Source organism: Desulfoferrobacter suflitae (assembly GCF_022603395.1).
In the GTDB taxonomy this organism is placed as follows: Bacteria; Desulfobacterota; Syntrophobacteria; order Syntrophobacterales; family Syntrophobacteraceae; genus Desulfoferrobacter; species Desulfoferrobacter suflitae.
In genome coordinates this window covers 230,686-342,982 of sequence record NZ_JAIBKA010000005.1, presented here as the reverse complement: position 1 = coordinate 342,982, position 112,297 = coordinate 230,686, and the positions used below count along the sequence as shown (strand labels likewise).

Genomic DNA, 112,297 nt, shown 5'->3' with positions numbered 1-112,297 from the left:
GTCTGTCGCAGGCCGAATGCTGCCGCAGGCATGGACTGAGCATCAAGTTCTTTGGTTACCACAACGCACGATCGAAGCGAGTGCCTCAAGAATGTTCGTTAACGCAGCCTTTACCTTGGCTTTCAGTTCGGGATGGAGATGCCGGACTAATTCGACAACCTCATCGGGTACGCGGAGTTTTGTTTGCCCGCTCGGCATCACTCCTTCCCGCAAAGTTCTTCAAGGGTATACAGGTGTACCTTTTTTTTCTTCAATGCGGCTATGTCCTTATTGATCTCAGCCATCAACTCCGTATCGGATTTCACAGCCACGGTTTCCCGCCAACTCTCAAACTCGTCAGGACTTACCAGCACCGCTACAGGGCGGCCATTTTTGGTGATCACAACTTCTTGCTCCGTGGCGCAAACCGAATCCACAAGGGCGCTAAGTTTCATTTTGACTTCTGAAAGCGGTAGCGTTTTCATCATTAACCTCTATTATGGTGGACCATAGTTTAGGTCGATCATAATAAATACTAAGCGACGAATCAAGCTCACGTCTTCGTTCAGGCTAGGGGGAACCTTACTTTACTCTGTTATCCCGAGGCTGTGAAACAGTGATACGATGAAGCGGTCCAATCGAAAGGGTCAAGTTCATTTTGAAGTAATGGCACAGTTTACCATTTGACGGGCTGTGGCTTCCATGTGAGCTGTTGGTTTGGAACCGCTTGGCGTTGTTTTTTATCTTCGTGGTTGAGATTTTTTTTGGAACCGCTAAGGCGCAAAGGGCGCGAAGGAATGAGTTTTTTCTTTGCGCTCTTTGTGTCTTTGTGGTTCACTCATGTGTTCTGCACAGATTGCCGCTCCTTTTCCAGCTCCTGATGGAGCTCGTCAATCTGCTGCCTGATGAGCTCGTATTCTTCCGCCTTGCGCCTGAGAAAATGAACGGTCAGTCGAGCTTTTTCCTCCAATCCGCGCGGTGTCAAAAAATAAGCGTAGCCCATCTTGTTTTGGCTGTTCTTGAACCGATCGACCTTGATCCAGCCTTTCCTGGCAAGCTCATTCAGGCAGAAGTTGACCTTGCCCAGGCTGATGCCCATTTTTTCGGCCAAGAGGCGCTGGGAGATGTTGGGAGTCTCGTTTAAGGTCTTTAGGATGAGATAGTGAGCATCCATGTTTTTGCGTTGCGTGCGGATGGGATGGATGTTGTCGAAGGATACAGCTTCGCCAACTCGGTTACGGTCATTCGTTTAGATCGTTTGGAGCGTTGAAAAACGAAGAACAAAAAACCATAACCGAGGTTGCGTTCAGGGCGTGAACGTATAGAAACGGTGGGGCGGTGTCAAGGGAAAAATGCAATGGAGCCTGCTCGCAAATCCTTCCTGGCGTACTTTGTGTCTTCGTGGTACTGATTTTTGTGGAACCGCTAAGGCGCGAAGGATGCTGAGTACAAGCTGATAAGTTGATAAGTTGCTAAGAATCCTGTTGAATCTTGCCCGATCAGATAACGTGTGCGGCTCCTCGGTTAGAATTTTTAGGACCCGGTAGTCGCTGAATTTGGAGTTGTTGGCGTTTTGCGTCATATTCATAAAAAAATTAAAGCGAACCACAGAGGCACGGAAGGCACGGAGTTTGAGACTTCTCGGCTCGTCCTTTCTTACTGGGTGGTGCATATTCAGTCTGTAACTTCGTTTGCTTGCGCTCGCGGATTGCTGCTTCACTTTTATCCACGATGCCTGCCGGTACGCGGATAATCCCGCTGACGCACTACCTCCCTGCACTATTTCCCTATGGACCGCTTCGGGAATCAGCACCTCTCGGAAAAGCAACTTGAGAAGATCCAGTCTGTCAATCATTGCCAAAGCGATGAGCGGACCAGTGTTACATACCAGGCCGAGCATCATCCGGCTAGAACTCCTCAAATTCAGAATTCAGTTCGAATTCGTCCCACTCGACTGCTGGGGCCCCAAATCGGTGGCAGTTCAACAGAAAAGTCACGCGCGGCACTCCAGCCAGAGACGCTGCCTGGCCGGATGACAGGCGACCCATCTCGAACAATTGCACTGCGAGTGCCATCTTTGCTTCCTCCTCAAATGATTTAGGACTGAGATTGAGGACAGCAGGAAGTGACTGCGGATAATCAACACATAGTCTTCCCATATCAGTCTCCCGGCGTTCTGTAAAAAGGGTTCAATGCAACTATGCTCTTATTGATCTCAGCCATCAGCTCCGTATCGGATTTTACAGCCACGGTTTCCCGCCGGCTCTCAAACTCGTCAGGACTTACCAGCACCGCCACAGGGCGGCCATTTTGGGTGATCACAACTTCTTGCTCCGTGGCGCAAACCGAATCCACAAGGGCGCTAAGTTTCATTTTGACTTCTGAAGGCGGTAGTGTCTTCGTCATTAACCTCATATTATGACCGACCATAGTTTAGGTCGACCATAATAAATACCAAGCGTTGCTCATGTTTCTTCAATAGTTGCAGCATCAGCCTGCACCGGATTCGGCTGCATTCAAAGGAGCACCAGTCTTGTCAGTACCTCTCCGTGACAGGATGGTGTCATCGATGAACAGGTTTTCCGTTGTCAAGTCGAAGATGTCAGAAAGTGAATATCTATCGATCGCATCAAGAATTTCGAGGCCGATAAGTCTTCCTTGCTCGTCAATGTCGATGTTTATTCCTTCCGAGAGCTCCAGAGTCCTGAAGACCTCCTTTTCCTGCAAGGAGATGTAAAGTGCATCTGCTTCTCTATCGTATTCGATTCTCATGATTCATTCTCCCTTCCATACCACTGTGACTACTGAAATTAAATCATCCTTGCGGGAATAAGTCACCTTCAATAACCTGCCTCCAATGGCCTTGTAGGCATTCAGTCGATTCTTAAGCGAAGGTTCAAGATTATCGGGAAACTGTATGGTATTTTCGACTTCCTCCCTGGAGATTTTCCTCCATCTCATTCGTCTCAGTGCGTGACGGGTATAAGAGAACATCATGGTTTGATTTCATCGCATCTTAAATTCTGCGATAGATTTGGTATTTGAACCGCTAAGGCACGAAGGGCGCTAAGGGGCGCTAAGGATTTTATTTTTTCCCTGATCGGGGAAGACCGATCAGGAAAAGATCCGGCCCTTCGGGCGGCGGCTTATCTTTGCGTACTTTGCGGTTCACTCAAGTGAACGCCCCACACAGCTCCGCCAACTCGGTTCCACCGACTTGTTCCTGGGTTGTACGAAGGTAGGTTGTTGCCCACTGTTCACGGCGTGAATTTACCAGCAGGCGGCCGGTGGCGGTGTCGAAGCCAAAAAGCATGGGGCATGAATCTTGTCCTCTCTCCAGGGACTCCTGATGTGCGAGGAATCAGGATGAATTGCGTCGGCCGCTCAAAAATTCCGGCGGCGAATCACGATTCTTTTTTCGATTAAAAAGTTAAGCAGCCGGTCCACGCATGCGTCCAAAGAATGGCGGTCGGTTTCCACCAGGATGTCCGGATTTTCCGGTGCTTCATAGGGGGCCGACAGCCCCGTCATGTTTGTGATCTCTCCGGCCCTCGAGCGCTTGTACAGCCCTTTTGGATCGCGCTCTTCGCACACCTCCAGGGCGCATTTCACATAGCATTCAAAATAGGGGATTTCGTTCATCAGCCCCCGCACAAACGCGCGGCTTTCGCGATAGGGGGCGATGAACGCGGCGAAAACAAGTATCCCGGCATCCACCATGAGCTTGGCCACCTCGGCAATGCGCCGGATGTTTTCCTTGCGGTCTTCGGGCGACAGCCCCAGGTCTTTGTTGAGCCCGGTGCGGATGTTGTCGCCGTCCAGCACATAGCTTCGCACTCCCAACTGGTACAGGCGCTCTTCGACGGCATGGGCCAGTGTCGATTTGCCGCTGCCCGACAGCCCGGTGAACCAGATGAGGGCGCTGCGGTGGCCGTTCAGGAGGTGCCGGTCGGAGCACAGGATGGAGGATTGAAAAGGGAAGAAGGTTTGGGCCGTGGCTTCCCCGGTTTCATGCGTATCGGTTTTCATGGGTCGATTGTCCTTGTTTTGTTTGAAAGATGTTCAGCCAATGAACATTATAAAGACTGAAAATGTCTGTCAACAAAAAACACCAGCGCACAAACCATTTGACACCCACCGCCCAATAAGTAATAGTCCCTTGAAAAATCGGTTCATCATCAGAGGAAGACAACACCAGAGATCATGCTGCGTCAATTGAGGAACCCCAAGCTTTACCTGATGCTGCTGGGCGATGCGCTGCTTATTGCCGCGGCCCTGGCGCTCGCCTATCTGCTGCGCTTCGAATTTTCCATCCCGGCCGCATCCTTCAAGCAGCTCTATCGTTCCATCGGCTACATTGTGCTCTTCAAGATTGCCGTGTTCTACGTCTTTGGCCTGTACCGGGGGATGTGGCGCTACACCAGTCTGAAAGATTTCTGGCAGGTGGCCAAGGCCTGCGTTTTTTCCTCCCTCATCATGGTCGCCGTGGTGACGTACCTCTATCGTTTCCAGGGGTTTTCCCGTTCCGTCTATATCCTCGACAGCGTATTGACCTTCGTGTTCGTGGGTTCGCTGCGGGTGATGATCCGTTCGGCCATGGGGATCAAGAGCATCCGGGGCAGCGTGGTGGATGCGTGCCTGCCCTGGCGGGCCAAAAGTCGCAGGGATTGCCGGCGGGTGGTTCTGGTTGGGGCGGGCAGCGCGGGGGAAAAGATATTGCGGGAAATCGAGGAAAACCCGCAGCTGCAGTATTTTCCGGTGGCGTTTTTGGATGACGATCCCGGCAAAATCGGGCGCACCCTGCACGGGGTCCCCATCCTGGGATCGGTGGAGACTTTGCCGCGTGCCGTGCTGGACCTGAACGCCGACCAGATCCTCATCACCACGCCGTCGGCGACGGGTGAGCAGGTGAGGCGCATCGTCGGCTACTGCGAGGAATCCGATGTGCCCTACAAGATCATGCCGGGCTACGGAGAAATTCTGGACGGCAAAGTGAGCATCAGGGCCCTGCGCGACGTCAATTTCAACGACCTGCTCGGGCGCCCCCCGGTGCAGCTGGATGTGCAGGATATCCGCAACTACATCGCCGGCCGGGTTGTGCTGGTGACCGGCTGCGGCGGTTCCATCGGCTCCGAGTTGTGCCGCCAGCTGATTCGCTTTGACCCTGCCTCGCTCATTCTGCTGGACGCGGGCGAGGCCAATCTCTATGCGATCCAGATGCAGCTGCTGCATGAGCTGGGCTTCTCGAACATCGTGCCGGTGCTCGGCAGAGTCCAGGATCGGCCGCTCATGGCCAAAATCTTTGCCAAATACCGGCCCCTGGTGGTGTACCATGCGGCCGCCTACAAGCACGTGCCCATGATCGAAAAAAATCCGTGGGAAGCCGTTTTCAACAATGTTCTGGGGAGCCGCATCACCATGGAGATGGCGCTGGAGCATGGGGTGCGGCGCTTTGTTTTGGTATCGACCGATAAGGCGGTGCGGCCCACCAATGTGATGGGCGCCAGCAAGAGAATCACCGAATTGATCCTGCAGTCCATCAACGGCGGCGATACCCGCTTCATGGCGGTGCGATTCGGCAATGTGGTGGGATCGTCCGGATCGGTCATTCCTCTTTTCCGCAGTCAGATTGAAAAGGGCGGCCCGGTGACGGTGACTCACCCGGAAGTGACGCGCTATTTCATGACCATTCCGGAGGCGTCGCAGCTCATCATCCAGGCGGGCGGCATGGGAGAAGGCGGGGAAATTTTTGTGCTCGAGATGGGCACCCCCGTCAAAATTCTGGACATGGCGCGGGATTTGATCAAACTGTCGGGCAAGGAGCCCGACCGCGACATCCAGGTGGTGTTCACCGGCTTGCGCGCGGGCGAAAAGCTCTACGAGGAGCTCATCACCGCCGGTGAAGACGTGGTGGCCACCCATCACAAGAAAATCATGGTGCTGCGATGCAACGGGCTGCGCCCCGGGCTGGAAACGCAGGATGAGCTCCAGAACTGGCTCGATGGGCGGCTGGAAATTCTCTACGCAGCGGCCAAACGGCATGACGCCGCCGCCATAAAGCAGTGCCTGAAGGAGATTGTCCCGGAGTACAAGGCGGACGATGCTCTGTCGAACCTCGACTAGCCGGGATTAGGGATTAATCCTTAATTCTCTCAAGCGACCTGGAGGATTTCGAAATTGCGCACGCCCTTGGGGGTCTGAACCTTCACCTCCTCGCCCTCCTCCTTGCCGATCAGCGCCTTGCCCAGCGGTGACGTGACGGATATGGTGCCGGTCTGGACGTCCGCTTCATACGGTCCGACCAGGCGGTAGGCGGCAATTTCTCCCGTTTCCAGGTCCTCCATCTTGACCGTACTGCCGAACACGATGCGGCCGTTGTCGTTTTCCGATCGTTCAATCACTTCGCTGCTGCCGAGTTTTTGCAGCAGGTCGTTGATTTTCCCCTCGATCATGGCCTGCTTGTCCTTGGCGGCTTCATATTCGGCATTCTCGGATATATCGCCGTGCGCCCGCGCTTCCTCGATGGCCCTGATGACCATGGGGCGCTCTTCCCTCTTTAAACGCTGCAGTTCATCTTTCAGGCGTTCGTAGCCTTCCTTTGTGATTGGTACTCTAACCATTTGTCTTGCCTCCCTGAGATATTGCGCTGCTATTTAATAATATTGCCTTTTCTTGTCAAGCGAATCCGGAAGTCGGGATGCTGCAGCCCAAAAGGGGCTGTGTTGGGTTTCGCTTCGCTCTACCCAACCTACGTGGCTACGTGGCAGCCGATCCAGGTGCTGGAAGATTTCGGGCTTGACACGTCTAGCTTCTTGCAGAAAAAAAATGACTGCATTAGGCTATGCTGGATCGACTCGAGTCGGTATTGTGCAAGGCCGGTATGCCCGGAGGCACACCCGGAACATTGCGCGGCGGTTTGCAGTCCGGGGCTTTGCCGATTCAGGGTGGATAAAAGAGTTTAACAAGGAATCCGTTTAGTTGCCGCCTGCCCCCGGGTTGCTCCCCCGCTGTCGGGGGGAAGTCAGGCGAAGGGAAGGAATACAATCTATGCCTTTCAATCGGAAGGATCTGCTGGGCATACGGGATCTCGAGGCGCACGAAATCGAACACATCCTGGACCTGGCCAAGTCGTTCAAGGAGATCAATACGCGCTCCATCAAGAAGGTCCCCACGCTGCGCGGAAAAACCGTCGTCCATCTGTTCTATGAACCCAGCACGCGCACCCGCACCTCCTTCGATATCGCCGCCAAGAGGCTCAGTGCCGATACCTACAGCATCACGGCTTCCGCCAGTTCACTGGTCAAGGGGGAGACGTTTCTGGATACCTTGAAAAACCTCGAGGCCATGAAGCCCGATGTGTTCATCATCCGGCATTCGGCATCGGGAGCCCCTGCGCGCATGGCGCAGCGAACCAGCGCCGCGGTCATCAACGCCGGCGACGGGATGCACGAGCACCCGTCCCAGGCCCTGCTCGATATGCTCACCATGCGCGAGCACAAAGGAAGGCTGGAGGGGCTCACCGTCCTGATTGTGGGGGATATCGCCCACAGCCGGGTGGCACGGTCCAACTTGTGGGGGCTCAAGAAGATGGGCGCGAGCGTTGTCCTGTGCGGTCCCACCACGCTGATTCCGCCGCAAATCGAGCGGATGGGGGCGCGAGTCTGCCGCCGTCCCGAAGAGGCCATACCCGACGCCGACGTCATTATGGTTTTGCGGCTCCAGAAGGAGCGGCAGCAGCAGATGCTGTTGCCTTCGTTGCGGGAATATTCCATGGTGTTCGGAATCAATGCCAGGCGGCTGGAAAAGGCCCGGGAAGACGTTGTCATCATGCATCCGGGGCCCATCAACCGGGGGGTCGAGATCAGCCCCGAGGTGGCGGACGGGCCGCATTCGCTCATCCTGGACCAGGTGACCAACGGGGTTGCGGTGCGCATGGCGCTGCTCTACCTGCTGGCGCAGAGGGCGGAAGACAGAGGACAAAGGCCGGAATAGGCCGGGTGGAATCACGGGAGGTTCCTTTGAATATTCTTTTCAGGCAGGGAAGGGTTCTTGATCCGGCGCGCGGGGTGGACCAGGTCGCCGATGTGCTCATTGTCGACGGCTGTCTGCAGGCCATTCAGCCCGCGCTGGAGCTGGGTTGCGAACGGCCGGGGGAGTTGCGCCAGGTGGATGCGCGCGGCAAGTGGATCGTGCCCGGCCTGGTGGACATGCACGTTCATCTGCGCGAGCCCGGCGAGGAATACAAGGAGACCATTGCTTCCGGCACCAGGGCGGCGGTGGCCGGCGGGTACACGGCGGTGGCCTGCATGCCCAACACCAAACCGGTCAATGACAACGCTGCAGTCACCCGGTTCATCCTGGAACGGGCCAGGGAGCAAGGATCCTGCCGGGTGTACCCGGTGGGTGCCATCAGCACGGGCTCGGCCGGAGAAAGCCTGGCGGAATTCGGCGAACTGCGCGAAGCCGGCGTGGTTGCCGTGTCGGACGACGGCAGACCGGTCATGAACAGCCTGCTCATGCGCAGGGCCCTGGAATACGCGAAAATTTTCGATCTCCTGGTGATAAGCCATGCCGAAGACCTCCATCTCTCCCGGGGCGGACTGATGAACGAAGGGCCCATATCCACGGCGCAGGGACTCCAGGGCATTCCCAATACAGCCGAAGAAGTGATGGTTGCCCGGGACCTGCTGCTGGCGGAATGGACCGGGAGTCGCCTGCACATTGCACATGTGAGCACCGCCGGGTCGGTGCGCCTGATCCGCGATGCTAAGGGGAGGGGAGTGGCGGTGACGGCGGAAACGGCTCCCCACTACTTTTGCCTGAACGACGAGGCCCTGGCGACCTTTGACCCGCTGTACAAGGTGAATCCGCCGCTGCGCCGGCCGGCCGATGTGGAGGCTATCCGGCAGGGCCTGCAGGACGGGACAATCGACGCCGTGGCCACCGACCATGCGCCGCACAGTTCGGTGGAAAAGGACATTGAATTCGAATATGCGGCCAACGGCATCATTGGGCTCGAATCCGCCCTGCCGCTCATCCTGGACCTGGTTCGCGAGGGGCTGCTGAGCGCTTCCGAAGCCATTGCCAAGGTCAGCTGCAACCCGGCGCGCATCCTGGGGATTCCCGCCGGGGTACTGGTCACAGGCCGGCCCGCCGACCTGACCGTCATCGATCCCGAGGCGGCCTACACCCTCGACAGCCAGGCGTTTCAGTCCAAGAGCCGCAACTGCCCGTTTCATGGCCGGCGGGTGCAGGGCCGGGTGGAAATGACCCTGGTGCAGGGCCGGGTGGTGTTTGGGCATAGGGCATAGCTTCCCAAAGCATGATGTTGGAAGCCGTAGAATACCGGCGGTGGCTGGGTGAATCAAGGCAGAGATGAGCTCTGAGCGCAAGACAATCCTGGTGGTGGACGATGAACGAAGCATGCGCGAGTTTCTCGAAATCATGCTCGCAAAAGACCGGTACGAGGTGTGCTGTGCGGCAAGCGGGGTCGAGGCCGTGGACATTTTGCACCGGCAAACCTTCGACCTCGTCATCACAGACATCAGGATGAAGCCGGTTGACGGACTGCAGGTTCTGAAGGAATGCAAGAGGATATCCCCCCGAACCGTTGTCATCATCATTTCGGCCTACGCCAGCACCGAAACGGCGGTTGCCGCCATGAAGGAAGGCGCCTATGACTACCTGCCCAAACCTTTCAAGGTGGCCGAAATGCGGGCGGTGATCGCCGATGCGCTGCAGATCAGGGAGGAGCAGCCTGCGCATGAGAAAACCAGGGTCGGTCCCCTGTACTTCGGTTGCCTGGTGGGAGAAAGCCCCGCCATGTTCAGGGTCTATGACTTGATCGAACGGGTGGCGGCCGCCGCCAGCAACGTTTTGATTGCGGGCGAGAGCGGCACCGGCAAAGAGCTGGTGGCGAAGGCCATTCACCGGCAAAGCCCGCGGTGCGGCAAGCCCTTCATCGCGGTCAATTGTGGCGGGGTGCCGGAAAGTCTCATCGAAAGTGAAATGTTCGGCTACAAGAAAGGGGCCTTCACGGGTGCGGTCTCGACCCGCAAAGGGCTCGTCGAGGCCGCCCAGGGCGGCACGCTGTTTCTCGATGAAATCAGTGAACTGTCCCACAGCCTGCAGGTCAAGCTGCTGCGCCTGGTGCAGGAAAAAACCGTCAGGATGGTGGGCGGTACCGAAGACATCCCGGTGGATGTCCGAATCATTGCAGCGACCAACCGGGACCTGGAAATAATGGTGATCGAAGGGCAATTCCGCGAGGACCTCTACCACCGCCTGAATGTTTTGCCCCTGAATATTCCGCCGCTGCGGGAGCGGCGCCAGGATATCCCCCTGCTGGCGGATTATTTCCTGGCGAAATTCAGAAAAACCTTGAATAAGGACGTGCGCAAGATTTCTTCCTATGCCATGGACATCCTCACCAGCTACGATTTTCCGGGCAATGTGCGCGAGCTGGAAAACATTGTGGAACGTAGCGTGGTGCTCGAATCGTCCAGCATCATCCTGCCCGACAGCTTGACTCTGGCCAACTACAAGCGCCGCCGGTGTGACCCGGAGCCTTCACCCAAGCCGCCCCTGCCCCCCGCGGGCATCAACCTGGATGAGCACCTGGCGGCAATCGAACGGGGATTTCTCTCCCAGGCCCTGGAACAGGCCAAGGGAGTCAAGCTCAAGGCCGCCGAGCTGCTGGGAATCAGCTTCCGTTCGCTGCGCTACCGGCTGATCAAATACGGACTGGCGGGCGATGACGAGCAGGACGGCGATCCGTCCGCTCCGTGACAGACGATTGTGCCGGTTCCAGCCGGGCATTAATAGGATACCGGCTTAGAGCGTAGGTCGGGTAGAGTCACGCGGTAGGCGTGACGAACCCCGACATTTCATGTGAGGTGTTGGGTTTCATTGCATTCAACCCAACCTGCGTTGGTCGCGGGAGAGGGAATTCGCGGACAGGCTTTCAGGAGAACAGGAGCAGCAAAACACTGTAGCTCAGGGCAGAAGCCAGGGTGAGCACGGAAATTCCGGAGGCGGCCAGTTCGGGATCGCCCTTGAGCTCGACCGCCATGACATAGGTGACCGTCGCCGGCGGCGCTGCCAATAGAATCATGCCGGGCAGGATGAAAAATTCCGGCACCTGGCCCAGTTTCATGATGATCAGGCCCAACAGCGGAAAGCACACCAGCTTCAGCGCACCCATGCAGAGGAGTTCCTTGAGGCGCAGGCGCAGGGCCCTGAAGGACAGGCCGGCGCCGATGAGCAGCAGGGCGGTGGGCAGAGCCATGCCCGAGAGGATCTGAAAGCCGCGTTGAATGGGAACGGGCAGCGGCAGGGCCAACGCCGAGTAAACCATGCTCACGGTCACGGACAAAATGATGGGGTTGCGCAGGATGCTCCTGACAAAGACTTCACCACCTTTGGCTTCCCGCACCTGGCGATCCGGGTTGAACGCCACCAAAACCCACACGGCCATGAGGTTCTGGGCGATCATCAGGAAGCTGCTCAAAATGGCGGTCCGGGCGAATTCCGTCTGCCCCAGGCTGTAGTAGGCCACGGCATAGGCCATGTAGCCAAGATTGCCGTGAAAGCTGCTCTGCAGAAAGGTCCCCCGATATTTCAGGGGCACCGCCGTCAAACGTGCCGCAAGCAGGCTCAGCATGAGCTGCACGGAAATGGCCAGCAGCAGGCAGAACACAGCCGTGAGGTGAAAATTTTCCTTGAACGGAGCGCGCGATATGGAATTGAACAGCATGGCCGGAATCGCTACATAAAAGACCAGCTGGTTGGCGGTCCCGGCGAAAGCCGGATCGATGATGCGCCTCTGCTTGAGGAAGAACCCCAGGAGGATGATGCTGAAAACGGGGATGATGGTCTCTGCAATGTGCAGCATGGTTGTCCCGCCGGCGAATGATGGTTATAAGGTTGGGCACAAATTGCTTGACGTTTATTCCGGGTTTTAATACAGGGAGCTCGACCTGTGGAGTGGGATCAAATCATACGGTTATCCTGTTCAAGAGGTTGTGCGAGAATCCTTAACCCTTAATCGCTAATCCTCCGCGTTCGGGGCGAGGGGGTTCGTGATGCGGACCGCGGCAGCAGGCCAGGCAACATCTGCTGACCGATGAAACTCCCTGGTAAAGGAATCGCCCGGCTTTGGCAAGAATAAAGGAGAAGGTGAAGGAAGCTACCATGCCCAAAAAAACCAGAACCGAAGACGATGCAGCCATGGAAGAATACGATGACGATCAAAGCATGGACCTCGATGACCAGGGAGAAGAGCTGGATTTCGGCGGTGATGAAGAATTGCTGATCGATGAATCGGAGGACGATGACGAGCTCGCTCCTTCGGTGCTCTACAAAGGCGTTTCGAGGCCGAAGACCGAAGACGACTGGCGCCAGTTGCTGCTGGAAGCAAACAAGGACTCCATTCCCGCCTACCAAATTTCCGACAGCTATCGCGAGGGCGATTTGGTCGCCCATTCCCAGTTCGGATTTGGTGTGGTGAGCAAAGTGATTTCTCCGCGCAAAATGGAAGTGGTTTTCGAGAGCAGCCGGAAGCTCATGGCCATGAATGTGGCGCCTGCCGAATAGACCGGTTTGCCGGCTTCGGGTTGAGCGACTCGGACGGCGTGGCTCAGCTCCGGCCGGCAGGTCAAAAATGCCCCGCAGTGGATCTGCTCACTGCGGGTGCCAGGAACTGCTGCACTTGGTCCATGAGAAAAGGGTGAACCGGGTCGATGCCGGCCACGATATGCCCGTTTTGCAGATAGCCGCGGTTGCCCCAGAAGTCGTCCACCCGGCCGCCCGCTTCGGTCACCAGCAGGCTCCCCGCAGCGACATCCCAGGGTTTGAGCCCGGCTTCCCAAAAACCGTCCACTCTCCCCGCCGCCACATAGGCCAAATCCAGCGCTGCCGAGCCGGCCCGCCTGATTCCGCTGACCCTGGAAAAAACCGCGCGAAAGGTGTTCAGGTAGGGTTCCAGCAGGTGTTTGGCGCGAAAGGGGAAGCCGGTCGCAACCAGCGCCTGGTCGAGCTCGGTGAGCTGCTTCAGCTGCAGCCGCTGCCCGTTGAGGCGCGCTCCCCGGCCTCTCCGAGCCGTGAACAGCTCGTCTCGAACGGGGTCCAGCACCATGCCCACAACCACCTGTTTGCGCATGGCGACCGCGATGGACACGGCCACGAAGGGGAATCCGTGGATGAAATTGGTGGTGCCGTCCAATGGGTCGATAATCCAGGTGACGTCTTCCTCCAACTTGATATTGGAGGTTTCCTCCGCCATGATCTGATGATGCGGAAAGTCCCGGCGGATTGCCTGAATGATCAACTCTTCGCTCTCTCTGTCGATTTCCGTGACATAGTCGGAAGGGCCCTTATTGTGGACGGCATATTCTGAACCCATTGCCATGTGCCGGCGGATCACGTCGCCGCTTTGCAGGATGGCGGTGCGGGCGGTTTTTTCCAGTTTTTCGAGCATGCTTTAAGCCTTTTGCTGTCATGTTTCGGGTTGAGCACACTGGTCTTATGCCAGTTCTGCAGCCATAAATCAAACAGAGCGTTGGAGTTTACTTTGCGGCCGCAGATGAACACGGATGAACACGGATGGACGGGGATCAAAAGAGAAGGGATGAGGTATCGGTGTTCATCGGCGTTTATCAGTGGCCATACTCAAGGATGAGCCAATGAAAGTCGATGTGCACACGCATATATTTCCTCCCGAAATCGTCAAGGATCGCAGCAGATTTTTCGACGGTGAACCGATGTTCCAGGCGCTCTATGCAAATCCCAAAGCCCGGCTGGCCACCGCCGAGACCCTCATGGCGGCGATGGATGAGGCCGCCCTCGATTGCTCGGTGACATTCGGCTTCCCCTGGAAGAATACCGAGCTTGCCGCACGCCACAACGACTATGTTCTGGAATCGGCAGCGAACTATGCCTCGCGCCTGGTTCCCCTAGGCTGCGTCAATCCTTTGGCGGCGGGCGCCCTGGAGGAATCCGAGCGCGTGCTGCGGGCGGGAGCTCGAGGCCTCGGTGAACTGGCCGTCTACGAGCAGTGTGACGAGAGCACGGCGCTCGCGTGCTATGAGCGGCTGATCGAGTGCTGCCGGGCGCACCATGCCCTGCTGCTGGTCCATGCCAACGAGCCGATCGGGCACGCCTACCCGGGGAAGGCTCCTTTCGGCCTGCGCTTCTATTATGCTCTTGCCCGCCTCGCCCGGGGTCTGCCGCTGATCCTGGCGCATTGGGGAGGCGGCCTGGGCTGCTACGAGCTGCTTCGCAGGGAAGTCCCTGAGGCCCTGGCCCATGTCTACTACGATACGGCGGCTTCGCCGTTCCTGTACAGGCCGGAGGTTTACCGTCATATGGTCGAGATTGCGGGCGGCGAGCGAATTCTGCTGGGTACCGACTACCCGCTGCTGACTGCCGGGCGTTATTTTGCCGAGATGGCCCACGCCGGGCTTGCGGCGGAAACCGTGGAAGCCATTGCCGGCGGCAATGCGGCCCGGCTGTTCGGGATCACACGATGATCAGCTCCTCGTCGGCCGTATTGAGGGATTCCAGGCCGGCGGCGGTGACCAGGTAGGTGTTCTCGAGGCCCGCAATGCCGACTCGAGGAATGATGATCTTGGGCTCCAGGGCAAATGTCATTCCTTCCTGCAACGCGAGCTGCTGGCGCTGGGCGATGAAAGGAAATTCATCCACTTCCAGGCCCAGGCCGTGGCCGACGAAGCTCACCCGGCTGGCGTTGAAGCCCATGAAATAGTCAGCCCAGCCGGCCTCTTCAGCCCACCGCTGGAGCTGCTCGTAGAGTTCCCCGGTGACGGCGCCGGGCATGGCGCGCCGGCAGAAGCGGCTGTGCAGCTCCTGAACGAAGCGGTACGCTTCGGCGAGTTTTGCCGGCGGTTCACCGATGCAGAAGTTGCGCGTCTGATCATTGAGGTAGCCGTTCCAGTTCATCATGGTATCGACACTGACGACTTCCCCGGGTTGTATGCGCCGTGTGCCCGGTCCCTGGCCGAAGGCGGGGCTCAGCCCGAGGCCTCCGGTGGGGGCGTCGGCATAAGAGGGGGTGGCGGCTTCCGGGCCGGAGAGAACGTGCCCGAAGTACATGTCCATGTTGAATGAGCGCAGTCGGATCAGCCCGAGATGCCCCGCCCTGCGCGCCACATGCTCCAGATCGGCGCTCAGTTCCAGTTCGCTCATGCCCGGGCGCAGCAGTCGCGGCACCGCATCGGCAACCGCCCGTGAAATCTCGCCTGCGCGCCGCATGGCGGCAATTTCCCAGCGTGACTTGATCATCCGCACCTGGCGGACCAGCCCGCTGATGTCGACGATCTGCTGCCGTGGGAAGAGTTTTTCGTCATAGTAGAAGAAGGTGTTGGCGGGCAGCACGTCGAGCTCCATGCCGAGACGTCTGGGCGCTGAGCCGCCGCAGCAGTCATTCACGACCGCCGGCAGCTCCTTCATGCTCTGCAGCTGCACCATGGGGCGAACCGGGGACTGCTCGTGGGCGCGGTTGAAATCCCGGCGTACCAGCAGAACCGGCCGACCTGCCGCAGGGATGATGAAATGAGCGTCCTGCACGGTCCCGGTAAAATAATAGAGATCGGCGTTCTGCCTTATGATGGCTGCGTCTACCTGCTGTTTTGCCAGCAGCGATTGGAAGGTGGTGACGCGGGTTGCAATCTCGCTCATGGGAACAGTGTGCATGCTTGAATACCCCTCCTGAGGCTTCATCGGGTCACCGCCAGGCGTTCGCCGATGGCTCTTTCGAGGTCGGCCAGGGCCAGCTGGTAGCCGTACAGCGCCTGGTAGTAATTGACGCTTGATTCCAGCGTGTACACGCGGGCGTTCAGCACCTCGAGGAAGATCACCAGCTGCTCCTGGTATTGCAGGGTCGTCATGCGCTCATTTTCCTGCGCCTGGGAGAGGGCCGCCTGGGCCGTGGCAATGTCGGCCCTGGCGACGCCCACCTGCTTGTAGGCATCTTCCACCTGCACCTTGATTTGCTGTTCCAGGTCGCGCCGTTGCTCCTGCAGCGCTCTCCTGCGGTACTTGTATTCGCTCGCCGCCGCCTCGGTTTTTCCTCCTTCGAACAAGTTCACTTTGACCTGCACGCCGATGGAGGCATTTTCGTTATTGGTGAAGGGGTTTCGATCCCCTGCAAAGTCTTCCCCCTCCCGGTAATACTGTCCGAAAGCGGAGACGGTGGGATAGTAACCGCTCTGGGCCGCCCTGATCCCTTCCTCGGCCTTGAGAATGGAGGTGTCCAAGGCGTTCAATTCCGGTCTGTGCACTTCGGCCGTGTGGTACAGATGGTCCAAGGGGGGGAGGGGAATCATCCGGATTTGCCTGTCCTCCAGTTCCACTCTGGTGCGTATGTCCAGGTCGAGCAGCTGATTGAGCTGCGACCTGAGCACATCGAGCTGCTTGGCGGCGGCCCGTTCCTGCTGAATCGCGTTGGCCAGGGCCACATCGGCCTTGAGGGCATCGTTTCTGGCGGTGAGCCCCTGGTCGTAATAGGCCTCGGCGTTCTGTTTCTGTACTTCCAGGGCCTTCACGTTGTCCCGGGCGACCTGCAGCAGCTTTTTTCCGAGCAGGGTTTGCAGGAAAGCGTACTTGATGTTGCGGATGAGATCCAGCCGGGCTGAATCCAGCTGGTATCTCGAGATCCTCACATTCATCTTGGAGATATTGAGCTGAGCGGTGAGGTTGAAGCCCGTGAAGATCGGCTGCGTGATATCCAGCTGCCAGTGATTCACCGATGTGATGTTGGTCGGTACGCTGTCGGCGGGTAGATTGGGCAACATCGGTGCAGTAAAGTTGATGAAGGGCTGATCTTTGATTTGCGTGTAGCTGTAGGAGGCATCGAGCTTCGGGTAAAAGCCGGCCCGGGCCTGCTTCACCTGCTGATTGACAGCCGTCACTTCTTCTTGAAAGGATTTCAGCTTGCGATTGTGCTGCAGTCCGAATTCGATGGCTTTTTCCAGGGACAATGGTTGTGCGGGGGTATCCTGATATTTGAGCTGTTTCGGAGTTGGAGTCGCCGCGGAGGTCGTGGGGTCGAAGGTGATCTTTTGGCGCCCGGCGGTTTGTGCGAAACACCATGAAGCCCCCATGACAGCCAAGATGAAGAGGGCCAAGCTTATTGTCCTGCTGGGGAAGATCCTTTGGGCCATCAAAACCATCCGGTTCAAAAAGCTGGAGGATTGTCCGAGGAATGGATCGATTGCATCAGTTCAACCAGTCTAGTCAGATTCATGTGTTCGAGGGTGTCGAGTACGACATCGGCTTCTCTCAAAAGATCCGCGGCAAAGGAATGGGAAACTCCGACGGTAAAGAGTCCTGCCGCCCTGGCGGACTGAATGCCGGCCGGGGTGTCTTCTATGGCCACCACTGTTGCGGCCTCCAATGGCTCGCCAAGCAGCCTTTCCTGCAGCTTGCGCAGGGCCGCCAGGTAGCTTTCGGGGTCCGGCTTGCTGTGCATCACGTCGTCTGCCGACACAATCACGGAAAAGCAGTCCTGCAGCCCGAGAGCCTTGAGGAAATATTCAATTTCGATGCGCAGGGAGCCTGAAGACACGGCCAGGGGCACGCCGCGTGCACTGAGGTGGCGCACCAGTTGGACCACCCCCGGGAAACTGGAGATCCCCTGGGAAACAATGGCAAGCAAAGCTTTATTCTTTGCCGCCATGAGCTCTTCCAGCTGCCGGGGCTCGATGGACCGACCGGCGTCTCTGAATACTTCGGTGAAGGCGTCGCGGTCGTCAAAGCCGATGTAGCGGTCCACATAGCGGTGGTAATCATGGCCGAGCCCCAGCGGTGCCAGGACCTGCTGGAAGGCCTGATAATGCAGGGGCTCGGAATCAACCAGGATGCCGTCGCAGTCAAACACCACCGCTTTCAAGGGATTCGAGGGAAGCAAAATCCGACTCCGGAAGAGCTGTTGACAATATTGGTACCCCCGACAGGATTCGAACCTGTGACACCGAGATTAGGAATCTCGTGCTCTATCCTCCTGAGCTACGGGGGCACAAATTTAGCGCTAAAAGCTAGCATAGGGAGCCGCTGGTGTCAACGCTAACACCGGCGTGGTATGCATTGCAGCAGCCATTCGGCGCAAAGAGCTCCGCGGGCACAGCGATGCAAAAAAATGGTAATGGTTCACCGCCAAGACGCGAAGGACACATAAACACGCAAAGAGCCCTCCCCAGTGATCGCAACCTCTGCAACCCCGGCGTTCCTTGCGCCTTTGTGGTTCATAATGGGCGGTACGGTGAACGGTTACAAAAAATCGAAACGGCGAACCGGTGTGCATCACATACGGAAATTGGCGCGGCGCTTCCTTTGGTAGCGGCCCATAATGACCCCGATGACCCAGCCGCAAAGGAGCACCAGGGCCCCGGCGATGAACCAGCGGATTCTCTGTGACAGCTTTAAATCGTCTATCTCCTCGGTCAGTGCCCGGACATTTTCTTGTGCCTGAGACAAGGCCGTCCTGGCAGCCGTGTATTCTTCCTTCAGCTTCAAATAATCGGATGATCCGGCTTTCAGGGATTCGTATTCCTGCTGCAGCTCCTGCAGCTTTGCGCCGGTTTCTTTCAGTTCCTGGGCCAGGCGGGTTTCCCTCTCGGTGAGCTGATTCTTTTCTTCAATGATGCATGCCAGCTGCTCCTGCAACGAGGCGTTCAGCGTTTTCGCCTGAGCTGCCCAGGGCGGCTGGTCCACCAGGTACTTATCCAGGATCCATCCCTCGATGGATTCACCGCCTTCCTTCACCAGTCGCACGTTGCTCCACCCTCCTTTGTTGGCCAGTACCTCGACAACGAACCCGGATGAAAGGGTGGAAACCACGCGATAGTCTGTTCCGGGGCCCGAGCGCAGGTTGACCTGGCCCAGATCCGTCACGTAGGCCGTGGTGACTGCCATGCCCGGCGGACTGAAAAACATTACGCCGAGAATAAAACATAAAATGAAAAAGGCTGTCGTCCTCATTGATTAAACCGTCCGTTTTGCTTAGTACATCTCCACACAATAGGGTGTACGAAATTTCCATTCTCCTGATCGGGGTTTTGTCCGACAATGTCGATCCTGCGTCCTTCCGATGCAATATGCAATACCACCGTGGCGGCACAAATCCGGTGAAGAAACGCAAGCCGCCCAAAAACCACGGCGCATTATAGGGGGAGAAGGGGAGACATACAAGGCGAAATCCCGAGAAAATTTGACGTGCGCGGGCAGTTGCTTTAGTGTTATGCGGCCGTTAACCAAAACAGGAAGAATTTGAACATGTTGATAGACACTCACGCCCATTTGGATTTTCCCGAACTGGCAGGCGATCTCGAGACGGTTCTGCAGAGGGCCGCACGCAACCACGTGGTGCAGATTGTGACCATCGGCATCAGCCTGGCCGCAAGCCAAGCCGCCGTGAGGTTGGCGCAAAGCCACCGGGGCGTTTCTGCCACGGTCGGCATCCATCCGCATGACGCGCGCCGGTTGAACGGGGATGAATTGGAGACTCTGCGTGCCCTCGGCCGACAGCCGAAGGTGGTTGCCGTGGGCGAAATCGGGCTGGACTATTATCGCGACCGGCAGCCGCGCGACATTCAAAGGGAATGCCTGCGGCAACAAGTGGAGTTGGCCTGTGAGCTGGGCCTGCCCGCGGTATTCCACGTGCGCGACGCCTACGCGGATTTTCTCGAAATCATTTCGGGCTACCGCGATTCCCTGAAAGACGGCGTCATGCACTGCTTCTCAGGCGATTGGCAGGTTGCCGAAAAGTGCCTGGACATGGACTTCTATCTGTCGATTCCGGGCACCGTCACATTTCCCAAGGCCCAGTGGCAGCAGGATGTGGCCCGGCGCGCTCCGCTGGATCGTCTGCTGGTTGAAACCGATGCGCCGTTTCTGGCGCCGGTCCCTTATCGCGGCAAAGTGAACGAACCTTCTTATGTGGTGCACACCGCTCAAAAAATCGCCCGTCTGCGCGGCTGTGAGCTGCAGGAGTTTGCCCGGCAAAGCTCTCACAACGCGCGCAAGGTTTTTGCTTTACCGCAAGAGGAAATAGCGGACAGTCCTGAGTGAAAGTGAGAAAAACTGCAAGTGGCTTGCATTGCTCAAAGTGTGTTTGTCACCCTGGAGCCCATCATCCTGGCGTCCGCCTCGCCGCGTAGAAGCGAGCTGCTCGCGTCTGCGGGACTGGTATTCGAGGTGGTGCCGAGCGCAGTTCAAGAAACGTTGCGGGAAGGGGAATCCCCGCAGGCGGCGGCGCTGCGCTGGGCCGCCGATAAGGCGGAGACGGTCGGCCGGCGCCATCCGAACGAATGGGTGCTGGCCGCCGATACCATAGTGGTTTTGGGAGAAAAAATCCTGGGCAAGCCGCAAGACGGCGAGCAGGCAGCGCGGATGCTGGGACTGCTGAGCGGCTGTGCGCACCGCGTCATTTCCGGAATCTGCCTGCTGCATGCCGAGAGGAATTTTCAACGGCTCGAGGCGGTGCGAACCGAGGTGCGCTTCAAGGAATTGACCGGCGCCGAAATTGCAGCCTATGTTCAAACCGGCGAGCCGCTGGACAAGGCCGGGGCGTACGGCATTCAGGGGATGGGCGCCTTCATGGTGGAATCCGTGTGCGGCTCCTATACCAACGTGGTTGGGCTGCCCCTGTGCAAGACGCTGAGCTGGCTGCTTGAGCTGCAGGTGATCGCTCCTCGGACAAGCTCCTCGAACTGTGGCGTTTAACAAAATCATTTATAAATTCAGAGAAGGTCGATGATATGTCTTCCATTGCAGAGAATATTGCGGCAGTCAAACGGCGCATGGCGGACGCCTGCGCCCGTGCCGGGCGCAATCCGGCCGAGGTGAAGCTGGTGGCCGTCAGCAAAATGGTGCCCCTGGATCGCATAGCCGAGGGGGCCAGGGCAGGGCTGAAAATATTGGGGGAAAACTATGTTCAGGAAGCCCTGGAAAAGATCAGGGCACTCGATGAGCCGGGAATCTCCTGGCACTTTATCGGGCATCTGCAGTCCAATAAGGCGAAGATGGTGGTCGAGGGCTTTGATTTGGTGCATACCGTGGACCGCAGGAGCCTTGCCAAAGAACTCGATCGCAGGGCCCGGCAGCACGGCAGGATCCTGCCCGTGCTGCTGCAGGTCAACGTCGGGCAGGAGGAAACCAAGAGCGGTACGTCCTCCGAGGAGTTGGGCTCCCTGTTCCAGTACGTGTCGTCCCTGGATGCTCTGAGGGTGCGCGGGTTGATGACGCTGCCCCCTTTTTTGGATGACCCGCAGGAGGTGCGGCCTTACTTCAGGCACTTGCGGCATTTGCTCGAACAATTGCGGGAGAAGGCTTCCAGCCCCGAGGATTTGACGGAGCTTTCCATGGGCATGAGCCATGACTTTGAGGTGGCCATTGAAGAGGGAGCCACATTGATTCGGGTGGGGACCGCTCTGTTCGGGTCAAGACCGACTTGATCGAGGAGCGCGAGGCTGTTGAAAAATTGCTTCCCCGCCTCCGTTGGTCATGCCGGAGAAGGACCAGCGTGCCGCCTGTGATGCTCGACCGGTAAAAAAAGAAGAGAGAGCCAGGAAGGAGGGGGGAAACCTGACTCTCTCTTTGAGGAGGAAAGAGTTTCTTTCCACTGCCATAATAACATATCAGTCAACTGGGGCAACAAATAAAAGTTGTAAGGTTATCATCGCATTAGAAATCGTCGGAAGTCCCGGAAAATCTGCCTGTAACAGGCCGTTTCGAGTTTCATCAGGGGGTGGCGGAAGAGACCGCCCGCACATAAAATCGGCAGGTGAAGTCCTGCTTTGCCACGTACCCCAAATTCACACTGACATACCACGCCGCGTTGAACGATGCCCGGTCACAGCTCCACAGCCACTTCCCGCTTTGGTCGAAAACGGCGGGAATGCAATAGTCATCTTTGCCGGTCGGAAGGGTGAGGATCGAGAGGAGCTCCTCCACCGTGGGCAGTCGCCAGGTCGTGATGCCGGCGAAGCCGATGCGGTTCAGACTGTCAACGTAGTCGCGGGCCTGCTGCCAGGTCATGCCATCCTGCGAACCCGACTTCTGCCACACCAGGCTGGTGACGGGATCCACCACGGTGCCGTCCCCCGGGTCGCCAAAGGCTGTTGTAACGGGTTCGACGGGGCGCCAAAGCCGATCCAGGGAAAATGCCTGAAAGGCTTCTTGGGGGCGGATTTTGCGCGGCGCATTGCGCGGTTTCCCGCGGGCCTGCGCTCTTCTTTGCCGAGTGGCTGGAGCAGCCCTTTCAAAGCCCCGGCAGTAGCGGGATATGACTTTCTCCCATTCCCTTTCCAGCAGTTCAAGGTCGCGCCGCATGTCGGCGGCACTGTTGTGGCGTTCTGCCGGCTCTGCAGAGAGGCTCCGGGAGAAAAACCGGTCCCACCGGGTACCCAGCTCCGGGTTCCGTGTGCTTGCCGCGGTCTGCTGCGCCTCGTCGTCCACCGGCAGCCATCCGGTCAGCATCCGGTAGAGCATGACCGCCACGGCATAGAGATCCGCCCTGCAGTCGACGGCGTTTGCGTCCTGCTGCTGTTCGGGAGCGGCGTAATAGGGACTTCCGACAATGAGCTGGGGAGGGTGTGCAAAAATTTCACCGCGCAGTTTGGACAATCCGAAGTCCGTGATTTTGATGGCTTCCCTGTCGTCCAGCAAGAGGTTGAACGGCTTGATGTCTCGGTGGATGATTCCGGCCGCATGCAAACCGGCCAGACCGTGCAGCGTTTCACGGGCATAGCGGATGGCCTGTTCCGGCCGTAGAGGTCTGGAAGGATTTTCCAGGCGGTAGGTTTCGCCGATCACTTCCCCGACATTGTGGCAATAGTATTCCATCACGATGAAGGGTCGGCCATCATGGCTGCCGTGATCGAGGGCCTTGACAATGTGGGGATGGTTTATCGCCAGCATGACGTCCGCCTCCCTGTTGAAGTGCTCGACAATCGTTTCCCAGCCGAGCAGGCTCTGCAAATGCTCGTGCGGCATCAGCAGTTTCAGTGCCAGGATGCGCCCGCTTGCCGCATGCCGCACCTTATAGACGCGGGCCATGCCGCCTTTGCCGAGCAGCCCCAGAATTTCGTAAGCTGCTATCCGTTTCAAAGGGTCTGCTCCATGGGGGTGACGGTCTTGCGATGAGAAGCCGTTTCCCTGACTGTTGTCATCGTGTCGCAGGCAAGGAACATTGCGTGTTTCTTTCCGGTTTAGTCATTGTGGAGGGTGACAGATCGCGCCGTCATAACTATAGTTGTTAGCGAAAGAAATATTCATGTTTATGCCTGCTGCCACCGATGGGCTTCGCTTCGCTCCACCCATGCTGCGGTGCTACGGGACGGCCCGGAAATAAATAAACAGCTGTTGCTTAACCGGTTTAGATCGAAACAGGAGGAAAACTATGAGTGTTGACCCCAAGGCGCTTGAATCCAAACTGCGTGAAATGTATCCGGACATAGACAAGTACAAGTTTGACCTCGCCCTTAACTTCAACGAGCAAAAGGATGCGTGGATCGTCGAGTTGAAGCACGGCAAGCACGAGCTCACCACGCACCTGGAGCGAAAAGATGCGGAAGCCTGCCTCGATGGGGTGCAGTGTGTCTATCTGGGTGTTCAAATCGGCCAATTTGTAAAGAATTTTGAGGCACAGGAATAAATCGGCTGCACCACCGTTGAGAGTACTCCACGATGGTTCGGGCCACCGACGACCTGAACCATCGTGTCATTCAAACCCATGCCACGCACCTGGGACGAGCCGGTTTGCCCGATTAGATCATGGGCAGATAGCGCTCGATTTCATACACGTTGACCTGGGTTCGGTAGCGGTCCCATTCGATTTTCTTGTTCTCGATGAATTTGTGAAAAACGTGCTCCCCCAGGGTCTCGCGCACCAGGGTGCTGCGCTCGCATTCGTAAACGGCTTCGTAAAGACTGCCGGGGAGCGATTTGATGCCGTTGGATGCTCTTTCCTGCTCGCTCATGCGGAAGATGTCCTCTTCCACGGGCTCCGGCAGTTCATACTGCTGCTCGATCCCGGTCATCCCCGCCGCCAGCATGACGGCAAATGCCAGGTAAGGGTTGCAGGCCGGGTCGGGAGCGCGAAACTCGATGCGCGTGGCTTTTTCTTTCCCCGGTTTGTACATGGGGACGCGAATCATGGTGGAGCGGTTGCGCCGTGCCCAGGAAATGTACACGGGTGCTTCATAACCGGGAACCAGTCTTTTGTACGAATTCACCCATTGATTGGTGACCGCGGTGATTTCGCGTGCATGCCGCAGCAGGCCGGCGATGTAGCATTTGGCATCGCGCGACAGGTTGTAAACGTCGTGGGGATCGAAAAAAATATTCCTGTCATCCTTGAAGAGCGACTGATGGGTGTGCATGCCGCTGCCGTTTTCACCAAACAGAGGTTTCGGCATAAAGGTGGCATACACGCCGTTTTGACGCGCGATTTCTTTCACCGTGATGCGGTAGGTTTGAGTCTTATCCGCCATTTGCAGGGCTTCGTCATAGCGTAAATCGATTTCGTGCTGGCTCGGCGCCACCTCGTGGTGGCTGTATTCGACCTGGATGCCCATTTGCTGCAGGGCAAAAATGGTCTGACGGCGCAGGTCGCTGCCCCGGTCGAGAGGAGTGACGTCGAAGTAGCCGCCCTTGTCGATGATCTCCGGTGCCGCGTCCGACTTGAAGTAAAAATATTCCAGTTCCGGGCCGATATAGAAGGTATGGCCCTTTTCATGGGCTTTGCTGAGCATCCTCTTGAGGACATAGCGTGGGTCCGCCGCGTAAGGAGAGCCGTCCGGGGTGAGGATGTCACAGAACATTCTGCCGACCGGTTTTTCCCGGGGACGCCACGGCAGCAGTTGAAAACTGGTGGGGTCCGGCACCGCCACCATGTCGCTTTCTTCAATGCGGGCAAACCCTTCAATGGATGAACCGTCGAAGCCCATGCCCTCGGTGAAGGCCAGGGGCAATTCCGCCGGGGTGACGGAAAAACTCTTGAGCTGGCCCAAAACGTCGGTGAACCAAAACTGCACAAAGGCCACTTCGTGGTCTTTGACCAGCTGTAAAATGTCGTCCGCGGTCTTGCTGAGCGGCATGATCGTTCTCCTTGTGAGGTATATTGAAGAAATCCTTCTTGTTCACCAACCATCAAAATTCTTGCAGATCCGCCACATCACCCGGTGCCGGTATGGTGACGCGAAAGTCGTCCGCCCCCTCCACAATCTGCAGGATTTCACCGTAGCGCCTTTTTCTCACATCGCGCTGGATATGAACCAGGGCCAAACTGCGTGCGGCAGCCTCGCGGGCAAACGCAATGCACTTTTGGACCGTGCCGTGGCCCGGGGTGTTCTCCTCGACATCAAATGCTTCATGGATGATCAGATGACACCCCCGGGCGAGGGCAAGGGTGTCCGGCGTTGGCGAGCCGTCGCCGCTGTAAAAAATTGATGCCGTTTCATTATCAATGCGTATGGCAAGATCTCGCTGCCCGTGGCCGTTTTGTGCCGTCCGCCAGCGCAATCCCAGCATGGCCGAGTCACCCCGTTGGGGTTCCATCTCCTCGAACACGAGCCGGTAGGTCAATTTATTGAGAAAGCCGGGATAGGCCAGATCCATGGTTGCTTGAATGACCTGTTCAATCCCGGATGGTCCCGCCAGAATGAGAGGCTTGCGCCGCTTCATTTCCCACAGCCTCAACAGCAGGGTGGGCACGCCGAAAAAATGGTCCCCGTGAAAGTGGGAAATCCATACGGCATCCAAATTGTCCGGATCGGTTGTCTGTCTGAAATAAAGGGGCGTCACGGTGGGGCCGCAGTCCAGCAGAATGGATTGCCATCCGCCGTTATCCCCTTCGGCCTGCAGCCAGATGGAGGTGTTGGGCAAGGTTTCGTCGCACGCTTCCCCGACACCCAAAAACACAACTTTCATGAGCACTCTCTCCGTTGTTGAATGAGCAAAGGGTGACCGCGCATTCTCCTTCGCATTTAAGGTCTGACATGATACAAAGTGAACAGTGCCGACGGTTTGACCATGTTAGCCGTTTTTTCCTGAGAGCATTGACAAAAACCTTTCGAAAACTGACGGGAGCACCATGAACGAATCGCTTTTAAGAGAAAAAATCGAAGAATATTCAAGATTTCCTCTTCGCGGCCAGTTAAATATAGTAACAGATACCACTGAATTTATGAATATTCAAGCCGACGATGTCCTGGAGCTGGCGGGAAATTACTATCTGGTCCGCGGCGAAGAGACGGAAGGGCGGTTCGGGTTGGACGGGGAACCGAAATTCTGGGTCAAGAAGGCCATCGATCTTGCCGACGGAAGCCACAAAATCATCAAGCTCGTGTTTCATGAATCCTTCACCATGCGCATCGGTTCGTTACCCATCAAGTGTTTTCGCAGTCCGGTCAAGGAGGGACGAATCCTCGAGAAGACCAGGGACGATCCTTATTTCATGAAGGGCTTCACCATCGAGGACAGCTCCGGTAACTGCATCAGGATCATCGACAAAATTCAGGGCACAAGGTTCTATGACTACATCAATAATCTTGCACAGGATCATGAACAATATTTTCACGAACACTTCCCCGAGGTCCTGCAGAATGTCATCCAGTGTGTGGAGGCGATTCACAGGTTGCACCAGGCGGGAGAGGTCCACGGGGACATACGCAACGATCACATTTTTATCGAACGAGGCTCCAGGAGGTACATCTGGATAGATTTTGATTACACCTACGAGTGGGCGGAAAACCCGTTCGGTGTGGATCTCTATGGCCTGGGCAATATTTTGCTGTTCACGGTGGGAAAGGGTTTTCATAACATTCCTGATCTGAATGCGTGCGGTCCTCCCGGCATCGAGATGCGGTCGTGCCTGGCTCCGGGGGATTTGTCGCTGTTCTTCAAGCATCGGGTGGCAAACCTGCAGAAGCTTTTTCCTTACATCCCGAACAGCTTGAATCATGTGCTGCTCCATTTCAGCCAGGGTGCCGAGGTGTTTTACGAGACCAGCGATGAGCTGTTGCATGACTTGAGGGTGTGTGAGTCTGATCTGTTGCCTTGTTGACAGGATTTGTTGAGAGGAAAGGTGTGCCCATGATGAACAAGATTTTGATCGCCATTGATTTGTCGGAAAATTCGCTCAAAGCCGTCGATTATGTCGCCAGGATGATGCAATGCCACGCGGCCGTTGATGTCACGCTTTTGAATGTCATCAAGGAGCCTTCGACGGATATCATGCCCGACGAAAGAGAGCGCATGGATTATGTGGAACAGAAGCGGAGCGAGACCCTCGGTCTCATGGAGCAGGCCGCGCGCAAACTGACGGAGCATGAGATTCCCGAGAAAAACGTTCACCTCAAAATCCAGATCTGCAGCAAACCGGTCAGTGTGGCCGAGTTGATCCTCAAGGAGTGTGAAGCGGGAAGTTACGGCACCATCGTGGTAGGAAGGCGCGGCATGAGCAAGAAAGAGGAATTTCTGTTTGGCAGCGTGTCCAACAAGATTGTCCGGGAAGCCAGGGATTGCACGGTGTGGGTCGTTGAGTGAATGGAGCCGATGCACTGAACATCAACACTTTGGCTGCAAGGGGCGGGTTATTTTGCCTTCGCCCCTTCCAGCATGGCTTTGATGCGGTCCCTTTCAAGCCGTGCTTTCCTCAGCTCCCCGGCTGTCCGGTCCCGTTGCGCCTGGGTCAGAGAGGGATCTTGCATGTGCTTTTCCAGCTGCTCCACCTGCTTGATGACGCGATACAGTTCAACGGCCAGCAGTCTGATGCTCATCTCCGGTCAACTCTCCCCATCAGTAGTCGTATTTCCAGTTAACCCCGATGCCGCTGGTGCTGTCGGATCCCACTTCGCTTTCAACGGTGATGTTGGGGGTGACTTCCACCTCAATGGACGCCTTATTGGCGCCTTCCCCGATGCCCTTTTCGACATCCAGCCGCACTCCTTCCGTGAGGTATTTGCCGACACCCACAGTACCGCTGCCCAACCCCTCGCCGGCGCTGTTGAATTCCAGGGTGTCCACCCCCAGGAATTTGCGTGTCCGTGACATGAAATCCCTTTGCCCTCCAGCACCGCCTGCGCCGGTCAGCGACCGGGCTATCATGGCCAGCTGCAGAGCCTGAGAAGGCGTGATTTCGGTAGCGCTGCGGCCAAACAGGAGCTTTGCCAGGACTTCGTCCGAGGGCAGCGGAGGGGTTGATGAGAGAACCATTTCGGGATTCGCAGCGGGGCCCGTGAAAGCTATCTTGGCGGTAATGTCCTTGACCTTGGATTCGGCAACGATATCCACATTGGGCATGGGCGGGCTGCTTCCAAAAAACGTGATGGTTCCCCGGACAATGTCAAAGCTCTTGTTCAAAAAGTCGACTTTCCCGCGGATCGAAGAAAGTGAGCCCACGATGCTCGGTTTATCTGCCGTGCCGGTGATGTCGAGCTTGCCCCTCCATTCGGAATCGAGTCCCCAGCCGCGGACGTAAATTCGGTTCGGCAGGTTCACCTGGATGTTCAACGCCAGCTTTACAGGAGCGCTCGTTGGTGCCTCGGCTTCCTGCGGGGTTTTCCCATTGCCGTTTTTCCCGTGGATTTCAATGACGTTCAGTTCCGTCATCTCGGCGGGAAGGCGCTGGGGAAGATTGATCTCGGCCGGAGCCACACGCAGATTTCCGGTGACATCCATAGCGGCGGCGCTGCCGGCAACGGCGATATTCCCGTCGACCTGCGCGGTTGCATCGGGCCGGCGAACCAGGGTGGCGTTCATCAGGGTGAGATTCAGGTCAACGGGGAAATTTTTCTCCTGGTCGACGTTTACCCGGCCCGAGGCCTTTATGCTGCCGCTGCCGCCGTCCGTTGCCTGGAAATTTTCGATGGTGAATTGTTGCCCATCGGCAACGATTCTCGCATTCAAATGCTTCAGCACCGTTCCCGTGACAAAGTTCTGGTAGGAAACGTCGGTCAGGGCTAAAAAGCCGTTGAGCAGGGGGGCGGCCATGCGTCCGCCGATGCCGACACTGGCGACGGCCCTGCCGGCAAGGATCTGGGCATCCAGTGGGACGAACCGGGAGACCCTGGCAAGGTTGGCTTCCAGGTCCAGGCGGCCGTCGATTGTCCCGTTTTCGGGCAGCGTGAAAGCAAAGGGTTCCAGGGAGAACGTGGCAGGAACCTTAACAGTGGCCTTGGCCGGCTTTTCGGTAAGGCCTTGAAGCTCACTGGTCAAGCTCAGCGCATTCTGCTGAAGGCGGGCGAGGGCCGTTAACTGGAGCGGCGGCAGATCCTTCAAATCGGGCTCTGCCGAACGTACATCCCTGAGGCGCAGATCCAGCTCGGCTCTGGGGCTGGTGGAGGCGCCGCTCAATTGCACGCGCCCCTGGGCGGAGCCGCTGATGTCAGGTCCTCCGAAGAGGCTCGAGAGCTCCAGAGGTATGTCATCGAAACCGGCCTCCAGCTTGACCTGTCTATCGCCCATGCGGCCCGATCCCTGCACCTTGCCCCGGCCCAGCCCCAACGCCAGGCTGTCGAGGGCCAGGCGGTTGGTCTCCATGCTGACGGTGAGTGGCTTGAAGAGCTTGATGGGATACTCGTCGAGTTTTCCAGTGAAGGTGTCGATACGGATTTTTTTCTGTTCTCCCGCCAGACCGACGAACCCTTTGGTTGTCAGGCTGAATGGGGTCATCGAACGACCCTTGATAGTGGTTTGAAAGGTCATCCCCTGTTCGCCGCCGGAGGCTTTCAAATCGAGTTCGCGGATGGTCAGATCGGAGCTTTCAAAATCCTTGAGCTTCACTACCGCGCTTCCCTGGGGTGCTGCGAGCACATCCTGCAGGTCTGCGGAAAGATCGAGCTGGCGCAGTTTGGCGAAAGGGGTGGAGAGACCCTTTGCGTTGAGGAGCGCCTTGACGTCCTGGCCCTTCTTACCCGGGGTCAATTCTACGTCAAGGGCGCCGCTGCCCGCCATGGTTTGCTCGAGAAACCTGCCCAGCTCCGATAAGTTCTTAATTTTCGCTTTGAGGTAGCCCTTCACAAGAGTCTTTTCGAGATCGGCGGTCAGCTCTCCCTGCAACTCCGTGCCGGGAGCCTGCAGAGTCAAAGGCTGCAGCGCCAGTTGCCGTTCCTGCAGGGAGAAAGCGGTGGCTGCCTTAATCTGCGCGGATTTTTTCTGGAGAGTGAGGGTCACCTCGCCATGGGGAGATTTGGGGAGATTTTCAGCGCCGGCATCCAACTGGATCTTTTCAAGCTTCAAATCGTCCAGGGCAATGCGATTGCCCTGGACGGTTACGGTCGCGCGGGCGGCGTCCAGCGGTCCCTCGAGGTCACCCTCAGACCGCATGCTGCCGGATAACGTGCGGCCGGCCAACGGGGTCAGGGGCGCCAGGTCGGGGACCTCCAGTTGCCATCCTGCCAGCACAGTGTTGCCGGTGAGATCGGCGGACAGCGTTGCCCCCAATTGGAAGACAGAGCTTTCAATGCGCAGATCGGGCACTTCCAGTCTGGCTCCCTCGGCCAAATCAAATTCTGCTGAAAAAGCGGTTTGCTGCCCCAGCAGGGCCGCGATTTTCTCCGGAAATCCGGCGGCGGTCCGCACCAGTCCCTGCAGGTGCCCGGCCGCCGAGCGGCTGCGTCCGTCTCCCGTGAAGTTGGCTGCCAATGACAGGGATCCGGGCAGCGGTTCACCGACCAGGCTCGTGACGGGTCTCAGGTCGTCGATTTGCAGATCGACGTCCGCTTTTCCGGCCATGCTTTCGGGGTCGTAATCTCCCGCCAGTTTGAAGCGAAGCTGCTTCCCTGTTATATTAAAGGATTCGATGGAAACCGTTCGGTCCCCCTGCACCTTGCCATTGAGATTCCAATGAAGATCCTGTTCTGGAAGACCCTTGCCGGCCAAGGAAGCCAAACCTTCGGCCTTGCCCTCGCCGCTTACCGTGACGCCTGAAAAACTGGTCGCGTCTCGATCAAGCGGTGCCAGTTGCAGCTTTGTTTCGGCCGAATCGAGCCGGTAACCCTGAGCCTGTACCTCGTGCAGCACTGCGGAAAGCTCGCCGTGCGGCTGATGTACCGGGCCTGCGAAGGAGCCTGCGAGAGCAAGCGTGCCTGCCAGAGGCGTACCCGCCAGTGCTTCCAAAACGTTCAAGTTGTCCATGGTCAGATCAAACCGGGACTTGAAGTGCTGCTTCTTGAAGTCGAACTCTCCCGCCAGGTTTGCCCGGGTTTTTTCGACGCGAATCGTGAACTGGGTGATTTCCGCCCGCTCGGAGGGTTGCGCGCGGCCGAGAAAATCAAAATCAATTCCCGAGCCGAGCAAAGGATTCAGTTGCGGAGAATCGATCAGGCTCCCAATGGAATATTTGCCCTTCAGGGCGAGCGTTATGGGATCGGTGGCGTTGAGACCGATGCTGGTCTGGAGGGCGCCGTAGGGTCCAGCCGCGCCGCTCAGTTTGCCTTGCCAGTCATTGAGGGGGCCCGCCCCCTGAAGAGTCAGTTCAAGGGGCTTCGAGTCCTCGATGTTTGCCACGCTTGCAACCCAGCCGGCGGGATCTTCATAAAAAGTAAAATCGACGCTCAGGCGGGAAGGGCTGGTTCGCAACTGCGCGCTGAGCTGCACACGAGTTTCCGGTCCTGCGTCCAGCCGGGTGAGATGCACCAGGGCTTCTATTCCAGCTGCGTCGGGCAACGGATCTACGCTTCCCCGCAGATGGAAGGACCCGGCATGACCCAGCAGTTCCCGTCCGAGCGAGAGCTCTGCGACAGTGAGTTGCTCAACCATGACGTTGGGAAGTGCTTCGGGCAGCTTGAAAGGCTCTGATGCTTGCGGTTTTTCTTCCTCCTCCCCCGGGGGTGCGTGGGGCGCTCTCTGGACGGCCAATTTAGCCGCACTGATGGCATCCACATGGATCGCCCCATGCAGCAGAGCGAGAGGCGACCAGCGGAATAACAGCTTGTCGAGCGTCAGCCAGGTTCCCTTGCGGTCGCCGAGGGTGATTTGATCTATCCTGATGGTAAAGGGGATGAATCCCTGCAGTTCGCCGATATAGATCTGTTGGTCGGGACTTGAACTCAACAGCTTGGAAAGCCGTGAGCTGATCTGTTCCTTGACTGCAGAAGTCTGAATCAGGCCAAATACCATCAACAATAACAGGATCATGGAAGAGCAGCTGATGACCAGCCACCTCAGCACTCTCCTCTTTGCCGGTTTTTCCTCTTGTTCCATCCGCTGTGCTCCTCTGCTGCATAGAGCGCTTGATTCTCATCGGTTCAGAAGGCCTGCCCGATGCTGACATAGATTTGATAATTGGAATCGATGCCGGGCCGTTTATTGAGAGGAAAGCCCACGTCGAGGCGCAAAGGGCCGATGGGCGTATAGTAGCGAAAACCGGGTCCGGCCCCCCAGCGGATCGTTTCGTCAAAGTTGGGATAGGTTGCGTCGAAAGCGGTTCCGCCATCCAGAAAGGTGACAAAGCCCATGGTTTCAGTGATCTTGAAGCGCAACTCGGCACTCAGCTCCAAAAGGGATCTGCCGCCGAGGGGCGTGTCTCCATCCAGAGGGCCGACCTTTTGATAGGCGTAGCCGCGTATGGACCCGCCGCCTCCCGCATAAAAGCGCAGATCGGCCGGAATACCGGAGCGACCGGCTCCGACAATGGAGCCTATGGCGGCGCGCCCGGCAAACAGCACGAAAGGGCTGTCAAACAACTGGAAATAATGGCTGTAGACCAGGAATCCTTTGGTAAAGCTGGAACCTGAGCCGGTGGCATCGAAATAGGGGGCCAGTCGAACATTCAATTTCCCGCCGCGGGTCGGGTCGAGCAGGCTGTCACTCGTATCCCAGGCAAAGTGGGCGGGAAGGTAGAAGAGGGTGAACTCCTCGGTTTCCCCCTGTTGTTTGACCTTGGATGCGCGGAAGCCCAGTCCCGCGCCCAGTTCCATCTTCTCCCTGATTTTCCGGTTGATGAGCAGCGCGCTGCCGATGTTTTGGCTGTCATAGGCATCGGTGGTCTCATTGGAGATGGCAAAATTGACCGCCAGTGACTGATCGTCCCTGAAGAAATAGGGCCTTTCAAAGATGCCCTCCAAGGCCTGATTGATTTGCGATGCCACGATCCCCAGGTAAAGGCGTTCGCCATTGTGAAACAGGTTTCGATGCTCCCAGGTCACCTTGCCCCCGAAGCCTTCATCGCTGCTCCAGGCTGCGCCCGCGCGTACTGAACGATGTTTTCTCTCGGTCACTTCGACGGCGATGGGCAGCAAGCCGTCCTTATCAAGCTCTTCGGCATAATCGATGCGCACGATGGAAAAGAGCTTGGTGTCGGTCAGGTTGTTGCGCAGCTTTGGCAGCAGAGACGCATTGAATTTGTCCCCTTTGTTCCAGGGCAGCTTCCTGGAGAGAACTTCTTCGTTTACCGACTGAAGCCCGGAAAACTGCGTCGCGCCAAAGCGTGCCGGCGGGCCGGGATCGACGTCAAAGGTTACATCGACATGGCGGGTCCTGTGGTCGACCACCACGCGCTGTTCCTGGATCTTGGGAAAGGGATACCCCTGATCCTTGATTCTGCCAAGGAGTGTCCCCTGAGCGTCGATAACGGCCCTGGCCATGGCCGGTTCACCGGAGATCAGACCCAGCTCCGCCGGCGACGGCAAGGCAAGATCCTTGCTCTTATCCTTTACGTTTGTGGAGATCGTCTTAAAAGTGTAACGGGGGCCCGGCTCCACCTTAAAGACGACCTGGACAGGTTGACTCTTGTCGTCTATTGCAACCCTCGTCTTTTCACCATAGTATCCCTGCGCTCTCAGGACCTTGGTAAATTTTTCCGTATCCTTCTCGGCCCGATACCGCAGGAGCTGCATTGTTGGCGGGAACTTTTCTTTCAGGCCGTAGGTGTCGGATACGGACTGCAAATCTTTCACCAGAGAGCTCTCGGAAACTCCCTGGATCACCACGTCATATTGTATCCCGGTTTGCGCGGTTGCGATTTCATGGAAAGGAGTGCCGATCAATAGAGCCAGGAGAGCAAACCATCGGCAGGCGACGGAACATAGGATTTTCAAGGTGCGTCTCATGGGTGCCGGATTCTCGCGTATCGTTTTGGGAAACACATCAAAACCCTGCAGGTGCGCATGGAGTTTTCCGCAAAACTGTGTATCAGAGGGTTCACCAATACCTATATGTTGTTTGTGCCGGTTGTGTCAACAACAGGGGGCGATAAAGCCGCGGAAATCGTCGCGTCGACGAGCGCCCTGTAGGGGAGGTGAGCGGCCGGGCAGAAAAAAAGCGCCGCCAGATGGACTGACGGCGCTTTGCAACCCCCTGTGCTGACCATTCCGGTCAACTGTTCAGGTAGCTCTCGTAGGCCTGCAGAAACTTGTGCCTTGTTCCGGGCGGCAGCCGCAGCGTGAATCCCCTGTTAGGCGGCAGGCTGTCCCGGCGCAGCGAGGGGTTCAGGGTGCGCAGTTGCTTGATGGGAACATCGGCCCATTGGGCCACTTGCTGGAGCTTCAAAGGAGACTTGACGAGCGTCGAATCAAAGTCAAAGACCGGCAAATAGCGGGGCGATTTGAAGTCATTGTTTTCCAAATCACGCGCAATCTGGATGGCGGCCAGAATCTTGGGCACGTAGGCGCGTGTGATTTTGGGCAATGCTCCGTACTTGCTCAAAGTCCAAAAGTCCTTGCTGCGACATTTCTTTATGGATTTCAACACCGGCCCATCGCCCGCATTGTAGGCGGCCAGGGCCAGCGGCCACGAATGGTAGCGGTCATATAAATGGCGCAGATACTTGGCGGCAGCCTCGGTGGATTTGATGGGATCCATCCGTTCATCCACCCAGCGGTCTACTCGAAGCCCCATGGCGCGAGCCGTCGAGGGTATGAGCTGCCAATAGCCGCCGGCACCTCCCGGAGATAGCGCCTTACTCTTAAAGGAGCTTTCCACCAGGACCACATAAATGAGCTCGGCGGGTACACCATGAGACTCGAGTATTTCTGCCATGATGGGCAGATGCAGCCAGGAGCGTTCCAGGCCGTCGACAAAAGTCATGCGGCCCTTGCCCTTGAAAAAGCGGACATACTTCTGGACTGCAGGTTGATTGGGCACATCAACGTTTGCCCGGTTGATCGATTTTCCAGCCAGGGAAGATTTTACTTCGAGTTCTTTGGTGGGTTGTGTCAGGGAAGTCACAATGCATGTGTCTCCCTGCACGGGTCTCTCGTGGACCAAAAAACTTTCCGAGAGTTTACCCCAAGAATTTTTGGCGAGGTTGGTTTTAGCGTTAAGGTTGGTGGAGCAAGAGGCGAGGAAAAAGCAAAGCAGTAGGGCAGCCTTCAGCAAGAAGCGCTGAAAGCCGGCGGTGGCTTCCCCCAGCTGGTGCCCGGGAAAAAATAAATTAGGCGCCATACTGGTTCTCCTTAATGTTGATTTCAAAGAAAATGCACTCGTCCATAAGTCGCATCAACCATCACAATCGATAGCGACGAGACACATAACAGGCTGACGCGTCGATGGGCAACCCAGGTTTGGCCTTTTTTACGACAATTTTTCCAGAATAAGAGGAAATGGAAGGCAATAATTCCGGGATTTGCTCATTTATCTGTAGATATATGTGCATTAGTTGGCAAAGAGGATTTTTCAATGTGCAGAAACCGGTGGAAATTTAACTGCTTCCAGGCGTCTGCCCGGCTCTGCGAGCAATCCGCATATTTGTCGGATTTTTCACATTGGCCGGCTGCCGTTGGGTCCGTGGCAGAACTCGGCCGCTTCTTGACACTCGATGAGCAATCCCTTAAGGTTACTCGTTCTTTTGAGGGAACCGCTATTCTTCGGGATCGGCCGGAATGGCGGAAAAGCGCGGGCGCTCAATTTTGGCGCAAGCCGCTGACCTTCCCGAGGGGGTGAGCGGGTGTTGAATCAAGTCACTGGAGTCTCTTCATGGCGGACGATCGGCGTCTTAAAATTATTCGCAATCTAGGGATCATTGCCCATATCGATGCTGGCAAGACCACCGTGACGGAACGAATCTTGTTCTACACCGGGCGTTCCTACAAAATGGGGGAAGTGCACGACGGCACGGCCGTCATGGACTGGATGGAGCAGGAGCAGGAACGCGGCATCACCATCACCTCCGCGGTCACCACCTGCAACTGGAAAGACCACGAAATCCACATCATAGACACGCCCGGGCATGTGGATTTCACCATTGAAGTGGAGCGATCCCTGCGCGTTCTGGACGGAGCCATTGCCGTTTTTTCCGGTGTTGACGGCGTTGAACCGCAATCGGAGACGGTCTGGCATCAGGCCGACAAGTACCGCGTGCCTAAAATAGCCTTTGTTAACAAAATGGATCGCCTGGGAGCTGATTTTGCGATGGTGGTTGAGCAGATCCAGGAAAAGCTCAAGGCCGATCCCCTGATCCTGCAGCTGCCGCTTGGCCGGGAGTCTGAATTCGAGGGGGTGATCGACCTGCTCGGCATGCGCGAAGTCTATTGGCATGACGAGAGCCTGGGGGCGAGCTATGAGCATAGAGACATCAGACCGGAGTACCGGGACGTGGCTGCAGAGCACCGGGATCAGTTGATCGCTCATATCGCCGAGTTCGACGATGAGTTGATGGATCGTTATCTGAACGAAGAAGAGATCAGTGCGGACGATGCGATACCGGTCATTCGCCGCCTGACCCTGCAACTTAAAGTAGTGCCGGTATTGTGTGGCAGCGCGCTGAAAAACAAAGGCGTCCAGCCTTTGCTGGATGCCATCGTCGATTTTTTACCTTCTCCGCTGGATGTACCGCCCATCGAGGGTATCCATCCGCAAACCCGGCAACCGGAGAAACGCCTCAGCAGCGCAAAGGAACCGTTGGCGGCATTGGCGTTCAAGGTATTCATGGATCAGGGTCGCAAGCTGACCTATGTGCGGGTTTACTCCGGCAAGTTGGAAGTGGGCAAAGATGTGTTCAACAGCATCAAAGGCGTGAAGGAGAAGGTCTCACGTATATTTGAAATGCACGCCAACAAACGCAATCGCCTGGACAGTGCGACGGCGGGCAACATCGTGGCGGTGATGGGGCTGAAGTCAGCCACAACGGGGGACACCCTGTGCGACGCAAATCATCCGGTTATCCTCGAGCCAATGGATATCTATGAATCGGTGATCTCCGTTGCGGTGGAAGCGAAAACCCGGGCGGATCAGGAAAAATTAATGGACGCCCTCGGCAGACTCTCGGAGGAGGACCCGACCTTTAGATTTCGGGAAGACCCGGACACCGGCCAGACCATCATCAGCGGGATGGGGGAATTGCACCTGGAAGTGATCCTCACCCGGTTGGAAAGGGATTATCATATTGGTGTCAATGCCGGGAAGCCACAGGTGGTCTACCGTGAAACCATTGCCCGGGAAGCGCGGGCGCAAGGAGTGTTCGACCGGGAAATTGCCGGAAGCAGGCAATATGCCATGGTCGAATTGCACGTTGGGCCCCGACCTCGCGGCCAGGGCAACACGATCGAAAACAGGGTGCGCGACCATTCTATCCCTGAGTTGTTCCATCAGGCAGTGGAGGAAGGCATTCGGGACGCTCTGAGCAGCGGACCGGTGCTGGGATATCCCATCGTCGATACGCAGGTGACCATCGTGGGTGGGGGATATCAGGAAAACGTTTCCACCGAACTGGCCTACAAAGTTGCAGCCGGAATGGCCTTTCGATCGGCCTGTGAACAAGCCGCTCCCATCTTGCTGGAACCCTACATGGCCGTGGAAATACTGGTGCCCGAGGAATTCCTGGGAGAGGCCCTGGGCGACCTCAATTTTCGCAAGGGAAGAGTGGAAAACATTGCCGTGCGCAAGGCGGTTCAGGTGGTGCGGGCCGTGGTTCCATTGTCGAAGATGTTCGGATACTCGACGGCGCTGCGGTCCTCCACCCAGGGAAGGGCGACCTTCACCATGCATTTCTCCCATTATGACGTGACCGTCGAGGCGCAAACCTGAAAGGTTGTGGGTGCATTTGCCGCGGCGTCGATGGGAAAGGCGCGGCGCACCGGGAATGCCTCCAGCGGGTGGATTGTGCCGCCTTGCGGCAGTTCGACGGAAAGGGGCAGTGACGATTCGTGATGCCTTTTGCGACAGTGACCGACCGGGTTGGAACGATGGAATTGGAGAGGGGGTGCGGGACGGTGAAGATGGCAATTGCGCGTGAAAGGCAAATTTTGTGTTGCTAGGAGGATACCGGTGGTTTAAAATATTTTGATGGGTTTTGTCAGGCAACCAGCAAGAATCCCGCGTCAACTCCCGTTTGGCCGAGGCCGGGCGGGTAGTCTTCAATGAAAGTGTAAGGAAATGAGCCCTTTTATTGCGAAAGGTAGGTGAAAAACTGAATGACGGAGGTCGAAACCAGGGAAAACATTGAAAAGAAAATCCGCAAACTCCGCAAAGATTTTCAGAAAAACGTTCAACCCGTCTTGCGTCGCCATAACTACTATCTGACCAAAGGCGAACGTCGCCGGATCAAAAAGAAAAAAGCCATCAAACGGATCCAGCGGCGGGAACGCAGAATAATGCGGTCCGCATAGTTATTCTTCCTGTCTTCCGAACTATGGAGACACCCCACAGAAGAATAAAATGAGGACAACACCATGAATGCGATCATCACAGGCAATGGGGGTGGTTGCTGGTTGCCTGCAAAGCCTGAGTCGACTCGACAAAAAAACCCTGAGCTCACGCAGCTCAGGGTTTTTGATTTATGGGCACAATAATCTGTTGGAGAGGCAGCAATCAACGCTGCTTCAACAGGTTTCTGGCGATGACCAGGCGCATGATTTCGTTGGTGCCCTCATAGATTTGGGTGATCTTGGCATCGCGCATGTGTCTTTCCATGGGGTAGTCTTTGCAATAACCGTACCCGCCAAGCACCTGGACCCCTTCGACCGCCGCCCACATGGCCGTGTCCGAAGCGAACAGCTTGGCCATGGCAGCCTCCTTTTCATAGCCTTTGCCGTTCTGTTCCAGCCACGCCGCACGCAGGGTGAGCAATTCAGCGGCATCGAGCTGGGTGGCTATGTCGGAAAGCTTCCATTGAATCGCTTGAAAAGACGAGATCGGTCGACCGAACTGTTCGCGGGTTTTGCTGTACTCGACCGCTTCTTCCAAAACCGCTCGGCCGATGCCGATGGCCTGGGATGCTATGCCGATGCGGCCGCCGTCCAGAGTGGTGAGCATCTGTTTGAAGCCCTCACCGGGTTTGCCAAGCAGGTTTTCCTTGGGGAGTCTGGCATCTTCAAAAATCAGTTCGGCGGTGCCGGAGGCGTTGATGCCGAGCTTTTCTTCGACCGTTCCCACCTTGAAGCCGGGAGTATTCCTCAAGTCAACGATAAAGGAACTGATGCCCTTGTAGCCGGCTTCTCGATCCGTGACTGCCGCGAGCACGCAGTAATCGGCCACATTTCCGTTGGTAATGAATTTCTTTTCGCCGTTGATGACCCACTGATCCCCTTCCAGCACCGCCATGGTTCGCATCTTGGCGGGATCGGAGCCGGCCCCCGATTCCGTCAGCCCATAGCAGCCAATTGCCTGTCCGCTGGCGACGGGCTGCAAATACTTGTGCTTTTGTTCTTCGGTGCCGTAGGCGTATACGGGGAAATTGTAGAGGCTGTTGCAGACACTCATGATGACGCCGCAGGACGCACATGCCTTGGAGATTTCGATCATGGAAAGGACATAGCAGATATAGTCCATGCCTGCCCCGCCATACTCTTCCGAGACCGTCACCCCCATCAGGCCCAGTTCGCCCATCTTGGCCACGATGTCCTTGGGATGATCGTGGGTTCGATCAAACTCTGCAGCGACGGGCTTGATTTCACGTTCGGCGAACTTTCTGGCCATGTCCTGAATCATCTTTTGTTCTTCGGTGAGTTCAAAATTCATCGGTGCTCCTCCTTGGCGAAACGCCGGGGAAAAATATCATTGGAAAAGGTTAGTTCGTGAGAGTCCCTTGAAAGTTCGGCTTGCGCTTTTCCAGGAACGCAGCCACACCTTCTCCGGCATCCTGACTGGCAAAACAGACCGCAAACGACTCTGCCTCCAGGGCGCAGCCGCTTTTCAAGTCCACATCGCAGCCGCGATCAATGACCTGCTTGATGGCGCGCAGGGCAACCGGTCCTTTGGCCGCCAGGGCGGCGGCCACTTTCCCGGCTTCCGCCATCAATTGCTCCGCCGGAAATACTTTCGCCACCAGGCCGAGATCCTTCGCCTGTTGGGCGTCAATCATTTCAGCGGTCATGCAGAGCTCCTTGGCTTTTGCTCTGCCCACCAACCGGGCCAGTCGTTGAGTCCCGCCAAAACCGGGAATGATGCCCAGATTGATTTCCGGCTGACCGAATTTGGCCTTGTCGGAAGCATAAATGAAATCGCAACTCATGGCGATTTCGCAACCGCCGCCCAGAGCGAAGCCGTTGACGACGGCGATGACCGGGATGGCGAGTTGCTCCAGCTGGAAAAATATCTCCTGGCCTCTCTCGGCAAACTGGCGGGCCTCCAAAGGATTCATCTTCTGGAACTCGGTGATATCGGCGCCGGCTATGAATGCCTTGTCTCCGGCTCCAGTGAGCAGCAGCACGCGGACCCCCTGGTCTTTTTTCACCAGGTCGAGCACCTCGGCCACTTCTTCCAGGGTTTTGGGACTGAGAGCGTTCAAGGCTTTGGGTCTGTTGAAGGTGAGAATTGCAACTCCTTGGTTCACTTCAAAAAGAATATTTTCGTAGCTCATAGGGGCCTCCTGTAGCAAAGAATTTGCGCTCGCTCGGGAGCTGTCCGGGTACGAATTAAGCGTTGCCGACTCGGTATTCTACCGTTCGCGGACCGCCTCCTAGGGGCGTTCAACGATGATGGCCGCCCCCTGACCGCCGCCGATGCACAGGGTGGCCAGTCCCGTTTTGGCTCCCAGACGCTTCATGCCATACAAAAGGGTGGTCAGGATGCGTGCGCCCGACGCGCCGATGGGATGTCCCAGGGCGATGGCCCCGCCGCTCACATTGACCCGCGACAGGTCCCATTGCATTTCGCGATTGACGGCAATGGCTTGGGAGGCAAAGGCCTCGTTGGCCTCAATCAAATCCAATTGATCCACCGTCCAGCCGATCCTCTTCAGGGCTCTCTGGCTTGCCCGCACCGGGCCGATTCCCATGATCGCAGGGTCTACACCGCTGGAGGCGTATGAGCGGATGACCGCCATTGGCTCCAAGCCCAGCGATTCGGCTTTGCCGGCCGACATCACGAGGATGATGGCGGCCCCGTCGTTGATGCCGCTGGCATTGCCCGCGGTCACGGTGCCGTCGGCCTTGAAGGCCGGTTTCAGCTTTTGCAGCGCTTCCAGAGTGGTTCCAAAACGGGGGTGCTCGTCGGTGTCGAACAAAATGGGGTCGCCTTTGCGCTGGGGTAGGGGAACCGGAACGATTTCGTCCTTGAAATAGCCGCTCTTGATGGCGGCTTCAGCTTTCTGCTGGCTCGCCAGGGCGAATTGATCCTGTTCTTCCCGGCTGATCGTGAACTTGGCCGCGACATTTTCCGCTGTATTGCCCATATGGTACCCGTTGAACGCGTCCCAGAGTCCGTCCAGGATCATCAGGTCAACCAGCTTGGTATCCCCCATGCGCTGCCCCCAGCGGGCCTCCCTCACGCCGTAGGGAGTCTGGCTCATGTTTTCGATTCCGCCTGCCACGACCGTTTCGGCGTCACCCAGCATGACGGCCTGAGCAGCCAGAAACACCGATTTGAGACCGGAGGCGCAGACCTTGTTGATGGTAAAAGCGGGGACTTCCTTGGGGATGCCGGATTTGATGGCAACCTGGCGTGCCGGGTTCTGCCCCTGCCCGGCCTGCAGAACGTTACCGAGAATGACTTCGTCAACGTCATCGGGTTTCAGGCCGGTTCTGCGGAATGCTTCCTTGAGGGCGATGACCCCGAGGTCGACCGCTGAAGTTTTTGTCAATGATCTTCCATAACTGCCTACGGGCGTTCGGACAGCGTGGACAATAACTGCTTGTTCCATTGTTGGTACCTCCATGGCGTGTGTGCTGCGTTAACTCGATTCGCTCGGCCGCATTCGAATTTCCATGTTCATTGACTAAAGTCCGCACCGGCGGGGAGGGAAACCGTTGCCCCGCCGGATACGGGCTAGCCCGCCATCTTCCAATGTATCCTGTGTATCAGCCTCAGTCAGTGGGCTCAATCCATTGGTAAGTTTGATCAAAATTCGTTTGTTTATAGGGAATTGGTTGGCCTTTGTCAAACCAAACCTGGGCCACGATCAGCAGGGTTTGAAGGCCGGATGGGGGCGGCCATAAATGCGGCTGCCAAATTGTCCCAGGTTTTCCTGCGGACCGATGGCAACCAAAATATCTCCGGCGCGCAGCACCTCCCTGGGGGAAGGATTGTAGACCATGGTGCCGTCGCTTCGTTTAATGGCGACGATGATCAAATTATACTGACTGCGAATGCCCGAGTTCATCAGGTCCTTGCCGACGATGTCGGCCCCTTCGGGAAGCTGAATTTCTTCCATGCTGAGCTCCATGCCCTCGCCGGACAATGCCAGCTCGAGGAAGTCGGTGACCGTCGGTCGCAGGATCTGGTGAGCGATACGCAGGGCGCTGCTGGCATAGGGCGAAACCACCCGGTTGGCGCCCGCCTTGAGGAGCCTTTTTTCGGTGCCGGGGGTGCTCGCCCTGCCACAGATGAACAGATCCTTGTTGAGGTCCCGGGCGGTCAGAACAATAAACACGTTATCGGTGTCTTTGAAGACCACCGACACGAGCCCTGCGGCTCTCTCGATGCCGGCGGCGAGGAGATTTTCTTCCTCGGTGGCATCGCCTCCAAGATGAAGAAATCCCTTTTCCTGGAGCCGGATGAGGGCTGATTCCTCATTTTCAATGATCACGATAGGGACATGGTAGGCTCTCAATTCGCGGGCCACGATCTGCCCCATTTGGCCGTAGCCGCAAATGATGTAGTGGTTTTTCAATTGTTCCAACTGCTTGCGCACTTTCCGCCTCCGGTATAATTCCAATAGATTGCCATCCAACAGGAGCTGGGTGAAGTAGGCCAGGTTGTAGGCCACGAAACCGGCTCCCAGCATGATCAGGGCAATGGTAAAAAGACGTCCCGCTTCGTCCAGCGGCCTGACTTCGCCAAAACCGACCGTGGTGAGGGTGATGACGGTCATGAAGAGAGCATCCAGCAGAGAAAACCCCTCGATGAGCATATAGCCGAGGGTCCCGAATGCAATCAGCAGTGAGGACAAGCCGAACAGGATCACAACGTGGCGCCCGGTGGATATGATCCAGGGGTTCTTCATGGTGGTTCCATCCTGCAGTAATGCAAATTGTAAAGAGCAGCTTCTCGCCGCAATACCGGTAAAGCTCATTCATACTTCATTTCAGTGCTAATAGAAAGAAAGTGATGCGGGTCGGCAGGCCGGGATGGGGAGCGCCGGGCCGAGGGTGCACCTGTCGGGGTGGTGCCTTGGTGGCGGCATGACCTGCGGTGCAATGGTGCTTGCATATTGAACGCGCCGGTGGTATTAAGGCGGTTAATATGATTGTGAGCTTCTTCACTTGAAGTTGGGCTGGTCGCTGACGGGAGGCATTGCCGCAAGGATATCCGGATTCCGTTTAAAGGCGCGGCGGGTTGTCGTGTACCGCTTTATTTGATGAGGTGGTCGCACGGTTGTGCTTGTGAAAAATTGCATCATTTTTCGCTTGACAACCGATGGACCTCACCTATAATGACCTTGCAACATATTGCACAAGCACCTGGCTGCGAGTGAAATGGCGGTTTCAAGTCAAAGTCCCAAAACCATATACTCAAGGAGAATAAGAAATGTCGAAGCTGGTTCCTCCCCATGGAAAAGAACAAAAATTAAAACCGTTGCTGCTTGAAGGTGAAGCGCTGGCCGCCGAAAAGGAAAAAGCGAAAAAGCTCAAAGTGGTACCGATGACAAGCCGCGAAGCATCCGACCTGATCATGCTGGGCATTGGTGCCTTCACTCCGCTGGATGGCTTCATGGGCTACGATGACTGGAAGGGCGTCTGTGACAAGTACTTGATGGCGGACGGCGTGTTCTGGCCGATTCCCATCACCCTCTCTGCCGACAAGGCTCTGGCCGACAGCATCGGCGCCAACGAAGAAGTGGCTCTCCTTGACGAAGAAAACAACGAAATCCTCGGTACCATGAAAGTGACCGAGAAATACACCATCGATAAGGTGCATGAGTGCAAGTCGGTTTTCTGGACGGATGACGCCGAAGGCCATCCGGGTGTGCAGAAGGTAATGGCGCAAAAGGAAGTCAACCTGGCTGGTCCCGTCAAAGTGATCAGTGAGAGCTTCTACCCCACGCAGTTCAAAGAAGTGTATCAGCGGCCGGCGGAAGCACGCAAAATTTTCGACGATCTGGGTTGGGCCAGAGTAGCGGCTCTGCAGCTGCGCAACCCGATGCACCGCAGCCATGAATTTCTCGCCAAGATCGCCGTCGAAGTGATGGACGGCCTGTACATTCACCAGCTGGTGGGCAAGCTTAAAGCCGGGGACATTCCGGCCGACGTTCGCGTCAAAGCCATCAACGTGCTGGTAGAAAACTACTTCGTGAAGAACACCGTGGTGCAAGGTGGCTACCCTGCAGAAATGCGTTACGCCGGTCCCCGCGAAGCTCTGCTGCACGCAGTGTTCCGCCAAAACTACGGCTGCAGCCATCTCATCGTCGGTCGCGACCATGCCGGCGTGGGGGATTACTACGGTCCATTCGACGCCCAGAAGATCTTCGACGAAATTCCCGAGGACGCTCTGATCCTGAGGCCTCTCAAAATCGACTGGACGTTCCACTGCTTCAAATGTCAGGGCATGGCATCCATGCGTACCTGCCCGCACGGCAAGGAAGATCGTCTGTTGCTTTCCGGCACCATGGTGCGCAAGACTCTCTCGGAAGGCGGCGAATTGCCCAAGGAATTTTCGCGTCCTGAGGTAGTGGCGGTGCTGCAGGAGTACTATCAAGGTCTGGAAGATAAGGTGGAAATCAAACTCCACGGTGCAGCTACGGGTGATGTTAAAAAGTAACGGTGCATAATCTCCATAATCCATCAAGTGAGGAATGCCCCCCTTTTCCAAGGAGCACTGTGCTGCTCGCCCGAGGGGGGTAGCCTTGTGTTGAGAAAGGAGGTGTAAGGATCCGCAACGGGAGTTCCTAACATCAGGAATAGTTCAGGCCAATGAAAAAAGAAGAACCCATCAGGAGGTAAAGTTATGCCAAGTTATGTAATTCTGGAGAAATGCGATGGTTGCAAAGGGCAGGACAAGACCGCATGTATGTATATCTGCCCCAATGACCTTATGATTTTAGACAAAGAGAAAATGAAAGCCTGGAACATGGAACCCGAGATGTGCTGGGAATGCTACAACTGCGTAAAGATCTGCCCCCAGCAAGCCATCGACGTACGCGCCTACGCCGACTTTGTCCCCATGGGAGCTTCGGTTGTGCCTCTGCGTGGTTCCGAGGACATCATGTGGACGGTGAAATTCCGCAACGGTTCGCTCAAACGCTTCAAGTTCCCCATCCGTACCACTCCTGAAGGCAAGGCGGACCCGTTGGCGGGCTTTGAGACCGGCACCGATGATATCAAGAGCCCCGTGCTTTGTACCGAGCCTGCTTCCACCTGGGCCAAAGAGCTTCCAACCTTGAAGAAATAACCCCCTAAGGAGGTGTAGATATGCAAAATTTTGAAACTGTAAAAGTCGATACCGATCTGCTCATCATAGGCGGTGGTATGTCGGCCACTGGCGCCGTGTTTGAAGCTGCATACTGGGCAAAGAAGCATGGATTGAAGGTGACCGTAGTTGACAAGGCTGCCATGGACCGTTCCGGTGCAGTAGCCATGGGTCTCTCCGCTATCAACCAGTACATCGGTTATGGCGAAGGCGACAACACCCTGGAAGATTACGTGAAATATGTCCGCCAGGATCTGATGGGCATCTCCCGTGAAGACCTGGTCTATGATATCGCGCGCCACGTTGATTCATCCGTGCATCTGTTCGAAAAATGGGGCCTGCCCATCTGGAAAGACGCCGATGGCAAGTACGTACACGAAGGCCGCTGGCAGATCATGATCAACGGTGAGTCCTACAAGGTAATCGTCGCCGAAGCGGCCAAGAATGCTCTGGCAACAATGGGCGACAAGGGCGAGCTGTTCGAGCGCGTATTTGTAGTCGAACCGGTGATGGACGGCGACAGAATCGCCGGCGCCGTTGGCTTCAGCACACGCGAAAACAAGTTCTACGTATTCAATGCCAAGGCAACCATCGCTGCCATGGGTGGCGCGGTACACGTATTCCGTCCGCGTTCCGTGGGTGAAGGTCTTGGTCGTGCCTGGTATCCGCCCTGGAACTCCGGCTCCACCGCATATTTCACCATTCGCGCCGGTGCGGAAATGACCTGCCAGGAGGTGCGCTTCATTCCGGTCCGCTTCAAAGACGGTTACGGTCCGGTTGGGGCATGGTTCCTGCTGTTCAAATCCCGTGCAACCAACGCGATGGGTGGCGAATACATGGTTGAGCGCGCCGACGAGCTGCCCAACTGGGCTCCTTACGGCACCGCCAAGCCGATTCCGGCCAACCTGCGTAACTGGCTGGGTATGGAAGATATCATGGAAGGCAAGGGTCCCATCTACATGAGGACGGAAGAGGCCATTGCCAACCTGGCTGCCAAGTACAAAGACGATCCCAAGGCCTTCAAGAAGAAAATGAAGGAACTGGAAAGCGAAGCCTGGGAAGACTTCCTGGATATGACCATCAGCCAGGCTCTGTTGTGGGCCGGTATGAACATTGCCCCGGAAGAAAGATCTTCTGAAATCGCAGCGGCCGAACCTTACTTCATCGGTTCCCACTCCGGTGCTTCCGGCGCCTGGGTCTGTGGTCCCGAAGATGTAATGCCTGCAGAGTACAAGAAGCAGTGGGAGCCCATCGGTGTGTACAATCACATGACCACCGTTAAGGGTCTGTTCACCTGTGGTGACGGTGCCGGTGCCTCCAGCCATAAGTTCTCCTCCGGCTCCCATGCGGAAGGCCGCATCACCGCCAAGGGCGCCATCGCGTACATTCTGGACAACAACAGCATGCCCAAGATGGACGATGCCAAGGTGGAAGAGCTGAAGAAGACCATTCTCGCTCCTTTGGCACGGTTTGAAGAATTCCAGGGGCTGTCCAGTGATCCCAACATCAACCCCAACTTCATGAAGCCCAAGATGTTCATGTTCCGCCTGCAGAAGATCATGGATGAATATTGCGCCGGTGTTAGCGCTCAGTTCACCACCAATAAGCATCTTCTGGAAAGAGGCCTGGAACTGCTTGGCATGCTGAAGGAAGACTCCGAGAAGCTGGCAGCCGAGAACCTGCACGAGCTGCTGCGCGTCTGGGAAAACGTCAACCGCATGTGGATCGCCGAGAGCCACCTGCGCCACGTGATGTTCCGCGAAGAAAGCCGTTGGCCGGGATATTACTACCGGGCCGACTTCCCCAAGATGGATGAGTCGAACTGGAAGGTGTTCGTCAACTCCGTATGGGATCCCAAGACCGGCGAGTGGACCATGAAGAAGGTCCCCGTTGTTCATCTGGATGTATAAGTTAAACTAGTCCGTTAGACCCCGACCTCCGGGTGCCCGCACCCGGAGGTTTTTGTTTTTCTGCCTCAAGGCATCTGCTCCCCGGCATACTTCCCATTGCCTCCATTTCCTTTTGAATCTGTCCGTTTCACGGTTGAAATTTTTTTCACTTGTGCGTTATCATAAATAGTTTTTATAAATTGAATAGAGCATTCCCGCACTGCAGGATTGAATAGTATTCCTTTTTGGCAATGTTAACGTATGGAGGAAAATCTTATGGCTCAAGGGCAAAACGGAGAACGGAGCATTCTGGTGGTGGGAGGCGGCATGAGCGGGTTAAGTGCCGCCCTGGAGGCTGCTGAGGCTGGTTTTCAGGTGTATCTTGTGGAACGGGAACCTTACCTCGGCGGCCGCGTCTCAAGAATGAACAAATACTTTCCCAAGCTGTGCCCGCCCAATTGCGGGCTGGAAATCAATTTTCGCCGCATCAGAAATAATCCTTTGATACGTTTTTTCACCATGACCGAAGTGGAAAAGATCGTTGGCGAGGCAGGCAACTTCGATATAACGCTGAAGAGCTCCCCCCGCTATGTGAACGACAAGTGCACCGGATGCGGAGCGTGTGCGGAGGCGGCGACAACGCACATCGCCAACCCGTTCAACTACGGACTGGACACGGTAAAGGCGGCTTATCTTCCGCACGAGTTTGCATTCCCCATGCGCTATGTGCTTGCCCCCGAGGTCATCGGCAGCGAGGAGGCCGCCGCCATCAAGGCGGCCTGCCCTTACGACGCCATCGATTTGGACATGCAGCCGAGCACCTTCGACCTGAAAGTTGGCGCCGTCATCTGGGCGACCGGCTGGGAACCCTACGATGCGGGCAAGATAGGTTACTACGGGTTCGGCAAGCACAAAAATGTCATCTCCAACGTAATGATGGAACGGCTGGCCGCATATAACGGTCCGACCAACGGTCGGATTGTCCGGCTTTCGGATAACAGGCAAGCTGGCCGGGTGGCGTTTGTCCAGTGTGCCGGATCACGCGATGAGAATCATCTGGCGTATTGTTCCGGGGTCTGTTGTTTGGCTTCTCTCAAGCAGGCGACCTACCTTCTCGAGCAAAACCCCGAAGCGCAGGCGACGATTTTCTATATTGATATCCGAGCCCTTGGCAAGTACGAGGATTTTTTTACCAAGGTTCAGGCGGATGAGCGGGTGACCCTGATCAAGGGGAAAGCCGGAGAAATCACGGAAGATTCCACAACGGGAATGGTCACGGTTCAGGTGGAAGACCAGAGCAGCGGAAAGATCCTCAAAGATCAATTCGATTTGGTTGTTTTGGCCACGGGCATGGTGCCGGCGTCTGCTACCGACAAAGTGCCGGCCGAAGCAGCTTGCGATGAGCATGGGTTCATGCTCGGCGAGCAGCCCACGGGCGGGATCATTGGCGCAGGGTGCGTAAAGAAACCGGTCGATGTGGCGACAAGCGTCCAGGATGCCACGGCAGCGGCTCTCAAGGCTATTCAGGCGACATTCAGGAGGTAACTCATGGAAAAAAAGATTGGTGTCTATATCTGCACTGGTTGCGGCATTGGCGACGCTTTGGAGATAGATGCTCTGGCGGGCGTTGCAACGGATGAATATGAGGCGGCCGTGTGCCGGCAGAATGCATTTCTGTGCAGTCGGGAAGGCGTTGCGGAAATCAAGCACGACTTGGAAAATGAAGGCATAAATACGATCGTCATTGCGGCTTGTTCGCCCAGAGTCATGACCGACGTGTTCGATTTCGGTGTCGATAAGGTTTGTGAGCGGGTCAATTTGCGTGAGCAGGTGGTCTGGTCCCATCCACCCAATGATGAGGACACCCAGATGATGGCGCAGGATCAGCTGCGCATGGGGATCACCAAGGCCAAAGAGATGCAGCCGGCGGAACCCTTCATGGCGGAAGATCTCAGCAGGAAAATCCTGGTGGTCGGCGGCGGCCTGGCCGGGATCACCGCCGCCAGTGAGGCAAACAAGGCGGGCTACGAAGTTGTGCTGGTGGAAAAGAGTGATCAATTGGGCGGGTATCTCAAAGAGGTGCATAAGCTCCCGCCTTCGCGCCCGCCTTATGAAGAGCTGCAGGATTTCGATCTGGGTGCTGTGACTGGGCAAGTGACCGACCAGCCGGCCGTTAAGGTGTATACCAACGCACAGATTGCCAAGATTTCCGGTGCTCCCTGTATGTTTGATGTGCAGATTCAGCAAAACGGCGGTGTCGCCGATGAGCGGGTCGGGGCCATCGTCCTTGCCACCGGGGCCATCCCTTATGATGCGGCGAAACTGGAACATCTTGGTTTTGGAAAATCAGCCGACGTCATCACTGCGGCACAGCTCGAATCGATGTTCAAGTCCGGCGATGTCAAGCGTCCTTCCAATGGGCAGCCGATCACCGGTGCAGCTTTTATCCTGTGCGCCGGATCGCGCGATCCAAAGCATCTGCCCTACTGTTCCGCGGCGTGCTGCGTGGAATCGCTCAAGCAGGCCAAGTATTTCAAGCAGGCCAACCCGGAGACTCCCGTCTATATTTTTTACAAAGACCTGCGGGCGCACGGCACCTACGAGCTGTTATACAAACAATTACAGAAGGATGGCGTCATTTTTGTGCGCGGTGATGTGACCGGTGTGGAAGAGGACGGTTCCGGCGGTTTGGTGGTCAGCGCCGATGATGTATTGACCGGATCCCCGGTCATGTCCGAGAGTGTCGATGTGGTGGTTTTGGCCACCGGCATGGTGCCGACCACCGCCCTGGGCAAAAAATTCAAGGTTCAGGAGCCCAAGGAGGGCGAGGAGGAGCTGGCGGTCCCGGAAGACACCATCGTGGTCTCCAACAATTTGAACCTCGACTATCGGCAGGGTCCTGAACTGCCGGCGCTGAAATACGGATTTCCCGATTCACACTTCATCTGTTTTCCGTATGAATCCCGGCGTACCGGCATCTATCCGGCCGGATCGGTGCGCGCCCCGATGGATTACTGGCGGGCCGTGGACGATGCAACCGGTGCGGCGCTCAAGGCAATTCAGTGTGTGCAAATGGTCTCGGAAGGCAAGGCGGTTCACCCGCGAGCCGGGGATTTGACCTATCCGGAATTTTTCATGCAGCGCTGCACCCAGTGCAAGCGCTGTACCGAGGAATGCCCGTTTGGCGCCATCAACGAAGACGAAAAGGCCAACCCGCTGCCCAATCCGACCCGCTGTCGACGCTGCGGCGTGTGCATGGGTGCCTGTCCGGAACGAATCATCTCGTTCAAGAACTACTCGGTGGGGATGATCGGCAATGCCATCAAGAGCATCGACGTGCCGGATGAATACGAGGAAAAGCCCCGCATTCTGGTGCTTGCCTGTGAAAATGACGCTTACCCTGCCCTCGACATGAGCGGCATCCGGCGGATGAGTTATAATCCGTGGGTGCGTATCGTTCCGGTGCGCTGTCTGGGGTCCATGAATCTGGTGTGGATTGCGGACGCACTCTCCAAAGGAATCGACGGAATTTTGCTGTTGGGCTGTAAACATGGCGACGATTATCAGTGCCATTTTATCAAGGGGAGTGAGTTGGCCAACATCCGCATGAGCAAGATCCAGGAGACCCTGAATCGACTCGTGCTGGAATCCGAACGCGTCCGGCTGGAACAGATATCCATTGCGGACTACAGCAAATTGCCGGAGATCCTGGATAGTTTTGCAGCCAAACTGGATGAAGTGGGACCTAACCCTTACAAAGGCTACTAGGAGTGATCGACTATGGAACCAAAGTACGTTTCCCTCGAAATGAGAGACTACATCACTGGAATGGGGGCGGAAACGCTCAACTGGTGCATGCAGTGCGGGCTCTGCACCAACCTGTGCCCGTGGCGGCTCGTGCCCGGAGAAATCAGTGAAAAATTCAATATCCGTCACATGCAGCGCCTCGGGCAAATGGGCATGGAAGGTTTTGAAGACGAGCAGGTGCTGTTTGCCTGCTCCACTTGCAGCATGTGTCAAACCAACTGCCCACGCGGGGTGAAAATTGTGGATAACGTGCGCGGCATGCGCTCCAGCATTGTCGGGGCGGGAATGGCGCCGGCCAATCTGCGCCCCATCCTGGGCAGCGCACATGCCCAGGGAAACCCCTGGTCGGGTCCCCGGGAAAAACGCACGGATTGGCAGCAGGGGCTGGATGTGCCCCAATTTGATGGGGACAAGGAATACTTTTTGTTCGTTTGCTGCCACTCCTGCTATGATCAGCGCAGCACCAAAGTGGCCAAGAGCATCACCAGGCTTTTGCAGCGCGCCGGAGTGAGCTTTGGCGTCATCGGGGCGGAAGAAAGCTGCTGTGGGGAAAGCATGCGCAAGCTCGGGGATGAAGAGCTTTTCCAGAAATTGGCCCAATCCAACATCAAGCTGTTTAACGACAAGGGTGTGAAGAAAATCATCACCACGTCACCCCATTGCCTTTGGACGTTTCAGAACGAATATCCCGAGCTCGGTGGAGAATGGGAAGTCATCCACTACACGCAGCTGCTGGAGCAGCTCCTGGAAGACGGGAAATTGTCATTCCCCGAGAGTTTGGGGAAAAGGGTCGCGTTCCACGACCCCTGCTACCTTGGGCGGCACAGCGGCATTTATGAGGCTCCGCGCAAGCTTTTGGCGGCAGTTCCAGGGGCCGAGACGCTGGAGTTGACGCGCTGCCGGGAAATGAGCCTTTGCTGTGCCGGCGGCGGCGGCCGCATCTGGGCGGAAGTCCCCATGGGAGAACGCTTTGGCGAACTGCGGATCAGTGACGCCGTCGGCAAGGGAGCTGAGATCCTGACGACTTCCTGCCCGTACTGCCTGAATATGTTGACCGATGCGTGCAACAGCATGGATAAACAAGAGGTGCTGGAGATCAACGAACTCTCCGAAATTCTCGCAGCGTCTCTGGCTTAAGAGATTTGTGTCATGTGGGGCGGAGTTGATCTCCGCCCGGCTTTTTTTGTCGGCATCAATGAGAAAGCGAGTAGTGCATGAAGGTGAATCTAAAGGAACTGAGCTTGCGCAAGCAGGATTATTATGTGGCAAGCTGGGAAGACAACCAGCTCGTTATGGAGCCGTTTTGCCATTGTGGGAATTCTCTGGATGAAGACTACTTTTGCAGGCAATGCGACCGCAAGTGCCACTGTAACTTCGTTGTCTGTGCGGACCCGCAATCGCTCTCGGTGGTTGAAAAATTGATCCATGGCAACCCCAAGTTTAGAGACTATGAGGTCTCTTTACTGGATGAACAACAAAAGTAGAGGGACTCTCATGTGTCCGGTTCCATCAGAAAAAAGGACTTTACTCAGCCGTTCGACCCCGTTTCATTTCAGATGCCACGCCGATCTTCCCTGCTTCACCCAGTGCTGCCGAGACGTCAACATCTACCTGACCCCGTACGACGTGTTGCGGTTGCGCACGCGGCTGGGAATCTCTGCGGCTGAATTTCTGCACAAGTACACGCGGCATTTTCTCGCCAGGCAGTCGCATCTGCCCGTTGTGCAGTTGGCCATGGACCCGACATCACTGTATTGCAGGCTGGTGACCAATGAAGGCTGCAGCGTGTACTCGGACCGCCCCTGGGCATGCCGCATGTATCCTCTGGATCTGGCCGATCAGGAAGGCGCGTATCAGCCCATTGTCAACCAGGAGCGCTGTCTGGGCCTGAGAGAAACGACCGTTTTGACGGTCCAGGAATGGCTGGACGATCAGGGGGTAGAACCCTATGTAGAGATGGATCGTGTGTTTCAGGCAATCCTTCCCGCCGATCTTATCGCTTGCGGAAAAACGCAACCCGGCGTGGGCAAGCTTCTGTATCTGGCCTACGATTTGGACCGCTTTGCGGAGCTGCTCAAAGACCCTCGGTTCTGCTCTTTTTATGAACTGGATGAGGAGACGGTAAAAGCGGCTGAAGCTGATCCGGAGAGACTGCTCAGGCTGGCATTGAGATACATTCGCGGCCAAATGGAAGAGCTTCTTTAAACGAGGAAATTCGATGACCTTACAAGACACAGCCCCTGGCTCTATTCGGGATATACTGCAGCGGCTGCCCCGAGAAGGGCTTCGCTTCCGTTGCCATCCGGGGGTGCCCTGCTTCACGGAATGCTGCCGAGATCTCAACCTGTTGCTGACGCCGTATGATATCGTTCGACTGAAAAGCTGTCTGGCGCTGGATGCCGGCGAGTTTCTCGATAACTACACGCACGTGCGGTGGGACGAAGGCAAAAACCTGCCGATGATCTACCTTAAGATGCAGGACAATGATCGCAGCACGTGTCCCTTCGTCTCCTCCGCGGGGTGCCGGATATATGCAGACCGTCCCTCGGCCTGCCGCATCTACCCGCTGGCCAGGGCTTCCCGCATGAATCGCCGGCACGGCAGCGTGCAGGAGGATTATTATGTGCTGCGGGAGGCCCATTGCAAAGGATTCGACGAAGATCGGTTGTGGGCGCCTGACGCCTGGATTGCGGACCAAGGTCTGGAGATTTACCACCAGTTGAACAACCTGTGGATGGCGATCATCACTCATGCCCGATTGCGCAACGGGTCCCTTTCGGAAAAACAGCAGCAAATGTTTTTCCTCGCCAGCTATAATCTCGACCAGTTTCGCCGGTTCGTTTTACAGAGCCGTTTTCTGCAGGCGTTTGATGTGCCTGCGCAGGAAGTGGAAGCGCTCGGGGGAGACGATGAAGTGTTGTTGAGGTTGGCATTCAAATGGCTGAAGTTTTCTCTTTGCAACGAACCCGAACTCACCCTGCGGCAGCAATAGGGCCAGGCTTTGCGGCGTTCCGCCGGGCCAGGCTGCGGCATGATCACGGCGCCGGGATGTGCGCGTCCCGCAGAAAAAACCAAAGCGGGGGATCCGTTGATTCCCCGCTGTCGTGTCAGGTGCCGTCGGTTCCTGCGCCTATTCCTGAATAATGCCGGACTTGCAGGCGTCTTCCGACCACACCGGCAACGGCCCGCAATGGCCGGTATCGGGGTCGTAGCGATGCCGGTAGGAGCAGGATTGCTGCAGGGTTTTTTCCATGTGCTCCCAACCCTTGACGTAATAGGAACATTTGTCGTTAAAACAAACATAAAAATACTCGGCACTCCAGGTACCATAATCGGGAGTGCGCCACTTCTTCATTTTTTCGCCGCAATGCGGGCAGATGGTCTTATCTTCGTTCATCGGTTGTTCTCCTCTCTCACCTATTCAAGAATCATTCGCCAATTGTAATAAGCACTGGTGCTCGTGAAAACAAGAGCAAACAGGCGGGATTTGATGAATAAATGGTGCAAAGCTATTCCAACGCGACCGGATAATCCAGGGGATCAAATTTGCGGTTGCGCATGAAAATCTCGGCAAACTGCTTCATGGTTTCCTTCATGATCTCCTGGTAATGCGGAATGCTCTCGTCAAAGACTTCACCTATCGCGTCGTAATCAAGGGAACTGAGGTCTTCCGTCAGGTTCAGGTAGTGTTTGCGCAGGTCATCCGGCAGGGCTTTGATCATATTCTGACCCAGCATGTTTTCAAATAGTCGATACATGTCATCCGCCAGCTTTTTTTGAATTTCAGGTTCGAGCTGTTCGCCTTTTTTTTCGATCAAAACCCTGCAAAAGTTCACGATGTATGGATTGCGCAAGGGGGCGGCCGGTTTGGCTTTCATCAGATCAGGGGCCAAAGGTGTTTGTTGCTTCATGGGTCTTCATTCTCCTTAACGTCTACCGGCGAAATAGATTATGCTATGCACCGTTGTGGACTATTGTGGCGTGTCATGCCGACTTCGTTCAAATAAAAATTCTAACATTAACTCGTTAAAGGGACCAGTTTTTTGATTTTTTCGGCAAGAACTTGGCTGCACGGTATGTTAGGGCCGATCCGCTAATCGGCCATGAGCGGAATTCTCGCCTTCGGACAGCTCTTTGTGACAAGGGATTCAATACATTGGAATTGCTCGGGTCGAGACACTCTGCCCGACACACGCGGCCAAGTGCGTCTGACGATCAGCTTTATGCGGGAGCGTTATGAGGGACACTACTACATTCCTTGAGGCTCCAGGCTGCGAAACAGAGCTCCTTGCGGACATCAGGGAGGGAAGATCGGTCTTGCTGGAGAAAGTCCTGCTGGTTCTCGCCGGTCTGAAGGAAGATGAAGCGATCAAGGCCTATCAACGGAAAATAGATGCTGTATTCGTCCGCTGCCAGAGCAAATGCATAAAAGAAAGCCCCGCCCGGTATGTACAGCTGCCCCTCTACCGGCATCGATCATTCGCCCGCTGTATGTTTGATTATCTTTGGACCAGCAAGCCGAAACGGTTTGGTGCCTCTTTTTTTCTCACCGAGGCGATTGATGCTCAACTGGACCCCGATGTGAATCGTCCGGTTGGGACCTGCGTGGGACTCACGTCTCTTTTCTCCGTGCTGGGCTTGCGGGCGGGGCTGCAGCTTTCCCTGCTGATGGATTCCGAGCATGTACTCAACCGGCTCAGGATTGGGGAGCAGATCATCGACATTGACAACACCGACCCCCAAGGCTTCAATTGTCGCACTTCTGGAGATTTTACCGAATTTCCTCTGCCGCTCCTGGCGGCCAATGTGCTCAACAGTCGCGGGCTGTACAAGGAAAGAAACGGCAGCTTCATGGCCGCCCGGGAGGATTATGAGAAAGCCGTGCGGGTCAATCCAGGCTATGCCAATGCATACAACAACAGGGGAAACATGAAGTTTCTCGGCAACGATGTCGAGGCGGCCATTGCGGACTATGGCGCAGCCATTGGGCTCAATCCCAATTTTTGCGAGGCCTACTGCAATCGCGGCATGGCCTGGCAGAGGCTGGGTCGCTATGAAGAGGCGCGGCTGGATTATCACATGGCCATGGCGATCAATGGCGACTACGCCGATGCCCAAAGATGCCTTCGCTTGCTGGATGAGCCGGAGTCGCGATAGAATTCCGGCTACATCCGCTCCATTGTTTCCAAGGGTGGATTGAGGTTCGGCCGAATTTTTTCTTCCACCTCTTTGGTCAAGAGGTCTATGTCAACCCGGGTAAATGTTTTGTCTGTATCGATGAATAGGAGATCCGCCGCTCGGCTTCCCACCTTGGTATAACCTGAAAGAATGCCCTTTTCCCGGTAGTGAATTTCCTGGTTGTGCCACCCGCCGTCTCCGACCACCACACAGTAACAGAAACTGCCGTAAATCGTTTCCAATATTCTGGCTTCAGTTATCGGTGCATCCGTTATGAGAGCGACGCTGCCCCGGCGCAGGTCCTCATCCGTGAAACTGTCTTTCACCAGCAATTGCAGATCCTGGATGGCTATCTGCCTTTTGGCCAGAGGTCTTCTGGTGCCGGCGGCAACGAAGTTCAGAACGGTGCGGTGATTGTCTGCATCAGTGTTTGAGAAACTCTTGTAGTGGAGGGCCCCATGGGAGTGAATCCATCCGTTGATGATCAGATCATGGGGCAACGTTTCCTGGTATGCTGCGATCGTGTCGCCACCGAGGGTGGCGTAGTCGGAGAGGTTCAGGTCATTTCTCGGCAAACCGATGTCCACCACGAGCTCCGGCCGGGCTTTCTCGGCGAGCGTGAAGCCATACCATTCGTAACTCTCCTGGAAAATCGCGGCGACCAGTTCACAAATCTTGAATGCCTTGTGGCCGGCATACGATGTCATTGCAAGCTTTTGCGGCAGGCTTCCCAGGGTTTTCTCGAAAATCTGCGGCCGCTTCAGTTGGGAAAGGTTCTTGAATCGCATCTCAGTCTATCCTGCACGTACTCCTGGTCCACCAACAATCTACCGGTGAAGGTTCCCGGCAGGCGGAACATGTCCTCCAGCAACACCCGGTGCAGCACGCTGATCAGACCGCGCGCGCCGGTTCCTTCCTGCTGAGCTCGGTGGGCGACTTCGGTCAGTGCATCCTCGGTGAATTCCAGATCGATGCCCCATGTCCCCAGGTCATGGGTGTAGGCCAGCAGGGCACTGTCCTCGCTCTTGAGCATAATGTTCTTGAGGTCCTCGGTTGTCAATGGATCGTAGACGACTTTTACCGGGAAGCGCCCCATGAGTTGTCTTTCCATGCCAAATGCCACCAGGTCGTCGGCCGTCAAAAAATGGCGCCAGTTTCCAACAAGCCCCTGGCGGGCCATGCGCTTCTTGACCACCACGTCCAAATTCTCAAAGGCTCCGCCAGCGATGAAAAGGATATGTTTGGTTGAAAGGGGAATTCTCTCTTTGCCGATCTGCACGGTGTTTTCCGATCCGTCCACCAGATGCAGCAGTCCCTTTTGAACGCCCCGGCCCGAGACATCTCTGCCGACGGAGCTCTCGCCGGCAATCTTGTCTATTTCATCGATATACACGACGCCCATCTGAGCCACGCTGGTGTTGCCCCCCGCGGCCAGCAGCAAATCCACCAGAATATCGCCGACGTTCTGGCCAACGTAGCCGACTTCACTGAATTTGGTCAGGTCTTCATGCACGAAGGATACACCGACCAGCCGGGAAGCTGTTTCACTGCTGTAGGTTTTGCCGCAGCCGGTGGGGCCGATCACCATTATATTGGCTCTGGGGGTCAGGGTATGGCGCAAAGCAAGGTCTATACTGCCGTCGTTTTCTGTCAGCCATTTTCTCAGGGCTTGACCGAGTCGCCTGTAGTGGAATGTAACGGCTGTAGACAGGATCTTTTTGCCCTGTTCCTGCCCGATGACAAACCGGTCCATCTGTGCCTTGAACTGAGCAGGAGTCTTGTTAAAATCGATGATCTCCTGGACGGCTTCCATTTCCTGGCCCGTCTTCATCTGGGTGATTTTTTCCTGGATGCGCTCCTGACGCTGCCCGGGCATTCGGTCGTCCATCTTCATGGGCTCAAATTCCGCTTTCCGGTCCCTGGCGGGGGCACCCCTGCAAGGCCGCCGCCTACCTTGTCCTGCTCGTGCAGAACGAGCGTTTCAAAATGAAACCGTATCAGTCTGTCTTGCGGGATTGCAGGGTTGAGCCGAAACAAGTAGCGGCACCACAGGATCTCGTCAGGCGTATTGGCGAACTCGAGGTAAGGGTTGTCAACGGCCCTGAGAATTGCCCTGATCAACCTGTATTCTTCCTGGGTTGCAAGGAAGAACAAGGGGAGCTCGGTCCTTGTCTTGAGCCTGACCCGGGCAGCTCCGAGCCGTGTTTGCCAAGCGTCGTTGGCCGCTGGATCAAGCATTCTCAGGAAACCCTCATCAAGACCGTTCTGTCTTACGATCCAGCCAACCCGCGTGAACACATCCCGCGCAACAGGGTCTTTTTTCTTTTGTTTCGCCCGCTTCGACTTGATACTCTGGAGCAGATCCATGCGGTCCCCACTTTATAGAAATTCGACATATCCCTCAGCGGTCATTCATATCCGGTATTCTTCAAATGTTATGGTGGGGATATAGATGTAGGTCTTATCCAGACTGTGATAGCCGTTGCGGCGACGCGGGTCGTAACCGTAACGCAACGCCGTTATGCCTTCCTCCAGGGACCTGATAATGGTCTCCGGGGAAGGCTTGCCGGAAGTTTCAACGGGCTTCATACAAATTTCCTGGTTACTCTGATAGCCGCGCAAAAACGGGTGTTTGTATTTTTCCATGACGAAGGGCCTGGCGGGAGCATATGTCGACACTGCGACTCTGCAGTCCGGAAAGAGGTAGGGTCTACCGTAATAATCCTTGAGCACATATTCCCCGGTCCGCTTGTAAACCAGGTAATCTCGCGGCGATTTCATCCGCGCAAAGCCAAAGCCCGCAATTTCTATAGATCCGAAATCCGCAATGTAGAGAAACAATGCAATGTGTTCCGGTTTGGCCCGCAGCAGTTGCCGGCGCAGCTTCAGCGCCCTGCTCAGGCGAGCATACTCGGAGGTCAAAATGTTCGCCTGCACCGCTTCCTGCAGCCAGGCGCTCAGTTCGCTTGAGGTCAGCACGCCTCCCGCGGGCGGCTGCAGCGCCGGCTTCTGATCGTCCATGCTTTTCAGGATATTTTCCAGCGGCTGCAAATCAAGAAACGCGGCGGCATCGGCCACATATTTAGGGGGAATGTCGATTTTGCTCACGATGAAGTCCAGCAGTTCTTCCCGAGACGGGCGGCTTCGCTGCCACCCCCGGCTCGTCTTTATAAAGTGCGGCAGGATCAGAAACAGGATCCGGTTGAGCATTTCGTCGCCAAAGACATTGTCGGCGTCACCGTTAAGCCGGTATTGGTGCAGGCATGCCTCCCTCATGCGATGATATTCATGGGCGTTAATCGCTTTGAAGTTGTTTACCAGAGAGAACAGGTTGAACGTTTTGACAAATTGCATGCCGTCCTGCCGGATGATGATGTTCTCCCCTGTTGGCGCTCTTTTCCTGGTTGGCCCTCGCGCCTCTGACAGGGCTCGGGCCTCCCTGTCGATGGATGGATCCAGCAGCAGAGGCATGTACACAAAATCGGATTCGATAAAAAACACGAGGTTAGAATCCAGCAGTCGCCGCATAGTCCACCAATCCGATCCTCATTTGAACATGCCGCCTTCCTGCGGCTTTATCGCTCGTACCGGCACATAGTAATATTTTTCCCCCGCCTCGGTTTGCTCCAGCTGGGCAAACTCCAGTGCGGTTCCTCCAATGTCCTGACCCCGGCAAAACAGTCTCCCGCCGTCCAGTTGCCTGGCGATGTCTTCCCAGATAAGTTGTTCCTCAATGCTCAAGTTTCCTTTGTTCAGGACTTTTTCACACATCTTGCGCAAAGGCTCGGTTTCGTAGCTCCCCGGTTCATAGACGCCGATCAAACCTTCGGCCGCATGGCCCGGGAGGATTTCCAGCACCAGCGGCATCACCTGGCGAGCGTTATCCAATGCATGATCCTTGGTCAATTCTGCCTGTGTCATGTCAGATGTCTCCTTTCCTTCAAAATTCTTTCATGGCTCCTGGAATTATAAAAAATATTCTCCGGTTCCTGACCGCTGGAAAGCACTCGATAGCTATCCACCATAAAACCAGCGGCAATCTGGTTGGTCATGATGACCGACGGATCGGGTTGATGCACGCAGGAAGCTCGTTCTTTGCGGTGATGCTCCCCGGGGCGGCCGGCAACGATATCGTACAAGCCCAGCAACTGCGCCGGTGTGGGGCCTTTCTCCGCGGGCGTATAAACCACCACCTGCCCGGCCTCCGCGCTGGTCCCGCCGCTGATCAGCACCTTGCCCTTCTCTTCACACCGTTCACTCAGTGCGATGCGCGCTTCAAAATTGTCGACACAGTCGAAAACCGCATCGTAGGCGGCCAGGTCGGTAGTGGCGGCGAACGCTTCAACCCGGCCGCGGGAATTCACTCGACAAAGCTCGTTCAGTTTCCTGGCCAGCGCTTGCGCTTTGCTCTCACCCACAGCATCGTAGAACAACACCTGTCTGTTTAAATTGGTCACATCGACTGTATCTGGATCCATGAATGTGATGTTGTGATAGCCCGAATGGGCAAGTCCCATTCCAACAAAAACACCCAGGGCGCCTGCACCGACCACCAGCAGATGATCCGCTTTTGCCGCCGAAGTCAATGTGTGGCGATGGTAGGCGATGATTTCATCAGAGACCACCCTGCCCATCAGTAGGTTTTTGGTTTCCTCCAGGACAATGCCGGCGATGATCGTATCCAGCACGGCGTCGTCAAAATGCTGGGCCGGCAGGTTTTGTGGAGATATCAACTGCTCGATTTCCCGCCATTCGCGTCCGCGCACATAGGTAAAGACTTTAAAACCCTGTTCATCCAGCTGTTCGCAGCAGAAACCCCTGACAATCGGTATTCCTTCCAGGAACCCCTTGGCCAGCAACAGCTTGTTTGCAAGTCCGTAATGGCTCAAATCCACGATGACCCGGCAACCGCCGAACAGGTCATCCAGGCTCGAATGGGTGTAAAATCCCTGCAGGTGTGCGAGCTCAAAAAACGCATTCACTCCCCGGGCAATTTCGACAAATGCCGGATGAAGCGACGGTGCAATGACGACGGCCCGGTTCACCCCCAGCGCGGAAAGGGACATCAAAAACACAGATGACAACAGATCGTCGTCGCCCACCACAGCAATCCTGGCGTTCTCCAATGCGCTCTGGTTCCATCCCTCGATGCGCAGTTGTCTGTCCAGTCGAGCATCCTCGGCAAAGTTATCGGTCGTGGCCATCGCGAACCGCTACGCCGCTTATCCATGGGGCGGGGTAAACAGAGCTATCTCCAGGGGCACATCGGAAGCGAGCCTGGGCGCTTCTTTTTCAAGATCGGCCAGACGTTTCCTGAGATACTTGACCTTTGCCGCCAGATAGTCGCTTTCGGGATCTTGCTTCAGACTGTTCTCCGCGTCACGCAGCAGAACTCGAATTTCCAGGTATTCCCTCTCCAGCCCGCGGACAGCTTCGCTCAAGTTTTGATACTCTTGCATTTCCCTGGCTTCATCATAGAACCACATGATTGACATGATTCGCTCCTCGGTTGGGTTGCCGGGAGGCCGCCGGACCAATCCCTCCGCCCCGGGGGAGAGGCAGTTGCCATTCTCGGGCGGCCTGCCGGAACGCGTTGTTGTTGGGTGCAGGCTCTGCAGCCACGATCCGTGCCTTTTCCATTTCCTCGGCAGCGCAGCAGGGTCGGTTAAAATGATGAACGCCGCCTGGAAATTTACTGCAGGAACTCCAACAGGCGGAGAAGAGTCGTTAGAGAGGGATTCAGGTGGAAGTGGGAAGTGTGTCGGCTTCCAGCGAAAAGCGTCGGCCGCAAGTGAATGAGATCGAGCACTTCAAACGGAGTCGGCGCACGCAAACGAAAGTGAGATGGCTTCCATTAGTTCAGTCGAGCAGTCATAATCGAATTTTAACTTAACATTAAAATTTTAACACGCTAGAGGATTTCCAAAAGTTTTATTTGAAACACCAGCGTTTTCCCCGCCAACGGGTCATTGGCGTCAAGGATGACGCTGTCGTCGGTAATCGCCTGAATGGTTGCCACGGCCGTTGTGCCTCCGCTCAGCCGAACCTGCAGTTTCTTCCCCAACTGCAGTTCGAGATTGGCGGGGACGGATGCCTTTTCCATGTTGAACACAAATTCCTTCCTGTGCTGACCGTAGGCCTGGTCGGGGGGGATTGTAATGGTTTTTGTCTCTCCCTCACTCATTCCGACCACGGCCTGTTCAAAGCCGGCGAGTACGTTCCCCTCTCCAATGGTGAATACAAAAGGCTCTTTCTCCTCATAGGTGGAACTGAAAACCGCGCCGCCCTCCAAAGTTCCAATGTAATGAACTCTCACTTGATCGCCCAGTTTCGCCTGCGACATGTTTCTTCCATCCTTTCAGTCCAAAAGTAGGCCATAGGATAACAGTGATAGTTTTGGTCTGTCAACTCGATGCGACAAATCCGACAGTGATTCCGAATTTGTGCCCGATGAGTGCCGAGGCCTGTCCGAGACCAACCTCTGCCCCTCGGGGGGGAGAACAATATCCCTTTCCCGAACAGCCTGCTGTAGTTTGCAGGAGCATGTTTTTGCTGTAGGTTCGGTAGAGGCACGCGTAGCGCGTGACGGAACCCAACGCCTGTTTTTGCCGGGCTTCGTAAATCAACCCGGGCTACCGGGAAACTGCCGGATTGGTTGGAGCCAGTAACGTGCTGCAACATCCGTATCGGCTTCTTGCATGTGCAGCCTGTAGGCTTTGTTCTGAATCATGAACTCGTCGCCGACTCGTTGCCTGAGCCATGAGCAAAGCTGTCGGGCTTTCCACCGATCCAGTTCCTCGAGCCTCTCTTCATACTCCGCAACGCACTGGTGCACATGATGGTGGGGCTCAAGGTAGGCCGGAATCGGGCCGATGGGTGGGGTATGAAACAGCGGCAGCAGGGCGGCTCCGGCGTGGTCCAGAAGTTCTTCCGCCGTCACAGGCTTGCCCGGATCAAAGCTCCAGCAGGCGGCCACCAGGTGCTTGATGTGCGTCATTTGTGCGCCCGGGTCGGTGCGCGGCTGCGTCGAGTTTTCCAATGGCTTGTCCCTGTGTTGTCGGTCGTCAAAACGGGTCATGTCGCCCACGCTTCCCCCCATCTTTCATCCCGCCCTCGAACCCCGGAAACAGGCGGCCGGTGCTTCGTCTAAACCGGCCCGGGGCGACCGGGCAAAACCCGGCAAAACAGCCCCCAATATGATTCCATGATTGTTGTCCAGAATGGTTCATGGTACACTAAAATGGTTATAAAAACAGAGTGCGTTTCTAATTTTTCTGAGACTCGCTAACAGGGGATCTTCTGGATATTCGGTTTCTCTCCTCTGCCAATGAGACCAGGCGGCATAAACTGCACCACAGCTGAGGTTAACCTGCGATACCCTAGGAGGAGCCATTCATGGAAGGGTCTCGAAAGCTGGAATCAAAACTCAAAGACAAGTATCCCATGCTCCAATACTTTACCGAACGGCCTTTTGGAGTGGAAATCGAGTTTTATGGCCTCGATTATTACCTCTTGCCGCCTGACAACGGCAGAATCAAGGTGCACAACATTCACTCAAAAACAAAAGATGGGAGAAGCTTCAGCGATTTGCTCGAGAGTTATGGCGTGAAGTTTGGCTCGGAAGAGGGCGCCTGGCGCCTTGAGGAAGATTCATCCATTGTCCATCGAGGCGGTGTCGAGTTGATAAGCCCGATATTGCGCGGCCTGGATGGCCTGGTGGAGGCGTATCGCTGTTTTCGCCTGCTCGGTCAAATAAAAGGTGTGCAAATAGATGCATCATGCGGGTTTCATGTCCATCACGGGGTCGATTCCCAGCGTTATGATTGCAAGAACCTCAAGGAGCTGGTGAGAATCGTCTACCCCATGGAAGATTATCTGTATTTGCTCATAGACGGCAATCGCAGGGACAAAGATACCTGCCGGCCCATGGACCTGGACATCGAAGTGCTGCTCAAGCTTGATTCCTGCGAAGATCAATGCAGGAACAACGGCTGCCGGGTCAAGCAGCTCTGGTACTCTGTCGAGAACAGGTATGATCCCGACTGCAAACGATCCGAACGCTATGACATGACCCGCTATCACGGGCTCAATCTGCATTCCTACTGGTATCGATCGACCATCGAATTTCGCTATCATTCCGCGGTCCTGCATGACGTGGATGAAGCCATGCAGTGGATCATCTTCACCCAGTTTCTGGTTGAGCTGAGTGATGGGCATATCCCGCTGATCGAATATTACGCCGATGCCAACAAGTGGATGAAGACCATCTATAAGGTCTACCTTGCGTTTGGTCACATGGATCGCATCAAAGGTTGGCGAACAAAGCGGGCGCATGGTTTGGAAAGCATCGAAGGGACGTGAATTGAATGTGTGACATTTTTGCACTCTCATCGGGGGTCAATTACACCGCCCAGGAATACCTGCCGATCTTTGCGGAAAAGAGCCAAAGGAATATGAACGGTTGGGGGATCGGATTTTTTCGTGACAACCACGCACTGATCGAGAAATCCTCAGAACGGGTCTACAGTCAGGAACAGGTGCATGAGAGCTTCCAGAGGCTGGCGCGGGTTGTTGACAGCCGAATCATTGTGTCGCACATCAGCTGCCCCTTGAGCGGGGGGCGGCACACCGCCCACAACCATCCCTTCGCCCTCTCCTTTCTCGACCATGCATGGCTTTTTGTGCATGTCGGGCTGATCGATGGAATAGAAGAGTATAAGACCGCCCATGAGCCGCGAATCGATGTGGATGTCTACCCTGCTCGCGTGTTTGAGTATTTGCGCGACCAGCTGGTCTCCTATCTGCGCTATACACCGTATGGCAGTCTCGGCCGGTCGCTGGTTAAGAGCATCAAGAACATGGTTACCGAATACCCGGGAAACTATGCGTTTTTTCTAGCCAATGAATCGGTGCTTTTTGCCTTCTGCAATTTTCGTCAACTGATGCTCCTGCGAGAAACGGAGAGTTCCGGCAACAGCCTGATTCTGACTTCTATCAAGGAAGGGTTGAGTGATAAAGACTGGATCACTATCCGTCCTGAGCCCGCTACCCTGGGCAAGCTTCTGGTCATCGCCGGGCCGGATTTACTCTATCTGGGGGATGTGGTTTAGCATCCCGGCAATATGTTTTTTGAATTGAGGCCTCCGGCATGATGGTGAGGCCACTGGACACTCTGCCATGTGTGACTTATTTGCTCTTTCGGCGGCAACGAATTACTCAGCACCCAGATCCCTGCCGCTTTTTGCCGCCAGGGCGGGGAGAAATGTGGACGGCTGGGGAATAGGTTTTTTCAGGAAAAATCGGGCTCATGTGGAAAAATCCGCCGACCGGGCCTATTACGAAGGACGCTATGATGACAGCTTCCAAAGGCTGGCGCGCATCATATCGAGCAAGTTCATCATTGCGCACGTGCGACTTCGAACCAGTGGTCCGATCGATGAGTGTCATGCCCATCCTTTTACCCTGCGATTCAGGGGCGAGGACTGGATTTTCGCCCACAACGGCAAAGCTCCCTCCATAGAGTCCTACATCAGTAAGAATGTGCGACTCGATTGTGCGGTCAGCGATTCGGCAAAAACCTTCGAGTACCTGCTGGACGGCATTGCGGAGCTCAACAGTAAGAGCAATTCCACGCTCTCGCTGTTCCTTGCCGTCGCACAAACGGTCGGCCGCCTGGTGGAGGACTATCCGGGCCGATACAATTTTCTGTTGACAAACGGCTGGGTGTTGTTTGCGTTCAGCAACCACCGTCAGTTTTTTTTGCTCAAGGGGAGCAAGAAGCTTGAAAACGGCCTGCTGTTGACCACGGTGGGGCAGGGTTTGAGCCCGGAAAATTGGGTCAGCATCTCGCGCCAGAACTTTTCCAAGGGACTCCTGCTGGCAATCGTCGGCAGCGACGTGGTGTTGCAGGAGGATATATAGACATAGCCGGGAGGAGAATCCAAGGTCTCGCTCCGGCGCCCGGTGAAATCTCTCATCCCCGCAAGGGGCAAGGCAACCGAGCCGAGGCGGGTCAGTGCACTTCCATGTCGGTGTCGTGGCTCATGCAGTCCCAGACACCCTTGGGATCACACTCACGGCAATGATAATGTTCACCGTAGATCAGCCTGTGCTTGTAATGCACCGCCTGCTCCACGCTGATGCGCGCATTGCAGTGAGCGCAATGAACATATTCAGTATCCTGCGGCCTGATGGGCTTGTGCATGGGCAGGCCATAAAGCGTGTCGATATAATATTCACAGTTTTCGGGGCCGATCTCCGCCACCTCTCGTCTGAATTTCCTGCAAATTTCCAGGCCTTTCTCTTTCGCTCCCGGGGGAAAGCCCGGCTCATCGGATAGATAGCGCTTTTCAATCGCCTCTAATTTCTTCAAAAATTCTTCGTAAGTGATTTGCTCTATGGCCATATATGCTCCCATAGCATGCCGAATCGCCAACCGGGCGGTTGTGCACGGCGTAGTGAAGGGGCTGTTGAGAATGGAAGCCGACTGCTCAGATGCCTTGCTTGCTCAGTTTTTTAGCAACCTCTTCTGCGACCTCGCCGGCCTGCCTGATCACCTCAATGAATGCGTCGGACTGGTGGGTTTCGAAGCCGACAGGTCCAAGATCCGTTACGGTATCAAAGGCACGTTCTCGTTCGATGTGCGCAGTCAAGGCTTGTAGCGCATCGAGCAGTTGCATGCACTTTTTGTCCGCCTGCATCGGGCGGTCGCCGTCCGCGTCCCCGGCCGGGGTCTTGCCGCTCCCTTGCGCCTCGACCTCGCTAATGACCCCCCGGGTCTTGACAATTAAATCATAGAATGCGTCCGACTGGTGGAAGTCCAACCCGCTGCATCCTCCGGCGGCAGCCCGGTCGAAGACATCCTGTTTGTCAATGTAAGTGATTAAAGCCTTGGCAGCTTGGTAAAGGTTCATGAGCTCCTGGTCCATCGTTTCTGCTCCCCGGGGTGTGTGATCCGTCATTTGCGGTCACCTGTTGTTTGGCTGCAGGCGGCGCCCAGGCAAATGCTGATCAATTGACCTGTCCTGATCTGCATTCCTCTGGGGCCACGAATGCAACTTCCTCCTCAGCTCGGGTTAGAGCTGCAATTGCTGCAGCGGAGCTAAACGTTTGGGTCGGATTCACCGCGTTTCAGCTCTTGCTGCCGCTGGTCGATCTGTTCCTGGAAGCGCGCCATGAACTCGTTTTTGAAGGCCTCGATGGCCATGGCTTCATCGTGTCTGCCCAAAAAGGTCAAAGCCATTCCCTTGAATACCTGCGCTTCGGTCATTTGCGGATTCCCGGCTAAGGCTTCGTCAAAAAAGGGCAGGCTTTCGGCAGGCTTCTGCAAACCCAGCAAAGCCTGTCCCTTGGCAGTTAAAGCATAGGCATCGTCGGGCCGGCGCTCCAGAATTTGCTCCAAAATGTCGATGGCCTCTTCACACCGTCCCATATCGTTCAAGGCAAGGGCCTTCAATTGCATGGCGTGGAAATTTTCCGGCCTGAGGGCCAGTTCCTTGTCGCAGCAGAACACCACTTCTTCCAGGAGCCCTTTTTCGCCCAGCTGCCTCGCCCCCTCCATCCAGGTCACTTTGTCTTCCGGATTGATATCCAGGATCTTCATCAGCACGTTTTCATAGGTTTCTGCGATGGTCCGGCTACCGGTCATTGCGACGGGAACCCGATGGCCCGGTAGAACATGTGCCACATCCTTTTTCATCAGCAGCTTGAGTCCGTGCAGATAGTGATCCCATCGGCCTCCGCCATTTTTATCCACATCGCTCACGGCCTCCGGCACCACCGTGTCCCCGGAAATAAGGGTCCTGGTCGGTTCATGGTAGAGGCATATGCCATCGATGGTATGGCCGGGCGTGTGGATCACCTCCCACTCGAAACCGCTCAGCTCCAGGGTTTCTCCCCCTTTCAGCTCCGTTGGAGGGAACCCTGCTTCGGTGACTATTCTCTTGAACTCGGCCGGGCCCGCCGCATGCATGATGATCTCGACGGACTTGTTTTCCATGATGGGAGGGAACCGCAGCATTTCGAATACGCCCATGCAGTGGTCGCGGTGTCCGTGGGTGAGCACCACTTTTTTTATGTCAAGGGGGCTGTAGCCGAATTTTTCCAGCTCTGCAAAGATGGTGTAATCATTGCCTGGATCCACCAGGGTCAAGTAGTCACCCGCCAGCACATAGACATTACAGGAATGATGATAGCCAATGAGAAATTTGCTCTTTTGGAAGACTGGGTGAGAGACCTTTAAGATTTCGCCAATCGACAGCCAGCCTGGATGATCCGGTTCTTCCGCTGGATACTGTTCGTCTTCGATCAGTGGAAACAGGTCCTGGTTCAATTCATGCCCCTCATTATTGTTTGATTTATCAGTCATGTCATTTCCTTATCAAGAAGCTCCAATTCCGGACTCCTGCAAAACTCGCAAAAACTGCCGGCCCGGCAGAAACCGGGGTTCACAAAGCTGCGCAGAATTTGGATTCCGGTTTTGCCAAAACCATAGTACAAGACTCTTGTAAAAGGCTCGCTTGCAGAGGCGCAAACACGCCGCTGTTGAGAAAAAAAATAGTAGACAAAGGAGTAAATGACAAGCCCTTTGGTTTCTCACATGGCAGGCCATAAAAAATCCCCCTCCCCGGATGAACCGAAAAGGGGGATTGTCGGTTGGGATCTGCCCCCTCCTCAAATGCCGGGGAGAACAGATCGACACAAGGTCTGGCTCTGGTTATGCGATGTAGTCCAGAGTATAGCCCAGTTTCATCTTGTCGGACGGCCACCACTTCTTGCTTTGGACTTCCTTGCCGGGATAGACGTCTTTGCCGTCGATTGTGTCAATCAACAGCTCCAGGAAGTGAAATTCCGTGAGCATGTATTTCTTGATGACCTCACCCGGCAGCAGCACCACCAGACCGGTCTCCTTGGAGCACTCCCACTCAAAGTCTTCGTTGGGAGCCGCCACTTCTTCCCCGGTCTTACCCGAATACACTTTGAGCAGCTTGCCAGTGACCTTCATCCTCGGCTTCATGCCGAACTCATGATATAGCTCGTCGGATATGTGCCACCAAAGAGCCCTTGCATTGGCAGCCACATATGCTTTTACGAGCATGGGGTCAAAACCGCAGACCACCACACGGCATTTCTCAGGCATATTAAACCTCCTTTAGCTATCGTTGGTCTCCACTTCCCTCAACTGGTCGCGAAGAACTTCAACCTGGCCGTAGCAATAAATCATGAACTCTTTGGCCTCCATGTCAGTGATGTAGTTGGTCTCAAACAGTCGCCTGACATAGGGATAAATGTTGGTCTGGATTTCTTCTCGGAATTCCAGCAGCACATAATCATTATCCCCGTCGGGGGAGGCCCAACTCATAAAACCTGTTTTCCAATTGTTGAGTATCCCCTTGAGGGCATCGAGTTCCTTGCGGACGTTTTCTTCCATGTTAAGCCTTCTTTTTGGCATCAAAGGCGTAGCACTTCTTCACCACATTGAAATCCGCTACGCACCAGTAATGGGGCCAGTGGATCTTCTTGCACCAACCGATGATGTCTGCGGGCGGGAACTTAGAGCCTTTGAGGACCGGCTTCAAGTGTTTACACTGCCAGCATATATGGGAACTCTGCTTCTCCGGGACCAGTACAGTGTCCAGGAATTCTTCAGGCGTTAACTGTTGTGTCATGCAACGCTCCTTTCTCTAGTTACCAGTCCTTGACTTCGCCTGCAGCGAGTTTCTTTTGATATTCTTCCCAGACCTCGGGGGAGAGCTTCTGAATGTCCCAGTTGAACGCGAAGCTTCCCGCCAAACCGGCAGAGGGCGGTTGTGGGCGCCAGCCCCGCACCGGTCGGCCGCGGATGCTGAACTTGACCATATCGGCGACGCCCTTGAGTTGTGCCCTCGGCTTGCACTCATAGGGCCTGGTGCGGCCTTCGACGCCGGGGCGGTAGTTGGAATAGCCGTCAAACGGCTTATCCGCATATAAGGGCATGATGTCAGGCTCTTCCCCGGGCCTCTCTTCCGGCCCAATGTACATAAAGCCCTGGATCATGTGGATATAATAGACCGTGCCGCACTCGGCACAGTTGATCTTCCCCTCCCAGTTCCAGAAGCAGTAGGGGTCCAGGTAATTGATGGTGTCACACGGTTTTCCACCCACTTCTTTCTTGCACCAGATTATATCACACACAGCTGCCTCCTTTTAGATGTAGGCCTTGTCATACCACTCTTGGATTTTGGAGAGCGGAATACCGAGCATTTCATTGTAGACTTTCTTGTTATCCGCGCCTACCGGACGCCAATGCCAGTTGATCCTGCGCGGCGACTTCTCCATGAGTCCAGAGCTGTAGCCGGCATGGAGCAGCATGTCGCCGAACAGAGGATCGTCCAGCCACCTGACTGTTCCTCTTTCCCTGTAGTGCGGGCTCTCGTAGACCTCGCGGTCGTTTCTTACCGGTTCGGCCAAAAGACCTGCATTGTTCAAAATCTTGCAGACTTCGGAGCGGCTCTTATCCGCCGCCCATCTTTCCAGAGCGGAGTAGATCTCTACCTGGGCCTCCCCTTCCACCCGGTCCTTGTGGGCTTTGTATTTTTCATACAATTCCTTCATGCCGGTGATGGCGCAAAGCTCCTTGAAGTCCGCATCCTGGAAGGCACTGACCATGGCGTAACGGGCATCAAACTTGTCCTGCGGGTTTTCCGCATCGGGAAAATCGGATTTGCCGCAGAGGATGATGCCGTGCACCGCCAACTGGGTATCCCAGTTGCCCCAGCGCTGGCGGACGATGCCGAACTTGCCGTACATGGTGGTGGTGTGTCCCAGCATACGGGTCGGCACCTGCACCTGAGAGAACTCAATCATGGTACCCAGGTTGGTTTTCCGCCGATGATGAATGGCCGCCAGAATCGAAGCAGTGATCAGGTTGCTGGACTGCCAGTCGATGACCCAGTTGGTCTGCTTGGTACAGTGACCGCCCATGAATTCGTGCATGCCGCTGATCGATGCAAGACCTGCGTGCGCCTGCCCCAAAATATCGTAAGAGCCGCCGAAGATCTTGGGACCATAGCCGAAACCGCCGCCCCATACATAGATGAAGCGCGGGTTGATTTCACTCAGGTAGCGATAGCTCATTTTCCACTTGTCGAGCGTGCCCGGCCGATAAAGCTCGGTCAGCCCGTCAAATTTTTTCACCAGCCCGTAGAAGATCTCCACCATTTCGGGAATGTGATAGTCCATGGTGATGAAGTACTTGTTGGGGTTGGCGTTGGTGAAGCCCAGCCCGGTCCCGGTCATGGGGCGGGTATCGTGCAACGGGTAAAGGTAGCACTCGTTGAACGGGGAGGTGTGCCGCATGGCGTCACCCATCCTGGGCATTTCTATCTTGATGCATTCGGCTCCAAGCTCGGCCAGGTTGGCCACCGAGTGGGGCGTGAAGATATACATGGTGCAGCTCAGCCACTTGATCCCTTTGAGTGGCCTTGGCTTAGCGTGCTCGTTGCCCACATCGAAGATTTTCTTGCAATACTCCTCGTAGGGCATCTTCCACTCTTCCATCTCACCCTTGCTCTTGGGGCCTGGCAGATCTTCAATGTTGGTAACTCTTGGGTCTTTTGCCATTAGATCACCCCCTTCTGTTTCATTTCATTGACCTTGTTCTGGCCCATTCCGGTCCATTTGAGGTAGATTTCGTAGTTGTCGTAGCCCAGATCTCTACCCATCCACTTGCACCTGAACGGGGCGCGCACCTGGTAGGACGACGGACTGGAAGCGATCAGCAACGGGCCGTAGTCGGTCTCGTGCACGTATACCCAGGGGCGGTATTTGAAGTGCGGGAACTCGCAAACTTCGTCAATGTAAAGGATCGGACCGGCTGCCAGCTGGTATTCGAGCAGTTTGGTTTCCGCTTCGACCCGGTTGGTGTCCCTGAGCCAGCGGGTGGTCAGGGTGTAGGTCTTGATCAGTGCGTGCAGGGCGTTTCTGGCGCCCATTTCTTTCAGGAAAGGATCTTCGTGGATCAGTCGGCCGAACTGGGTAAAATCGCGCTCCAGGCAAAATCCGATATTATACCATAGCTTATCGGTCTGGCCGCCGATCATCATGTAGCCGTCCTTACAGGGATTCCAGGCGTACTGATTGAGGTTCGGGTCCCAACCGCCGGAACGGGCTTTGATGCTGGCATTGAAACCGTACCAGGTGATATCGAAGTCGAGGATGTCCATCAGTGCTTCGGCGCCGGTGACCTCGATCATCTGCCCTGTGCCGCCCAGCTCTTCTCTCCAGTAAAGAGCCGCCAGGGCGTTGACATAACCCTGACCGCCGGCCACGTAGTCGGCCAGCCAGATGCCTGAGCGGGTCGGATCGCCGCCTTTACCACGGGGAAGCAGGTCCTGGGCCAGACCGGTGTTGTGCACCCAGGCGTTGGCGCAGCTGGCGAAGGGTTCCAGCTCCCACTGGCCGAACTTGGATTGTTTGTCTTTCCACGGACCCCACTGGCCGAGCATGCCGATCCAGACGTAGATCATTCTGGGATTGATTTCCTTCAGCTGGCGGTAGCCGATGCCCAAATTATCCATGTAGCCGGGAGGCATCCCGTCGATCAGGATGTCCACGTTATTGGCCAGTTTCTTGAAAATTTCGCGGCCGTCCTCCTTTTCCACATCCAGTGTGATGCAGTGCTTGTTGACCGTCTCGTTGACGAACTCCATGCCGCACTTTTCACCGGTGAGTTTATTAGTCAGCAGGTATTCTTCGCGGCCAAACGGGGTCAGTTTCCTCAATGGGTCGCCGCTTGGGGGTTCGATGGAAACGACTTCGGCCCCTGATTCGCCGAAGAGGGAGGCGCAGAACTTATGGCCGAGGCGCCACAAACCGATATCCAGAACCCTGAGTCCTGATAAGGCCTCGTCTTTTGGATATCGCTTTTCAAATCGCAAATTATCTTCAGCCCAATCACAGAACTCCAGCGCTTTCCTTCTCTCGTAGACCGGTTTGACCTGATCGTAGGAAGGTGGCGGGGTTACCGGGTATGGCCTGACGTCCATGTCCATCAGACCTATCGTGTCGGCCCGGCTATTTATTTCGATATCTCGCTTTTCTGGCATATCTTACCTCCACTAATTAGATCCTACTCAATTGTTGATCCAGAGCTGTTGTCGGTTCTGGAGGAACGCCAAGAGGTTCCCCTCCAACGGATACTTTCCACCTCCTTTCTGGTCGAATTTCGGCATGATTCGGCGTCGGGGAAAAACGACCTGTCTGCGCCGGCTTAGCGCAAACCTTCCCGGTTGACCGATAAACGCCGCAAAATGGGTAGATCTTTCTTTGGAACTGCGCTTAGAGGAGTACTGTGAGCGTTGTCAAGCCACCAGCGATTCGCTTGGATCTTGCAGCACTGAGAGATGAAATCGATTGGGTCGATGCAACTCGAAAAAAAACCAATTTTCGCAATCAGTACAGTAGCATTCGCACAAGTAAGTGGTACCAAGATACTAAACGCCGGTTTTATGTCAAGGGAAAATGAACATTGTGATTTTTTTCTTATCGGCTCTGCTGTATGTTCTACGCTGTATCGATAGAAGAGAATACCGGTAGGAACGGGTTGTGGAAAACTCTGTGTCAGTTATAATCCCCATCTGTTCAAACACACTCTCAACTATTCACCACAAACAGGAGGCATCTGCCATGGCAAACGCGGGTTGCGGCAAGTCATTCGAGTTTCCCGTAAGGGTCCGTTTCGGGGATACCGATCCCTACGGAGTGGTCTATTTTGCATCCTATTTTCGCTACTGCCATCACGGCATCGAAGAATTCCTGCGGCATGCCGGGCTTCCTCCCGAAGAATATTTCCGCAACCGCCAGGAGGGGTTCGGACTTCCGGTGGTGGGCGCCAGCTGCGATTTTTTGAAACCGGTTAAGTACGGAGATGAGCTGCGCCTGGCGGTTTCTGTGGTGAAGATTAAAGAAAAAGCCGTGACATTTGGCTTCAATTTTTATTATCTGAACAGTGAACAGTTGGTTGCCAGGGGAGAGGCCACCATTGTGGCTATTGACCGTACCTGGAAAGCGAGAGCGCTGCCGGAGCGTTTGAAAGATGCAGTCGCTGCCTATGTGTGAAGCCGCTGAGACGAATCCTATGGAGTGCCGGGGTGCAAATTTTTGCATTTTTTTTCTGCAGGACCGCAGCAGGATGAAGCAGGGTGAAAGGTAAACAGCGTATGGGAGCAGTTCACAAGAGTTACCAGGAAATCAACGAGAAGATCCGAGCCGGAAAGGCTGTGGTGGTGACAGCCGAGGAGATGGTGGGCATTGTGCGGGAAAAGGGTACGCGGCAGGCCGCTCAGCAGGTGGATGTGGTCACTACGGGTACCTTTGCCCCCATGTGTTCATCGGGTGTTTTCATCAACTTCGGCCACACCGATCCTCCCATCAAGGCAGGAAAAGTCTGGTTGAACGATGTGCCGGCCTATGGCGGCCTGGCTGCTGTGGACCTCTATCTCGGTGCTACAGAGCCGGCCTTCGATGACCCTCTCAACAAAATCAAGCCGGGTACCTTTGAATACGGCGGAGGACACGTGATTCACGATCTGGTCAGCGGCAAGCCCGTTCGCTTGAGGGCTGAAGCCTACGGCACCGATTGCTATCCCAATCGCAAGGTCGAGATGACCGTTACCCTCAATGATCTGCCCTATGCGGTCCTGTGCAATCCGCGTAATGCCTACCAGAACTACAATTGTGCCGTCAATCTGTCGGCCAGGACCATCTACACTTACATGGGGGCTTTGAAGCCAAGAATGGGAAATGCCAACTATTCGACTTCGGGTCAGCTCAGCCCCCTGTTGAATGACCCTTATTATCGGACCACCGGCCTGGGCACCCGCATCTTCCTTGGGGGAGCGCAGGGATTCGTGGTTTGGCATGGTTCTCAGCACAACCCGGCCGTGCGGCGACTGGCCAACGGAGTGCCGCGCGCTCCGGCCGGCACACTCATGGTACTGGGGGACCTCAAGGCGATGCTGCCGCGCTGGCTGATGGGCGTCAGCATGCAGGGGTACGGGTGTTCGCTGGCCGTGGGGATCGGTGTGCCCATCCCCATACTGGATGAGGAAATGGCGGCTTTTACCGGAGTGTCCGACGAAGACATTGTAACCCAGGTGAAAGACTACAGCTTTACCCAGTCCGAGCCTCTGGGCGAAGTCAGTTACGCCCAGTTGCGCTCCGGCGCCATCCTGGTGAACGGCAGGGAAGTGACAACCGTGCCTCTTTCCAGCTACGTTCGCGCCAAGGAAATTGCCAACATCCTCAAGGACTGGATTCAGAGCGGATCATTTCTGCTGGGAGAGCCGCAGCATTTCTTTCCCACCGTTCAACGGGGCGAACCGGAAGAGAACATGTCGGATGAAGTGATCGTGGACTTTGAAAAGCCGCCCCTCGCCTGATCGATTTACGGATTCTGCATGCATCTCAAAATATGGCAAATGTAGCTGGAGTGGATTTTCTTTGGGAAGGAAACGGGGGCAGTCACAATCATGCAAGGCGCCAAAGCCAAAGGGATAGGTTTGCTGTCCGGTGGACTGGACAGTATCCTGGCCGTCAAAGTATTGCAGCAACAGGAGCTCGATCTGGTGGGAGTCATTTTCGTGACTCCTTTTTTTGGTCCCAAGCAGGGTGTTGACTATGAGCGTATGTTGGGTATCCCCGTGATGGTGCGCGATATTGGGGGAAAGCATCTGGCGATGTTGAAAAAACCGGTTTACGGTTACGGCAGCCAGATGAATCCATGCATCGATTGCCATGGCTTGATGTTGCGCGAGGCGGGGAAGATCATGGAACAGCGGAAAGGCGACTTTCTCTTTACGGGAGAGGTCCTGGGGCAGCGTCCCATGAGTCAGCGACGCGACTCCCTGAGAAGTGTCGAGAAGCTGTCAGGCTATGAGGGGCGAGTGCTGCGACCATTGAGCGCAAAACTTCTGCCGCCGACCACGGTGGAGCTCGAGGGAAAGGTGGATCGCAGTCTGTTGCTCGATATCCACGGCCGCTCGCGCAAGCGGCAGATGGCTCTGGCCAAGCAATTCGGTATCGAAGATTATCCGCAACCCGGGGGCGGCTGTATCCTCACCAAACAGGGATTTGTCAAAAAGTTGCAGACTCTCTTCGCTGTGCATCCCGATGCCGGAGTGCGGGAGGCACACATATTGAGCTACGGGCGCCTTTTCCAGCTGCCGGGGGGGCAGCTCTGCGTGGTCGGCCGCGACCGCTCCGACAACGAAAGCCTGGAGCAGTTGGCTGCCCAGGGTGACCGCGTGCTGCGCTCGGTCGATTACCCCGGCCCAAGAGTAGTGCTGCTGAGAGGGTGCGTGAATTCCGGCTTGCCTCCGAATGACGCTTTGTGCAGCTCTTCAGACAGGCTGTGCGCCGCCCCGGCGCACGACCATGATGTGCTGCTGGCGGCTCAAATTCTGGCATCGTACAGCGATGCTCCCGTCGATGAAGACGTCCTGGTCGAGTGGAAATGCGGCGATGAGGTGGGAAGAGTGAAGCAAAGCAAAGCAGAACGGCACGACTTTCAGCAGTACATGGTTTAGGGGCCCGTCCGACCAATGGTGCATAGGCGGGATGGCTTGTTACTCCTGATGCGCTCTGGTTTGAGCATAAAGCGAGTATTGCCGGAGCGGGCATTGGCTGCATTTTGGATGCTTAGCCAGACAGACGCGCCGACCATGCTGAATGAGCTGGTGAGAAAAGAGAATCCAACGATTGGCGGGAATCAAGCGGATGAGGTCCTGTTCTATCTTGGCGGGATGGTTCTCTGCCGTTAAGCCCAACCTCCTGGCCACTCTTGCCACATGCGTGTCAACGGCGATGCCGGCGGCTATGTGAAAGGCGTTGCCCAGTATTACGTTGGCGGTTTTGCGTCCAATGCCGGGGAGCTGAATGAGGGCTTCCAAGTCTCTGGGGACTTTGCCGGCAAATTTTTCTACCAGGATGCGGCAGCCTTCGCGAATGCTTTTTGCTTTGTTTCGAAAAAGGCCGGTGGGCCTGATAGCCGTTTCCAGCTCCTCCAAGGGGGCTCGGGCAAACGACTCGGCTGTGGGATAACGAAGGAACAGGTCGGCGGTTACTTGATTGACCCTTTCATCGGTGCATTGTGCCGAGAGTATGGTGGCGACCATCAATTCCAGTGGATTGCTGAAATTGAGAGTACACCGGGCGTTCGGGTAATGCTGATCCAACAGCCCGACAATGGACATGATCCTGTCGGGCGTTGTCAGTTGAGTCTTTGGAGCGGTATGCTTGGGAGGCATTTCAATAAGTTCCCCCGTTTTGCGGTTCACATCAGTCTCGGCGGGTTGGTGAATGCTTTGTCGCCGGTGGGACTCTATCTGACAAAGTTATCATTGGATTTCAACAAAAAACCATTTATATAGGATAAAAGTTTCAACTGCCCGCGCCGGCATAACCGACTACGCCTGCGCCGGGCAGTGCCGGTGGATAGTTGGAAATTGGAAATTTAGTGCAGTGAGGTGACGATGAAGTATGTGGATGCGTTCCATGGTAAACTGATGCGAGGAGAAAGGAGGCTGATGAGGACCCATATTGTTATATGTCCTTTTTGTGAAAACGGTCATCCCGTTCCTTTGGACTTTGATGCCATTCATCGGTGCAGTTGCGGAGCATGCTACAAGGTGTGTGGGAAGCAGGCACTGGAAGATGGAGTAGGGGATATTGCAGAGGAATTATGGAGCGCAGAAGAATTGGATTTTATCCGGTCCATTCCGGTTGATTTCTGTAATGTGGTCATTGAGAAAGACTTTGATCGATTATTGGCCCTGCAGCAAAATTCAGAATCTGAAATTGGTGAACGGTTCTGCAAATATGATATGGACAACCAACTGAATCTTGTTTGGGTGAAGAGAATTCTTTGAGCCGGCGACAGTGTTTTGACCCGCGATGATCGAACGGGCCATCGAGTGGCAGGGGGGGAGCGTCAATCATTTCCGAGAAATGAGCATTGATCGCCTGAGACCCGCACTGGCGAAGGTTTCCGAAATCGTCTATTGCTCAACGATTCAAACGGCTTCTAATGAATAATATTGTTGACAGAACAGGGTGAATACCTTAGAAGGTGTAGAAGGGCTAAATTATACTTTAAATTTCGTGTGTTTTTTTATGAAAAGGAGGAGGAAGAGATGAGCAGCATTGTCAGGAATGGAGTTATTTTTAGTGTTATTGCGGCCTTAGCTTTTTTTATAGGAGCACCTCAAGCCGGGGCCAAACTTGTACCCAAAATCGATAACTTCATTATTTTGCAGGATCAATCGGGTTCGATGTACATGGTCTACGGCGGTGGCGCCACAGTTCCCAGTACGGTCGCCGATGGAGGCCTCGAGTTGGACAAGACCAAAATGGCCATGTCCAAGAAAATCCTTTCGGGCATGAACGACCTGATTCCTGAGCTGGGGTATCAGGGATCCCTTTCCATGGTGGCGCCGTATCAGCAGGTGATGCCGCCTACGGTGTACGAAAAGGCGAAACTCGCCGACGCCATCGATGCAATTCCCAATCAACAGGAAATCTACGGTCGCAGAACTCCGCTGGGCATGGGCATCCACAATCTCGATGCTGTCATGGCGGGCCTGAGTGGAAGAACCGGAATCATTCTGATTTCCGACGGTAGAGAAAACATGTGTACCAATCCGGTGATGGAAGCCAAGGCCATTGCCGACAAATATCAGGCTTGTTTCCACACTATTTCTCTGGCAGATACCCCTGAGGGCAAGGCTGTCATGGATCAGATCAGCCAGCTCGGCGACTGCTGTGCGGCTAATGGCGCCGACCTGCTGCAGGATCCCGCGGCACTGGAAGAGTTTGTCAAATGTGTTTTCTACGAGGAAGCGATGGAGGAAGTCATCGTCCTGCGAGGTATCCATTTTGATTTCGACAAATCGAACATCAAAGCCGAATGGGTGCCTGTGCTGGATGAAGCCGCGGCAATCCTCAAAGACAACCCCGCCATCAATATTGTCATCGAAGGTCATACCGATTCCATCGGAACGGACGCCTACAACCAGGCACTCTCCGAAAGACGTGCCCGCAGTGTGTACAACTTCTTCCGTCAGAACGGGATCGCAGGCAGTCGCATGACAACGGTTGGCTACGGCGAATCCAATCCGATTGCTCCTAACACGAATCCCGATGGTACCGATAATCCTGAGGGACGTGCACTGAATCGCCGGGTCGAGCTTAAAGTGGTAGAATAACTCTCGGCTGAAATCATGAGGCCACAAGTTACCCACTTGTGGCCTCATTTCGTTTTAGGGGGTGGCTAAAGATGAGTGACCGCAGAACTGGTGATACCGGAAAATTGCGGCAGAGGGATCGCACTCTGAGGATTTGGCTTGGCTTGCTAATGACCGGGCTGCTTTTGGCCTTGTCGTCTCACGCATTCGCTGTGGAGGACTTAGAGGTCGAAAAAGCCTTTGTCAGGTTTCAGGGCGAATGGATTGCGAAGCTGACCAAATACGGAAAATACGGCAAGGACTACGTACAGGTGGCCGAGGACGAGACCCGCAAGGGCAATTATGTAGCGAGCTATCTGGAATTGAGCAAGCCGTTCGAATACCGGATTAAGAAAACCGGGCAGAAGGCCTCGCCGTATGTGGGCGTGATGCGCTACAAGAAAATGACCTATTCCAGCAAAGGCAAGACACCTGAGGAAGCATCTGCTGGAAACTTCAAATGCGAGCATGAATCGGTGGTAACCGAGATCTTCCGATTTTCCGGGAACAAGTGGGTATATTGAGCAACTTTTTCGTCACTCGCTTGTGACCTCACTGGCGCATCTGGCTCCTCGCGCAACCTGAGCGGAGCCGCGCTGCAGACCGATGTATGTTGTCGGCAAGGGACCGGGCGCGCGGCGGCGCGATTTGACAGCATTCCAGACGGGTCGGTGGCGGCGTTGACCGGCAAAATCTACCTGTACAATACCCATTTCAAAATCACCGCACTGGGCTCCAAAATCAGAGGGCGAAAAATCTCCCAGTGGGCTGCATATTCGAGCAGCACCAGGGCCAATATGATCAGGGTACCGGAAAACTCCAGAGTGCGTCGTTGAGGCCTGAGAACCTCGAAGGCTGAGCACAAAGCTCGCCCCAGCGCCAGGGGAGGAAGAGGAATTATCAGATTGGCCAGAGCCATTTGAATGTTGATGGCAATGGCAATCTCCAAAAAGGCAAATGGCAGGAATATATAGAAACTGCTCAAGATGCCCACCATGGCGAAATTCGCCAGCGGTCCGGCCAATGGGACGAGAAAACGGGGAATGGGACGGGGCGGGAAATAGGCGGGCTCCTCCACGCGACGACCGCTCCAACCCCAACCGGCAAAGAGAAATGCGGGAATACTCCAGACGTCCAGGTGCTGCAGCGGGTTCAATCGATATTGTATCTTGGTTCGTTTTGCCAGGGTTTCGAACATATGAACAAAATATTCCTGGGCGTCACCCTGGACAATCAAGCCAAAGATAATCCCGGCAATACAGCCGGCCCATTGCTCAATACCCTGGAGATCAATTGGAATAATGCCCATTTGTGCCTTTCTGTCATTGGGTGTTCGCTGCGTGTGTCGCTGTGATTGCCGTGTTCCGCCTGAGGCCGTTCGGCAGTGGCCACGACGACCCGAAAAGCCTCTGCAGGTTTCTATCTACCACAATTGGTTGACACTTGTCAGTAAAGCTGCTAGGGAAACAAAGAACCCTTGATATTTGAGCAGCTTAGGAACGGATTGCAAATCCAGAAGTGAAGCAGTGAAGAATGCCTGAGGGGTGCCGGAAAGGCACCCCTTTGCTTTTATCCTTTGACGACATGCCGGGAAGATTACGCTATGGTTGCACATCCAGTAAGAGTGGTTTTGCAGGCGCAGGAAATCCAGGAGATTCTGCACAGGATTGCCGGGGAGATTGTTGACAAGGTGAGTAATCCCAAGGACCTGGTTCTCATCGGGATTCATACGGGAGGGGTGTTTCTGGCCAGACGGCTGCAACAAATGATCTTCCAAGAGTTTGGGTTTATGCCTCCCGTGGGGAGCCTGGACATAACCCTTTACCGGGATGACTGGTCCAGGTTGCACACCCAGCCGCTGTTGCGCTCCACGGATTTGCCCTTTCCCATTGATGACCGAGAGGTGATCCTGGTGGACGATGTCCTCTACACAGGAAGAACCATCAGGGCAGCTCTGGATGCCCTCATTGATTATGGCCGACCGCGCCGGGTGCTGGTTGCCGTACTGGTCGATCGTGGTCATCGAGAACTGCCCATTTGCGGGCAATTCATCGGTGTTCAGCTCGATACGGCAATGGAGGAACAAGTCAATGTTCTCTTGAGTGAAAAGGGTGGATTGGATCAAGTCGTGGTGGAATACTCCACTGCCGCCTGAAGCTAGCCAATGATCCGGGCAAGCTGATGCAGGTTCAGATTTCCACCCGTCATGATCACCACGACTTTTTTGCCGCTGAGTTTGCTCTTGATTTTGAAGGCTGCGGCCAACGCTGCAGCTCCCGCCACTTCCGCCAGATTTTGAGTGTAATGCAAAGACCTGCGCACGCCTTCCAGGAGTTCATCCTCAGTGAGCAGAACGACATCGCTGATGCGATCTTTCAGAATCATGTAAGGGATTTCAAAAACCGAGCGTGCTGCAAGGCCCTCCGCCGAGGTGTCGGCGCTCGGCACGATGACCTTCTTGCCTTGGCGCCAGGATTCAAAAAAAGACGGCATTTTCTCAGCCTGTACCCCGATCAGCTCGACATCCGGATTGATGCCCTCGATGACCTTGGCCAGGGCCGAGCAGCCGGTTCCTCCACCGATGGGCATGATGATGGTGTCAACATCGGGAAGCTCTGCGAATATCTCCAGTCCCATGGTGGCAATTCCGGTGATCAGCAGCGGTTCGTTCCCCTGGCGCAGGTAATAGTAGCCGGTATTTTCCGCCAGTTCGTCACAGTAATCCTGGGTTTCGTAAAAGTCGCGGCCATGCTCGATTAATTGAGCTCCATAGGCCAGAATTGCGGCATTGGTGTCGGGATTGTTGTTCTCAGGCACCACAATGTTGCAGAAGACTCCTTTATCCTGGGCTGCCCAGGCGACGGCCAAACCGTGATTGCCCCGGGTGGCAACAACCAGGCCGCGTTGTTTCATCTCGGGCGTGAGACGCGCCATGAAATTCACCGCGCCGCGCACTTTAAACGAATTGGTTGGCAGGTGGTTTTCATGTTTGACATAAATTCGGGCGCCCAGTTCATCGGACAGCCGTTGATAGTACGTGAGATGGGTACGGTGCAGGACGTGTTCCACAACGTGCCTGGCTTTGAATATTTCCAGCATGTTGACCCGCGACATGAGATCTTCATAATGCTTGTTCATGGATCCTCCCTTAAGCACTCCAGCGACTCAGACCTGGTACGCAGACTCAAATCCCTATCAAACAACAGCTTAGTAGAACGGAAGGCCACATTTTTCAATTGAAAAATGGCAGCAGCCATGCTAAACAGGGTGACACTTGAGCGGGAGTAGCTCAGCTGGCTAGAGCATCAGCCTTCCAAGCTGAGGGTCGCGGGTTCGAAGCCCGTCTCCCGCTCCATTTGTTCAGCCCGCCGAGCCGGTGTACCAGGTCCAGCCGCCGCGACTGGTATGCGGAGTCACCGCATGGACATCGGCGGCAACGACGCAGGGTTCCACTTTGCAGGTGGCGGTCTGCTCGGGCGATCCGACATGGTTCACCGGGTTGATCATGGCAAAGAGCTCCCATGCGCGCCGTTTATCCCCTATACGAGCGAAGGCCATTGCCGCCCGGATGGCCGCATGCGCATACTGCCCGCCGTTTTTTCTGACTCCCGGAGCATACCTTTTGATGTATTTTGGATTCTGTGCGGACCTGTCAAACAGCGGGTCCAGAAACTGAAACAGCTCGTGCTCGCGGCGAACCAGGCGCTCATCGAGCGCTTCCATGGCCATGCGTGAGCGTTCAGGATCTCCGGCATTCGACAGAACCGACCAGCTTTGAGCGATCGAATCAATCTGGCATTCGGGGTTACTCGACGATCCAAGCAATGATCCCTCGTCGAAGTAAGCGCGACGGTACCACTCGCCGTCCCATCCATGTTTTTCGATATTGCGGCGCAAGGGTCGAGAGCGGCCCCCACCCTGCCGGCAAGGCCCATATCCGGTTCGGCCCGAAGGGTCGATGTAAAGGGAGATTCAGCTCGCCCCTTCAGGGCGCAATCGTGGATTCACATCATTACCTGGGGCTGAAGCCCCAGGCTACAACACGAGGCTGCTCCGCAGCCGGATCCCACAAAGTTGACCAGCCGGATCCCTTGTTGACCACCAGATCCCACGGCGTCGAGCGGCCACATCCCGGGGCGTCAAGCAGCCGAATTCCACACTGTTCAGCAGCCACGCTTCTTTAAGCCGAAAAAACCTACAGCGGAGCTGTAAGGGTCTATAGCCTGGGGTTTTAACCCCAGGTTGCCGGCAGCCCCCACATTCCGTCCGCCCTGAAGGGGCGATGCAAAAAGGCAAAATCAATCCCAAATGTATCGTTCATCGTATTGAACATTGTGCTTGCTGAGCAGAGCCAGGAACTCCTCCTGAAATGTCATCTTCTTGTGATGCAACTCCTGATTGTCTATGTATTTTGAAACGACGTCGACCATCGATTCGCTCACAGAAAAGGCACCATAGCCGCGTTGCCAAGAAAAGCGAAAAGCAAGGCTACGGTTTTCATTCAGCCACCTGGATGTGTTTCCTTTCATCCGGCGCAGCATGTCGGAGACTGAGAGGGCGGGATGAAATGAAGCGAGAATATGAACATGGTCTTCTGTCCCGCCTATTTTGAGCAATCTTCCCTTTTCACCGCGGATCACCCCGCCGAGGTAACCGTACAGGTCTGTTTTGATGTCGGGCAAAATGATCTTTTGCCTCTCTTTTGTCGAAAAGACGACATGATAGAGAAGGTTGGCGAGGGTGCTCGACATGGCAGGTTTTCCTGCGCCCCTTCAGGGCGTTGTCGTTGTTGGCCTCATCCCCTGGGGCTGAAGCCCCAGGCTTCAATCCTGGTGCTGCTTCGCAGCATCATTTATGGCTGTGTTGATTGGCGGCCGTCAACCTTATCTGTGCTGCTTCGCAGCGCTGATCGATGTTCGCGCTGGTATGCAGCCGTGATTCATGCCTTTGCTGGGTTTACACCCCTCATCCACGCCTATGCTGATTTGCCGCCGGCATCTCCCCCCGCCAATCATTCAGCTACTGGGACTGTACAGGGTTGAATTGGGATATCTCACGCAACCGCTCCAGCATCCTGTCGATTCCAGGGTCTTTGGATTGTCTCCCCGTCATGATGCGCAACCCGGATATCGCCCAACGGTTGGCATCATTGCCATAGCTGGTGGTTCTTGAAAGCGAGCAGGCTGCCTCCTCGCGGGTGAAATTGGCCATCCGCCGGGCAATGAGCTCCACTCGATCGAGATCATTGACTCGTTTCTGCATCAGAGGTGGCGTCAGAATCGATACTCCGGTGAGGAAGAGACGAAGGGAGAGAGCAACACGAACGCGAGAGTAACCATGGCAAAGAGCCTATATCTCGTTCCTGAACGAGACCAAGGGATCGGCAGTGGGCTCTTCGGACGCTATTCAGCCGCCCACTGAGAAGCAAGTGTCAGATATCGCTCAACGATCTCCTATTCGGCATCTTGATTGGTTTTGTCAATTTATACTCGGACCATTTTGGGGTTCCTAGCCATGAGCTAACATGGAACGGTTAAGCATGGTTTGTTTTGCTGGTCATGTGTTGATTTTATTGGAGGGCGACCCGGGGATCGAACCCGGGACCTTTGGTTCCGGAGACCAACGCTCTATCCACTGAGCTAGTCGCCCGTCGACATGCCGGCAAGGAGGAGCTTTACTCAAAGCCGTCGTATGGATAGCACCGGCAAGGATGTTTGTCAACTGACGAAAAATCGACTGAGTGAAAGATTGCAAATGGACGGACTCCAATGGCCGTCCGATCGGTAATGAGGACTATTTATCGCTCATTTTCCTGCATCTCTGCGGTCCCTGTGATCTCTGTGCGGACGGTACGAGATAATGCTCCATGCCGATTGGCAGCTATTGCCCGATGGCACAGCCGGAAGGCCACTCACTCTTGCCGGACTCTCTCACCTCCTTGACCAGGATGTCGAATTCGGCTGAAGTCCCCGCTTTGGGATCGTTAAAGTCGGCCACGATGACGTCGTTTCGAATGTCTCTCACCATGAATTGAACCAGGCACTTCTGCCGCATTTCCCGGTACATTTTTCCCGGCTTGAGTCGCTCCTCCTTGTAATCCGAGCGGGGCAGCTCGCGGATCAGCTCCTCGTCGTGGACCCCGTAAATCTCTTCCGGCGGAACGTAGACCTGCACTCTGTCGCCCGGGCGCTTATTCATCAGGGCCGATTCAACGGATGGATACTGCGTATCAATGCCGTAAATGAAGCTGCATGTGGCCGGCGGGAGCTGTGTGGATTCTCCGTCGCGTGTGGTGGTCCGTACCCGGTACTCGATGGTGACTTTCATGCATTCTTTGACTTGGGACATAAAATATCTTCTCCTTGCATTTTGTCGATGATTTGGTAGTAATCTAGGGTTGCCCAAGCATATGTCAATGGACTGGAGCCGGGTTTTATGGCGGCAGGTCCCTGCCTGGACCATGCTGCACCTGCCCTGAAGCCCGCTGTTGCTGAAGAGAGTTGTGCGTGAAAACAGACAGAGAACCCCCTAGACACCATTTTCAACTGCTGTCTCGAATTCCGGGATTAGTGCACGGGGCGTTCGGCCGAGACGGCGGGGTGAGCCTCCCGCCCTATGCGTCGTTGAATGTCGGCTGGAGTAACGGCGATTCTCCGCAGGCTGTCAGGGAAAACCTGTCACGCGTTAAGGGAGCCATGCGGGTCCGCCACCTGCTGGGAAGTCGTCAGGTGCATGGGGATAGGGTTCAGCTGATCGATGAAGCCTTGCTGGGGTCGGCGGAAAAATGTGGCCCTACGCTGATAACCGCTCCTGCGGATGCTCTTGTGACCCATCTGAAAGAGGTCGGTTTGCTGATCAAAGTTGCCGACTGCCAGGCGGTTTTCCTGGCCGATCCCGGCAGGCAAGTCATCGCCAATGTCCATTGCGGCTGGCGGGGGAGTGTCAACGGTCTGCTGTTTAAGGTGGTGCGCATCATGCGGGAACACTATGGCTGCCGGCCGGAGGATCTGCTTGCCGCCGTCAGCCCGTCCCTTGGTCCCTGCTGTGCACAATTCAGAAATTACCGAGACGAACTGCCGCCCAATTTCTGGGACTTCCAGGCAAAGCCCGAGTATTTTGACTTCTGGGCGATCACCCGCTGGCAGCTGCACAGAGCTGGGCTGCGCCGGGAGAATATTGAAGCGGCCGAACGCTGCACGGTGTGCGAAAGCGACCGCTATTTTTCCTATCGGGCCCAGGGGACAACGGGTCGCATGGCAGCGGTCCTTGCCTGGAGCTCAGCTTTGTTGAGGAATTGAGCCATGGTTAAGATTCAGGAACAAGCCTGGATCATGGAACATGAAAAACTTGCCCGGCAAACTTACCGGCTCATGCTGCAAAGCCCCGAAATTGCTGCCGCTGCCAGGGCGGGTCAGTTCGCCATGGTGCGTTTGGGCGACGGTCTGGACCCGCTGCTGCGACGTCCATTTTCGTTCCACCGCATATTTCCCAAACAGGGCATCATAGAAATCCTCTACAGAATTGTCGGGCGTGGTACCGGTAAACTTTCCCGCATTCAAGTGGGTGATTCCCTCGACGTGATGGGTCCCCTGGGCAATGCTTTCAGACTGCCTTCATGCGACTCTTCCCTGGTTGTCCTGGTAGCCGGAGGAATAGGCATTGCCCCCTTTTTTGCCCTGATGCAAGACCTTGTGGGCCGTCCGGACGCTTCGCTCCATCTCTTTTACGGAGCGCGCAGCGGCGACGAGCTCCTGCCGCCGCAACTGTTTGACGGCCTGCGGGTGACGGTTCACCGGAGTACGGACGACGGCAGCCTGGGATATTGCGGGCGGGTCACCGATCTGTTCCAGGAGTTCATGGGGAGTGCTCTACCCAGACCGGATGCGGTCTATTCTTGCGGCCCGTTGGCCATGCAGTATCATGTGGCCAGGTGGGCGTTGAATCAAGGGGTGGATGCGCAACTGTCGCTGGAATCCCTCATGGCCTGCGGAGTGGGGGCCTGTCTGGGATGCGCCCTGCCGGCAATCGGAGCGGATGATCCCGCGACCGATCATTACCTGCACGTTTGCAAAGACGGCCCCATATTTTCACCAGGATCAATCCAATGGCAAAAGATTCAAATGCACCGGGCGCTTCCCCAGACCTTTCTGTACAATTAGGCCCACTGCGCCTGAAGAACCCGGTCATGGCGGCTTCGGGCACGTTCGGCTACGGCGAAGAATATGGCGCGTTTGCCGACGTCGAGAAACTCGGCGCCATCGTGGTTAAGGGCATTTCACTCGAGCCGCGGGCGGGCAATCCGCCCCCACGGCTGGTGGAAACGCCTGCCGGCTTGATCAATGCCATCGGCCTGGAAAACGTCGGTCTGGATCATTTCATCAGCGGCAAGTTGCCCTATCTTCACGGCAAGCGGGTTCCGGTCATCGTCAACATATTTGGAAACCGTTTGGAGGATTATGCCGAGCTCGCTTCCCGGCTGGATCGGGTGCCCGGCATAGCCGCGCTGGAAATCAATATCAGCTGCCCCAACGTCAAGCAGGGCGGCATGCTGTTCGGGGCCGACCCTGCCATGGCCGCTTCCGTGGTGAAGGCGGTGCGCGCAGCGACGACCCTGCCGCTCATCACCAAACTGACTCCCAACGTGACCCGCATCGGGGACATCGCGCAGGCGGTCGAAGACGCCGGTACGGATATCATCTCGTGCATCAATACGGTGGCGGCCATGGCGGTGGACATCTTTTCGCGGCGCCCCAAGCTGGCCAATATTGTGGGCGGACTGTCCGGCCCGGCCATCAGGCCGATTGCCTTGCGGTGCACCTATGAAGTGGCTGCGGCGGTGCGCTGCCCGGTGATCGGCGTGGGCGGCATTTTCGATGCGCTCGATGCCATGGAATTTTTTCTGGTGGGAGCAAGCGCGGTCCAGGTCGGCACCGCGAACTTTGTGCGCCCTTCCGCAACCCTTGAGATCATCGCCGGCATCGAGCGTTTCCTGCAGGTGGAGGGGATCAGCCGGTTACAGGATTATATTGGAACACTGGATACCCGCTGCGTTTTTCCATTCGCCGAGGAATCATGTGCGCTTGGTGATTGATTGACCGCGTGCGTTCGGTTGGTTTCAGCGGGCAATGGTGAGGACACTCAAGGGGCGGTGTGCGAGACGAATGCACGGCCCGCTCGACGGCAATCTTGCAGCGCCGCAGGGTGTTTTTCTATGGCCCTGCGCTCTTCAATTCCCGGAAAACAGAGCTCACCGGCATAGTGGACATCCAGCGCATCAAAAAAATAGCGCACGGGCAACACGGCGCAGTCGAACAGGCGTTTGCCGCGGGTGGCCGCAGCGCTCAAGAGAAAGCCCTTGCGCGGCGGCTGTCGAGGATGATAGGCGCCGGCGGCTTGAGCAAGCTTCTTCTTCATTAAAGGAGCCTGCGACCGGTCGATGAGCGCCTTGAGCTGGGCCGTGACGCTGTAAAAATAGATGGGGGAGGCCACCACGATGCCGTCTGCCCGTTCTAACCGGAAATACACCTCGACCATGGCATCCTGCTGTACACAGCTTCCGGCCTTATCGCAATGGCCACAGCCGATGCACGGCTGAATCTGCACATCACGAACGTACAGCCTTTCAGGCGTTGCACCACAATCGGCGGCACCGCGCAGGAATGCATCCAACATCGCATCGGTGTTTCCCCCTTTGCGGGGAGAACCATAGATACCGAGCACACGCATCGAGAGACTCTCCTTGAAGGCGTTCTATGGGTTCTTTACAGAGCGTGCTTTCTTTGTTACTGTTTTTTGCATCGATGGGCAATGAACTTTACGGGCCGGTTGAGATTTTGATGTGATTTGCAGCTGCGGTGGACAAGGAGGGAGGACATGGCCGATTGTATCTTCTGCAAAATTGTTCAAGGAGAGATCCCCTGTGCCAAGATCTACGAGGACGACCTGGTGCTCAGCTTTCTCGACATCAACCCGATAAACCCCGGACATACCCTGGTGCTTCCCAAAAATCACTATGAGACTCTTTTTGAAGTTGACCCCGAGACACTGGAAGCCTGCATTTTAGCCGCACAGAAAATATCCGAAGCGGTTTACCGGGGGGTCAAGGCAGCCGGGTTGAATTTTCTTCAGAACAACTTTCGAGCCGCCGGTCAACTCATCGAGCACGTGCATTTCCACCTGATCCCACGTTATGAAAAGGACGGCTTTCTGACCTCCTGGCCCGGCAGGGAATATGCGGCGGGCGAGATGGAAAAGACCCGCAAGAAAATTCTGGCGGAGCTCTGACCCCCCGGAATCCGTTTCGGCGGTTGCCGTCAGCCGGACTTTTTCCCGGTCATGCTCTGGATTTCAACCTTGATGATGGCCACCCTGTCCACATCGAGCGACGTGCAATCGACGCTGCCGGCCTGGCAGTGGCCGAGAATTATGCTCAGCGCCTCCCGTTTTTCCTGGCAGGTTTCAATAAAAGCGGCCTTCCCATGTCCGATGACGCTGCGGTATTTTGTGCCCCATTGGCAGAACGAGTCTGATTTGACCAGTTCCACATCCGTTTCCATTGCAAAACAAACCAGATCATTGCGCCTGAGGGCTTCTATCTTGTGGCCCTGGAGCGCCGAATGAAAGTACAGGCAGTTGTCTTGAAAGCCGTAATTGAGGGGTACGATATAGGGCACGCCTTCGTCGACAAAGGCGATTCGACAGACGGCGGCCTGCCGCAGGATGGCTTCGAGCTCCGCCCGGTCGGTTATTTCCTTGTCTTTTCGTCGCATCAATCTGTCCTTAACTAATCTTCATCCCTGCCGGCATTGTGGTTGAGCCATTGGCGCAGGCGCTGCTCGAGAATCCAACCAGCATACAGCTCCGCTCCGCTGGCGGCAAGGAGTTTTTCCTTATCGCTTGGCGTTAAAGCCGAAAGGATTTCGGGACACAAAAAATTCACGCAGAATGAATGCCTGGCGATCAGCTTGCACCCGTTTGCCCCAACAAACAGGCAATGGTCGTGGGCTTCTCGCACCGTATCGAGGGGAACGCCCAGCAAAAGATTGATGAATAACAGCCAGTCATCGTACCAGGTTTCCACCTCCCGAGCGCAACAGCTGCCCGATGCCGTGTTCGCACAGCGGCTGCACAGTGCCACCACCTGCAGTTCCTGCATCAACCGGTGAGTAGCCTGGATGGCTTCACGGTATTGGGCAACAAGCCCCGGGAAATCTCTGTCCGCCATGATCGCCGGCCCATAGAGGGCAAAACGGTCTTTTGCCCGGTCGATCTCTGTTTCAATAGGTGAAGTCTGCATCTGCATGCTTTCAGCTTCTTGATGTTGTTGATTCTTTGCAGCTTGACCTGCAGTTTATTGCAATCCTATATTGGTAGCATAGCATTAAAATTGATATTACTTGATTCTTGTCATACCAGCACTGTCAGCCGGAAGAGCTGAGAGGTTTAGCAAATGCGGTCGCTTCGGTCAAATATTCTAAGGCGAAACCATTCGGAGGAGGATGACTTATGAAAAGGGCGTACCGGAATCTCGCCGAGACGATTCGTCAAGCCGACCCCGATGCCAGTTTTGGTATTGAGTTTTGGGACGGAGAGACTTTGAGCTTATGCAGCAACCCCAGGGCAACTCTGCGTCTCAAATCGGAAAATGCCGCCAGGGATTTGCTGGCGAGAAAGTGGCTGGCATTTGGAGAAGCCTACACCGCAGGGGACATTGAAGTAGACGGAGATCTGCAAGAGCTCCTGCGCCTGGGAATGGCGGTGAGCTTTGATGATGCCCCCTCGACATTCCGGCACAAGTTGGAACTGTTGCGCATCTGGGCCAAGACCCTCAACACGCGCGGGCGCTCCCCACAGAACATCGCCTCTCATTATGATCGCGGCGATGACTTCTATGCACTCTATCTTGACGACACGATGGCCTATTCGTGTGCGTATTTCGAAAATGGATGCTCCGCCCTGGAACAGGCCCAGCTCAGTAAATATGAACACATCTGCCGCAAACTGATGCTCAAGAGCGCTGACAGAGTGGTGGACGTCGGCTGCGGGTGGGGCGGTATGCTCATTTATGCGGCGCAAAAGTACGGGATAAAGGGGCTCGGGTGCACCCTTTCGCACAACCAGTACAAATATGCCAACAACAAGATCAGGCGTTTGGGTTTGCACAATCAAATTGAAGTCGTTTTGGAGGATTATCGAAATCTTCAGGGAACCTTTGACAAATTTGTATCCATCGGCATGTTTGAACATGTCGGCAGGGAATTCATTCCCCTGTTCATGAAAAAAACCTCGCAAATCCTCAACCGCGGCGGGGTTGGACTGCTGCACACCATCGGCAAGGACGTCAAGTCTTCGCGGGACCCATGGATCATGACATATATCTTTCCGGGCGGATACCTGCCGCATCTTGCCGAAATCATAGAAAGCATGGGCAAGAGAGGGTTCTCCATACTGGACGTGGAAAACCTGCGCATGCACTACGCCAGGACCCTCGAATTGTGGACGGAAAATTACGAACGTAACATCGACAAGGTGCGGGAGATGTATGATGAAGAATTTGTCCGCATGTGGCGATTGTTCTTGAATTCCTGTTCGGTGGCCTTCAAATATGGCGAGCCGCGCCTCTATCAAATCCTGTTTTCAAACGGGTTGAACAACGATCTGCCGCTGACTCGATCCCACTGCTACAAACCGCCATGCAATTGAGAGGGGGAGGCCGGCAAAAAATCATTCTCCAAAGGATCTCTTTCTGCTACACCATTAGTGAGGTTGTTTCTGAAAACCGGATGCCTAACGGAAGCATCCCGGAGAACACTGGGACGGGCGGCCAAAACCCATGATCCGATGAACCGCAAAGCAGAGAAAGCGCCATGACAAATCATCACGATATGAACAACCAGGAAGATGCTCGATTAGGTCAGGAAGTTGAAGCTCAACTCAAAGAAGTGCTCAACAGATTGCCCAACGTGGTACCAGTATACCTGTTCACCCGGAAAGGACAGGACGACGCATTTGTGAAAGCCGCGCGCGACCTGGTCAGGGCCTTTCGGTCGCTGTCAAAAAAGATTGATTTTAGAGAGTATGAGCTGGGCGGTGAACTGGCCCGCAAGTGGAACGTAAACCGTTCGCCTTCCATCCTGTTCGATCCGGAACGTTTTTCCATCCGATATCTCGGTGTGCCTTACGGAGAGGAAGGAAGGACGCTGCTTGCCGCCATTTTGTTGGTGGGAATGCGAGCCAGCGGCCTCAATGAACAGACCCGCAATGTATTGCAAAAAATAGACACTCCGCGGGAGATCAAACTGTTTGTGAGTGCCACCTGCCCCTACTGTCCGGATCAGGCCATCAACGCCATCAAGACAGTCATCGAAAATCCCCGCCTATTCTCGCTGGAAATGATTGATATTCAGTCCAATGCGGACCTGGCAGAGCGTTACTCGGCCTACAGTGTCCCGCAAACCTTCGCCAACGATGTTCTCATCGCCCAGGGGGCCCAGCCCGAGGAGCTGTTCGCTCTGTCCTTGGAGAAAATGGAGCCCCAGAGCGTATTCATCCCCGAAAGTGATGCGCAGGTGGTCGAGACGGATGTGGTTATCGTCGGGGGAGGCCCTGCGGGCCTTTCAGCCGGCATTTACACCGTGCGCAGTGGGCTCAAGACCGCGGTCATAGAGCGTGGGCCACTCGGTGGGCAGGTGGCAACCACTCCCGTCGTGGAGAACTATCCCGGTTTTGCACGCGTGCCCGGCAAGGCGCTGGTGGACATTCTGGTGAGCCACGCGCTGGAGTATGTGCAGATTTATCATGGCGAGGAAGTCCTCGACATTTTACCCAACGATACCGTCGAAGTCATCACGAGCCGCAGAAAATTCCTTTGCAGGGCGGTTATCCTCGCCACGGGAGCCACCTACAGGCGGCTGGGTGTGCCTGGTGAGTCCCGGTTGGCCGGCAGGGGGGTCAGTTATTGCGCCACCTGTGACGGACCTCTTTTCAGGGGCAAGCAGGTCATTGTGGTCGGTGGCGGCAACAGCGCCACAACCGAAGCACTGCATCTGTACAACATCGGCGTCCAGGTCACTCTCGTTCACCGGCGCGACACACTGAGAGCCCAGGAGCACCTGGTTAGAAACATCCGCGACAACTCCATTCCCGTTCTGTGGAACACCGAAGTGCAAGAGATCAAAGGCAAGGAGCGGGTGAGTGAAGTGGTGCTGTACAACAACAAAACCCGTGAGACGAGCAGTCTGCCCACTAATGGCGTATTCATTGCCATTGGTTATAATCCCACGGTGGAACTGGCGCAGAAGCTTGGAATTGAACTCACTCCCGATGGCTTTATCAAGCATGATTCTCATCATCGCACCAGCATCCGCGGAATCTACTCGGCCGGTGATGTCGAAGGGGGATACAAGCAGATCGTTACTGCCATGGGTCAGGGCACGGAGGCTGCTCTGTCCGTGTATGAAGACCTCATGCACCCGTATTGGCAGGTGCAGCAGGGGGTGGTGTGATTTTGCTGGAACAGGGCGGAATGGTGGGGAGCGGCCGGGTATAATGGGGAGGCCTGAAGCTGCCGGCGGGCCGAGCCCAAAGCCTTGCCCCGCTGCTCCGGGACGAGTGCCTTTGGCCAACTGGCGGTGATGGATCGTTTTGAAATTCAAAAGTCTTCAAAAACGTTTAGCCGTTTCCCTTCTGCTGCCCGTTGCATTGCTTCTCCTGGCAGTGGGGATACTGGGATTCGCCTACGCTTCCCAGAGCCTGTTCGCTCTGTGGACAGAGGCAACGACGTTGCAGCTGCAGCGTTCCGCCCATCAAATAGACATGCGTCTGGGGCGTATCAAGGAATGGCTCCAGATGTTCCATCGAACGGCTGGAGCAGGTGATGCTTCGGCCCTCCAGGAATGGCTCATCGAGCAATTGAAAAGCCAGCAGGGAGTCACGCAAGTTCACTTGAATTGGGTCCAGGAAGACTGCGCGGGCGAGAATCCGCTTATAGGGCAGCAGGAGAAGCGCGGCCCGGGGATGGCAAAGGGTATGCCAATGATGCCCGGCCGGGGAATGATGCGCTTCAAACGAGCGAAAATCGTTGAGATCACTTCTCCTCAATATGACTCAGTGGTGGAACATCAGACGGTATCCCTGATTTCCGATCTCCTGGATGCCAACGGTCAGGTGGTGGGTAAATTGGAAGTGGTGGTGCGCTTCAATTATTTGATTCAGGACCTGATGACTGGCCAATCGTTCAAGGAACTCAAGACTTTTCTCGTGGATCGAAGCGGCCGGGTGCTCACCTGCAATGTTACAAACGGGCCGAAGCGGCTGGGAGAGGACGATGATCCGCTCGCAATCGAGACGGTGCAAGCCCTTCAGCGGCAGCCGTCCGGGACTATTCTGGGAGAGGGGCATCCTCCCGATCAGGTGAGCGGTTTTTACAGGCTGAAGGAGGCGCCGTGGAGCCTGGTCGTCTTTAGTCCCGGAAGAGAAGTGCTGGTTCCCATCATTCGTTTTCGAATCTATTACGTGGTAACCGGGTTGGCTTTTATACTCGCTATTCTGCTGCTGATTCGGCTGGTCATGGGACGCACTATCGCTTCCATAAAGCGGGTTTCAGCCGCCGCCGAAAAAATCGCCCAGGGTCGCTACGGTGTACCGTTGCCCGTCACAACAGAAGACGAGGTGGGGCAGTTGACGCGCAGTTTCAACACGATGGTCGGCCAACTGGAAGAAGGAGTTCGGCTGAAGGAAGCTTTGGATCTGGCCATGGAGATACAACAGAGTTTTCTTCCCAGAAACGCTCCTCATGTGGACGACTTGGATATCGCGGGAGAGACCATCTATTGTGATGAGACGGGTGGGGATTACTATGATTTCCTGGAGCTGTTCCAACCCGGTGACGGCAGGTTGGCGGTTGCGGTAGGAGACGTGGTCGGCCACGGCATTGGAGCGGCTTTGCTCATGACCACGGTGCGGGCGTTTTTGCGCGGGAGAGCGGTTCACCCCGGCAGTGCCGGTGAAATGATAACCGACGTCAACCGACTTCTGTGCATTGACACGGCGCACAGCGGCGATTTCGTGACACTCTTCTTTCTGTTCCTCGATGCACCCAGGCGCGAATTGCACTGGATTCGTGCCGGTCATGATCCGGCCCTGGTGTATGATCCAATGAGCGATTCATTTGATGAACTGAAGGGGAGCGGCATGGCTCTGGGGGTCGACGATACCTTCGAGTATCGGGATAACCGGCTGAAAGAATGGAGGGACGGCCGGTTGATCGTGATCGGCACCGACGGCATTTGGGAAGCGGAAAACCCTTGGGGGGAAATGTATGGCAAGGATCGGCTACGGTCGGTCATGCAGCGCAACAGCCGGTTGTCGGCGGAACAAATCCTGCGCGCCGTCATTGCCGATTTGAACGATTTTCGCCAAAATGCGCCGCAAAATGATGACATCACCCTGGTTGTGGTGAAGACCGGAAAAAAGGAGTGATCGACAACCATGACAATGACACTTGTTCAACCTGTTACGATATGAAATAATTATTGTTTTTGGATTGGCAGGAGCTTGAAGATCCCTTGCGGTTGAGTTATCAATAAATGTGTTTTGTTGTTACTTTGCAGGGGCTTGCTGGCGGACACCGGAGAATTCAACCAAAGAACCGCCCGGCGGCACTCCAGGAGGGCTCGTTCCATGGTAAACGGCGCCAAAATCATAGACTTTCAACAGGCGGCAAAAAGGTTGGCCGGGAAAAGGAGAATGGAGCCGGCGACAACGGCCATCACGCGGGTTGAAAATGTCAGGCGAGTCACTCCGGAGGAAATCGACAAGGCCCTCCAGGAAAACCCCGACCTGGAGTATCTGAGGGAAAAAGGCATCACCATTTCCCATGTATCTGCCTGGCTGGAGAGGTTTCCCGCCATGTCCCTGCAGGAACTGATAGCCATTCTGAAATACGCTGTGAAACAGGTAAAGAGCGGGGGAAACGACAGGATCATCGACTATCTCTTTCAACCGCTGTCGCTCGAGTAGGGGCCATCAAATGCGCAATGACCCCGGCCGGGGTTGATCGAGGGAGCTTTCCCCCATTGATTTTTTTTTGCATTGCGAGTTATGCGCAACGTGTTGCCGATAACGGTGAGACTGCTGGCGAACATGGCGCAGACGGCCAGCAGTGGATTGAGATAGCCGAAGACTGCCAGGGGGATTCCCAGTGCATTGTAAAAGAAGGAAAAGAAAAGGTTTTGCCGGATCACTCCGGCGGTTAATCGCGACAAATCCAGAATCGTCAAGATCTTTGCCGGATTGCCCCCGGTGATGGTAATACCTGCAGCCTCCTGCATGATATTGGCTCCGACACCCATTGCAAAACCGACGTCCGCCTGGGCAAGGGCGGCTGAATCATTGATCCCGTCGCCGATCATGCCTACCATGTGCCCTTTTTCCTGCAGTCCTTTGACAATTTCCGCTTTTTCCGGAGGCAGGGCCTGCCCCACTGCGTGCCGGGCTCCTAGTTCTCGGGCAACCGCCAGAGTCGTCTGCTGAGAGTCGCCGGAGACAATCCAGGTGAGGATATTTCTCGCTTGCAGTTCGTCGAAAAGCTTTGGACTGCTTACTCTGAGCTGATCCCCCAAACACAACAGCCCCTGAACATGGTTGTTCCAGCCAAAAAAGACAACGGTAGCTCCGTCCGATTCAAGGTCCTCGGCACGCCGGGTCAGCCGGGGTGCCAGCTTGAAGTTGTGCAGCCGCATGAAGTTTCTATTGCCGACGATGACCCGGCCGCACGAGAGGGTCCCGGCTACTCCCAGTCCTGCAAAGGATGTAAAATCATCTGCTTTCTCCAGCGGAATAGCAAGTTCTTCGGCCTTGCGCACAATTTCTCGGGCTATAAAGTGGCTTGATGCGGTTTCAACGGATGCAATGCGCCGCAGCGCTTCGGCTTCTTCGATCCCATTGGCAATGATGCCGGCAAGCGAAAAGCTCCCTTGTGTTACGGTTCCGGTCTTGTCAAAAATGAGGGCGGTCAGGTTCCTGGCTCTTTCCAGTGCGCATGTGTCGCGTATGAGGATGCCATGGGTTCGGCCCGCGGCAAGCGCCGCGACCTTTGCCAGGGGGATGGCGATGCCCAGTGCACAGGGGCAGGTGATCACCAGTACCGTCACGGCCCGCAGGAATGCCACGTCCCTGGGGACACTGGCGAAAGACAGAGCCACGGCGGTTACCCCTGCAAGAAACAGAATTGCGGGTACCAGCCACCGGGTGATGCGGTCTGCCAGCAGTTCCATAGGAGCCTTGGCGGCAAGGGCTTGTTGAATCATGGCTATCATTTGGCCAAGCGAACTGTCGGCTCCCACACGGATGGCCCGCATGCGCAGTTCTCCTTCGAGAACCAGAGCGCCTGCCAGAATTTCGTCTCCCACGGATTTTCTCACCGGCTTGGATTCGCCGGTCAGGACCGATTGGTCCAACGCCGCCCGGCCTGAAATCACCAGACTGTCGACGGAAACCCTTTCCCCCGAACCCACCAGGAACTCATCCCCCGCAACGATGGCCCGGGCTGCAACCCATCGTTCGGTTCCATTCTGCCATAGACGAGCTTTTTGATTGGCCAATCCGTAGAGCTCGTTTATCCCTGCGGAAACCTTCTCCCGGGCGTGCATTTCAATGTATTTTCCGAGCAGCACCAGGGTCACCAGCATTGAGGCGGTGTCAAAATACAGGTGAGTACTGCCTTCCAGCAGGCGCAGCGTGCTGTAGAGGTATGCAGCGAGAGCTCCGACGGCGATGAGTGTGTCCATTCCGGTGTGCTTGTAGCAAATTCCCATGGCCGCCCGTTTCAGGATGGGATATCCGCCGTAGAAGACCACCGGTGTGGCAAGCATCCAGAGGGGATAGGAGAGGTACGCGACGGCGTTTTGCCCAAGATCCTGAAACAAACCGAAATAGAGGGCAAAGGAGATCATCATGCTGTTCACCGTCAAAATGGCTGAAATTCCAAGGCGCAGCAACAAGCGTTTGTTTTCCTGAGAAGATTCGGATGCGCCCGGACGGGAGGCAGAATAGCCCAACTGCGCAATGCGGCTTTCAATGTCCTGCGGATTGACGCGGTGCGGGAGGTATCTGACCTGTACGAGATCGGATAAAAAACAGACTCTGGCCTGCAGCACTCCATGCATCCTGTGGAGCACTTCCTCTATGAGCCAGGAACAGGCGGTGCACCACATTCCGTCAACCTTCAGGGTAAGGTCGTGTGCCAGATCCGCTTCATCCTCCCAGACGCGACTGAAAACTTGCGCGGCGTTCGGGTCTGCTGCGCTGCGGGGGATGATGCCTGCGGCCAGGCAGGTTTGATATAGCTCCGTGTTTTTCAAATCGGCAGATGCGCCATTGGGATCCGAGGAGAGGATCTGGAAAACGTAGTGGCAGCCGGGGCAGCAGAAACGTGCTTCCGTGCCGTTCACCGATTGCTTGAGACGCGATCGGCCGATCGGCAGACCACAGAGGCTGCAGGCTCTGGTTGCCGTGCACTGGTTGTCGGTATCCATCCGCCATGAGGAAGACACGATTAACCATGGGCCTTGGCTGACGGAGTGAACATGGCACTATCCTCTGTCGGGGGGATGCAGCGACCGGATGAAAATGACAATAGCCCAGCGGTCCAGTGCTGCAACGGTGTAGGCCATAGGAGGGTGCCTCTTGTAGCCGAAACTGGTTCGATAGAAAATTTCTCCATCGCTTTGCTGCTGCACGTATGGACTCTGCAAGCTGGTGGGGAGAGGGGCAAAGCTCTGCCCCACCGTCCCGTTGCCCTTACCGGTCGGGCCGTGGCACTGCTGACAATAATAACCATACTTTTCGGCCCCCAGCTGGACTGTTTCGGGGGTGGGTGCCAGGGGATTCTCAAGGGTTTTGGGATCTGTCTGTTGCAGCTGCTCAGTGCCGCCCTCGACCGGTACGCTCTGTCCGGGCATGGCGGGCATGGAGTCGGCGTAGGTCTGAATAGCCTCGTCATCTTTCATCCGCGCATAATCACAGCCGCTCAACAACTGCACCAGCAATAACGACCCGAGCACAAAATAAAACCACTGGCCATGCCTGCTTCTATTCCGGTCCATTACGGCATTTCCTTGAGCGTCAGGCCATAAGGTTCGATTGCCTGCGTATCGACGTGTTGTGGGGGCACCGTGATTCCCTGGCCTGGAACAAAGCGTGGTCCGTAGTTGCTGTAGGGCGATTCTCCGGGTATATCCGGCACTACACCAAAGTCCCAGGGGGGTGGCCCCTTGTCTCCCACGGTGAAAAAAATGAAAAGTCCCCAGACACAAAAGAAAGCCGCCAGTCCCAGCACCATCAACCAGCTGAACAGGCCCGCTTTGTTCTGCTCATTGGACGAGCATGTTTTTGCGCTTGATTTCATCATATGGGCTCCCCGAACAGGCCCACCACCACGGCATAGCCCAGCGCCCAGGCGGTGACCCCAATGAAGACAAACAGTAGCAGCGGGACAACAGGGTTGGTGCCGTGGGGATGGTCGTCGTGCAGTTCGATCTCCTGGACAGATTCCCTTTCATCGGTGGGCCGATGGCTGTAACCTGCCCAGGCCAGGTAGGTGAGAACCAGGCCAAGCAGTCCCAGAAACGAAGCGAGCACCATGTACTGAAAGTCCAGTAATGGGAAAAATCTCATGGCAGTTTCCTTATATCCAGTAAAGGCTGAGCGCGATGGAGACGGATATGGCGGCCAGGCCGAGGAGCCCAACGATTGCCAGGGCATACAATTCCCATATTCTTTTGGTCGGCTGATGCAAGGGGGGCAAAACCGGTTCGCTGCTGAGGGGGATGTACCTTGCCCGCCTCTGATCGGAAAACTGTCCGTTGTGCAAAGCCCAGACAAAGGCAGCCACGCTGACGCCCAAACTGATCACGATAAGACTCAACCAACTCGAATAATACATTACTCCCGGACCTCCGGCTGTGTCTCATAGGCGGCGGGGATTCCTCTGGGCGGTCTGCCCGCATCGCTTTGACCGATGAAGGTGACGGCCACGTAATTCCCCACGTCCCAGATTTTTTCCGATTCCAGTTCCCGTTTAAAATAGGGCATGGCGGTGCCCGTAATTCCGTTCATGATTTGATAGTAAAAAATTCCGCCGGATACGCCTCGATCCCGCAGCACCGTAAAATTCAAGGGAGGCGGGTACAGGTATGGCTGGGCAGGTCCCATGCCGTCACCAATGGGGCCGTGGCAGCCGATGCAGAAACCCTGATAGATGCGCTGTCCGCGCTGCAGACCGGCGGCGGTGGTGGGATAAGGGTTGGGAAGCTGCCTCCAGGGTTCCGGTACCCGTTCATGCAGCCACTTTACATTGTCATCGGGTCCCGCTTCGTAGGCCTCGATGGATTTTTGTTTCCAATGTTTCTGCCGTGCCACTCGATAGTCCGCCATTGTGAATCCCAGGCTCTGTTTGTAGGCGATGAGGGCGCGGATGTTGTCAATTCCCAGAAACCCCCAACTGGGCATGATGGATTCCGGGCGCACATAGCGGGGATTGACGAAATGCGCCAAATGCCAGTCATCCGGATGCTCTCCTCCCTCCTGGGAGAGATCCGGGCCGGTTCGCTCGGTGCCGAGCAAATGCGGTTGATCTTCGATATAGTCTCCTGAGCGGGCAATCCGCTCCGCGCCCAAACCCCAGTCGATATTGCGGACAAACTGGGTATGGCAGTATGTGCAGCCGTTTTTCACATACAGCACGCGGCCCCGTTGTTCAATTTCGGTACGGGGTCGAAAAATTTCGGACGGTTCCTCGCTGATGGTCGTCCATGGCAAGATGACGACGATCAGAAGGACCACGGCAAAAATCGCCGCTCCTCCGATGATGATCAAGGTCGGTGTCATTTTCATGGCGTTTCAGTGACCGATCGTTCTCCTCGAAGTGTCATCACAATGTTGTAAAGGCCGATGCACGCGGCTCCCACAATGAGTATTCCAATGGAGACACGCAACAGCATGTAAACGTGAATTTGGGGCAATAGTCTGTAGACCACTTCGCCGTTCAGCCAGCCGTTGCCCTGAATCAGCCCCGCTGCTGTGAGGACCGTGAAAAAACCGGCCATGCCGATGAGCACCAGCCAGTATTGCACATCGGCCAACCGTCTGCTGTACAAAGAGTGGCCCGTTATTCTGGGGAGGATGAAGTACATGCTGCCGAGAGCGATGGTTCCCGAAAAACCCAGCACTCCCAGGTGCGCGTGGGCAATCACCCAGTTGTTCAAATGAGTGACTCGCTGGACCACCGGCAGTGACTGCAAAGGACCCTGTATGCAGGTGAGAAGGTACCAGACGAGCCCGGCAAATATGAACTTGCCGCCGATATCCGCATGCAGGTAGCCGAGCCGTCCGCGCATGGTCAGCCATAAATTCACCAGCACCGTCGCCACCGGAATGAGCATCCCGAGGCTGCCGGAAATGGCAATGACTTTCAGCCAGGTGGGGGCGGGAGTCTGCAGCAGGTGGTGGGTGCCAATGTGTGTGTAGATCATGAGGATTGTCCAGAAGCCCACCAGGGACAAGGTATGGCTGTAGAGCGGCGAACGCGAAACAATGGGAATGATGTAGTAGGCGGAAGCAACCGCCAGCGGTGTCAGGAACAATCCCACCACGCCGTGGCCGTAAAACCAGGCGAGAATGGCGTCGGGCATGCCTGTGATGGCTCCCGTACCCGGGTTCCAGACGGCGTTCCCAAAAAAATAGATGAAGAAAGTGAACACCAGACCACCGAAGACATACCACGTGGATACGTAGAGAATTTTTTCTTTTCTTCGCACCACCGTCTGCAAAAGGTTGTAGAACATCATTGCAAGAGCAGTCAAAACGGCCATATCAACCGGCCAGATCCACTCGGCGTATTCTCTCCCCTGGGAATAGGCCATGCTGAGCGTGGCTGTTCCGGCGATGACGGCCACATTCCAGATCCACAGCGATGCCTTACCCAGCCGCTCGCTGTACAGCGGCGTGTGCACCAGTGTGGGGACCAGGTAATGGGCTGTCCCGAGCAGTGCCGAACCAACGAAGCCGAAAATCACCAGGTTGGTGTGCATCGGGCGTATCCGGCCGAATACGATCCAGGGGATGTCCCCCAGTAATTCGGGAGCAGCCAGATGGGTGGCATCGATGAACCCCGCCAGGGTTCCGATGACGAACCACACCGCCGAACTGAGAAAGAACAGTTTGGTCGTGCCGTAAGGCTCATCCTTGAACAACTTCAACCCATGCCCCTCTGATTCAATCTTATTCTATTCAGTGATGGCATGCCAGCCAGCAGTCAATCTGAGCATTCTTCTGTTGGTGGCAATCGATGCAAAATCCCATTTGGAACTCTACCGGCTGCAGCCGATCCATGTTCTGCACCGGCCCGTGGCAATTGGTACAATCCAGCCTGCCCCACAGGATGTGTGGCTGGTGGTTGAATTTGACGTAGTCCGGCACATAGTAGACCTGCACCCAGGGCACCGGGGTATTGCTCTCGTAGTGTTCCCTTTCTTTTACAATTTGCGGGTGCTGCGGGATGATGTACTCGTGGCAGAAAAAGCATTTTTCCACCGCAGGAATCCCGGCGTTTCTTGAGCGATCGACAAAGGGATGGCAGAAGCGGCAGTTGATTTGCTTGACTCCGGCATGCACCCGATGGCTGAAATAAATCGGCTGCCGCGGCCCTGTTCCCTGCTGAGGGTAGAGGTAGTACAGGTACAGCAAGGCGCCGATCAGCAGTGACGATGCGGCCAACCAACGACCCCACCTGATCCTGAGAAAAGTTTGTGTTTTGCTTCTCTCACTCATCCGGCCACACCCGCACCCGTTTCCGGTCGCCACTGGTTCCTGCCCGTCGTTGTGGTCAGATATGCGCGAAACAGCGGATCGGCAACCGGCAGAATGGGAAACCGCTGCACAAATGTCAAAATGCACAGGGCAATTGTGCCAATAAAGCCTGCGCTGATCAGGATTTCGCTCATCCCCAGGGGAAGACTCTGTCCATGCCAGATCGACGGGGCCACGAGCAGAAATCGTTCCAGCCACATTCCTGCCAGAATAACAGAGCTGAGAATCATCATGGCCACGGGCTTCATCTTGATCCTGCGGCTCAACAAAACCACAAAAGGCAGCGCGAAACAGACGATCAACACGGTCCAGGCCAATGACTCCCAGGTGACGCTGCGGGTTCGCAGTATGACGTAGCGAGTTTCTTCGGGAAGATTGCCGTACCAGATGACAAAAAACTGGGTGAAGAAAAAGTCTCCCGTCATCAGGCAGAATCCCAGAATCAACTTTCCCAGGTTATGGAACTGGTGCGGATGAATGTAGCGGCCGAGCTTTAATCCCTTGACTGCTATCCCTGCGAAAATCATCAATGCCGCCAGCCCGGTATACAGACTTCCTATGAAATAGGCGGCCCCGAACAGGGTGCTGTACCAGTGAGGGCTCAACGACATGATCAGATCAAAGGCAATGAGGCTCAACACGAGGGCGTAAAGGATCCCGTACAGGGGAGAGAGAACGACCAGAATGCGCTCGTACCAATCCCGCCCGTCTCCATCGAGCTGCAGCTTGGCGGTGTGTCCCGCCGCCGAGTCCATGTCCCGTTTGACCGAAAAATAGACGATGGCCATGGAGAGGATGGTGAGGGCAAGCAGGCCGGCAGCGTCCCGAGCAAAGAGGAACGGCACATTCAGCCAGGCGACTTTTTCCGGAATCGGTTCGTGAATCCAGTGAAATATTTCCTTCCTTCCCAGAAAGATGATCCAAAACAACACGAAGGAGACCGGCAAAAAGGCGGCGGCAGCTTCGGCAAGGCGTTTGAGGGGTCGGCCCCAACGGGCATTGGTTATGGTCAAGATGGCGGAAAAAAGGACGCTGCCGAAGCACAGGCCGGTCCAGAATACAAAGTTGACCAGATAGGTCTGCCATGCCCTCTGGGGATGCGGTCCCAAAATGCCTGTGATGAATGCAAACGCACCGACCAGCATCAGCAGGCAAAAGACCACCCTCAGCCGGCGATGGCTTTTGGGAGATATCGAGTTCATCGCATGTAAATAAATTTCATTCGCCGGCCTCATGGACCTCCTCTGCACCTGATTCATTCAGAATTGCTACCACCTGCTCCTGTGCTGATGGGGTGCAGGTCACCACTACCCCGAAGCGGTTTCCCGAAAACCTCGGATCGTAATGTTCGGGCAGACGCAATTTGGGCAGTCGGCTGTTCAACCATAAGGAAGCCAGGTTCCACAGCACGCCGAATAAAATGCAGAATTCAAATGCCACTATGACATAAGGGACTCTCGGTACCGGCGGTTTGCCGCTCACAATGAACTTCCACTGAAGCGCCGTATAGACTGCCAGGCCAAATCCCAGAGCAATTCCCGAGATTGCTCCGATCAGCGTGAAGTAGCGCACCGGGCTGGGCTTGAGCCCCAGGGCTTGTATGATTTGGCGGCTGCGAACCGGCGAATAGACCGCCTTGATCTCATAGTTCTTTTCCCGCATGACCTCAAGAGCTTTCACAAGGTCGTCCAGGTATTCGAATACTCCCAGCAATCCTTTCATTTTCATGGTCTGCCCGCTGTTTCCGGTTTGTTACAAGGTTTCAATGCACAACAATCGTTCACGCTCCAGGCGACTAAACCACCCGGTCCGGTCGGGGTTTTACAGCTTCCAAGATAATGTTCCTGGTGCAGGTTGGGTTGAGTGACGCGTTGCGCGTGACGAAACCCAACGCCTATTGTGCTGGGTTTCGTACCGCAACCCAGCGTACTTGGAAGACGCAATCCATTTCTTAAACACTCTGGCCCCTCATGGGCGGAGGCAGCTCCTCCTTGAGCTCACTCATGGATACCGACGGCAAAAATTTGGCGAATAGGAGAAACAGAAAAAAGAACAGGCTGAAGGAGCCCAGCATGATGCCGTACTCGACCCATGTCGGTCCGATGAAGAGTCCCCACGAGTAGGGGTCGAATTCGTGCCCCGGGGAGCTCAGTATAATGATGTAGCGCTCATACCACATGCCAAGATTGATCAAAACGGAAATGGTGAGCAGCGGTGCGATGTGCGTCCGCGCCCACTTGAGAAAGAACACCAGGGGCGCCAGGGAATTGCACATGACCATCATCCAGAAAAGAAGTGCATAGTGCCCCGTGGCACGCCATTCAAAAATGGCCCGCTCTGCAATATTGCCGCTGTACCAGGAGATGAAGAATTCGGTCAGGTATGAATAGCCCATGATGAGACCAGTGAACACGATGGTCTTGGCTACGTTGTCGAATATTTTCATGGTGAGTATCTCTTCCAACCCGAGAATGCGGCGGAGTGGAATCAGAAGGGTGATCACCATGGCCAGTCCGGAATGGATGGCGCCGGCCACAAAGTATGGGGCAAAAATGGTGCTGTGCCAGCCGGGCGCAATCCCCAGGGCGAAGTCCCAGGACACAACGCTGTGCACCGAGATGACCAGGGGTGTGGCCAGGGCCGCAAACAGCAGGTAGGCTGACCCATGGTGATTCCATTGGCGATCCGATCCGGTCCACCCCAGAGAGAGCCATCCATAGATTCTGCGACGAATGCCTCGGGCCCGATCCCTCACTATGGCGAGATCGGGCACCAGGCCGGTGTACCAGAACAGAAAGCTCACGATGAGATAAGTCGAGATGGCGATCACATCGAATACCAGGGGGGATTGAAAGTTGGGCCACAGATTGCGCTGGTTGGGATAAGGCAGAATCCAGTAGACAATCCAGACTCGGCCCAGGTGAATGAGGGGAAACAGCCCGGCCGTCGAAACGGCAAAAACGGTCATGGCCTCTGCGCTCCGAGCGAGAGGTGTGCGCCACGGGGCCTTGAAGAGATAGAGGATGGCTGAAATCAGGGTGCCGGAGTGGGCAATCCCGACCCAGAAAACAAAATTGACCAGGTAGGTTCCCCAGTTGACCGGGTGCATGACCCCGGCAGCGCCCAGACCCGTCGCAATTTGATAGCCCCAGCAGGAGGCGCCGATCAAAACGCCGGTGAAACAGAAGGCGAGACAGACATAATAGACCTTTCCGGGCGCCGCAAGGGTGCCGAGTACTTTGTCATCGATCTCGCTGTAGCTGAAACCTTGCATGGGTTCTCAATTCCCCGGTCCAAGTTGCGCCGTTAGACTTCCTGAGTGATTCTTTTGAGATAAATGACAGCGGGCTTGGTGTTGAGATGGCGCAACACCTGGTAGGCCCTGGGATGGTTAATCAACTGAGATACACGGCTGTCCGGATCCAGCAGGCTGCCAAACATCAAGGCGTCGGTGGGGCAGGTCTGAGCACATGCGGTGGTGAAATCTCCATCCATGACTTTTCTGCCTTTCTTTCTCGCTTCGATCTTGGCTTCCACGATCCTTTGGACACAAAAAGAGCACTTTTCCATGACGCCCTTTTGCCGTACGGTCACATCGGGGTTCAATTGAATGTTCAGCGGATAGGGTCGGGTGAAAGTGAACCAGTTGAAGCGCCGCACCTTATAAGGATCGTTCTGGGAGCAGAAGCGGGTTCCAAAGCAGCGATTATAGACCTGGTTGTTGAGTCCCTCCACACTGTGCTGCGGGGCAAAAATGGGACAGACGGATTCGCACGGGGCCGCATCACAGTGCTGGCACATCATGACCAGCCATCTTGCCACGGGTTTATTCCGGTCAAAATAGCGCTGTACCCTTATCCACGACATTTCTCGGCCGTTGATGACCTGTTCCCGTCCCACGACGGCCACATTATTTTCGGCATAGCAGGCGATCACGCAGGCGCCGCAGCCGATGCAGCGGTCCAGGTCAACCACCATGGCCCAGCGGTAGTCTTTGTGAGTGTGTGCAGGATAAAAATCCTTGTCGGCCTCGTAACCCATGGGCAGTGGATAGTCGATGGCGGGCTTGTGGCCGGAAGCCGCCGCCTGCTGAAGTCCGTCGTAGGATATCTGCCGGGCTATTTGCCGATCATGTTGAAAAAAACTCCCGTCCGTATGGGCTATGGCGAAGGTTTCGCCCGTCTTCTTCACCGTGACCCGAAATGAGCGGCCGGCCATGCCGGACGCAGGGGGGGCGGCATCCGCCGGAAAAAGCTCCATGGGGTTGGCCGGCAGGCCGCTGGCGTAGCGTCCGTAGTGGGTATGCCCCTGGCCCAGCGGCATAGCGAGCGTACGCGGCGGAACCGTGTAGATGGGAAGGGCGGGAGCCCGCAACGCACCGAACGGTGAGCGAAGCTCCAGTAGATCACCTTTTTCAATCTTCAGCCTGTCCGCAGTCTGCGGGTGGATTTCGATCCACCCGCCCCAGGTCGTCTGCGTCATAGGGTCGGGAAGTTCCTGTATCCAGGGACGATTGGCCATACGGCCGTCATAAAACTGAATCGACGGGTAGGCAGTGAAATGGAATTCTTGGTCCTGGGCTGCGGGCGCTTCAGGGGGTGGAAAAGAGAAATCACCGGGAATCTGTATTGAGAAGCCGCTTCCCCTGGTCTTTTCAGGGTCCCAGGAACCGCCCGTTTGCAGCGCCTGCAGCCAGAATTGATCAAAGCTTTGCTGGGAGTTTCCAGCTTGCCAGCGTTGGGCCCAGTTTTCGCGAAGCAGCTGGTAAAAATTTACCCACGGAAATTTCTCTTGTCCGCTCATGCGTTTGCCGCTTGAGATCAGAATATCTCCAAAGTCTCTGGTATCAAAAAGGTTTCCCATAACGGGCTGGATCAAACCCACTATACCCGTGGCCGGCGAATAATCGCCCCAGGATTCCAGGGGAGTGTGAGCCGGAAGGACCAGGTGGGCCATGGCAGTGGTTTCATCCAGGCAGCTGGAAAAGCTCACTACCATCGGAACCTTCTCGAGGCTTCGACGAAAGTTCCATGATGCCGGCAGGGTGAAGACCGGGTTGACCTCATGCACAAGTAGAAGTTCGATTTCGCCTCGATCCATGCGCCTGGTGAGGTCCATGATCGCGCCCGCCGGTGCACTGTCGCCGAGTGCCGCATGCATGGAAAAATCATGTGTTTCGTAGAGCCGATCCTTGATGGAACAAAGCAGGTTTGCGGCTACTGCAGCCTGAGTCGCATTGGCGCCGGAGCAGCCCGATCCTTCCGCCAGGGCGAGTGGATTGCGTGCTGCCGCAAATCGGGCGGCGAGCCTTTCCATAACAGCGGGTTCCACGCCGGTTGCCGCCATAACTTGATCCAGGGGAAAGGCTTCAACGATTCGCCTGAGTGCAGCCAGACGATCATACGGGATGGGGCAGAGCTCCCGGTGGACGATGAGCCTCAACATGCCCAGCGCGACCAGATATTCTTTGCCTGGCTCGACGGGAATCCATAAATCGGCGTTGGCGGCAGTCATGGAAAGTCGTGGGCCGATGTAGACAAAAGCATTCCTGGCGTCGCCGCCGGCGTTTCTAAACTTGGCGAACTGTGCCGCATAGTGCACGTTGGAAAGCCAGGTTTCGAGAAAACCCGCTCCGAACGAGACGAGAAAGTCTGCCTTGTCGATCCGATAGGCGGGGATGGCATCGCGTCCGAATACAGTCCGGTTTGCGGCGCGGAGCGGTTCATAGGAGAGGGCCTCATACATGAGGTGGCGACTCGCTCCGGCTTGGTTCAGCCAGTATTCCAGCAAGTCTTTATGGGTGCCGGTCAGCAACCCCGTCATGAAAGCAATTTGGTCGCCTTTCCCGGCCTTACTCAGGCGTTGGACCGTGTCGCTCAAGACCTTTTCGGCATCCTGCCAGGAGATGGCCGCAAATTGGCCGTCGCCCGATCGTTTTGCCGGACCACGCCATCGGTCGGGATTGTAGAGCCCGTGTAGGGCGGACTGACCGCGCGGGCAGACTCTGCCCGCGTTCACCGGGTGAAGCGGGTTTCCCTCGATTTTGATGACTCGACTATCGCGGTTTTTGGCCAACAGACCGCACCCGGCGGGACACTCTCGACACGTGGTGGCAAACCAATTGGCTTCGCCCGGGATGATCTCTTCGGCGGGAAAGACATAGGGGATGATCGTGCGGGCGGATTCCGATGAACAGCCAAACGTTGCGGAGGCGCCTGCGACACCGATAAGTTTCAAGAAATCCCGGCGGCCAAGATCAATCATGAGGAATCCCTGTGGAGACTAAAAATCAGAGAGTCAGAACCCTGACTGCAAATTTGTTGTTCTTTACGCTTGCCATCGACGCAGGAGACATCGTCTGAGACCTATACCATCATAAGGAATTTTGGCCAATAGATTTTACCGCTGAACGCTCCTGCAAGGAAGCCTTCTCCATTGATCCCCGGCATCAGGAGGTTGTTCGCCGCTGTCGGCGGCGGCCGCAGGGGAAACCCTGCAGCAGTGGATAAGATCGGCAAAAAGCTGGTGTTTTGGAAGAATCCGGATTATTAGCATAAAGAAGATCGTCTTGTGACATTCGGTTAAGCGGTCACCCCGGCGCAATACCGACGGACGGCCTTTGCAGGGGGCTGGTGATTCAATGCAGCATTTGGCTCATTGTGGATAGGAACGATTGAACGGAAGTCACCTGGTAAGCTGTGAAACTGGAGGAGACAGGCTCATGAAGGAATTGGACCTTGAGGCCCTCAAGGAATATGACGGCAGAGATGGAAAGCCCGCTTATGTCGCCCATGACGGCAAAGTGTACGATGTTTCTCAAAGCAAATTGTGGACCAACGGTTCTCACATGCGTCGGCACACCGCCGGCCGGGACCTCACCGGCGATTTTCAGGCTGCCCCTCACGGCACCGAAGTATTTGAAAGATACGAGCAGGTGGGGGTTATGACCAAGCAGGAGTCAGCCAAACGGGAAATGTCTGCAGGACTGGCCCGCATTTTGGAGCTGTTTCCGGTATTGACCCGGCACCCCCACCCGATGACGGTCCATTTCCCCATTGCGTTCATGTTTGCCGCAACGAGCTTCACTCTTCTGTATCTTCTCACCGGCGTGAAATCCCTTGAGATCACCGGGTTGCATTGCCTGGCGGCCGCCATTCTGTTCACTCCCATTGTAATGCTCACCGGTCTCTTCACCTGGTGGCTCAATTATATGGCAAGACCGATGAGGCCGGTGATCGTGAAACTCTGGCTGTCAACCACAATGTGGATCACCGCCATGATTGTTTTTACCTGGCGGGTCACGGTGCCGGATATTCTCGACCACATCGGAACCGGCAGTATGATTTACCTGCTGCTTGTTGTAGCGTTTGTTCCCATGGTGAGCGTGGTTGGGTGGCTGGGAGCGAAGCTGACGTTTCCCGTGGAAAAGGAGTGATCGAGTACAACGGCAGCCGGGACGCTCTACCGGTCAAGGCTGAAACGTTGATTCCCGCCGGGCCTGGTAAACGGACAGGAGATAGTGACTTGCGCCGCTATGGCGAAGGGTTGCCGGTGCAGGTGTCACTGGGTTTCCGGGGTCTGGAGCGATACCAGCTCGGCTATGAAATGGCCGACTGGGGCCCGGCAGGTGATTCGGACGGGAATATGCCTGGTGTCATCAGTGATCCAGACCTTCAGCCGGGCGTCTTCTGAATGCTCAAAAACTCCGCCCGCATCCTTGATGTCCGGTTCGACAACCAGCGTTTCATAACGTCCAGTTGCCACTTCCAGGGTTTCTTTGGCATGAATTTGAGCGCTGCCCAGAATGAGGGATTTGCCGTTTGTCACCGGGGCCGTGAGCTGCAGATTTTCCTTGAGATCGTGCAGCCTGAACGCATAGAACAGGGAGACCGGATCAAATGTTCCCGGCGGAATGGAGATGGGTTCGCGTTTCTTGCCGAAGTTGGCGTATTGAGCCGTCATATGGAGCCAGTCAAAGGTGACCTCGACGTCTCTCCTGTGCTTGCCCTCCCGCTGTTTTTTTGTGTACAGGAGAGATCGGGTCAGCGCGGCATCCGCAAGGGATTCAATTCGATCCCGCACCTTATAGATTCGGTCAATAGCGGCGTTGCTCTGCACAGTCAAAGCAAAGTGGTGCACGGGTTTGCCGGCAAGGGTCTTGGCGGGCAAAACTTCCAGAACGGCGGTGCCCACCGGAATAAATTCCCAGTTGAGCTGGTAGGTCAATTTTTCACCCGGTCGGAAGGGCGCGTCGAGGTGCGGCCGCTCGACTGCTGAAACACCGTACAGGCCAGGAATCATCAGGACTGCCAATAAAGCACAAGCCCACTTCATCGTCACTGCTCCATTGTATTATACTGGTTAAGGATCAAATCCCGCTTTCCAGAATTTTGAAAACTGTTCAGAAACTTGCATATGATCCACCAAAACCCGCTTGTGATCAACACCAATCAAAAAACCGTTGTGCCGATGGGTGATGTGGTGTATTCATAATGGTAGTCATAGGCCCGACTTTGAATTATCTTGAATCTGTTGCCAGCCACTTTATTGGTGCTGCTGCCGCTTGCCGACTCGTAG

At 55.6% G+C, this 112,297-nt stretch carries 111 protein-coding genes, 3 tRNA genes and 2 pseudogenes (1 of these 116 cut by a window edge); 45 read left to right on the top strand and 71 right to left on the bottom strand.

Going from position 1 to position 112,297, the window contains the following annotated elements; translation table 11 throughout:
• Positions 1-116 (top strand): annotated as a pseudogene (tnpA, locus tag K1V27_RS23160) (IS66 family insertion sequence element accessory protein TnpA); its annotated part reaches 115 nt to the left of the window's first position; the annotation flags it as partial.
• Between the two features lie 81 nt (positions 117-197).
• Here tnpA (K1V27_RS23160) and K1V27_RS11340 read toward each other — a convergent pair.
• From K1V27_RS11340 to cysC, 8 genes are all read right to left on the bottom strand, one after another.
• Positions 198-464, bottom strand: coding sequence for a type II toxin-antitoxin system Phd/YefM family antitoxin (locus K1V27_RS11340; protein WP_258930116.1), 267 nt, complete (start codon positions 462-464; stop codon positions 198-200).
• Positions 465-817: 353 nt separating this feature from the next.
• A complete protein-coding gene (locus K1V27_RS11335) occupies positions 818-1,153 on the bottom strand; it encodes a MarR family EPS-associated transcriptional regulator (protein WP_258930107.1) in 336 nt (111 codons plus the stop codon).
• Positions 1,154-1,285: 132 nt separating this feature from the next.
• Positions 1,286-1,879, bottom strand: a complete 594-nt coding sequence (locus tag K1V27_RS23235) for a PIN domain-containing protein (protein WP_492226229.1) — start codon at positions 1,877-1,879, stop codon at positions 1,286-1,288.
• Between the two features lie 7 nt (positions 1,880-1,886).
• Positions 1,887-2,138: a UPF0175 family protein gene (locus K1V27_RS11330; protein WP_258930106.1), complete on the bottom strand. Its 252-nt coding sequence runs from the start codon at positions 2,136-2,138 to the stop codon at positions 1,887-1,889.
• Position 2,139: 1 nt separating this feature from the next.
• On the bottom strand, positions 2,140-2,385 hold the full coding sequence (locus K1V27_RS11325) for a type II toxin-antitoxin system Phd/YefM family antitoxin (RefSeq protein ID WP_258930105.1): 246 nt from the start codon (positions 2,383-2,385) through the stop codon (positions 2,140-2,142).
• Positions 2,386-2,469: 84 nt separating this feature from the next.
• Positions 2,470-2,751 (bottom strand): DUF2283 domain-containing protein, encoded by a 282-nt coding sequence (locus K1V27_RS11320; protein ID WP_258930104.1) that lies wholly within the window; start codon positions 2,749-2,751, stop codon positions 2,470-2,472.
• A 3-nt stretch (positions 2,752-2,754) separates the two neighbouring features.
• On the bottom strand, positions 2,755-2,973 hold the full coding sequence (locus tag K1V27_RS22790) for a DUF4258 domain-containing protein (RefSeq protein WP_353740565.1): 219 nt from the start codon (positions 2,971-2,973) through the stop codon (positions 2,755-2,757).
• A 390-nt stretch (positions 2,974-3,363) separates the two neighbouring features.
• Positions 3,364-4,008: an adenylyl-sulfate kinase gene (cysC, locus tag K1V27_RS11315; protein WP_258930103.1), complete on the bottom strand. Its 645-nt coding sequence runs from the start codon at positions 4,006-4,008 to the stop codon at positions 3,364-3,366.
• A gap of 174 nt (positions 4,009-4,182) precedes the next feature.
• Between cysC and K1V27_RS11310 the strand changes: the two genes are divergently transcribed.
• Complete coding sequence (locus K1V27_RS11310; RefSeq protein WP_258930102.1) at positions 4,183-6,102, top strand: polysaccharide biosynthesis protein; 1,920 nt, start codon at positions 4,183-4,185, stop codon at positions 6,100-6,102.
• A 29-nt stretch (positions 6,103-6,131) separates the two neighbouring features.
• Here K1V27_RS11310 and greA read toward each other — a convergent pair whose 3' ends face one another.
• The gene (gene greA / locus K1V27_RS11305; RefSeq protein ID WP_258930101.1) at positions 6,132-6,599 is read right to left on the bottom strand and encodes a transcription elongation factor GreA; all 468 of its coding nucleotides are present in this window, start codon (positions 6,597-6,599) and stop codon (positions 6,132-6,134) included.
• A gap of 427 nt (positions 6,600-7,026) precedes the next feature.
• On the opposite strand from greA, the gene K1V27_RS11300 reads away from it, so the two are divergent.
• From K1V27_RS11300 to K1V27_RS11290, 3 genes are all read left to right on the top strand, one after another.
• Entirely contained in the window at positions 7,027-7,971 is a 945-nt protein-coding gene (locus K1V27_RS11300; protein ID WP_258930100.1) for an aspartate carbamoyltransferase catalytic subunit, read from the top strand.
• 26 nt (positions 7,972-7,997) lie between these two features.
• A complete protein-coding gene (locus K1V27_RS11295; RefSeq protein ID WP_258930099.1) occupies positions 7,998-9,290 on the top strand; it encodes a dihydroorotase in 1,293 nt (430 codons plus the stop codon).
• A gap of 64 nt (positions 9,291-9,354) precedes the next feature.
• Positions 9,355-10,767, top strand: a complete 1,413-nt coding sequence (locus K1V27_RS11290; RefSeq protein ID WP_258930098.1) for a sigma-54-dependent transcriptional regulator — start codon at positions 9,355-9,357, stop codon at positions 10,765-10,767.
• 175 nt (positions 10,768-10,942) lie between these two features.
• On the opposite strand, the gene K1V27_RS11285 is transcribed toward K1V27_RS11290, so the two are convergent.
• Positions 10,943-11,872: an AEC family transporter gene (locus tag K1V27_RS11285; RefSeq protein WP_258930097.1), complete on the bottom strand. Its 930-nt coding sequence runs from the start codon at positions 11,870-11,872 to the stop codon at positions 10,943-10,945.
• A 299-nt stretch (positions 11,873-12,171) separates the two neighbouring features.
• Here K1V27_RS11285 and K1V27_RS11280 point away from each other — a divergent pair, with 299 nt between their 5' ends.
• Entirely contained in the window at positions 12,172-12,573 is a 402-nt protein-coding gene (locus K1V27_RS11280) for a hypothetical protein (protein WP_258930096.1), read from the top strand.
• A gap of 61 nt (positions 12,574-12,634) precedes the next feature.
• Here the strand turns inward: K1V27_RS11280 and K1V27_RS11275 are convergent, their stop codons facing one another.
• Entirely contained in the window at positions 12,635-13,456 is an 822-nt protein-coding gene (locus tag K1V27_RS11275) for an inositol monophosphatase family protein (protein WP_258930095.1), read from the bottom strand.
• 205 nt (positions 13,457-13,661) lie between these two features.
• Here K1V27_RS11275 and K1V27_RS11270 point away from each other — a divergent pair, with 205 nt between their 5' ends.
• Entirely contained in the window at positions 13,662-14,507 is an 846-nt protein-coding gene (locus K1V27_RS11270) for an amidohydrolase family protein (RefSeq protein ID WP_258930094.1), read from the top strand.
• Here K1V27_RS11270 and K1V27_RS11265 read toward each other — a convergent pair.
• The 5 genes from K1V27_RS11265 to K1V27_RS11245 form a co-directional block, all read right to left on the bottom strand.
• Positions 14,497-15,690: a M24 family metallopeptidase gene (locus K1V27_RS11265; protein WP_258930093.1), complete on the bottom strand. Its 1,194-nt coding sequence runs from the start codon at positions 15,688-15,690 to the stop codon at positions 14,497-14,499. The genes K1V27_RS11270 and K1V27_RS11265 overlap by 11 nt on opposite strands.
• A 23-nt stretch (positions 15,691-15,713) precedes the next feature.
• The gene (locus tag K1V27_RS11260; RefSeq protein ID WP_258930092.1) at positions 15,714-17,123 is read right to left on the bottom strand and encodes a TolC family protein; all 1,410 of its coding nucleotides are present in this window, start codon (positions 17,121-17,123) and stop codon (positions 15,714-15,716) included.
• 50 nt (positions 17,124-17,173) lie between these two features.
• Positions 17,174-17,905, bottom strand: coding sequence for an HAD family hydrolase (locus K1V27_RS11255; RefSeq protein ID WP_258930091.1), 732 nt, complete (start codon positions 17,903-17,905; stop codon positions 17,174-17,176).
• 31 nt (positions 17,906-17,936) lie between these two features.
• Positions 17,937-18,013, bottom strand: a tRNA-Arg gene (locus K1V27_RS11250).
• A 284-nt stretch (positions 18,014-18,297) separates the two neighbouring features.
• The gene (locus tag K1V27_RS11245; RefSeq protein ID WP_258930090.1) at positions 18,298-18,975 is read right to left on the bottom strand and encodes a TIGR04211 family SH3 domain-containing protein; all 678 of its coding nucleotides are present in this window, start codon (positions 18,973-18,975) and stop codon (positions 18,298-18,300) included.
• 294 nt (positions 18,976-19,269) lie between these two features.
• Here K1V27_RS11245 and K1V27_RS11240 point away from each other — a divergent pair, with 294 nt between their 5' ends.
• Genes K1V27_RS11240 through K1V27_RS11230 form a run of 3 tightly spaced genes read left to right on the top strand, consistent with a single transcriptional unit; the run spans position 19,270 to position 21,449 of the window.
• On the top strand, positions 19,270-20,064 hold the full coding sequence (locus K1V27_RS11240; protein ID WP_258930089.1) for a TatD family hydrolase: 795 nt from the start codon (positions 19,270-19,272) through the stop codon (positions 20,062-20,064).
• 18 nt (positions 20,065-20,082) lie between these two features.
• On the top strand, positions 20,083-20,718 hold the full coding sequence (locus tag K1V27_RS11235) for a Maf family protein (protein WP_258930088.1): 636 nt from the start codon (positions 20,083-20,085) through the stop codon (positions 20,716-20,718).
• Between the two features lie 35 nt (positions 20,719-20,753).
• Positions 20,754-21,449, top strand: coding sequence for a YggS family pyridoxal phosphate-dependent enzyme (locus K1V27_RS11230; RefSeq protein ID WP_258930087.1), 696 nt, complete (start codon positions 20,754-20,756; stop codon positions 21,447-21,449).
• A 286-nt stretch (positions 21,450-21,735) separates the two neighbouring features.
• On the opposite strand, the gene K1V27_RS11225 is transcribed toward K1V27_RS11230, so the two are convergent.
• A complete protein-coding gene (locus K1V27_RS11225; RefSeq protein ID WP_258930086.1) occupies positions 21,736-23,103 on the bottom strand; it encodes a protein kinase domain-containing protein in 1,368 nt (455 codons plus the stop codon).
• 292 nt (positions 23,104-23,395) lie between these two features.
• Here K1V27_RS11225 and K1V27_RS11220 point away from each other — a divergent pair, with 292 nt between their 5' ends.
• Positions 23,396-23,650, top strand: a complete 255-nt coding sequence (locus K1V27_RS11220; protein WP_258930085.1) for a hypothetical protein — start codon at positions 23,396-23,398, stop codon at positions 23,648-23,650.
• 112 nt (positions 23,651-23,762) lie between these two features.
• On the opposite strand, the gene K1V27_RS11215 is transcribed toward K1V27_RS11220, so the two are convergent.
• Entirely contained in the window at positions 23,763-25,094 is a 1,332-nt protein-coding gene (locus K1V27_RS11215; RefSeq protein WP_258930084.1) for a glutamine synthetase family protein, read from the bottom strand.
• 52 nt (positions 25,095-25,146) lie between these two features.
• Positions 25,147-25,926, bottom strand: a complete 780-nt coding sequence (locus tag K1V27_RS11210; RefSeq protein ID WP_258930083.1) for an MBL fold metallo-hydrolase — start codon at positions 25,924-25,926, stop codon at positions 25,147-25,149.
• Between the two features lie 163 nt (positions 25,927-26,089).
• Between K1V27_RS11210 and K1V27_RS11205 the strand changes: the two genes are divergently transcribed.
• Together K1V27_RS11205 and K1V27_RS11200 are read left to right on the top strand one after the other, a co-directional pair.
• Positions 26,090-27,061, top strand: coding sequence for a BUD32 family EKC/KEOPS complex subunit (locus K1V27_RS11205; protein WP_258930082.1), 972 nt, complete (start codon positions 26,090-26,092; stop codon positions 27,059-27,061).
• 29 nt (positions 27,062-27,090) lie between these two features.
• Positions 27,091-27,543 (top strand): universal stress protein, encoded by a 453-nt coding sequence (locus K1V27_RS11200; RefSeq protein ID WP_258930081.1) that lies wholly within the window; start codon positions 27,091-27,093, stop codon positions 27,541-27,543.
• A 47-nt stretch (positions 27,544-27,590) separates the two neighbouring features.
• On the opposite strand, the gene K1V27_RS11195 is transcribed toward K1V27_RS11200, so the two are convergent.
• The 4 genes from K1V27_RS11195 to K1V27_RS11180 form a co-directional block, all read right to left on the bottom strand.
• A complete protein-coding gene (locus tag K1V27_RS11195) occupies positions 27,591-27,776 on the bottom strand; it encodes a hypothetical protein (protein WP_258930080.1) in 186 nt (61 codons plus the stop codon).
• A 19-nt stretch (positions 27,777-27,795) separates the two neighbouring features.
• On the bottom strand, positions 27,796-32,202 hold the full coding sequence (locus tag K1V27_RS11190; RefSeq protein WP_258930079.1) for a translocation/assembly module TamB domain-containing protein: 4,407 nt from the start codon (positions 32,200-32,202) through the stop codon (positions 27,796-27,798).
• A 44-nt stretch (positions 32,203-32,246) separates the two neighbouring features.
• Positions 32,247-34,037 (bottom strand): autotransporter assembly complex protein TamA, encoded by a 1,791-nt coding sequence (locus K1V27_RS11185; RefSeq protein ID WP_258930078.1) that lies wholly within the window; start codon positions 34,035-34,037, stop codon positions 32,247-32,249.
• 277 nt (positions 34,038-34,314) lie between these two features.
• Positions 34,315-35,382: a lytic transglycosylase domain-containing protein gene (locus K1V27_RS11180; protein WP_258930077.1), complete on the bottom strand. Its 1,068-nt coding sequence runs from the start codon at positions 35,380-35,382 to the stop codon at positions 34,315-34,317.
• A gap of 531 nt (positions 35,383-35,913) precedes the next feature.
• Between K1V27_RS11180 and fusA the strand changes: the two genes are divergently transcribed.
• Together fusA and rpsU are read left to right on the top strand one after the other, a co-directional pair.
• Positions 35,914-37,962: an elongation factor G gene (fusA, locus tag K1V27_RS11175; RefSeq protein WP_258930076.1), complete on the top strand. Its 2,049-nt coding sequence runs from the start codon at positions 35,914-35,916 to the stop codon at positions 37,960-37,962.
• A 386-nt stretch (positions 37,963-38,348) separates the two neighbouring features.
• A complete protein-coding gene (rpsU, locus tag K1V27_RS11170; protein WP_258930075.1) occupies positions 38,349-38,543 on the top strand; it encodes a 30S ribosomal protein S21 in 195 nt (64 codons plus the stop codon).
• Positions 38,544-38,745: 202 nt separating this feature from the next.
• Here the strand turns inward: rpsU and K1V27_RS11165 are convergent, their stop codons facing one another.
• From K1V27_RS11165 to K1V27_RS11150, 4 genes are all read right to left on the bottom strand, one after another.
• A complete protein-coding gene (locus K1V27_RS11165; RefSeq protein ID WP_258930074.1) occupies positions 38,746-39,894 on the bottom strand; it encodes an acyl-CoA dehydrogenase in 1,149 nt (382 codons plus the stop codon).
• 49 nt (positions 39,895-39,943) lie between these two features.
• Positions 39,944-40,735, bottom strand: coding sequence for an enoyl-CoA hydratase-related protein (locus K1V27_RS11160; protein WP_258930073.1), 792 nt, complete (start codon positions 40,733-40,735; stop codon positions 39,944-39,946).
• Between the two features lie 99 nt (positions 40,736-40,834).
• On the bottom strand, positions 40,835-42,016 hold the full coding sequence (locus tag K1V27_RS11155; RefSeq protein WP_258930072.1) for an acetyl-CoA C-acetyltransferase: 1,182 nt from the start codon (positions 42,014-42,016) through the stop codon (positions 40,835-40,837).
• 258 nt (positions 42,017-42,274) lie between these two features.
• Positions 42,275-43,318 carry a potassium channel family protein gene (locus K1V27_RS11150; RefSeq protein ID WP_258930071.1) on the bottom strand — a complete coding sequence of 348 codons (1,044 nt, stop codon included), beginning with the start codon at positions 43,316-43,318 and terminating at the stop codon, positions 42,275-42,277.
• A gap of 524 nt (positions 43,319-43,842) precedes the next feature.
• Here K1V27_RS11150 and sat point away from each other — a divergent pair.
• The 9 genes from sat (at position 43,843) to K1V27_RS11105 (ending at position 54,408) form a co-directional block, all read left to right on the top strand.
• The gene (gene sat, locus K1V27_RS11145) at positions 43,843-45,072 is read left to right on the top strand and encodes a sulfate adenylyltransferase (protein ID WP_258930070.1); all 1,230 of its coding nucleotides are present in this window, start codon (positions 43,843-43,845) and stop codon (positions 45,070-45,072) included.
• A 186-nt stretch (positions 45,073-45,258) separates the two neighbouring features.
• Positions 45,259-45,702 carry an adenylyl-sulfate reductase subunit beta gene (aprB, locus tag K1V27_RS11140; RefSeq protein ID WP_258930069.1) on the top strand — a complete coding sequence of 148 codons (444 nt, stop codon included), beginning with the start codon at positions 45,259-45,261 and terminating at the stop codon, positions 45,700-45,702.
• Positions 45,703-45,722: 20 nt separating this feature from the next.
• Complete coding sequence (gene aprA, locus K1V27_RS11135; RefSeq protein ID WP_258930068.1) at positions 45,723-47,630, top strand: adenylyl-sulfate reductase subunit alpha; 1,908 nt, start codon at positions 45,723-45,725, stop codon at positions 47,628-47,630.
• A gap of 255 nt (positions 47,631-47,885) precedes the next feature.
• Positions 47,886-49,154, top strand: coding sequence for an FAD-dependent oxidoreductase (locus K1V27_RS11130; RefSeq protein ID WP_258930067.1), 1,269 nt, complete (start codon positions 47,886-47,888; stop codon positions 49,152-49,154).
• A gap of 3 nt (positions 49,155-49,157) precedes the next feature.
• Positions 49,158-51,377: a hydrogenase iron-sulfur subunit gene (locus K1V27_RS11125; RefSeq protein ID WP_258930066.1), complete on the top strand. Its 2,220-nt coding sequence runs from the start codon at positions 49,158-49,160 to the stop codon at positions 51,375-51,377.
• Between the two features lie 12 nt (positions 51,378-51,389).
• Positions 51,390-52,553 carry a (Fe-S)-binding protein gene (locus K1V27_RS11120; protein WP_258930065.1) on the top strand — a complete coding sequence of 388 codons (1,164 nt, stop codon included), beginning with the start codon at positions 51,390-51,392 and terminating at the stop codon, positions 52,551-52,553.
• 77 nt (positions 52,554-52,630) lie between these two features.
• Positions 52,631-52,900: a hypothetical protein gene (locus K1V27_RS11115; protein ID WP_258930064.1), complete on the top strand. Its 270-nt coding sequence runs from the start codon at positions 52,631-52,633 to the stop codon at positions 52,898-52,900.
• Positions 52,884-53,621 carry a YkgJ family cysteine cluster protein gene (locus tag K1V27_RS11110; protein WP_258930063.1) on the top strand — a complete coding sequence of 246 codons (738 nt, stop codon included), beginning with the start codon at positions 52,884-52,886 and terminating at the stop codon, positions 53,619-53,621. The genes K1V27_RS11115 and K1V27_RS11110 overlap by 17 nt, the downstream gene beginning before the upstream one ends.
• A 13-nt stretch (positions 53,622-53,634) precedes the next feature.
• Positions 53,635-54,408, top strand: a complete 774-nt coding sequence (locus tag K1V27_RS11105) for a YkgJ family cysteine cluster protein (RefSeq protein WP_258930062.1) — start codon at positions 53,635-53,637, stop codon at positions 54,406-54,408.
• Positions 54,409-54,546: 138 nt separating this feature from the next.
• On the opposite strand, the gene K1V27_RS11100 is transcribed toward K1V27_RS11105, so the two are convergent.
• Together K1V27_RS11100 and K1V27_RS11095 are read right to left on the bottom strand one after the other, a co-directional pair.
• Positions 54,547-54,813, bottom strand: coding sequence for an Ogr/Delta-like zinc finger protein (locus K1V27_RS11100; RefSeq protein ID WP_258930061.1), 267 nt, complete (start codon positions 54,811-54,813; stop codon positions 54,547-54,549).
• 112 nt (positions 54,814-54,925) lie between these two features.
• Entirely contained in the window at positions 54,926-55,327 is a 402-nt protein-coding gene (locus K1V27_RS11095; RefSeq protein ID WP_258930060.1) for a DUF5663 domain-containing protein, read from the bottom strand.
• Positions 55,328-55,652: 325 nt separating this feature from the next.
• Here K1V27_RS11095 and K1V27_RS11090 point away from each other — a divergent pair, with 325 nt between their 5' ends.
• Positions 55,653-56,573: a tetratricopeptide repeat protein gene (locus K1V27_RS11090; protein WP_258930059.1), complete on the top strand. Its 921-nt coding sequence runs from the start codon at positions 55,653-55,655 to the stop codon at positions 56,571-56,573.
• Positions 56,574-56,581: 8 nt separating this feature from the next.
• Here the strand turns inward: K1V27_RS11090 and K1V27_RS11085 are convergent, their stop codons facing one another.
• The 9 genes from K1V27_RS11085 to K1V27_RS11045 form a co-directional block, all read right to left on the bottom strand.
• The gene (locus K1V27_RS11085; protein WP_258930058.1) at positions 56,582-57,382 is read right to left on the bottom strand and encodes a hypothetical protein; all 801 of its coding nucleotides are present in this window, start codon (positions 57,380-57,382) and stop codon (positions 56,582-56,584) included.
• On the bottom strand, positions 57,355-58,488 hold the full coding sequence (locus K1V27_RS11080; RefSeq protein ID WP_258930057.1) for an AAA family ATPase: 1,134 nt from the start codon (positions 58,486-58,488) through the stop codon (positions 57,355-57,357). The genes K1V27_RS11085 and K1V27_RS11080 overlap by 28 nt, the downstream gene beginning before the upstream one ends.
• Positions 58,485-58,961, bottom strand: coding sequence for a hypothetical protein (locus K1V27_RS11075; protein WP_258930056.1), 477 nt, complete (start codon positions 58,959-58,961; stop codon positions 58,485-58,487). Before K1V27_RS11075 ends, K1V27_RS11080 begins: the two co-directional genes overlap by 4 nt.
• Before the next feature lie 45 nt (positions 58,962-59,006).
• Entirely contained in the window at positions 59,007-60,122 is a 1,116-nt protein-coding gene (locus K1V27_RS11070) for a hypothetical protein (RefSeq protein ID WP_258930055.1), read from the bottom strand.
• An 18-nt stretch (positions 60,123-60,140) separates the two neighbouring features.
• Positions 60,141-60,515 carry a hypothetical protein gene (locus K1V27_RS11065; protein WP_258930054.1) on the bottom strand — a complete coding sequence of 125 codons (375 nt, stop codon included), beginning with the start codon at positions 60,513-60,515 and terminating at the stop codon, positions 60,141-60,143.
• Complete coding sequence (locus K1V27_RS11060) at positions 60,512-61,798, bottom strand: HesA/MoeB/ThiF family protein (protein WP_258930053.1); 1,287 nt, start codon at positions 61,796-61,798, stop codon at positions 60,512-60,514. Before K1V27_RS11060 ends, K1V27_RS11065 begins: the two co-directional genes overlap by 4 nt.
• A gap of 18 nt (positions 61,799-61,816) precedes the next feature.
• Positions 61,817-62,089 (bottom strand): hypothetical protein, encoded by a 273-nt coding sequence (locus K1V27_RS11055; protein ID WP_258930052.1) that lies wholly within the window; start codon positions 62,087-62,089, stop codon positions 61,817-61,819.
• 416 nt (positions 62,090-62,505) lie between these two features.
• Complete coding sequence (locus K1V27_RS11050) at positions 62,506-62,937, bottom strand: FKBP-type peptidyl-prolyl cis-trans isomerase (RefSeq protein ID WP_258930051.1); 432 nt, start codon at positions 62,935-62,937, stop codon at positions 62,506-62,508.
• A gap of 279 nt (positions 62,938-63,216) precedes the next feature.
• Positions 63,217-63,693, bottom strand: a complete 477-nt coding sequence (locus tag K1V27_RS11045; protein WP_258930050.1) for a hypothetical protein — start codon at positions 63,691-63,693, stop codon at positions 63,217-63,219.
• Between the two features lie 296 nt (positions 63,694-63,989).
• Between K1V27_RS11045 and K1V27_RS11040 the strand changes: the two genes are divergently transcribed.
• The 3 genes from K1V27_RS11040 to K1V27_RS11030 all read left to right on the top strand — a co-directional run bounded on the left by K1V27_RS11040 (position 63,990) and on the right by K1V27_RS11030 (position 66,515).
• The gene (locus K1V27_RS11040; RefSeq protein WP_258930049.1) at positions 63,990-64,955 is read left to right on the top strand and encodes an amidoligase family protein; all 966 of its coding nucleotides are present in this window, start codon (positions 63,990-63,992) and stop codon (positions 64,953-64,955) included.
• 5 nt (positions 64,956-64,960) lie between these two features.
• A complete protein-coding gene (locus K1V27_RS11035; RefSeq protein ID WP_258930048.1) occupies positions 64,961-65,704 on the top strand; it encodes a class II glutamine amidotransferase in 744 nt (247 codons plus the stop codon).
• A gap of 67 nt (positions 65,705-65,771) precedes the next feature.
• Positions 65,772-66,515: a class II glutamine amidotransferase gene (locus tag K1V27_RS11030; protein ID WP_258930047.1), complete on the top strand. Its 744-nt coding sequence runs from the start codon at positions 65,772-65,774 to the stop codon at positions 66,513-66,515.
• Between the two features lie 91 nt (positions 66,516-66,606).
• On the opposite strand, the gene K1V27_RS11025 is transcribed toward K1V27_RS11030, so the two are convergent.
• From K1V27_RS11025 to K1V27_RS10985, 9 genes are all read right to left on the bottom strand, one after another.
• Positions 66,607-66,999, bottom strand: coding sequence for a hypothetical protein (locus K1V27_RS11025; RefSeq protein ID WP_258930046.1), 393 nt, complete (start codon positions 66,997-66,999; stop codon positions 66,607-66,609).
• A gap of 85 nt (positions 67,000-67,084) precedes the next feature.
• Positions 67,085-67,555 carry a hypothetical protein gene (locus K1V27_RS11020; RefSeq protein WP_258930045.1) on the bottom strand — a complete coding sequence of 157 codons (471 nt, stop codon included), beginning with the start codon at positions 67,553-67,555 and terminating at the stop codon, positions 67,085-67,087.
• Positions 67,556-67,695: 140 nt separating this feature from the next.
• Complete coding sequence (locus K1V27_RS11015; protein WP_258930044.1) at positions 67,696-68,961, bottom strand: MBL fold metallo-hydrolase; 1,266 nt, start codon at positions 68,959-68,961, stop codon at positions 67,696-67,698.
• A gap of 348 nt (positions 68,962-69,309) precedes the next feature.
• On the bottom strand, positions 69,310-69,732 hold the full coding sequence (locus tag K1V27_RS11010; RefSeq protein WP_258930043.1) for a hypothetical protein: 423 nt from the start codon (positions 69,730-69,732) through the stop codon (positions 69,310-69,312).
• Positions 69,733-69,744: 12 nt separating this feature from the next.
• Positions 69,745-70,023: a hypothetical protein gene (locus tag K1V27_RS11005; RefSeq protein ID WP_258930042.1), complete on the bottom strand. Its 279-nt coding sequence runs from the start codon at positions 70,021-70,023 to the stop codon at positions 69,745-69,747.
• A gap of 1 nt (position 70,024) precedes the next feature.
• Positions 70,025-70,261, bottom strand: a complete 237-nt coding sequence (locus K1V27_RS11000; RefSeq protein WP_258930041.1) for a hypothetical protein — start codon at positions 70,259-70,261, stop codon at positions 70,025-70,027.
• 19 nt (positions 70,262-70,280) lie between these two features.
• A complete protein-coding gene (locus K1V27_RS10995; RefSeq protein ID WP_258930040.1) occupies positions 70,281-70,766 on the bottom strand; it encodes a hypothetical protein in 486 nt (161 codons plus the stop codon).
• A gap of 12 nt (positions 70,767-70,778) precedes the next feature.
• Complete coding sequence (locus K1V27_RS10990) at positions 70,779-72,194, bottom strand: CaiB/BaiF CoA transferase family protein (protein ID WP_258930039.1); 1,416 nt, start codon at positions 72,192-72,194, stop codon at positions 70,779-70,781.
• Entirely contained in the window at positions 72,194-73,678 is a 1,485-nt protein-coding gene (locus K1V27_RS10985; protein WP_258930038.1) for a CaiB/BaiF CoA transferase family protein, read from the bottom strand. The genes K1V27_RS10990 and K1V27_RS10985 overlap by 1 nt, the downstream gene beginning before the upstream one ends.
• A 580-nt stretch (positions 73,679-74,258) precedes the next feature.
• On the opposite strand from K1V27_RS10985, the gene K1V27_RS10980 reads away from it, so the two are divergent.
• From K1V27_RS10980 to K1V27_RS10970, 3 genes are all read left to right on the top strand, one after another.
• A complete protein-coding gene (locus K1V27_RS10980) occupies positions 74,259-74,690 on the top strand; it encodes an acyl-CoA thioesterase (protein WP_258930037.1) in 432 nt (143 codons plus the stop codon).
• A gap of 101 nt (positions 74,691-74,791) precedes the next feature.
• Entirely contained in the window at positions 74,792-76,012 is a 1,221-nt protein-coding gene (locus tag K1V27_RS10975; protein WP_353740564.1) for a homocysteine biosynthesis protein, read from the top strand.
• Between the two features lie 90 nt (positions 76,013-76,102).
• On the top strand, positions 76,103-77,158 hold the full coding sequence (locus K1V27_RS10970) for a tRNA 4-thiouridine(8) synthase ThiI (RefSeq protein ID WP_258930035.1): 1,056 nt from the start codon (positions 76,103-76,105) through the stop codon (positions 77,156-77,158).
• A gap of 39 nt (positions 77,159-77,197) precedes the next feature.
• Here the strand turns inward: K1V27_RS10970 and nth are convergent, their stop codons facing one another.
• A complete protein-coding gene (gene nth / locus K1V27_RS10965; RefSeq protein ID WP_258930034.1) occupies positions 77,198-77,878 on the bottom strand; it encodes an endonuclease III in 681 nt (226 codons plus the stop codon).
• A 225-nt stretch (positions 77,879-78,103) separates the two neighbouring features.
• Here nth and K1V27_RS10960 point away from each other — a divergent pair, with 225 nt between their 5' ends.
• The 3 genes from K1V27_RS10960 to K1V27_RS10950 all read left to right on the top strand — a co-directional run bounded on the left by K1V27_RS10960 (position 78,104) and on the right by K1V27_RS10950 (position 80,376).
• Positions 78,104-78,499, top strand: a complete 396-nt coding sequence (locus K1V27_RS10960) for a hypothetical protein (protein ID WP_258930033.1) — start codon at positions 78,104-78,106, stop codon at positions 78,497-78,499.
• 264 nt (positions 78,500-78,763) lie between these two features.
• Positions 78,764-79,834, top strand: coding sequence for an OmpA family protein (locus tag K1V27_RS10955; RefSeq protein WP_258930032.1), 1,071 nt, complete (start codon positions 78,764-78,766; stop codon positions 79,832-79,834).
• Positions 79,835-79,905: 71 nt separating this feature from the next.
• Positions 79,906-80,376: a hypothetical protein gene (locus tag K1V27_RS10950; RefSeq protein WP_258930031.1), complete on the top strand. Its 471-nt coding sequence runs from the start codon at positions 79,906-79,908 to the stop codon at positions 80,374-80,376.
• Between the two features lie 170 nt (positions 80,377-80,546).
• Here K1V27_RS10950 and K1V27_RS10945 read toward each other — a convergent pair whose 3' ends face one another.
• A complete protein-coding gene (locus K1V27_RS10945) occupies positions 80,547-81,161 on the bottom strand; it encodes a zinc metalloprotease (RefSeq protein ID WP_258930030.1) in 615 nt (204 codons plus the stop codon).
• 294 nt (positions 81,162-81,455) lie between these two features.
• On the opposite strand from K1V27_RS10945, the gene pyrR reads away from it, so the two are divergent.
• Positions 81,456-82,007 (top strand): bifunctional pyr operon transcriptional regulator/uracil phosphoribosyltransferase PyrR, encoded by a 552-nt coding sequence (gene pyrR / locus K1V27_RS10940; RefSeq protein ID WP_258930029.1) that lies wholly within the window; start codon positions 81,456-81,458, stop codon positions 82,005-82,007.
• Between the two features lie 2 nt (positions 82,008-82,009).
• Here pyrR and K1V27_RS10935 read toward each other — a convergent pair whose 3' ends face one another.
• Entirely contained in the window at positions 82,010-82,990 is a 981-nt protein-coding gene (locus tag K1V27_RS10935) for a threonine ammonia-lyase (RefSeq protein ID WP_258930028.1), read from the bottom strand.
• 140 nt (positions 82,991-83,130) lie between these two features.
• On the opposite strand from K1V27_RS10935, the gene K1V27_RS10930 reads away from it, so the two are divergent.
• Positions 83,131-83,207, top strand: a tRNA-Gly gene (locus K1V27_RS10930).
• Between the two features lie 8 nt (positions 83,208-83,215).
• On the opposite strand, the pseudogene K1V27_RS10925 reads toward K1V27_RS10930, so the two are convergent.
• The 5 genes and pseudogenes from K1V27_RS10925 to K1V27_RS10905 all read right to left on the bottom strand — a co-directional run.
• Positions 83,216-83,749, bottom strand: a pseudogene (locus K1V27_RS10925) (GH36-type glycosyl hydrolase domain-containing protein); the annotation flags it as partial.
• Between the two features lie 401 nt (positions 83,750-84,150).
• A complete protein-coding gene (gene tnpA, locus K1V27_RS10920) occupies positions 84,151-84,603 on the bottom strand; it encodes an IS200/IS605 family transposase (RefSeq protein WP_258930026.1) in 453 nt (150 codons plus the stop codon).
• A 268-nt stretch (positions 84,604-84,871) separates the two neighbouring features.
• Complete coding sequence (locus K1V27_RS10915; protein ID WP_258930025.1) at positions 84,872-85,114, bottom strand: DUF7680 family protein; 243 nt, start codon at positions 85,112-85,114, stop codon at positions 84,872-84,874.
• Positions 85,115-85,425: 311 nt separating this feature from the next.
• Positions 85,426-85,501, bottom strand: a tRNA-Arg gene (locus tag K1V27_RS10910).
• Positions 85,502-85,732: 231 nt separating this feature from the next.
• A complete protein-coding gene (locus K1V27_RS10905) occupies positions 85,733-86,200 on the bottom strand; it encodes an FKBP-type peptidyl-prolyl cis-trans isomerase (RefSeq protein WP_258930024.1) in 468 nt (155 codons plus the stop codon).
• A gap of 158 nt (positions 86,201-86,358) precedes the next feature.
• Here K1V27_RS10905 and pgeF point away from each other — a divergent pair, with 158 nt between their 5' ends.
• The 3 genes from pgeF to K1V27_RS10890 are packed head-to-tail and all read left to right on the top strand — an operon-like array spanning position 86,359 to position 88,943.
• Positions 86,359-87,150 carry a peptidoglycan editing factor PgeF gene (gene pgeF, locus K1V27_RS10900; RefSeq protein WP_258930023.1) on the top strand — a complete coding sequence of 264 codons (792 nt, stop codon included), beginning with the start codon at positions 86,359-86,361 and terminating at the stop codon, positions 87,148-87,150.
• 3 nt (positions 87,151-87,153) lie between these two features.
• Entirely contained in the window at positions 87,154-88,011 is an 858-nt protein-coding gene (locus K1V27_RS10895) for a dihydroorotate dehydrogenase electron transfer subunit (protein WP_258930022.1), read from the top strand.
• Positions 87,957-88,943, top strand: coding sequence for a dihydroorotate dehydrogenase (locus K1V27_RS10890; protein ID WP_258930021.1), 987 nt, complete (start codon positions 87,957-87,959; stop codon positions 88,941-88,943). The genes K1V27_RS10895 and K1V27_RS10890 overlap by 55 nt, the downstream gene beginning before the upstream one ends.
• A gap of 47 nt (positions 88,944-88,990) precedes the next feature.
• On the opposite strand, the gene K1V27_RS10885 is transcribed toward K1V27_RS10890, so the two are convergent.
• Positions 88,991-89,578 (bottom strand): flavodoxin family protein, encoded by a 588-nt coding sequence (locus K1V27_RS10885; protein WP_258930020.1) that lies wholly within the window; start codon positions 89,576-89,578, stop codon positions 88,991-88,993.
• A 147-nt stretch (positions 89,579-89,725) separates the two neighbouring features.
• Here K1V27_RS10885 and K1V27_RS10880 point away from each other — a divergent pair, with 147 nt between their 5' ends.
• Positions 89,726-90,136 carry an HIT family protein gene (locus K1V27_RS10880; protein WP_258930019.1) on the top strand — a complete coding sequence of 137 codons (411 nt, stop codon included), beginning with the start codon at positions 89,726-89,728 and terminating at the stop codon, positions 90,134-90,136.
• Between the two features lie 29 nt (positions 90,137-90,165).
• Here K1V27_RS10880 and K1V27_RS10875 read toward each other — a convergent pair whose 3' ends face one another.
• Positions 90,166-90,621, bottom strand: coding sequence for a pyridoxamine 5'-phosphate oxidase family protein (locus tag K1V27_RS10875; RefSeq protein WP_258930018.1), 456 nt, complete (start codon positions 90,619-90,621; stop codon positions 90,166-90,168).
• A 14-nt stretch (positions 90,622-90,635) separates the two neighbouring features.
• Positions 90,636-91,154: a hypothetical protein gene (locus K1V27_RS10870; protein WP_258930017.1), complete on the bottom strand. Its 519-nt coding sequence runs from the start codon at positions 91,152-91,154 to the stop codon at positions 90,636-90,638.
• A 203-nt stretch (positions 91,155-91,357) separates the two neighbouring features.
• Between K1V27_RS10870 and K1V27_RS10865 the strand changes: the two genes are divergently transcribed.
• The 4 genes from K1V27_RS10865 (at position 91,358) to K1V27_RS10850 (ending at position 96,871) form a co-directional block, all read left to right on the top strand.
• Entirely contained in the window at positions 91,358-92,554 is a 1,197-nt protein-coding gene (locus K1V27_RS10865) for an SAM-dependent methyltransferase (protein WP_258930016.1), read from the top strand.
• A gap of 164 nt (positions 92,555-92,718) precedes the next feature.
• Positions 92,719-94,356 (top strand): FAD-dependent oxidoreductase, encoded by a 1,638-nt coding sequence (locus K1V27_RS10860; protein ID WP_258930015.1) that lies wholly within the window; start codon positions 92,719-92,721, stop codon positions 94,354-94,356.
• A 139-nt stretch (positions 94,357-94,495) separates the two neighbouring features.
• Positions 94,496-96,331, top strand: a complete 1,836-nt coding sequence (locus tag K1V27_RS10855; RefSeq protein ID WP_258930014.1) for a SpoIIE family protein phosphatase — start codon at positions 94,496-94,498, stop codon at positions 96,329-96,331.
• Between the two features lie 201 nt (positions 96,332-96,532).
• On the top strand, positions 96,533-96,871 hold the full coding sequence (locus K1V27_RS10850) for a hypothetical protein (RefSeq protein ID WP_258930013.1): 339 nt from the start codon (positions 96,533-96,535) through the stop codon (positions 96,869-96,871).
• On the opposite strand, the gene K1V27_RS10845 is transcribed toward K1V27_RS10850, so the two are convergent.
• The 12 genes from K1V27_RS10845 to K1V27_RS10790 all read right to left on the bottom strand — a co-directional run bounded on the left by K1V27_RS10845 (position 96,850) and on the right by K1V27_RS10790 (position 109,984).
• Complete coding sequence (locus tag K1V27_RS10845; RefSeq protein WP_258930012.1) at positions 96,850-99,387, bottom strand: heavy metal translocating P-type ATPase; 2,538 nt, start codon at positions 99,385-99,387, stop codon at positions 96,850-96,852. The genes K1V27_RS10850 and K1V27_RS10845 overlap by 22 nt on opposite strands.
• A gap of 57 nt (positions 99,388-99,444) precedes the next feature.
• The gene (locus K1V27_RS10840; protein WP_258930011.1) at positions 99,445-99,957 is read right to left on the bottom strand and encodes a c-type cytochrome; all 513 of its coding nucleotides are present in this window, start codon (positions 99,955-99,957) and stop codon (positions 99,445-99,447) included.
• Positions 99,957-100,262, bottom strand: a complete 306-nt coding sequence (locus K1V27_RS10835; protein ID WP_258930010.1) for a hypothetical protein — start codon at positions 100,260-100,262, stop codon at positions 99,957-99,959. The genes K1V27_RS10840 and K1V27_RS10835 overlap by 1 nt, the downstream gene beginning before the upstream one ends.
• The gene (locus K1V27_RS10830; RefSeq protein ID WP_258930009.1) at positions 100,259-100,528 is read right to left on the bottom strand and encodes a hypothetical protein; all 270 of its coding nucleotides are present in this window, start codon (positions 100,526-100,528) and stop codon (positions 100,259-100,261) included. The genes K1V27_RS10835 and K1V27_RS10830 overlap by 4 nt, the downstream gene beginning before the upstream one ends.
• Before the next feature lie 10 nt (positions 100,529-100,538).
• Positions 100,539-100,796: a cbb3-type cytochrome oxidase assembly protein gene (locus K1V27_RS10825; RefSeq protein WP_258930008.1), complete on the bottom strand. Its 258-nt coding sequence runs from the start codon at positions 100,794-100,796 to the stop codon at positions 100,539-100,541.
• Complete coding sequence (locus K1V27_RS10820) at positions 100,796-101,746, bottom strand: cbb3-type cytochrome c oxidase subunit II (protein ID WP_258930007.1); 951 nt, start codon at positions 101,744-101,746, stop codon at positions 100,796-100,798. The genes K1V27_RS10825 and K1V27_RS10820 overlap by 1 nt, the downstream gene beginning before the upstream one ends.
• Positions 101,743-103,110: a cbb3-type cytochrome c oxidase subunit I gene (locus tag K1V27_RS10815; RefSeq protein ID WP_258930006.1), complete on the bottom strand. Its 1,368-nt coding sequence runs from the start codon at positions 103,108-103,110 to the stop codon at positions 101,743-101,745. Before K1V27_RS10815 ends, K1V27_RS10820 begins: the two co-directional genes overlap by 4 nt.
• A 31-nt stretch (positions 103,111-103,141) precedes the next feature.
• Positions 103,142-103,681, bottom strand: coding sequence for a cytochrome c3 family protein (locus tag K1V27_RS10810; RefSeq protein ID WP_258930005.1), 540 nt, complete (start codon positions 103,679-103,681; stop codon positions 103,142-103,144).
• The gene (gene nrfD, locus K1V27_RS10805; protein WP_258930004.1) at positions 103,678-104,955 is read right to left on the bottom strand and encodes an NrfD/PsrC family molybdoenzyme membrane anchor subunit; all 1,278 of its coding nucleotides are present in this window, start codon (positions 104,953-104,955) and stop codon (positions 103,678-103,680) included. Before nrfD (K1V27_RS10805) ends, K1V27_RS10810 begins: the two co-directional genes overlap by 4 nt.
• Positions 104,939-105,448, bottom strand: coding sequence for a DUF3341 domain-containing protein (locus K1V27_RS10800; RefSeq protein WP_258930003.1), 510 nt, complete (start codon positions 105,446-105,448; stop codon positions 104,939-104,941). Before K1V27_RS10800 ends, nrfD (K1V27_RS10805) begins: the two co-directional genes overlap by 17 nt.
• Positions 105,449-105,671: 223 nt before the next feature.
• On the bottom strand, positions 105,672-106,994 hold the full coding sequence (gene nrfD / locus K1V27_RS10795) for an NrfD/PsrC family molybdoenzyme membrane anchor subunit (protein ID WP_258930002.1): 1,323 nt from the start codon (positions 106,992-106,994) through the stop codon (positions 105,672-105,674).
• A 32-nt stretch (positions 106,995-107,026) separates the two neighbouring features.
• Entirely contained in the window at positions 107,027-109,984 is a 2,958-nt protein-coding gene (locus tag K1V27_RS10790; protein ID WP_258930001.1) for a molybdopterin-dependent oxidoreductase, read from the bottom strand.
• A 457-nt stretch (positions 109,985-110,441) separates the two neighbouring features.
• Between K1V27_RS10790 and K1V27_RS10785 the strand changes: the two genes are divergently transcribed.
• Positions 110,442-111,155 (top strand): DUF2231 domain-containing protein, encoded by a 714-nt coding sequence (locus K1V27_RS10785; protein WP_258930000.1) that lies wholly within the window; start codon positions 110,442-110,444, stop codon positions 111,153-111,155.
• Positions 111,156-111,280: 125 nt separating this feature from the next.
• On the opposite strand, the gene K1V27_RS10780 is transcribed toward K1V27_RS10785, so the two are convergent.
• Positions 111,281-112,054, bottom strand: a complete 774-nt coding sequence (locus K1V27_RS10780) for a DUF3108 domain-containing protein (protein WP_258929999.1) — start codon at positions 112,052-112,054, stop codon at positions 111,281-111,283.
• Positions 112,055-112,297 lie beyond the last annotated feature (243 nt).

Excerpts from the sequence above, each read along its gene's own strand:
- K1V27_RS11340 (WP_258930116.1), bottom strand. The coding sequence starts at position 464 with ATGAAAACGCTACCGCTTTCAGAAGTCAAAATGAAACTTAGCGCCCTT.
- K1V27_RS11335 (WP_258930107.1), bottom strand. The coding sequence starts at position 1,153 with ATGGATGCTCACTATCTCATCCTAAAGACCTTAAACGAGACTCCCAAC.
- K1V27_RS23235 (WP_492226229.1), bottom strand. The coding sequence starts at position 1,879 with ATGCTCGGCCTGGTATGTAACACTGGTCCGCTCATCGCTTTGGCAATG.
- K1V27_RS11330 (WP_258930106.1), bottom strand. The coding sequence starts at position 2,138 with ATGGGAAGACTATGTGTTGATTATCCGCAGTCACTTCCTGCTGTCCTC.
- K1V27_RS11325 (WP_258930105.1), bottom strand. The coding sequence starts at position 2,385 with ATGACGAAGACACTACCGCCTTCAGAAGTCAAAATGAAACTTAGCGCC.
- K1V27_RS11320 (WP_258930104.1), bottom strand. The coding sequence starts at position 2,751 with ATGAGAATCGAATACGATAGAGAAGCAGATGCACTTTACATCTCCTTG.
- K1V27_RS22790 (WP_353740565.1), bottom strand. The coding sequence starts at position 2,973 with ATGTTCTCTTATACCCGTCACGCACTGAGACGAATGAGATGGAGGAAA.
- cysC (WP_258930103.1), bottom strand. The coding sequence starts at position 4,008 with ATGAAAACCGATACGCATGAAACCGGGGAAGCCACGGCCCAAACCTTC.
- K1V27_RS11310 (WP_258930102.1), top strand. The coding sequence starts at position 4,183 with ATGCTGCGTCAATTGAGGAACCCCAAGCTTTACCTGATGCTGCTGGGC.
- greA (WP_258930101.1), bottom strand. The coding sequence starts at position 6,599 with ATGGTTAGAGTACCAATCACAAAGGAAGGCTACGAACGCCTGAAAGAT.
- K1V27_RS11300 (WP_258930100.1), top strand. The coding sequence starts at position 7,027 with ATGCCTTTCAATCGGAAGGATCTGCTGGGCATACGGGATCTCGAGGCG.
- K1V27_RS11290 (WP_258930098.1), top strand. The coding sequence starts at position 9,355 with ATGAGCTCTGAGCGCAAGACAATCCTGGTGGTGGACGATGAACGAAGC.
- K1V27_RS11285 (WP_258930097.1), bottom strand. The coding sequence starts at position 11,872 with ATGCTGCACATTGCAGAGACCATCATCCCCGTTTTCAGCATCATCCTC.
- K1V27_RS11280 (WP_258930096.1), top strand. The coding sequence starts at position 12,172 with ATGCCCAAAAAAACCAGAACCGAAGACGATGCAGCCATGGAAGAATAC.
- K1V27_RS11275 (WP_258930095.1), bottom strand. The coding sequence starts at position 13,456 with ATGCTCGAAAAACTGGAAAAAACCGCCCGCACCGCCATCCTGCAAAGC.
- K1V27_RS11270 (WP_258930094.1), top strand. The coding sequence starts at position 13,662 with ATGAAAGTCGATGTGCACACGCATATATTTCCTCCCGAAATCGTCAAG.
- K1V27_RS11265 (WP_258930093.1), bottom strand. The coding sequence starts at position 15,690 with ATGCACACTGTTCCCATGAGCGAGATTGCAACCCGCGTCACCACCTTC.
- K1V27_RS11245 (WP_258930090.1), bottom strand. The coding sequence starts at position 18,975 with ATGAGGACGACAGCCTTTTTCATTTTATGTTTTATTCTCGGCGTAATG.
- K1V27_RS11240 (WP_258930089.1), top strand. The coding sequence starts at position 19,270 with ATGTTGATAGACACTCACGCCCATTTGGATTTTCCCGAACTGGCAGGC.
- K1V27_RS11230 (WP_258930087.1), top strand. The coding sequence starts at position 20,754 with ATGTCTTCCATTGCAGAGAATATTGCGGCAGTCAAACGGCGCATGGCG.
- K1V27_RS11220 (WP_258930085.1), top strand. The coding sequence starts at position 23,396 with ATGAGTGTTGACCCCAAGGCGCTTGAATCCAAACTGCGTGAAATGTAT.
- K1V27_RS11215 (WP_258930084.1), bottom strand. The coding sequence starts at position 25,094 with ATGCCGCTCAGCAAGACCGCGGACGACATTTTACAGCTGGTCAAAGAC.
- K1V27_RS11210 (WP_258930083.1), bottom strand. The coding sequence starts at position 25,926 with ATGAAAGTTGTGTTTTTGGGTGTCGGGGAAGCGTGCGACGAAACCTTG.
- K1V27_RS11205 (WP_258930082.1), top strand. The coding sequence starts at position 26,090 with ATGAACGAATCGCTTTTAAGAGAAAAAATCGAAGAATATTCAAGATTT.
- K1V27_RS11200 (WP_258930081.1), top strand. The coding sequence starts at position 27,091 with ATGATGAACAAGATTTTGATCGCCATTGATTTGTCGGAAAATTCGCTC.
- K1V27_RS11195 (WP_258930080.1), bottom strand. The coding sequence starts at position 27,776 with ATGAGCATCAGACTGCTGGCCGTTGAACTGTATCGCGTCATCAAGCAG.
- K1V27_RS11190 (WP_258930079.1), bottom strand. The coding sequence starts at position 32,202 with ATGGAACAAGAGGAAAAACCGGCAAAGAGGAGAGTGCTGAGGTGGCTG.
- K1V27_RS11180 (WP_258930077.1), bottom strand. The coding sequence starts at position 35,382 with ATGGCGCCTAATTTATTTTTTCCCGGGCACCAGCTGGGGGAAGCCACC.
- fusA (WP_258930076.1), top strand. The coding sequence starts at position 35,914 with ATGGCGGACGATCGGCGTCTTAAAATTATTCGCAATCTAGGGATCATT.
- rpsU (WP_258930075.1), top strand. The coding sequence starts at position 38,349 with ATGACGGAGGTCGAAACCAGGGAAAACATTGAAAAGAAAATCCGCAAA.
- K1V27_RS11165 (WP_258930074.1), bottom strand. The coding sequence starts at position 39,894 with ATGAATTTTGAACTCACCGAAGAACAAAAGATGATTCAGGACATGGCC.
- K1V27_RS11160 (WP_258930073.1), bottom strand. The coding sequence starts at position 40,735 with ATGAGCTACGAAAATATTCTTTTTGAAGTGAACCAAGGAGTTGCAATT.
- K1V27_RS11155 (WP_258930072.1), bottom strand. The coding sequence starts at position 42,016 with ATGGAACAAGCAGTTATTGTCCACGCTGTCCGAACGCCCGTAGGCAGT.
- K1V27_RS11150 (WP_258930071.1), bottom strand. The coding sequence starts at position 43,318 with ATGAAGAACCCCTGGATCATATCCACCGGGCGCCACGTTGTGATCCTG.
- sat (WP_258930070.1), top strand. The coding sequence starts at position 43,843 with ATGTCGAAGCTGGTTCCTCCCCATGGAAAAGAACAAAAATTAAAACCG.
- aprB (WP_258930069.1), top strand. The coding sequence starts at position 45,259 with ATGCCAAGTTATGTAATTCTGGAGAAATGCGATGGTTGCAAAGGGCAG.
- aprA (WP_258930068.1), top strand. The coding sequence starts at position 45,723 with ATGCAAAATTTTGAAACTGTAAAAGTCGATACCGATCTGCTCATCATA.
- K1V27_RS11130 (WP_258930067.1), top strand. The coding sequence starts at position 47,886 with ATGGCTCAAGGGCAAAACGGAGAACGGAGCATTCTGGTGGTGGGAGGC.
- K1V27_RS11125 (WP_258930066.1), top strand. The coding sequence starts at position 49,158 with ATGGAAAAAAAGATTGGTGTCTATATCTGCACTGGTTGCGGCATTGGC.
- K1V27_RS11120 (WP_258930065.1), top strand. The coding sequence starts at position 51,390 with ATGGAACCAAAGTACGTTTCCCTCGAAATGAGAGACTACATCACTGGA.
- K1V27_RS11115 (WP_258930064.1), top strand. The coding sequence starts at position 52,631 with ATGAAGGTGAATCTAAAGGAACTGAGCTTGCGCAAGCAGGATTATTAT.
- K1V27_RS11110 (WP_258930063.1), top strand. The coding sequence starts at position 52,884 with ATGAACAACAAAAGTAGAGGGACTCTCATGTGTCCGGTTCCATCAGAA.
- K1V27_RS11105 (WP_258930062.1), top strand. The coding sequence starts at position 53,635 with ATGACCTTACAAGACACAGCCCCTGGCTCTATTCGGGATATACTGCAG.
- K1V27_RS11100 (WP_258930061.1), bottom strand. The coding sequence starts at position 54,813 with ATGAACGAAGATAAGACCATCTGCCCGCATTGCGGCGAAAAAATGAAG.
- K1V27_RS11095 (WP_258930060.1), bottom strand. The coding sequence starts at position 55,327 with ATGAAGCAACAAACACCTTTGGCCCCTGATCTGATGAAAGCCAAACCG.
- K1V27_RS11090 (WP_258930059.1), top strand. The coding sequence starts at position 55,653 with ATGAGGGACACTACTACATTCCTTGAGGCTCCAGGCTGCGAAACAGAG.
- K1V27_RS11085 (WP_258930058.1), bottom strand. The coding sequence starts at position 57,382 with ATGCGATTCAAGAACCTTTCCCAACTGAAGCGGCCGCAGATTTTCGAG.
- K1V27_RS11080 (WP_258930057.1), bottom strand. The coding sequence starts at position 58,488 with ATGAAGATGGACGACCGAATGCCCGGGCAGCGTCAGGAGCGCATCCAG.
- K1V27_RS11075 (WP_258930056.1), bottom strand. The coding sequence starts at position 58,961 with ATGGATCTGCTCCAGAGTATCAAGTCGAAGCGGGCGAAACAAAAGAAA.
- K1V27_RS11070 (WP_258930055.1), bottom strand. The coding sequence starts at position 60,122 with ATGCGGCGACTGCTGGATTCTAACCTCGTGTTTTTTATCGAATCCGAT.
- K1V27_RS11065 (WP_258930054.1), bottom strand. The coding sequence starts at position 60,515 with ATGACACAGGCAGAATTGACCAAGGATCATGCATTGGATAACGCTCGC.
- K1V27_RS11060 (WP_258930053.1), bottom strand. The coding sequence starts at position 61,798 with ATGGCCACGACCGATAACTTTGCCGAGGATGCTCGACTGGACAGACAA.
- K1V27_RS11055 (WP_258930052.1), bottom strand. The coding sequence starts at position 62,089 with ATGTCAATCATGTGGTTCTATGATGAAGCCAGGGAAATGCAAGAGTAT.
- K1V27_RS11050 (WP_258930051.1), bottom strand. The coding sequence starts at position 62,937 with ATGTCGCAGGCGAAACTGGGCGATCAAGTGAGAGTTCATTACATTGGA.
- K1V27_RS11045 (WP_258930050.1), bottom strand. The coding sequence starts at position 63,693 with ATGGGGGGAAGCGTGGGCGACATGACCCGTTTTGACGACCGACAACAC.
- K1V27_RS11040 (WP_258930049.1), top strand. The coding sequence starts at position 63,990 with ATGGAAGGGTCTCGAAAGCTGGAATCAAAACTCAAAGACAAGTATCCC.
- K1V27_RS11035 (WP_258930048.1), top strand. The coding sequence starts at position 64,961 with ATGTGTGACATTTTTGCACTCTCATCGGGGGTCAATTACACCGCCCAG.
- K1V27_RS11030 (WP_258930047.1), top strand. The coding sequence starts at position 65,772 with ATGTGTGACTTATTTGCTCTTTCGGCGGCAACGAATTACTCAGCACCC.
- K1V27_RS11025 (WP_258930046.1), bottom strand. The coding sequence starts at position 66,999 with ATGGCCATAGAGCAAATCACTTACGAAGAATTTTTGAAGAAATTAGAG.
- K1V27_RS11020 (WP_258930045.1), bottom strand. The coding sequence starts at position 67,555 with ATGACGGATCACACACCCCGGGGAGCAGAAACGATGGACCAGGAGCTC.
- K1V27_RS11015 (WP_258930044.1), bottom strand. The coding sequence starts at position 68,961 with ATGACTGATAAATCAAACAATAATGAGGGGCATGAATTGAACCAGGAC.
- K1V27_RS11010 (WP_258930043.1), bottom strand. The coding sequence starts at position 69,732 with ATGCCTGAGAAATGCCGTGTGGTGGTCTGCGGTTTTGACCCCATGCTC.
- K1V27_RS11005 (WP_258930042.1), bottom strand. The coding sequence starts at position 70,023 with ATGGAAGAAAACGTCCGCAAGGAACTCGATGCCCTCAAGGGGATACTC.
- K1V27_RS11000 (WP_258930041.1), bottom strand. The coding sequence starts at position 70,261 with ATGACACAACAGTTAACGCCTGAAGAATTCCTGGACACTGTACTGGTC.
- K1V27_RS10990 (WP_258930039.1), bottom strand. The coding sequence starts at position 72,194 with ATGGCAAAAGACCCAAGAGTTACCAACATTGAAGATCTGCCAGGCCCC.
- K1V27_RS10985 (WP_258930038.1), bottom strand. The coding sequence starts at position 73,678 with ATGCCAGAAAAGCGAGATATCGAAATAAATAGCCGGGCCGACACGATA.
- K1V27_RS10980 (WP_258930037.1), top strand. The coding sequence starts at position 74,259 with ATGGCAAACGCGGGTTGCGGCAAGTCATTCGAGTTTCCCGTAAGGGTC.
- K1V27_RS10975 (WP_353740564.1), top strand. The coding sequence starts at position 74,792 with ATGGGAGCAGTTCACAAGAGTTACCAGGAAATCAACGAGAAGATCCGA.
- K1V27_RS10970 (WP_258930035.1), top strand. The coding sequence starts at position 76,103 with ATGCAAGGCGCCAAAGCCAAAGGGATAGGTTTGCTGTCCGGTGGACTG.
- nth (WP_258930034.1), bottom strand. The coding sequence starts at position 77,878 with ATGCCTCCCAAGCATACCGCTCCAAAGACTCAACTGACAACGCCCGAC.
- K1V27_RS10960 (WP_258930033.1), top strand. The coding sequence starts at position 78,104 with ATGAAGTATGTGGATGCGTTCCATGGTAAACTGATGCGAGGAGAAAGG.
- K1V27_RS10955 (WP_258930032.1), top strand. The coding sequence starts at position 78,764 with ATGAGCAGCATTGTCAGGAATGGAGTTATTTTTAGTGTTATTGCGGCC.
- K1V27_RS10950 (WP_258930031.1), top strand. The coding sequence starts at position 79,906 with ATGAGTGACCGCAGAACTGGTGATACCGGAAAATTGCGGCAGAGGGAT.
- K1V27_RS10945 (WP_258930030.1), bottom strand. The coding sequence starts at position 81,161 with ATGGGCATTATTCCAATTGATCTCCAGGGTATTGAGCAATGGGCCGGC.
- pyrR (WP_258930029.1), top strand. The coding sequence starts at position 81,456 with ATGGTTGCACATCCAGTAAGAGTGGTTTTGCAGGCGCAGGAAATCCAG.
- K1V27_RS10935 (WP_258930028.1), bottom strand. The coding sequence starts at position 82,990 with ATGAACAAGCATTATGAAGATCTCATGTCGCGGGTCAACATGCTGGAA.
- tnpA (WP_258930026.1), bottom strand. The coding sequence starts at position 84,603 with ATGTCGAGCACCCTCGCCAACCTTCTCTATCATGTCGTCTTTTCGACA.
- K1V27_RS10915 (WP_258930025.1), bottom strand. The coding sequence starts at position 85,114 with ATGCAGAAACGAGTCAATGATCTCGATCGAGTGGAGCTCATTGCCCGG.
- K1V27_RS10905 (WP_258930024.1), bottom strand. The coding sequence starts at position 86,200 with ATGTCCCAAGTCAAAGAATGCATGAAAGTCACCATCGAGTACCGGGTA.
- K1V27_RS10895 (WP_258930022.1), top strand. The coding sequence starts at position 87,154 with ATGGTTAAGATTCAGGAACAAGCCTGGATCATGGAACATGAAAAACTT.
- K1V27_RS10890 (WP_258930021.1), top strand. The coding sequence starts at position 87,957 with ATGGCAAAAGATTCAAATGCACCGGGCGCTTCCCCAGACCTTTCTGTA.
- K1V27_RS10885 (WP_258930020.1), bottom strand. The coding sequence starts at position 89,578 with ATGCGTGTGCTCGGTATCTATGGTTCTCCCCGCAAAGGGGGAAACACC.
- K1V27_RS10880 (WP_258930019.1), top strand. The coding sequence starts at position 89,726 with ATGGCCGATTGTATCTTCTGCAAAATTGTTCAAGGAGAGATCCCCTGT.
- K1V27_RS10875 (WP_258930018.1), bottom strand. The coding sequence starts at position 90,621 with ATGCGACGAAAAGACAAGGAAATAACCGACCGGGCGGAGCTCGAAGCC.
- K1V27_RS10870 (WP_258930017.1), bottom strand. The coding sequence starts at position 91,154 with ATGCAGATGCAGACTTCACCTATTGAAACAGAGATCGACCGGGCAAAA.
- K1V27_RS10865 (WP_258930016.1), top strand. The coding sequence starts at position 91,358 with ATGAAAAGGGCGTACCGGAATCTCGCCGAGACGATTCGTCAAGCCGAC.
- K1V27_RS10860 (WP_258930015.1), top strand. The coding sequence starts at position 92,719 with ATGACAAATCATCACGATATGAACAACCAGGAAGATGCTCGATTAGGT.
- K1V27_RS10850 (WP_258930013.1), top strand. The coding sequence starts at position 96,533 with ATGGTAAACGGCGCCAAAATCATAGACTTTCAACAGGCGGCAAAAAGG.
- K1V27_RS10845 (WP_258930012.1), bottom strand. The coding sequence starts at position 99,387 with ATGGATACCGACAACCAGTGCACGGCAACCAGAGCCTGCAGCCTCTGT.
- K1V27_RS10840 (WP_258930011.1), bottom strand. The coding sequence starts at position 99,957 with ATGGACCGGAATAGAAGCAGGCATGGCCAGTGGTTTTATTTTGTGCTC.
- K1V27_RS10835 (WP_258930010.1), bottom strand. The coding sequence starts at position 100,262 with ATGATGAAATCAAGCGCAAAAACATGCTCGTCCAATGAGCAGAACAAA.
- K1V27_RS10830 (WP_258930009.1), bottom strand. The coding sequence starts at position 100,528 with ATGAGATTTTTCCCATTACTGGACTTTCAGTACATGGTGCTCGCTTCG.
- K1V27_RS10825 (WP_258930008.1), bottom strand. The coding sequence starts at position 100,796 with ATGTATTATTCGAGTTGGTTGAGTCTTATCGTGATCAGTTTGGGCGTC.
- K1V27_RS10820 (WP_258930007.1), bottom strand. The coding sequence starts at position 101,746 with ATGAAAATGACACCGACCTTGATCATCATCGGAGGAGCGGCGATTTTT.
- K1V27_RS10810 (WP_258930005.1), bottom strand. The coding sequence starts at position 103,681 with ATGAGTGAGAGAAGCAAAACACAAACTTTTCTCAGGATCAGGTGGGGT.
- nrfD (WP_258930004.1), bottom strand. The coding sequence starts at position 104,955 with ATGAGGCCGGCGAATGAAATTTATTTACATGCGATGAACTCGATATCT.
- K1V27_RS10800 (WP_258930003.1), bottom strand. The coding sequence starts at position 105,448 with ATGAAAATGAAAGGATTGCTGGGAGTATTCGAATACCTGGACGACCTT.
- nrfD (WP_258930002.1), bottom strand. The coding sequence starts at position 106,994 with ATGCAAGGTTTCAGCTACAGCGAGATCGATGACAAAGTACTCGGCACC.
- K1V27_RS10790 (WP_258930001.1), bottom strand. The coding sequence starts at position 109,984 with ATGATTGATCTTGGCCGCCGGGATTTCTTGAAACTTATCGGTGTCGCA.
- K1V27_RS10785 (WP_258930000.1), top strand. The coding sequence starts at position 110,442 with ATGAAGGAATTGGACCTTGAGGCCCTCAAGGAATATGACGGCAGAGAT.
- K1V27_RS10780 (WP_258929999.1), bottom strand. The coding sequence starts at position 112,054 with ATGAAGTGGGCTTGTGCTTTATTGGCAGTCCTGATGATTCCTGGCCTG.